Annotated in this window: 105 protein-coding genes, 1 tRNA gene, 1 other RNA gene and 1 pseudogene (1 of these 108 cut by a window edge); 53 read left to right on the top strand and 55 right to left on the bottom strand. The window is 61.9% G+C overall.

The window, feature by feature from the left end; all coding sequences use genetic code 11:
• The 9 genes from pyrC to rpmG all read left to right on the top strand — a co-directional run.
• Positions 1–970 carry the 3' portion of a dihydroorotase gene (gene pyrC, locus BP38_RS0112925; protein WP_026988062.1) on the top strand. The gene continues 338 nt to the left of window position 1, outside the view, so the window shows 970 of its 1308 coding nt (coding positions 339–1308); the start codon falls outside the window, past its left edge; it ends in the stop codon at positions 968–970.
• 1 nt (position 971) lies between these two features.
• Complete coding sequence (plsY, locus tag BP38_RS0112920) at positions 972–1598, top strand: glycerol-3-phosphate 1-O-acyltransferase PlsY (RefSeq protein WP_026988061.1); 627 nt, start codon at positions 972–974, stop codon at positions 1596–1598.
• A gap of 52 nt (positions 1599–1650) precedes the next feature.
• Positions 1651–2772 (top strand): DNA-processing protein DprA, encoded by a 1122-nt coding sequence (gene dprA / locus BP38_RS0112915; protein ID WP_026988060.1) that lies wholly within the window; start codon positions 1651–1653, stop codon positions 2770–2772.
• A 47-nt stretch (positions 2773–2819) separates the two neighbouring features.
• A complete protein-coding gene (locus BP38_RS0112910) occupies positions 2820–3155 on the top strand; it encodes a type II toxin-antitoxin system RelE/ParE family toxin (protein WP_026988059.1) in 336 nt (111 codons plus the stop codon).
• Positions 3142–3432 (top strand): helix-turn-helix domain-containing protein, encoded by a 291-nt coding sequence (locus tag BP38_RS0112905; RefSeq protein WP_026988058.1) that lies wholly within the window; start codon positions 3142–3144, stop codon positions 3430–3432. Before BP38_RS0112910 ends, BP38_RS0112905 begins: the two co-directional genes overlap by 14 nt.
• Positions 3433–3650: 218 nt before the next feature.
• Complete coding sequence (topA, locus tag BP38_RS20650) at positions 3651–6251, top strand: type I DNA topoisomerase (RefSeq protein ID WP_051609342.1); 2601 nt, start codon at positions 3651–3653, stop codon at positions 6249–6251.
• Positions 6252–6254: 3 nt separating this feature from the next.
• Positions 6255–8537, top strand: coding sequence for a ribonuclease R (rnr, locus tag BP38_RS0112895; RefSeq protein ID WP_026988057.1), 2283 nt, complete (start codon positions 6255–6257; stop codon positions 8535–8537).
• A gap of 94 nt (positions 8538–8631) precedes the next feature.
• The gene (locus BP38_RS20645) at positions 8632–10257 is read left to right on the top strand and encodes a S41 family peptidase (RefSeq protein WP_081816660.1); all 1626 of its coding nucleotides are present in this window, start codon (positions 8632–8634) and stop codon (positions 10255–10257) included.
• Between the two features lie 92 nt (positions 10258–10349).
• Positions 10350–10517 (top strand): 50S ribosomal protein L33, encoded by a 168-nt coding sequence (gene rpmG / locus BP38_RS0112885; protein WP_026988056.1) that lies wholly within the window; start codon positions 10350–10352, stop codon positions 10515–10517.
• Between the two features lie 287 nt (positions 10518–10804).
• Here the strand turns inward: rpmG and BP38_RS20640 are convergent, their stop codons facing one another.
• The 3 genes from BP38_RS20640 to BP38_RS0112870 form a co-directional block, all read right to left on the bottom strand.
• A complete protein-coding gene (locus tag BP38_RS20640) occupies positions 10805–11905 on the bottom strand; it encodes a patatin-like phospholipase family protein (RefSeq protein ID WP_035725170.1) in 1101 nt (366 codons plus the stop codon).
• Positions 11906–12175: 270 nt separating this feature from the next.
• On the bottom strand, positions 12176–13561 hold the full coding sequence (locus BP38_RS0112875; RefSeq protein WP_026988055.1) for a PleD family two-component system response regulator: 1386 nt from the start codon (positions 13559–13561) through the stop codon (positions 12176–12178).
• A gap of 31 nt (positions 13562–13592) precedes the next feature.
• Positions 13593–13991 (bottom strand): response regulator, encoded by a 399-nt coding sequence (locus BP38_RS0112870; RefSeq protein ID WP_081816659.1) that lies wholly within the window; start codon positions 13989–13991, stop codon positions 13593–13595.
• A gap of 242 nt (positions 13992–14233) precedes the next feature.
• On the opposite strand from BP38_RS0112870, the gene BP38_RS0112865 reads away from it, so the two are divergent.
• Complete coding sequence (locus BP38_RS0112865; protein WP_026988053.1) at positions 14234–15514, top strand: DNA polymerase IV; 1281 nt, start codon at positions 14234–14236, stop codon at positions 15512–15514.
• Between the two features lie 17 nt (positions 15515–15531).
• On the opposite strand, the gene BP38_RS0112860 is transcribed toward BP38_RS0112865, so the two are convergent.
• The gene (locus BP38_RS0112860; protein WP_162175162.1) at positions 15532–16407 is read right to left on the bottom strand and encodes an EipB family protein; all 876 of its coding nucleotides are present in this window, start codon (positions 16405–16407) and stop codon (positions 15532–15534) included.
• Between the two features lie 265 nt (positions 16408–16672).
• Between BP38_RS0112860 and BP38_RS20635 the strand changes: the two genes are divergently transcribed.
• The 4 genes from BP38_RS20635 (at position 16673) to BP38_RS0112840 (ending at position 21119) form a co-directional block, all read left to right on the top strand.
• Positions 16673–17386 (top strand): GGDEF domain-containing protein, encoded by a 714-nt coding sequence (locus BP38_RS20635; RefSeq protein WP_051609340.1) that lies wholly within the window; start codon positions 16673–16675, stop codon positions 17384–17386.
• Between the two features lie 279 nt (positions 17387–17665).
• A complete protein-coding gene (locus BP38_RS20630; RefSeq protein ID WP_155992431.1) occupies positions 17666–18562 on the top strand; it encodes a dienelactone hydrolase family protein in 897 nt (298 codons plus the stop codon).
• Positions 18563–18660: 98 nt separating this feature from the next.
• Complete coding sequence (locus tag BP38_RS0112845) at positions 18661–20064, top strand: YcjX family protein (protein ID WP_162175161.1); 1404 nt, start codon at positions 18661–18663, stop codon at positions 20062–20064.
• A complete protein-coding gene (locus tag BP38_RS0112840) occupies positions 20061–21119 on the top strand; it encodes a TIGR01620 family protein (protein ID WP_026988050.1) in 1059 nt (352 codons plus the stop codon). The genes BP38_RS0112845 and BP38_RS0112840 overlap by 4 nt, the downstream gene beginning before the upstream one ends.
• Here BP38_RS0112840 and thiL read toward each other — a convergent pair.
• The 11 genes from thiL to BP38_RS0112780 all read right to left on the bottom strand — a co-directional run bounded on the left by thiL (position 21110) and on the right by BP38_RS0112780 (position 31712).
• Positions 21110–22096 carry a thiamine-phosphate kinase gene (gene thiL / locus BP38_RS0112835; RefSeq protein ID WP_026988049.1) on the bottom strand — a complete coding sequence of 329 codons (987 nt, stop codon included), beginning with the start codon at positions 22094–22096 and terminating at the stop codon, positions 21110–21112. The genes BP38_RS0112840 and thiL overlap by 10 nt on opposite strands.
• Positions 22097–22127: 31 nt before the next feature.
• Positions 22128–22637 carry a transcription antitermination factor NusB gene (gene nusB, locus BP38_RS0112830; protein WP_035725244.1) on the bottom strand — a complete coding sequence of 170 codons (510 nt, stop codon included), beginning with the start codon at positions 22635–22637 and terminating at the stop codon, positions 22128–22130.
• A gap of 32 nt (positions 22638–22669) precedes the next feature.
• Positions 22670–23131, bottom strand: coding sequence for a 6,7-dimethyl-8-ribityllumazine synthase (locus BP38_RS0112825; RefSeq protein ID WP_026988047.1), 462 nt, complete (start codon positions 23129–23131; stop codon positions 22670–22672).
• Positions 23132–23230: 99 nt separating this feature from the next.
• Positions 23231–24376, bottom strand: a complete 1146-nt coding sequence (gene ribB, locus BP38_RS0112820) for a 3,4-dihydroxy-2-butanone-4-phosphate synthase (protein ID WP_051609338.1) — start codon at positions 24374–24376, stop codon at positions 23231–23233.
• Between the two features lie 7 nt (positions 24377–24383).
• Positions 24384–24974, bottom strand: coding sequence for a riboflavin synthase (locus BP38_RS0112815; RefSeq protein ID WP_026988045.1), 591 nt, complete (start codon positions 24972–24974; stop codon positions 24384–24386).
• Between the two features lie 47 nt (positions 24975–25021).
• A complete protein-coding gene (gene ribD / locus BP38_RS0112810; RefSeq protein ID WP_026988044.1) occupies positions 25022–26137 on the bottom strand; it encodes a bifunctional diaminohydroxyphosphoribosylaminopyrimidine deaminase/5-amino-6-(5-phosphoribosylamino)uracil reductase RibD in 1116 nt (371 codons plus the stop codon).
• Entirely contained in the window at positions 26118–26579 is a 462-nt protein-coding gene (gene nrdR, locus BP38_RS0112805) for a transcriptional regulator NrdR (protein WP_022729493.1), read from the bottom strand. The genes ribD and nrdR overlap by 20 nt, the downstream gene beginning before the upstream one ends.
• A 33-nt stretch (positions 26580–26612) precedes the next feature.
• Entirely contained in the window at positions 26613–27926 is a 1314-nt protein-coding gene (gene glyA / locus BP38_RS0112800) for a serine hydroxymethyltransferase (protein ID WP_245602409.1), read from the bottom strand.
• Between the two features lie 53 nt (positions 27927–27979).
• Complete coding sequence (rpiB, locus tag BP38_RS0112795) at positions 27980–28420, bottom strand: ribose 5-phosphate isomerase B (protein ID WP_026988042.1); 441 nt, start codon at positions 28418–28420, stop codon at positions 27980–27982.
• 107 nt (positions 28421–28527) lie between these two features.
• Entirely contained in the window at positions 28528–29634 is a 1107-nt protein-coding gene (locus BP38_RS22665; RefSeq protein WP_155992429.1) for a cytochrome b/b6 domain-containing protein, read from the bottom strand.
• 65 nt (positions 29635–29699) lie between these two features.
• Positions 29700–31712: a protein meaA gene (locus BP38_RS0112780; RefSeq protein WP_026988041.1), complete on the bottom strand. Its 2013-nt coding sequence runs from the start codon at positions 31710–31712 to the stop codon at positions 29700–29702.
• Between the two features lie 197 nt (positions 31713–31909).
• Between BP38_RS0112780 and ccrA the strand changes: the two genes are divergently transcribed.
• Together ccrA and BP38_RS0112770 are read left to right on the top strand one after the other, a co-directional pair.
• Complete coding sequence (ccrA, locus tag BP38_RS0112775) at positions 31910–33190, top strand: crotonyl-CoA carboxylase/reductase (protein ID WP_026988040.1); 1281 nt, start codon at positions 31910–31912, stop codon at positions 33188–33190.
• An 86-nt stretch (positions 33191–33276) separates the two neighbouring features.
• Positions 33277–34965, top strand: a complete 1689-nt coding sequence (locus BP38_RS0112770) for an acyl-CoA dehydrogenase family protein (RefSeq protein WP_026988039.1) — start codon at positions 33277–33279, stop codon at positions 34963–34965.
• Here the strand turns inward: BP38_RS0112770 and BP38_RS0112765 are convergent.
• Positions 34943–35629 carry an ArsR/SmtB family transcription factor gene (locus tag BP38_RS0112765; RefSeq protein WP_026988038.1) on the bottom strand — a complete coding sequence of 229 codons (687 nt, stop codon included), beginning with the start codon at positions 35627–35629 and terminating at the stop codon, positions 34943–34945. The genes BP38_RS0112770 and BP38_RS0112765 overlap by 23 nt on opposite strands.
• Before the next feature lie 78 nt (positions 35630–35707).
• Between BP38_RS0112765 and BP38_RS23265 the strand changes: the two genes are divergently transcribed.
• Positions 35708–35911: an NIPSNAP family protein gene (locus tag BP38_RS23265; RefSeq protein WP_322098958.1), complete on the top strand. Its 204-nt coding sequence runs from the start codon at positions 35708–35710 to the stop codon at positions 35909–35911.
• Positions 35912–36030: 119 nt separating this feature from the next.
• Positions 36031–36378: an antibiotic biosynthesis monooxygenase family protein gene (locus BP38_RS0112755; RefSeq protein WP_026988037.1), complete on the top strand. Its 348-nt coding sequence runs from the start codon at positions 36031–36033 to the stop codon at positions 36376–36378.
• A gap of 27 nt (positions 36379–36405) precedes the next feature.
• Here the strand turns inward: BP38_RS0112755 and truA are convergent, their stop codons facing one another.
• From truA to def, 3 genes are read right to left on the bottom strand one after another with little or no spacing between them, the layout of a single operon-like run.
• Positions 36406–37149 carry a tRNA pseudouridine(38-40) synthase TruA gene (gene truA, locus BP38_RS0112750; protein ID WP_026988036.1) on the bottom strand — a complete coding sequence of 248 codons (744 nt, stop codon included), beginning with the start codon at positions 37147–37149 and terminating at the stop codon, positions 36406–36408.
• Positions 37146–38117, bottom strand: coding sequence for a methionyl-tRNA formyltransferase (gene fmt / locus BP38_RS0112745; RefSeq protein ID WP_051609337.1), 972 nt, complete (start codon positions 38115–38117; stop codon positions 37146–37148). The genes truA and fmt overlap by 4 nt, the downstream gene beginning before the upstream one ends.
• 51 nt (positions 38118–38168) lie before the next feature.
• Positions 38169–38705 (bottom strand): peptide deformylase, encoded by a 537-nt coding sequence (def, locus tag BP38_RS0112740; protein WP_026988034.1) that lies wholly within the window; start codon positions 38703–38705, stop codon positions 38169–38171.
• Between the two features lie 163 nt (positions 38706–38868).
• On the opposite strand from def, the gene BP38_RS20610 reads away from it, so the two are divergent.
• On the top strand, positions 38869–39972 hold the full coding sequence (locus BP38_RS20610; RefSeq protein WP_245602408.1) for a DNA recombination protein RmuC: 1104 nt from the start codon (positions 38869–38871) through the stop codon (positions 39970–39972).
• A gap of 26 nt (positions 39973–39998) precedes the next feature.
• On the opposite strand, the gene BP38_RS0112730 is transcribed toward BP38_RS20610, so the two are convergent.
• From BP38_RS0112730 to BP38_RS20595, 11 genes are all read right to left on the bottom strand, one after another.
• Positions 39999–40271 carry a Dabb family protein gene (locus BP38_RS0112730; protein ID WP_322098957.1) on the bottom strand — a complete coding sequence of 91 codons (273 nt, stop codon included), beginning with the start codon at positions 40269–40271 and terminating at the stop codon, positions 39999–40001.
• 71 nt (positions 40272–40342) lie between these two features.
• Positions 40343–41188 carry a PhzF family phenazine biosynthesis protein gene (locus BP38_RS0112725; protein WP_026988032.1) on the bottom strand — a complete coding sequence of 282 codons (846 nt, stop codon included), beginning with the start codon at positions 41186–41188 and terminating at the stop codon, positions 40343–40345.
• Between the two features lie 17 nt (positions 41189–41205).
• Complete coding sequence (locus BP38_RS22295; RefSeq protein ID WP_211250312.1) at positions 41206–41799, bottom strand: RES family NAD+ phosphorylase; 594 nt, start codon at positions 41797–41799, stop codon at positions 41206–41208.
• Between the two features lie 128 nt (positions 41800–41927).
• Complete coding sequence (locus tag BP38_RS22660) at positions 41928–42272, bottom strand: hypothetical protein (protein WP_026988030.1); 345 nt, start codon at positions 42270–42272, stop codon at positions 41928–41930.
• Positions 42273–42516: 244 nt separating this feature from the next.
• A complete protein-coding gene (locus tag BP38_RS0112710; RefSeq protein ID WP_035725159.1) occupies positions 42517–42861 on the bottom strand; it encodes a cupin domain-containing protein in 345 nt (114 codons plus the stop codon).
• Between the two features lie 10 nt (positions 42862–42871).
• A complete protein-coding gene (locus BP38_RS0112705) occupies positions 42872–44293 on the bottom strand; it encodes a DUF4139 domain-containing protein (RefSeq protein WP_026988028.1) in 1422 nt (473 codons plus the stop codon).
• Positions 44294–44379: 86 nt separating this feature from the next.
• Complete coding sequence (gene recR, locus BP38_RS0112700; RefSeq protein WP_026988027.1) at positions 44380–44979, bottom strand: recombination mediator RecR; 600 nt, start codon at positions 44977–44979, stop codon at positions 44380–44382.
• A 22-nt stretch (positions 44980–45001) separates the two neighbouring features.
• Positions 45002–45325: a YbaB/EbfC family nucleoid-associated protein gene (locus BP38_RS0112695; RefSeq protein WP_026988026.1), complete on the bottom strand. Its 324-nt coding sequence runs from the start codon at positions 45323–45325 to the stop codon at positions 45002–45004.
• Between the two features lie 4 nt (positions 45326–45329).
• Positions 45330–47258 carry a DNA polymerase III subunit gamma/tau gene (locus tag BP38_RS20600; RefSeq protein ID WP_051609335.1) on the bottom strand — a complete coding sequence of 643 codons (1929 nt, stop codon included), beginning with the start codon at positions 47256–47258 and terminating at the stop codon, positions 45330–45332.
• Positions 47259–47320: 62 nt separating this feature from the next.
• An RNA gene (gene ffs, locus BP38_RS22290) (signal recognition particle sRNA small type) lies at positions 47321–47420 on the bottom strand.
• A 69-nt stretch (positions 47421–47489) separates the two neighbouring features.
• On the bottom strand, positions 47490–48410 hold the full coding sequence (locus tag BP38_RS20595) for a LysR substrate-binding domain-containing protein (RefSeq protein WP_081816653.1): 921 nt from the start codon (positions 48408–48410) through the stop codon (positions 47490–47492).
• Between the two features lie 110 nt (positions 48411–48520).
• On the opposite strand from BP38_RS20595, the gene BP38_RS0112680 reads away from it, so the two are divergent.
• The 5 genes from BP38_RS0112680 to BP38_RS0112660 all read left to right on the top strand — a co-directional run bounded on the left by BP38_RS0112680 (position 48521) and on the right by BP38_RS0112660 (position 51178).
• A complete protein-coding gene (locus tag BP38_RS0112680) occupies positions 48521–49240 on the top strand; it encodes a haloacid dehalogenase type II (protein ID WP_026988025.1) in 720 nt (239 codons plus the stop codon).
• 24 nt (positions 49241–49264) lie between these two features.
• Positions 49265–50068 (top strand): aldolase, encoded by an 804-nt coding sequence (locus BP38_RS0112675; RefSeq protein WP_026988024.1) that lies wholly within the window; start codon positions 49265–49267, stop codon positions 50066–50068.
• A gap of 69 nt (positions 50069–50137) precedes the next feature.
• Positions 50138–50416: a type II toxin-antitoxin system Phd/YefM family antitoxin gene (locus tag BP38_RS20590; RefSeq protein ID WP_051609334.1), complete on the top strand. Its 279-nt coding sequence runs from the start codon at positions 50138–50140 to the stop codon at positions 50414–50416.
• Positions 50413–50793, top strand: a complete 381-nt coding sequence (locus BP38_RS0112665; protein WP_026988023.1) for a type II toxin-antitoxin system VapC family toxin — start codon at positions 50413–50415, stop codon at positions 50791–50793. Before BP38_RS20590 ends, BP38_RS0112665 begins: the two co-directional genes overlap by 4 nt.
• Positions 50794–50896: 103 nt before the next feature.
• The gene (locus BP38_RS0112660) at positions 50897–51178 is read left to right on the top strand and encodes a hypothetical protein (protein ID WP_026988022.1); all 282 of its coding nucleotides are present in this window, start codon (positions 50897–50899) and stop codon (positions 51176–51178) included.
• 6 nt (positions 51179–51184) lie between these two features.
• On the opposite strand, the gene ychF is transcribed toward BP38_RS0112660, so the two are convergent.
• From ychF to BP38_RS0112640, 4 genes are all read right to left on the bottom strand, one after another.
• Positions 51185–52282 carry a redox-regulated ATPase YchF gene (gene ychF, locus BP38_RS0112655; RefSeq protein ID WP_026988021.1) on the bottom strand — a complete coding sequence of 366 codons (1098 nt, stop codon included), beginning with the start codon at positions 52280–52282 and terminating at the stop codon, positions 51185–51187.
• Between the two features lie 3 nt (positions 52283–52285).
• Positions 52286–53050 carry an aminoacyl-tRNA hydrolase gene (gene pth, locus BP38_RS20585; RefSeq protein ID WP_081816652.1) on the bottom strand — a complete coding sequence of 255 codons (765 nt, stop codon included), beginning with the start codon at positions 53048–53050 and terminating at the stop codon, positions 52286–52288.
• Positions 53051–53136: 86 nt separating this feature from the next.
• Positions 53137–53823, bottom strand: a complete 687-nt coding sequence (locus tag BP38_RS0112645) for a 50S ribosomal protein L25/general stress protein Ctc (protein WP_026988020.1) — start codon at positions 53821–53823, stop codon at positions 53137–53139.
• A gap of 106 nt (positions 53824–53929) precedes the next feature.
• Positions 53930–54871, bottom strand: coding sequence for a ribose-phosphate pyrophosphokinase (locus tag BP38_RS0112640; protein WP_026988019.1), 942 nt, complete (start codon positions 54869–54871; stop codon positions 53930–53932).
• A 282-nt stretch (positions 54872–55153) separates the two neighbouring features.
• Between BP38_RS0112640 and ykgO the strand changes: the two genes are divergently transcribed.
• The 6 genes from ykgO to BP38_RS21880 all read left to right on the top strand — a co-directional run bounded on the left by ykgO (position 55154) and on the right by BP38_RS21880 (position 63456).
• A complete protein-coding gene (gene ykgO / locus BP38_RS0112635; RefSeq protein ID WP_026988018.1) occupies positions 55154–55279 on the top strand; it encodes a type B 50S ribosomal protein L36 in 126 nt (41 codons plus the stop codon).
• Between the two features lie 236 nt (positions 55280–55515).
• Positions 55516–57003, top strand: coding sequence for an FAD-linked oxidase C-terminal domain-containing protein (locus BP38_RS0112630; protein ID WP_026988017.1), 1488 nt, complete (start codon positions 55516–55518; stop codon positions 57001–57003).
• 9 nt (positions 57004–57012) lie between these two features.
• Positions 57013–58245, top strand: a complete 1233-nt coding sequence (gene glcE, locus BP38_RS0112625) for a glycolate oxidase subunit GlcE (RefSeq protein ID WP_026988016.1) — start codon at positions 57013–57015, stop codon at positions 58243–58245.
• A 4-nt stretch (positions 58246–58249) separates the two neighbouring features.
• Complete coding sequence (gene glcF, locus BP38_RS0112620; protein ID WP_026988015.1) at positions 58250–59539, top strand: glycolate oxidase subunit GlcF; 1290 nt, start codon at positions 58250–58252, stop codon at positions 59537–59539.
• 220 nt (positions 59540–59759) lie between these two features.
• Entirely contained in the window at positions 59760–61433 is a 1674-nt protein-coding gene (locus BP38_RS21885) for a sensor histidine kinase (RefSeq protein ID WP_155992427.1), read from the top strand.
• A 313-nt stretch (positions 61434–61746) separates the two neighbouring features.
• Complete coding sequence (locus BP38_RS21880; protein ID WP_051609332.1) at positions 61747–63456, top strand: sensor histidine kinase; 1710 nt, start codon at positions 61747–61749, stop codon at positions 63454–63456.
• A 15-nt stretch (positions 63457–63471) separates the two neighbouring features.
• Here BP38_RS21880 and htpG read toward each other — a convergent pair whose 3' ends face one another.
• The 3 genes from htpG to BP38_RS0112590 all read right to left on the bottom strand — a co-directional run bounded on the left by htpG (position 63472) and on the right by BP38_RS0112590 (position 66104).
• Positions 63472–65355: a molecular chaperone HtpG gene (gene htpG / locus BP38_RS0112600; protein ID WP_035725215.1), complete on the bottom strand. Its 1884-nt coding sequence runs from the start codon at positions 65353–65355 to the stop codon at positions 63472–63474.
• Between the two features lie 144 nt (positions 65356–65499).
• A complete protein-coding gene (locus BP38_RS0112595) occupies positions 65500–65781 on the bottom strand; it encodes a helix-turn-helix domain-containing protein (protein WP_026988013.1) in 282 nt (93 codons plus the stop codon).
• Positions 65766–66104: a type II toxin-antitoxin system RelE/ParE family toxin gene (locus BP38_RS0112590; protein WP_026988012.1), complete on the bottom strand. Its 339-nt coding sequence runs from the start codon at positions 66102–66104 to the stop codon at positions 65766–65768. Before BP38_RS0112590 ends, BP38_RS0112595 begins: the two co-directional genes overlap by 16 nt.
• A 155-nt stretch (positions 66105–66259) precedes the next feature.
• Here BP38_RS0112590 and BP38_RS0112585 point away from each other — a divergent pair, with 155 nt between their 5' ends.
• From BP38_RS0112585 to BP38_RS0112575, 3 genes are all read left to right on the top strand, one after another.
• Entirely contained in the window at positions 66260–68785 is a 2526-nt protein-coding gene (locus BP38_RS0112585; protein WP_051609350.1) for a helicase-related protein, read from the top strand.
• A 3-nt stretch (positions 68786–68788) separates the two neighbouring features.
• Positions 68789–69202 (top strand): RNA-binding S4 domain-containing protein, encoded by a 414-nt coding sequence (locus tag BP38_RS0112580; protein ID WP_026988010.1) that lies wholly within the window; start codon positions 68789–68791, stop codon positions 69200–69202.
• Between the two features lie 201 nt (positions 69203–69403).
• Entirely contained in the window at positions 69404–70555 is a 1152-nt protein-coding gene (locus BP38_RS0112575) for a pyridoxal phosphate-dependent aminotransferase (protein ID WP_026988009.1), read from the top strand.
• Positions 70556–70587: 32 nt separating this feature from the next.
• Here BP38_RS0112575 and BP38_RS0112570 read toward each other — a convergent pair whose 3' ends face one another.
• From BP38_RS0112570 to BP38_RS22850, 7 genes are all read right to left on the bottom strand, one after another.
• Positions 70588–71517: a 2-hydroxyacid dehydrogenase gene (locus tag BP38_RS0112570; RefSeq protein WP_026988008.1), complete on the bottom strand. Its 930-nt coding sequence runs from the start codon at positions 71515–71517 to the stop codon at positions 70588–70590.
• 36 nt (positions 71518–71553) lie between these two features.
• Positions 71554–73200: an ABC transporter ATP-binding protein gene (locus BP38_RS0112565; RefSeq protein ID WP_026988007.1), complete on the bottom strand. Its 1647-nt coding sequence runs from the start codon at positions 73198–73200 to the stop codon at positions 71554–71556.
• The gene (locus BP38_RS20570; protein WP_051609331.1) at positions 73200–74327 is read right to left on the bottom strand and encodes an ABC transporter permease; all 1128 of its coding nucleotides are present in this window, start codon (positions 74325–74327) and stop codon (positions 73200–73202) included. Before BP38_RS20570 ends, BP38_RS0112565 begins: the two co-directional genes overlap by 1 nt.
• Positions 74324–75415: a microcin C ABC transporter permease YejB gene (locus BP38_RS0112555; RefSeq protein ID WP_026988006.1), complete on the bottom strand. Its 1092-nt coding sequence runs from the start codon at positions 75413–75415 to the stop codon at positions 74324–74326. Before BP38_RS0112555 ends, BP38_RS20570 begins: the two co-directional genes overlap by 4 nt.
• A gap of 3 nt (positions 75416–75418) precedes the next feature.
• Positions 75419–77290 (bottom strand): extracellular solute-binding protein, encoded by a 1872-nt coding sequence (locus BP38_RS20565; RefSeq protein WP_081816651.1) that lies wholly within the window; start codon positions 77288–77290, stop codon positions 75419–75421.
• Positions 77291–77435: 145 nt separating this feature from the next.
• Complete coding sequence (gene hisN, locus BP38_RS0112545) at positions 77436–78242, bottom strand: histidinol-phosphatase (protein ID WP_035725206.1); 807 nt, start codon at positions 78240–78242, stop codon at positions 77436–77438.
• Positions 78243–78255: 13 nt separating this feature from the next.
• Positions 78256–79428, bottom strand: a complete 1173-nt coding sequence (locus tag BP38_RS22850; RefSeq protein ID WP_081816650.1) for a c-type cytochrome — start codon at positions 79426–79428, stop codon at positions 78256–78258.
• 210 nt (positions 79429–79638) lie between these two features.
• On the opposite strand from BP38_RS22850, the gene BP38_RS0112530 reads away from it, so the two are divergent.
• Together BP38_RS0112530 and BP38_RS0112525 are read left to right on the top strand one after the other, a co-directional pair.
• A complete protein-coding gene (locus tag BP38_RS0112530; RefSeq protein ID WP_026988004.1) occupies positions 79639–80406 on the top strand; it encodes a 3-deoxy-manno-octulosonate cytidylyltransferase in 768 nt (255 codons plus the stop codon).
• Between the two features lie 20 nt (positions 80407–80426).
• Positions 80427–81284 carry a prephenate dehydratase gene (locus BP38_RS0112525; protein ID WP_026988003.1) on the top strand — a complete coding sequence of 286 codons (858 nt, stop codon included), beginning with the start codon at positions 80427–80429 and terminating at the stop codon, positions 81282–81284.
• A gap of 18 nt (positions 81285–81302) precedes the next feature.
• Here BP38_RS0112525 and BP38_RS0112520 read toward each other — a convergent pair whose 3' ends face one another.
• The 3 genes from BP38_RS0112520 to BP38_RS21875 form a co-directional block, all read right to left on the bottom strand.
• A complete protein-coding gene (locus BP38_RS0112520) occupies positions 81303–82574 on the bottom strand; it encodes an alpha-hydroxy acid oxidase (RefSeq protein WP_322098956.1) in 1272 nt (423 codons plus the stop codon).
• A 186-nt stretch (positions 82575–82760) separates the two neighbouring features.
• Complete coding sequence (locus BP38_RS0112515; RefSeq protein ID WP_035725157.1) at positions 82761–84371, bottom strand: phosphoenolpyruvate carboxykinase; 1611 nt, start codon at positions 84369–84371, stop codon at positions 82761–82763.
• Positions 84372–84555: 184 nt separating this feature from the next.
• Positions 84556–86424, bottom strand: a complete 1869-nt coding sequence (locus BP38_RS21875; RefSeq protein ID WP_026988000.1) for an MHYT domain-containing protein — start codon at positions 86422–86424, stop codon at positions 84556–84558.
• A gap of 233 nt (positions 86425–86657) precedes the next feature.
• Between BP38_RS21875 and BP38_RS0112505 the strand changes: the two genes are divergently transcribed.
• From BP38_RS0112505 to ptsP, 6 genes are all read left to right on the top strand, one after another.
• Positions 86658–87416, top strand: a complete 759-nt coding sequence (locus BP38_RS0112505) for a response regulator transcription factor (RefSeq protein ID WP_245602406.1) — start codon at positions 86658–86660, stop codon at positions 87414–87416.
• A gap of 45 nt (positions 87417–87461) precedes the next feature.
• Complete coding sequence (locus BP38_RS0112500; RefSeq protein ID WP_081816649.1) at positions 87462–89246, top strand: sensor histidine kinase; 1785 nt, start codon at positions 87462–87464, stop codon at positions 89244–89246.
• 11 nt (positions 89247–89257) lie between these two features.
• Positions 89258–90661: an RNase adapter RapZ gene (rapZ, locus tag BP38_RS0112495; protein ID WP_081816648.1), complete on the top strand. Its 1404-nt coding sequence runs from the start codon at positions 89258–89260 to the stop codon at positions 90659–90661.
• 76 nt (positions 90662–90737) lie between these two features.
• Entirely contained in the window at positions 90738–91148 is a 411-nt protein-coding gene (locus BP38_RS0112490; protein WP_026987996.1) for a PTS sugar transporter subunit IIA, read from the top strand.
• A 10-nt stretch (positions 91149–91158) separates the two neighbouring features.
• Positions 91159–91455, top strand: coding sequence for an HPr family phosphocarrier protein (locus BP38_RS0112485; RefSeq protein ID WP_051609329.1), 297 nt, complete (start codon positions 91159–91161; stop codon positions 91453–91455).
• On the top strand, positions 91445–93250 hold the full coding sequence (gene ptsP, locus BP38_RS0112480) for a phosphoenolpyruvate--protein phosphotransferase (RefSeq protein ID WP_035725156.1): 1806 nt from the start codon (positions 91445–91447) through the stop codon (positions 93248–93250). The genes BP38_RS0112485 and ptsP overlap by 11 nt, the downstream gene beginning before the upstream one ends.
• Here ptsP and BP38_RS20550 read toward each other — a convergent pair.
• Genes BP38_RS20550 through hemC form a run of 4 tightly spaced genes read right to left on the bottom strand, consistent with a single transcriptional unit; the run spans position 93238 to position 97937 of the window.
• Complete coding sequence (locus tag BP38_RS20550; RefSeq protein ID WP_051609328.1) at positions 93238–94722, bottom strand: heme biosynthesis protein HemY; 1485 nt, start codon at positions 94720–94722, stop codon at positions 93238–93240. The genes ptsP and BP38_RS20550 overlap by 13 nt on opposite strands.
• Positions 94722–96251 (bottom strand): COG4223 family protein, encoded by a 1530-nt coding sequence (locus BP38_RS0112470; RefSeq protein WP_026987993.1) that lies wholly within the window; start codon positions 96249–96251, stop codon positions 94722–94724. Before BP38_RS0112470 ends, BP38_RS20550 begins: the two co-directional genes overlap by 1 nt.
• Positions 96248–96994 carry a uroporphyrinogen-III synthase gene (locus tag BP38_RS20545; protein ID WP_051609327.1) on the bottom strand — a complete coding sequence of 249 codons (747 nt, stop codon included), beginning with the start codon at positions 96992–96994 and terminating at the stop codon, positions 96248–96250. The genes BP38_RS0112470 and BP38_RS20545 overlap by 4 nt, the downstream gene beginning before the upstream one ends.
• 1 nt (position 96995) lies before the next feature.
• A complete protein-coding gene (gene hemC, locus BP38_RS0112460; RefSeq protein WP_026987992.1) occupies positions 96996–97937 on the bottom strand; it encodes a hydroxymethylbilane synthase in 942 nt (313 codons plus the stop codon).
• Between the two features lie 167 nt (positions 97938–98104).
• Here hemC and tsaD point away from each other — a divergent pair, with 167 nt between their 5' ends.
• The 5 genes from tsaD (at position 98105) to BP38_RS0112435 (ending at position 101532) form a co-directional block, all read left to right on the top strand.
• Positions 98105–99184, top strand: coding sequence for a tRNA (adenosine(37)-N6)-threonylcarbamoyltransferase complex transferase subunit TsaD (tsaD, locus tag BP38_RS0112455; protein ID WP_035725153.1), 1080 nt, complete (start codon positions 98105–98107; stop codon positions 99182–99184).
• 40 nt (positions 99185–99224) lie between these two features.
• Positions 99225–100223 carry an NAD(P)H-dependent glycerol-3-phosphate dehydrogenase gene (locus BP38_RS0112450; RefSeq protein WP_026987990.1) on the top strand — a complete coding sequence of 333 codons (999 nt, stop codon included), beginning with the start codon at positions 99225–99227 and terminating at the stop codon, positions 100221–100223.
• Positions 100224–100319: 96 nt separating this feature from the next.
• Entirely contained in the window at positions 100320–100604 is a 285-nt protein-coding gene (locus BP38_RS0112445) for a YciI family protein (protein ID WP_026987989.1), read from the top strand.
• 128 nt (positions 100605–100732) lie between these two features.
• Complete coding sequence (locus BP38_RS0112440) at positions 100733–101146, top strand: EVE domain-containing protein (RefSeq protein ID WP_026987988.1); 414 nt, start codon at positions 100733–100735, stop codon at positions 101144–101146.
• Between the two features lie 11 nt (positions 101147–101157).
• Positions 101158–101532, top strand: a complete 375-nt coding sequence (locus tag BP38_RS0112435) for a Rieske (2Fe-2S) protein (RefSeq protein WP_026987987.1) — start codon at positions 101158–101160, stop codon at positions 101530–101532.
• Between the two features lie 13 nt (positions 101533–101545).
• On the opposite strand, the gene BP38_RS20540 is transcribed toward BP38_RS0112435, so the two are convergent.
• The gene (locus BP38_RS20540; RefSeq protein WP_081816647.1) at positions 101546–103210 is read right to left on the bottom strand and encodes a PAS domain-containing sensor histidine kinase; all 1665 of its coding nucleotides are present in this window, start codon (positions 103208–103210) and stop codon (positions 101546–101548) included.
• A gap of 115 nt (positions 103211–103325) precedes the next feature.
• On the opposite strand from BP38_RS20540, the gene BP38_RS0112425 reads away from it, so the two are divergent.
• Positions 103326–103400: transfer RNA gene (locus tag BP38_RS0112425), tRNA-Thr, on the top strand.
• A 245-nt stretch (positions 103401–103645) separates the two neighbouring features.
• Here BP38_RS0112425 and BP38_RS21870 read toward each other — a convergent pair.
• On the bottom strand, positions 103646–105415 hold the full coding sequence (locus BP38_RS21870; RefSeq protein ID WP_026987986.1) for an ABC transporter ATP-binding protein: 1770 nt from the start codon (positions 105413–105415) through the stop codon (positions 103646–103648).
• 360 nt (positions 105416–105775) lie between these two features.
• Between BP38_RS21870 and BP38_RS21865 the strand changes: the two genes are divergently transcribed.
• From BP38_RS21865 to BP38_RS22645, 5 genes are all read left to right on the top strand, one after another.
• Entirely contained in the window at positions 105776–106729 is a 954-nt protein-coding gene (locus BP38_RS21865; protein ID WP_026987985.1) for a glycosyltransferase family 2 protein, read from the top strand.
• Between the two features lie 300 nt (positions 106730–107029).
• On the top strand, positions 107030–108088 hold the full coding sequence (locus BP38_RS0112410; protein WP_026987984.1) for a polysaccharide biosynthesis protein: 1059 nt from the start codon (positions 107030–107032) through the stop codon (positions 108086–108088).
• Positions 108089–108118: 30 nt separating this feature from the next.
• Positions 108119–109309, top strand: a complete 1191-nt coding sequence (locus BP38_RS0112405; RefSeq protein ID WP_026987983.1) for an NAD-dependent epimerase/dehydratase family protein — start codon at positions 108119–108121, stop codon at positions 109307–109309.
• Positions 109310–109320: 11 nt separating this feature from the next.
• Entirely contained in the window at positions 109321–111495 is a 2175-nt protein-coding gene (locus BP38_RS22650; RefSeq protein ID WP_155992425.1) for a glycosyltransferase, read from the top strand.
• A gap of 4 nt (positions 111496–111499) precedes the next feature.
• Entirely contained in the window at positions 111500–112411 is a 912-nt protein-coding gene (locus BP38_RS22645) for a hypothetical protein (RefSeq protein ID WP_155992423.1), read from the top strand.
• A gap of 119 nt (positions 112412–112530) precedes the next feature.
• On the opposite strand, the pseudogene BP38_RS20525 reads toward BP38_RS22645, so the two are convergent.
• Positions 112531–113615, bottom strand: a pseudogene (locus tag BP38_RS20525) (IS630 family transposase).
• A gap of 325 nt (positions 113616–113940) precedes the next feature.
• Here BP38_RS20525 and BP38_RS22640 point away from each other — a divergent pair.
• A complete protein-coding gene (locus BP38_RS22640) occupies positions 113941–114393 on the top strand; it encodes a hypothetical protein (protein WP_155992421.1) in 453 nt (150 codons plus the stop codon).
• Here the strand turns inward: BP38_RS22640 and BP38_RS0112395 are convergent.
• A partial coding sequence (locus BP38_RS0112395) for a transposase (protein WP_026987982.1) occupies positions 114390–114628 on the bottom strand: 239 nt, incomplete at its 5' end. The two genes, BP38_RS22640 and BP38_RS0112395, sit on opposite strands and share 4 nt — an antisense overlap.

Below are 114628 nucleotides of genomic sequence, written 5' to 3'. Positions count from 1 at the left end.
CGGCGTGGAATTCGTGGCCCGCCGGGCCCGCGAGGAGAAGCTGGCCAAGGTCTATACCTATGCCTCTATCACACGTGGCCTGGAAGGCCAGGAACTCACCGAGATCGGCCTACTGAGCGAGTATGGCGCCCGTGGCTTTACCGATGGCCTGCAGCCCGTGGCCAACGCCAACGTGATGCGCCGTGCACTCAGCTATTCCAGCGCATTCGACACGGTGATCCTGCAGATGCCGCAGGAACCCAGCCTCAGCACCGGCGTCATGAACTCCGGCGAGGTGGCCATGCGCCTGGGGCTGTCCGGCATCTCTCCCCTGGCCGAGGTCATCATGCTGGAACGCGACCTGCGCCTGGTCGAAATGACCGGGGGGCGCTATCACGCCAGCCTGATCTCCACGGCGGCCTCGGTGGAGGTCATGCGCCGCGCGCGCCAGCGTGGTCTGCCCGTTACCTGCGATACGGCTCCTCAGTACTTCACCCTGAACGAAAGCGAGGTGGGGGACTATCGAACCTTTGCCCGCACCATGCCGCCCCTGCGTTCGGAAGAAGACCGCCAGGCCATCGCCGAAGCCGTTGCTGACGGCACCATCGATGCCATCTGCAGCGATCACAGCCCGCACGACCAGGACTCCAAGCGCCTGCCCTTCGCGTTGGCCGAACCCGGCATCGTCGGGCTGGAAACGCTGCTGCCGCTCTCGCTCGCCCTGGTGCACAAGGATGCGCTGTCCCTCAAGGAGCTGATAACCCGCCTGGCGACCGCGCCAGCGGCCATCCTGAAGGGCCAAAGTGGCCTCGGAAAGGGCCGGGCCGCGGATTTCGTGATCTTTGACCCGGACCGACCCAGGATGATCGAGCCGGATCGTTTCCGCAGCAAGTCGAAGAATTCACCGTTCGAGAACTACGCCGTGCAGGGAGAGGTTCTGCAGACCGTCGTGGACGGGCGAACCGTGTATTCTGCCGCCGAGGAAAGCTGACATGCCGGACCCCATCTCCTGGGCCTTTGCGTGGCCCTACCTGCTGACCGCACTTGCCTGCGGCTACCTGTTGGGCTCGCTGCCCTTCGGGCTGCTGGTGACGCGGCTGGCCGGCCTGGGGGATATCCGCAAGATCGGCTCCGGCAACATCGGGGCCACCAACGTGCTGCGCACAGGCCGCAAGGACCTGGCGGCCCTGACTCTGATCTTCGATATCGGCAAGGGCGGCGCGGCCGTCCTGATCGGATCGAACTGGGGGCCGGACATTGCGCTCACAGCCGGCTTCGGCGCTGTTCTCGGGCATCTCTTTCCGGTCTGGCTTATGTTTCAGGGTGGCAAGGGCGTTGCCACAACGCTGGGTACGCTGCTGGCCATAGCCTGGCCCGTGGGCCTCGCCACCTGTGCCGCCTGGCTGCTCGTTGCCGGCCTCTTCCGCTTTTCCTCCCTGGCCTCCCTGCTCTCGCTGGCCCTCTCGCCGCTCTTCGCCTGGTGGCTGGTCGGCGACCTGCAGCTGGTGGAATTTTGCGCCCTGGTGGCCGTTCTTTTGTGGCTGCGCCATCTGTCGAACATCAAGCGCCTGTTGAAAGGCGAGGAATCGCGCATCTCCTTTCGACGCAAGAAAGACTGACGCGCGCAACCCATGATATTGACCAGTCGCCGGAAACACGCGATGGTCAGGAATGTCGACCCAAATCCCTGCCGTGTCTTCCCGTGAGGACCAACGCGACTGGTTGCGCCTGGCCCGCAGTGACAAGATCGGCCCGGCAACCTTTCGCGCATTGCTGGAGCGCTTCGGCACGGCTACCAAGGCCCTGGAGGCGGTGCCCGAACTGGCACGCCGGGGCGGGCGAAAGAGCGGCATCCGGCTGTGCAGCCCCGAAAGCGCGGACCATGAACTGGAGCAACTCGAGCGCCAGGGCGCATACTTCCTGCGTCTCTGCGATCCCGCATATCCGGACGTCCTGAAGGCCACCGACACAGCCCCGCCTGTCCTGACCTGCAAGGGCGACCTGAAGCTACTGCAACGCCCCTCGATCGCCATCGTGGGCGCACGCAATGCCTCGCTCAACGCCCGAAAACTGGCCCGGCGCCTGGCTGCAGAGCTGGGGGATACCGGTCTGGTCGTGACCTCCGGCCTGGCACGCGGCATCGATGCCGCAGCTCACGAGGGCGCTCTGGAGAGCGGCACCATTGCTGTTCTTGCCGGTGGCATCGACAGCGTCTTCCCACCCGAGAACAGACAACTCCAGGAACAGATTGCCGAACAGGGTCTGCTTCTGGCGGAATCCCCGCCCGGCACACAGCCGAAAGCCGGCCATTTCCCGCGCCGCAACCGCATCGTCGCGGGCCTTTCTCAGGGCGTTCTGGTCGTGGAAGCTGCCCTGCGCTCCGGCTCCCTGATCACGGCGCGCCTGGCCCTGGAACAGGGGCGCGAGATCTTTGCCATTCCCGGCTCGCCCCTGGATCCACGGGCAAAGGGGACGAATGACCTGATCCGCCAGGGCGCCATACTCACAGAAAGCGCACAGGACGTACTGGATGGCCTGGGCCAGGGCACAGGACTGGCAGAACCGGCCGGCGACGAGACCTTCCAATCCGCACCCCTGTCAGAAAGCGAAGCGGACCTGGACGAGGCAAGGCAGCGGCTGGAGGAACTGCTCTCCCCGGTCCCGGTCCACCAGGACGAATTGCTGCGCGAAAGCGGCCTGCCATCGGGGACGGTCAGCCTGGTCCTGCTGGAACTTGAACTGGCCGGCCGTCTGGAGCGCCATCCCGGACGCAAGGTCGCCTTCGTGGCATAGGTTGAATTAACTTATATTGCAAAATAGCAAAATAGCTATATACTCTGATGCATTGGGTTGTTGAAACACTTGATTCTAGAGTTGACCAGGAGCTTGAAGCCCTGCCTCCGGATATGCGGGCCCGCTTCGTCCGGATGTGTTATTTGATCACCGAGTTTGGACTGGAAAATGTCAGAGACCCGCATGTCAGACACCTGACAGGCCCCCTCTGGGAAATCCGCATGAAAGGCAAAGCCGGGATCTCACGCGCACTTTATGTCACAGCGCAAGATAAGAAAGTGGTGGTTCTCAGAGCTTTCGTGAAGAAAACGCAGAAGACACCGCCACGCGAGATCAAACTGGCACTGGAGCGCGCAAGGAGCCTTCGTGATGAGCAAAATTGATGACCTCCACGAAAAGTGGCTAGGGGACTCTGACTACAGAGACGCTTGGCAGGCGCTGGATTCAGAGTACGCATTGGCACACGCCATGATCGAAGCACGCAGCCGGGCAGAACTGTCCCAGTCTCAGCTGGCGGAGCGAATGAAGACCACACAGTCCGTGATTGCGCGCCTTGAAAGCGGGCGTGTCCGACCCTCCACCAGAACTCTGCAGCGTTTGGCAGAAGCGACGAGAACGCGTCTTCAGATTCGCTTCATCCCCGATGAAGACGCAGCCTGATCCCTTCATCCCCTTGCTTCTTAGAAACGGGGGACACCCCGGATGACTTCAGATTCCCGAGGCGCGTCATTTTCAGGCCCTTAGCCCGGCGAGGTTGACGAATTCGCAGGCGGATGCCAATTCTCTCCGCGTATTCCACCTCCGCCGCTTCCGCTGGCCGGCCTGCTGCCGTCCTGCGAGAGAAGCGCGGCAAGCCTACAGGAAGCCCTGTTTTCTCCATGCATGTCGTCGTCGTCGAATCGCCCGCCAAGGCCAAGACCATCAACAAGTACCTGGGAAACGACTTCCAGGTTCTGGCTAGCTACGGCCATGTCCGGGACCTGCCCTCAAAGGATGGCTCCGTAGCCCCCGACGATGACTTCTCCATGTCCTGGCAGGTCGACGAGCGCGGCGAGAAGCGGCTGAAGGAAATTGCCCAGGCCGTGAAGAATGCCGACCAGCTCTATCTCGCCACGGACCCGGATCGTGAGGGCGAAGCCATCTCCTGGCACATCGTGGAGGAACTGGACCGCCGCAAGGTGCTGAACGGCATCCCGATCAAGCGCGTGGTTTTCAGCGAGATCACCAAATCCGCCGTCACCGACGCCTTCAAGAACCCGCGCGAGCTGAACCAGGAACTGATCGATGCCTATCTGGCGCGGCGCGCACTGGACTATCTGGTGGGCTTCAACCTCTCGCCGGTCCTCTGGCGCAAGCTGCCGGGAAGCAAGTCTGCCGGCCGCGTCCAATCGGTCGCCCTGCGCCTGATCTGCGAACGGGAATCCGAGATCGAGGCCTTCCGGCCCCAGGAATACTGGAGCATTACGGCGCTGATGGAGGCCGTGGGCCAGGGCCAGTTCAAGGCTCGCCTGAGCCGGCTGGACGGCGAAAAGCTGGAGCGCCTTTCCCTGGGGGACGAGGGCGCGGCCCGGAAGGCCGAGGCTGCCATCCGCGAGGCCGGCAGCTACAGGGTTTCCAAGGTCGACCGCAAGCAGGTCAAGCGCAACCCGCAGCCGCCGTTCACCACCTCGACCCTGCAGCAGGAAGCCTCGCGCAAACTGGGCTTCGGTGCCACGCGGACCATGCGCACGGCCCAGCGCCTCTATGAGGGTATCGAACTGGGCGGCGAGAACGTCGGCCTGATCACCTACATGCGAACCGATGGCGTCGCCATGTCCGGCGAGGCCATTTCGGGGGCCCGGGAGAGCATTGCCGCTCGTCACGGGGACAACTACCTGCCCGCTTCCCCCCGTATCTACAAGACCAAGGCCAAGAATGCCCAGGAAGCGCACGAGCCCATTCGGCCCACCGACTTCCGCCGCCTGCCCGACGACCTGCGCGGACGCCTGGGAGAGGATGAGGCCCGGCTTTACGACCTGATCTATGTCCGGGCGCTCGCCAGCCAGATGGCCTCTGCCGACGTAGAGCAGGTGTCCGTGGATATCGAGGCCGGCCAGCGTGCCGTGCTCCGCGCCACAGGATCCATCGTGAAGTTCGACGGCTTCCTGAGGCTCTACCAGGAAGGGCGCGACGAACCGCAGGACGAGGACGAGCAGGAGTCACGCCTTCCCAAGCTGGAAGAAGGGCAGGACCTGCACCTGCGCGATGTGGAACCCGCCCAGCACTTCACCCAGCCCCCGCCGCGCTACAGCGAGGCAAGCCTGGTCAAGAAGCTGGAGGAACTGGGCATCGGCCGGCCCTCCACCTATGCCTCGATCCTGCAGGTCCTGCAGGACCGTGACTATGTCCGCCTGGAGAAGCGGCGCTTCATACCGGAAGACCGTGGCCGCATGGTGGCCGCCTTTCTCAGCAGCTTCTTCCAGCGCTACGTGGAGTATGATTTCACGGCGCGCCTGGAGGAGGAACTGGACGAGATCTCCGACGGCCGCATCGACTGGAAAGAGGTCCTGCGGCGCTTCTGGCAGGCCTTCCACCAGACCATCGAGGAAACCAAGGGCCTGCGCATTGCAGAGGTGATCGACGCCCTGGATGCAGACCTGGGCCCGCACTTCTTCCCGGGGGACCCGGACAATCCGGACAAGGACCCTCGACAATGCCCCTCCTGCGGCACGGGCCGCCTGGGCCTGCGTATCGGCAAGACCGGCGGCTTCATCGGCTGTTCCAACTATCCCGAATGCCGCTTCACGCGCACACTTGCCGCGGCAGCGAACCGCGATGGTGAAGAAGGTGCCGACCTGGCCAGCCAGCCCCGCGTTCTGGGGGAGGACCCGGAAAGCAGCCAGCAGGTCACGCTGCGCAAGGGACCCTATGGCCTGTATGTCCAGCTTGGAGAAGCCGTCGAAAAGGGTGAGAAACCCAAGCGCACCTCGCTGCCCAAGGGGCTCGATCCCGATGCGGTGGACCTGGAACGTGCGCTGGCACTCCTGTCCCTGCCGCGCAGTCTGGGCACTCACGAGGGCGAGGAAGTCACGGCCGGAATCGGACGCTATGGCCCCTATGTTCGCAAAGGTCGTACCTACAAGTCGATTCCGGCAGACGAGGATGTCCTGACCATTGGCCTGAACCGGGCCGTGGACCTGCTGTCGAAGGCTGCTGCCAAGGCGGCCCCGTTGCGGACTCTGGGTCAGCACCCGGACGATGGCGAGCCGGTGACACTTCACAGTGGACGCTACGGTCCCTATGTGAAGCATGGCAAACTCAACGCTTCCCTGCCGAAGAATGCCGACCCCGATGCCCTGAACCTTGAGGAAGGCCTGGAGCTTTTGCGCAAGCAGGCCGAGAAGAAGGGGACGAAAGGCGGACGATCGGCGAAAGCGAGCAGCGGGAAGAAGACGTCCTCCGGCAAGTCGGCAGCCAAGAAGAAGGCCGACCAGGCATAATACGTGACCAGGAAACAGACACACTTCCCGACCCGCGAAGAAGTCCTGGACTTCATTCGCAGCAGCGAGACACCCATTCCACGGCGTGAGTTGGCGCGCGCCTTCAACATCAAGGGCGAAGACCGCCGTCGCCTGCGCGAGCTGCTGAACGAACTGAAGGAGGAAGGTGCCCTCGGCTCCCCCGAAAGTCGCAAGGTGGCCGCTCCGGGCGCCCTGCCCTCGGTCACGGTGATCGAGGTCTCGGACACGGACGAGGATGGCGAGCTTCTGGCCCGTCCCGTGCGCTGGGACAGCGACACCCCCCCGCCCCGAATCTACATTGCCCCGGGCAAGGCCACCCGACGCGGCCATGCCATCGGCGAACGCCTGCTGGCCCGCTTGGATCGCGGTACGGACGGCGATTATGAAGCACGCGTGATCCGCCGCCTGCACGAAGGCCCGCGCGAAGTGCTCGGTATCTACGAGGTCGGAACCAAGGGGGGCCGCCTGCGCCCCACGGACAAGCGCATCAAGAACGATTTCCGCATCGCGAAGGCCGACAGCAAGGGGGCCGAGTCCGGTGAACTGGTCATGGCCAGCATACGGGCCCATCACCAGCGCTCTGGCCGCGAAAAGGAAGCGGTGGTCACCGAACGGCTCGGCAGCCTGGAAAACCCCAAGGCGCTGAGCCTGATCGCCATCCACGAACACGGCATTCCCACGGAGTTCTCCAGCGATGCGCTGGAGGAAGCCGAACGCGCGGGCGCCGTGGACGTCGGCCAGCGCACCGATCTGCGCGACATCCCGCTTATCACCATTGACGGCAGCGATGCCCGCGATTTCGATGATGCTGTCTTCGCCCAGGCCGAAGGCGATCCAAAAGCGCCGGAGGGTTGGCGCATCATCGTCGCCATCGCCGACGTGGCACACTATGTCCGTCCCGACTCTGCGCTGGACCGGACGGCGCGTGAACGCGGGAACTCGGCATACTTTCCGGACCGCGTCGTGCCCATGCTGCCCGAAGCCCTCTCCAATGGCTGGTGTTCGCTGCGCCCGCATGAAGAGCGCGGCTGCCTGGCCGTGGAAATGCGCATCGACGCCGAGGGACGCTTGCAGAAACACCGCTTCATGCGCGGTATCATGCGCTCGGCCGCCCGTTTGACCTACGAGCAGGTAGAGGCTGCCTACAGCGGCGAACCCGACGAGACCACGGCACCGCTGGTCGAGGAGGTGATCCGGCCGCTCTACGGTGCCTACAACAGCCTGCTGAAGGATCGGGCGCGCCGCGGCACGCTGGATCTGGACATGCCCGAGCGCCAGATCGTCATGGACGACAAGGGGCACGTCGAGGCGATCCTGCCGCGCCAGCGCCTGGAAAGCCACAAACTGATCGAGGAGTTCATGATTGCGGCCAACGTGGCCGCGGCTCAGGAACTCGAGAAACGCAACCAGCCCTGCATGTACCGTGTGCACGATGAACCGGACAAGGCCAAGGTGGAGGACCTTTCCGAAGTCCTTTCGACCATGGGGCTCAAGCTGGCCCCAGGCCAGGTCCTGGAACCCAAGATCTTCACGCGCATCCTGGACAAGGTGTCCGGAACGCCGGAAAGCGCCCTGGTCAGCGAATTGATCCTGCGCTCCCAGTCCCAGGCCATGTACAGCCCGGAAAACATCGGCCACTTCGGCCTGGCCCTGCCGCGCTATGCCCACTTCACTTCGCCCATCAGACGTTATGCCGACCTGCTGGTGCACCGGGCCCTGATCCGCGGTCTGAAACTGGGTGATGACGGTCTGCCAAAGGAAGACGAGGCCCGCTTTTCCGAAATTGCAGAGCATATCAGTGGCACTGAACGACGTGCCGCCGCGGCAGAGCGCGACGCAGCCGACCGTCTGACGGCTTCCTTCCTGAAGGACCGTGTGGGCGAGGTCTTTGAAGGGCGCATCAGCGGCGTGACCCGCTTTGGGCTCTTCGTGAAGCTGCGCGACAGTGGTGCAGACGGGCTGGTCCCGATCTCGTCCCTGCCCAGCGACTATTATTTCCATGACGAAACGCACCACTGCCTGACCGGACGCCAGCATGGACGCGTCTATCGCCAGGGAGATGATGTCCAGGCCTTGCTCAGTGAGGCTGAGCCCCTGACCGGCGGCCTGATCCTGCAGATCCTGGAAGGCGAGGAAAGCCAGGAAAACCTGCCCGCCACGAAGAAACCTGTGCGGCCGAAACCGGGCAAACGCTCTGCCGCGCGCAAAGCCGGCTCCAGGACCAAGGACCGCAAGCGTGGCAAATCCGCCGCGAAAAAAGCGTGAAATCCGCTGCGCCGCACAAAAGACTGGCCCAATCCTTGCTTTCTTGTAAAAGTGAAGCAGTATGAGCAACACTTGCAGGTGTTGCGTGGCATGAATGGATATGACGACAATGCGTTTCGGTTCGACGGGATATGCGCGACTGGCCTTCCTGGCGGTCTTGATGGCCCTCGTCCTGGCATCCTGTGCGTCCGGACCGGTCACGCAAGGCCAGGAAGGCTATGACCAGACGGCGGCACGCTATATGTTTGCCACCGGCTACCAGGATATCAATGCTGTTTATATCCAGGACATCCCCATCGAAACCCTGGCCTTCTCCGGACTCCAGAAGCTTCAAGACATGGATGGGGAGATCTCGGTTGTCCGCGAGGCGGACAAATTCCTTCTGAAGCAGCGCAGCGAGACGGTACAAAGCTATGGACTGCCACAGGACAATCGGGTCGACCTCTGGGGCAAGCTGACCGCCACGATCATTGAAGATACCCGTGAGATTTCCCCGAAAATCGCCGAGGCCAAAAGCGAAGCCCTCTACGAAACGGTGTTCGAGGGCATGATTGAGCCGCTTGACGGCTACTCCCGCTACGCCACGCCTGAAGAAGCGCGCGAAAACCGCGCCAACCGGGATGGGTTCGGTGGTATCGGCGTGCGCATCCAGTTGATCGACAAGGGCGTGGAAGTCGTAAACGTGATGGATGGCAGTCCCGCCGAAAGGGCCGGTATGGACGACTGGGACGTGATCGTCACTATCGATGGCATACCCGCGCCGAAGCTTTCCCAGGAAGAGGTGGTCAAGCGCCTGCGCGGACCGCTTGGAAGCCGGGTCACCCTGGGCATCCATCGGCCGGGTGATGTCGAGGACACCTGGCGCGAGCTTGAGCTGGTCGTCGAGCGCGCACACATCGTGCCCCAGACTGTCGAGTACGAGCCCCTGGACGATGTCGCCTATTTCCGCATCAGCGGCTTCAACCACGATACGACCGAAACACTCAGGACGAAGCTCAAGCAGGCAGAGCGCGAAATGGGCAGCCGCCTGCGCGGTTTTATCCTGGACCTGCGCAGCAACCCGGGTGGCCTTCTGGATCAGGCCGTCTTTGTCTCAGACCTATTCGTGGGTGAAGGCCGTATTGTTTCGACGCATGGCCGCCATCCCGACAGCCACCAGTACTTCGAGGCCAAACGGGATGCCCAGATTCCCGAGGTTCCCGTTCTGGTTCTGATCAATGGCAATTCCGCTTCGGCCGCCGAGATTGTCGCGGCGGCCCTCCAGGATACGGAGCGGGGAATCGTGGTCGGCAGCAACTCCTATGGCAAGGGAACGGTCCAGACGGTCCTGCGCCTGCCCAACGAGGGCGAACTGACCCTGACCTGGGCCACCTTTCATGCGCCCGCCGGTTATTCGCTTGACCGCCGTGGCGTGCTTCCCAATGTCTGTACCAGCACGGATTCAAGCGATGGGGAACAAGCCGTCAGCGAGCTTCCGCTGGAAGGCCTGATATCGAATCCCCACCAGCGCAAGCGCGATATCGACCGGGAGAACGACCTGGCGCTCGCCGAGTTCCGCTCCATCTGCCCCACCAGCGACAGCCTGGACGAAACCGATATCGAGATCGCCCTCAAGCTGCTGGAAGATCCGGGCATACTCTCGCATGCACGCCGCGGTGCCCCGAACACCGCCCAACGGATCGTCGACGAGTCCCGTGGAAATCCAGGCGGGCAGCCTTGAGGAAAATAACCACGATCTTTCCTTGACTTGTGCGTCTTGCCCGCTAATGTCCGCCGCCAAAGTTACAGATTCGACCCCGGAAGGAAATCAAGATGGCGAAGCCCGTCACCCAGTGGATCAAGCTCGTCAGCACCGCGGATACCGGTTACTTCTATGTCAAGAAGAAGAACCCGCGGAACCAGACCGAGAAGATGAGCTTCCGCAAGTATGATCCCGTCGTGCGCAAGCACGTGGAGTTCAAGGAATCCAAGATGAAGTGAGGCTCTGCGGCCGGGCAAGCGCCCAGCTGCCACAGAGTTTTTCATGCGGTCGTGTGGAACCGCCTTTTCCCCGGGGAGAAGGCGGTTCAGCTTTTTTGCCCTCGCAAGTCTCATTCGCCGGAAATTCGCCTTCTTGGTCAGGCCGCTCGGATTGGTGACAGGCCACCTGATGTGGCCATACTCTGCGCCGTAGGGTGCAGGAAACCCGGGCGCATACGGGCCGGACGGCAGCGCTGTGATAGGGAAGGTTAAGGCACCAAGTGCAATGGTGCCCAGTATCAGCCGTACTACTCCGCTGAGTAGTTGGTGCTCGACTGTTCTGGAGTTTTCGATGGTTCGGACCCGCTTGCCGGCCGCAGCGAATCGGCGAACAGCGCGTCGAGATCAAAGGTGGAACGCACACCGAGCCCGTCAAAATTTTCCTCGAGCCAGCCGTTCGCCAAAGCTCGACCACTCTCGTGCAGGTAGCTGAGAAATTCCCATTCGGCGTTGAGCTTGCTGGAGGAATCCAGATCCTTCAGCGCCTCATCGGCATGGATGAGATGGATCCGCATATCGCGGTAACGCTCCGCCTCGAGCCCCTCGGCCTCGATGAGTCTGTGCAGCAGATGGATCGTCCTCAGGTCCTTGATGAGGCTGGAATTGAAGTTGATCTCGTTCACCCGGTTGAGGATCTCGTGTCCAGTGCGCGGCAATTCCTCTCGGATCATGGGATTGATCTGGACAATGACCATGTCGCGGCAGTCGGTCTGGTCGACGAGGGGGTGAAGCGCCGGATTGCCGATATAGCCGCCGTCCCAATAGGCTTCGCCATCGATCTCCACCGCCTGGTACACCGTCGGCAGGCAGGCCGAAGCCATGATCGTCTCGACCGTCAGGTGCGGCTGGCTAAAGATCTGCGCCTGGCCGCTGCGCACGTTGGTAGCTGTGACAAAGATCTTCGGCGTCTCGCAGGAATTGACCTGGTCAAAGTCGACGGTGCTGGAAACGAGCTCGCGCAGCGGGTTGATGTCAAACGGATTAAGTTCATAGGGCGAGAACAGCCGCGTCAGGTTATCGAAGAACAGATAGACAGGCGAACTATTGAGGTTGAAGTCGCCGGTGAGGCGGTTCCACCAGTTGTTCTGCACGGGCGAAAAGCGTGCGGCCTCGCTCACCGCCTCCCAGAAGGTGGCGAGCGCCTCACGCGCTCCTTTCCGCCCCCCCTGGTGAAATCCTTGCGCCAGCACGACGGCATTCATTGCCCCCGCACTGGTCCCGCTGATGCCTGAGATCTCCAGGCGTTCGTCTTCCAGGATCCGGTCGAGCACTCCCCAGGTCAGCGCCCCGTGGGATCCGCCACCCTGAAGCGCCAGATCGATCTTCTTGGTGGGCTGTTGCTGGACCATACCGTGTACTTTACAAAATCTTGATCGTCAGACGAGAAATCTTGCCCTGATGCCATTGCTTCTGGCGTAAGGGCAGCGTCAGCACTCTATCGCCTGCGACATTGTCGCCAAACAGCCAACACCCCGAAACAATCGTATATTGCCCGACCCCTTGCGTCCAAGACGTCGATCACACATCACGTCACCTGCCTAACATCAGAGCGGAGTTGGTTCACGGCAAACCATGACCAGCCAGACAGTATCAATCACGAGCAGCGAGTCGAGGGCAGCCTAACCGGCCACAGTCTCCGACATCACCACACGATTGCGCCCTCCGCGCTTGGCTTCATACAGCGCGTGATCCGCTTCTTCCAGAAGTGTGGATGGCTTGGTATTGGGATCGATCGTGACCGATACGCCAATCGAGACCGTGACAGTCTGCTCACCGACCTCCTCATCGATCTCGACTGCAAAACAGCCAATCTGCTCGCGCAGGCGCTCGGCAATGCTCATGGCCTGCTCTGTCGTCGTGTTCGGCATGATCAGGACAAACTCCTCCCCTCCAAAACGGGAGAGCAGGTCGAAATCACGCACATTGTCCGATACGCGCCGGCACACCTCGCGAAGAATCTTGTCCCCCACACCGTGGCCGTGGGTGTCGTTGACCTCCTTGAAGTGATCTATGTCGAAGATCAGCAAGGCCAATGGCTTTCCGGTCTCTTTGATCTCCGGCAGCTTGCGCTCGAGGTAGCTATTCATGTAGCGCCTGTTGTAGGTACCGGTCAGGGAATCCGTATAGGCCATGGACATGCCCTGATCCAGCATGCTGCGCAGACGGTTGTGATAATGCGTGCGCCGGACCTGGGTGCGTACACGCGCCAGCAGTTCATTGTTGTCGACCGGCTTGAACAGGTAATCCGTGACCCCAAGATCCAGACCCTTGGCCAGGCGCGGCAAATCCATGTCGTCCAGCACCAGCAGGATGGGGATGTGTCGCGTTTCCTCATGACTGCGCAACTGGCTGCAGAAACGCAGGCCATCCTCGCCCGCCACCTCTATGCCGGCGATAATCAGGTCGAAATAAGGCGCCACGAAACTTTGTTGCTGGGCTTCCGGCAGCGTCTGGCTGAGCGTTACGTCATAGCCTGCTGCACGCAGCTTGTCGCTGACCCGCTGCCCGTGCTGCTTCTGTCCATCGACAAGCAGGACACGCGCCCCCTCCAGATCGTCCATCGCCCCCATCTGGATGCGATCGTCAACGCTGACTCCGGCCGCCGCCTGGCGGGCGCGCAACTCATCCATCAGCGTCTTCAGCCGCACCAGAGAGCGCACACGGGCAAAGAGGGCAATGTCGTTGACCGGTTTTGACAGGAAATCATCGGCCCCGGCTTCAAGACCCCGGACACGGTCCGAAACATCCGTCAGCGCCGTGATCATCACGACAGGGATATGACCCAGGGCGGGATTCTCGCGCAGGCGCCTGCAGACCTCGAAGCCGTCCATGCCCGGCATCATGACGTCCAGCAGGATGACGTCCGGCACCTCGCGCTCGGCAACCTCCAGCGCACTTGGGCCGTCATGCGCCGTCAGCACGTCAAAGTACTCGGCCGTCAACTTTGCTTCCAGAAGCCGGACATTGACCGGCGTGTCATCCACAACAAGGATTCGTGCGCTCATCTGACCCGCGGATCCGCTTTCCGGTTTGCTTTCAATCCAGGTACCGCTTGATGGTCTCCAGGAAGTCCGCCACAGAGATCGGCTTGGCAATATAGGCTTCGCAGCCGCCTTCCCGAATCTTCTCCTCGTCGCCCTTCATGGCGAAAGCGGTCACCGCGATCACGGGAATGGCGCTCAAATCGTCATCCTCCTTGATCCACTTGGTCACTTCCAGTCCCGAGACCTCGGGGAGCTGAATGTCCATCAGGATCAGGTCCGGAACGTGCTTGCGCGCCATGCGCAACGCCTCCATGCCGTCCTTGGTCTGAAGGATGTTGTAGCCATGCGCTTCCAGCAGATCGTGAAACAGCTTCATGTTGAGTTCATTGTCCTCAACCACGAGCACTGTCTTGGCGTCGCTGGCCACCGGCATCGTCTCGACGTTGTCCATCCTAACCTCATTCCTCGTCTTTGCCAAAAGCCACCCGTCCTGACGCCCGCATGCTGCTGGATGGCCGAATCCAAACGGCGTGGCTTCCTCGCCCTCTATAAAGACGCCCTAAATTGGTAACATTCGATTAAGAGCCATCACATAGATATACTACATGGCATATGCTTAACGTTAAGCTTACGGATTGAAAACCATATAACCCGTAGCAATGCCGTTTTTGCCCGATTCAGGAGCCCTTCACGGTGCAGGAAGCCGAAGCGGTGCAGGTCCTCTGTCGCGACTGCACAGCCTTGACGACACCGACAACCTCCGTCCGACGCTGCCCCTCCTGTGGCGCACGCCGTCTCGTGCGCCATCGCGAACTGGGCAGCCTGAGCTTTGCACATCTTGACTGCGATGCCTTCTATGCCAGCGTCGAGAAGCGTGACCGACCTGAGCTGCGCGAGAAGCCTGTGATTGTCGGGGGTGGCCAACGCGGAGTCGTCTCGGCCGCTTGCTATGTCGCACGCCTCTACGGCGTGCGCAGTGCCATGCCCATGTTCAAGGCGCTCTCCCTCTGCCCGGATGCCGTGGTCCTGAAACCGGACATGAACAAGTACCGCGAGGTTTCCCGGGGCATCCGAGACCGCATGTCGGCACTCACGCCGCAAATCGAACCGCTATCCCTGGACGAGGCTTTCCTGGATCTTGCCGGGACCAGCCGCCTGCACCACGCTGCACCGGCCCAGAGCCTGGCCCGCCTGGCGAACGAGATCGAACGCGACCTGGGGGTTTCAGTCTCCATCGGACTCTCCAACTGCAAGCTGCTGGCTAAGATTGCATCGGACCTGGACAAGCCACGCGGCTTCGCTGTCATAGGCACAGCCGAGGCGGCAGATTTCCTGGCGGACAAGCCGGTCTCGATCCTCTGGGGGGTAGGCGGGGCCCTTCAGAAGAAGCTGCTCTCGGACGGCATACGCTTTGTTCAGGACCTTCTGCCCTATGAGGAAAGTGAGCTGATGGCGCGTTATGGCGCCATGGGCCGTCGCCTCTATCTCTTTGCCCGTGGCCAGGACCCACGTCCGGTGGAAGCCGATGCCCCGGCCAAGAGCCTGTCATCGGAAACCACTTTCGAACAGGACATCCAGGATCTGGACAGCTTGCGCCGCCATCTCTGGCTACTTTGCGAAAAGGTCGCCCGCCGCCTCAGGGACAAGGAGGTAGCCGGTAAGACCGTCACACTGAAACTTCGGCTGGCCGACTTTCGCCTGCAGACACGCAGCCGACAGCTCTTTGCACCCACGCAGTCGGCCGAAACCCTCTATGAGACAGGCGGCAGGCTGCTGGATGAGAACTGGAAAGCCGGAGGCTATCGTCTGATCGGCATAGGTGCCGCCGATCTGGTCCCCGGCGAACTGGCGGATCCACCAGACTTCCTGGACCCGCAACGTACGCGGCGAATTGCCGTCGAGAAGGCAGTCGATGGCCTGAACCGCAAACTGGGCACGCCGGCAGTGCGGAAGGGCCGCAGCTTCACCTCATGAGTTGGCCGGCACACGCCTCAACAACCGGCGTCGGGAAGCGCCTCAAGCTTGGCCAGGTGCCCTTCCAACGTGAAGTCTCCGTAGTCGAAGCGCAGTTCGTCGGCGATACCGTTACGGTAGAGACGTAACGTCTGCTCATTGATCGGCAGCACAGCATCAGGCTCGGGCTCGAAATAGGCCATCTGCAAACGCCAGGACGGCTGTTCGCGCAAGGGCTCGAACTCACTGAAGGCTTCCTCGGCCGAATAACTTCGCAGCTTGTAGACCGATATGCCTGCATATCCGTCACTCTCGCCAGATCCATCGAAGACCATGCGCCACAGTGGCAAGTCGTCGCGCTGAAGGCGGTCCAGAAGTTCAAAGCTGTGCCAACTGGGCAGAACCGTATTGGCGGGCAACGCGACTTCGCGCCGGATTGGCGTGTTGAACACGGCCTCGCCCTTCTGGCCCGGAGCCGTCAAATGGGCCTCTCCCTGGCTTTCATCCATCTTCTGCCCATTGGCAAAGTGACGGATCGAGAAGCGGTAATGATCACCTTTCTTGGATTCCCAGGACGAGATGGCCCAACCGAAATCCACAATCGGTCCTTCGCTGCGTTCCAGGAAGATGCGTGAACTCTGGTTGACCGTCCACCCGGAACAGCCATCGGCCCATTCGAACTGCAGGCGCCCTGTGGCCGCCGCTATATCGGGACCGCTCTGCGCACGCTCAAGTGTCAGGTCATAAGTGGCGCGATGCGGCTGGAAGTCGGCGACCGAGTTGGGAAAGGGGGTTGCAGCCTCTGCGCTCGACAGCACTGTAACCAGCAGCAAGACGCTGCCGTAAAGAAGCCCCCCTCCTGCAAACATGCATACAGCCGAAACCTTCATGGCTTGTCCATTCGGACTCGTCACTGCCGCTCCCCATTCAATTCACGGGCCCTGCCCTTGCATCACGCCTCAGAAGTCTATCACGGACAGGCTTGTGCAACACGAAAAACAAGCCGAAACCCGGCAGGATTTTCCCGCCTCAGCGCGCAGCTCGGCAGTTCCTGCCATGAACAACCCTGAAAAGCTCCTGGCAGGCTTCTTCGCTTGCCCCAGAAGCCAGCGCTCGCTTGTTGGCCCGCTTCTTGCTTATGACGTTCCAAACGCCCTCGTATCAAGAAAGGGAAAATCGATGGTTTTGCGTTCATTGGCCGTTTATGACGAACAGGAAATAGATACCACCCTGCTGAACCGGATTGGCCAGCGCGGTATCCACGACCCATCCCCCGAAGAATCCGCCCTGACTCAGGAGGACGAAGAAAGCCTGCTTGAACGCCTGCGCATTCGCCTGGCCGACCAGAAGCGACAGATCGCCGCCCAGGCCGAGCGTATCCGGGTCCTGGAAAGCCTGGCCGTCACCGACGAATTGACGGGCCTGCTCAACCGGCGGGGCTTTCGCGAGAACATGGACCGTATTCTGGCGGCCGCCTCACGGCATGCGGACAAGGGCATCCTCGTGCTCTGCGATCTGGACAACTTCAAGCTGATCAATGACACCCACGGTCACATTGCCGGTGACATCATCCTGCGTCACGTGGGCCATGCCCTGGAACAGCACACCCGCCGGAATGACTGCGTCTGCCGTATCGGCGGCGACGAATTTGCGATCCTCATGCCCCGCACGCCACCGGTTTTCGCCCACAGCCTGACCGAGAAGCTGGAGAACCTGATCAATCGCCAGAAACTGGAGTGGAACGGAACCTCCATCTCCATTCGCGCCAGTTTCGGATACGAGACCTTTGACGGCACGACGGACGTAACCAGCCTGTTCGCCAAGGCCGACCAGTTGCTCTATGAACGTAAACGCCGCCCTACGGAAAGCACGCTGAGTCACACCCTCGTCTGATACAGGAGAACTTTTCTCGGCCCTATGCCATGACACGACCAGAATCCGGCTTAACTCTGTTCCTGACAACTGGCATGACCCAGACAAAACTTGTGTGACAAGGAACAGAATACACGATGAGGCGATGTTTGTGGCATGTGCTTCCGGCTGTACTGACCGGCCTACTGCTTCCGGCCGTTGCCTCAGCCATGCATTTCGAGCAGCTGGAACAGAGCTGGCCGGAATGATGGCGTCGATACCAGCTACGAAGAGGTGACTCTGTCCTCCAGCAGTCCCTTCATGCTGTCGGATGTGGGCAGGGGCCCGGAAGCCGACCCTGAAACCGAGATCACGGTTGACCTTTACCTTCCGGACGAAGCTTCGGCCGACACGCCCGTGCCGGCCGTGGTCCTTCTGCACGGCGCAGCCGGAGTCATCGGTTCGCGTGAACGCCTCTACGCGCAGCAGTTTGCCGATATGGGAATCGCGGCCGCCGTCGTGGATGTCTTCGCGCCCCGGCGCGATATGGCCACCGGATTCATCGACAGGCTTCTTAACATCACGGAGTCCATGATGCTGGCCGATGCCTATGCCACCTTGAAGCACCTCGAGGACCGGCCCGAGGTGGATGGACGCAAAGTGGCACTGATGGGTTTTTCCTACGGCGGCATGGCGGCAGTCTTTGCCGCCTATGAGCAGGTGGCGGAAACGCTGGCGCCCGAAGGGCAACGCTTTGCCGCCCATGTGGCCTTCTACGGCCCCTGCATTGCGCGCTTCGACCGCAAGGAAGCCACTGGCGCGCCGGTCCTGATGCTGCTGGGCGCCGAGGACGAGATCACCGACCCACAGCGGTGTCGCGAAATTGCCCGGGACCTGGAAGAAGGGGGCGCTCCGAGCGAAGTCGTGGTGTACGAGGGCGCCTACCATCAGTGGGATGGCTCCCGTCCCGGACCACGGCGCATCGGCCGCAATCTGGCGCCCTGTGAATTCCGCGTGGACGAGGAAGGCAATGCCCGTGAAGGCTTCCTCGGACTGGCCATGGACAGTCCCTTCATGCGCAAGGCCATTCTGGGGCTCTGCAGCGACAGCAAAGGCTACCTGATGGGACGTGACGATTCCGTTCGCGCCCAGTCGAACGCCGAGGTGGGACAACTGCTCCGCCGCGTCTTCAGCCCACATGCCCACTCCCGGGATTGAAGCACCCCCATCGCCCAGCGCTTGAAGTTGCATGCGGCTTTCTTCAAGCTTGTCCAAATCTCCACACCCCCCTTGCGCCGTGCCATCCCGAAGGGCAAGTGACAGGACTGAACACGAACGTGGTGCATGACTGGATCGATACCGTCACGGATGCGGGCCGCGGCTTGCTGGAACGGCGCCTGCGCCTGGGCATCACGGGCCTCTCGTCCTCGGGCAAGACAGTCCTTCTGACCGCCCTGGTCCAGGCGCTGCTGCATCCGGAGCGTCTCCAGGGCCTGACGGCCGTTCAGGAAGGACGCTATCACGCTGCCGTGCTGCGTCCGCAGCCCAACCAGCACCTGCCGCGCTTTCCCTTCGAGGACAACCTGGCCCAACTGACTCAGGCCACGAACTGGCCTCCGGGCACACGTCGGCAGTCCGAGTTGCGCCTGTCGATCCGCTACCGCCCGACGGGACTCCAGGGGCGCCTGAGCGATGGCGTCCTGCACCTGGATCTCTTTGACTATCCCGGAGAGTGGCTGATGGACCTGGCCCTGCTGGGCCACGATCATGCCAGCTGGTCCAGCGCTGTGCTCGAGGAGATGCAGCAGCCCCGACACGAAGCCGCGGCGCGGGAATTCCGGCAAATCCTGGCCGATCTTGATCCCGACCGCCCGGACCCGGAGGCCGAGCAGAAGGCAATGCAGGCGGCCGAGGCCTTCCGGTCCTACCTTCGCCAGCGCCAGGAACAGGAATCCCGGGCTCTGCTGCTGCACCCGGGCCGTTTCCTCCTGCCTGGGGAACTTGAGGGCGCTCCGGTCCTGACCTTCGCACCCCTGCCACCAGCCAATCACGATACCGCCTGGCGCCGGCGTGCACGGAACCAGGATCACAGCCTGCGCGAACTGATGGAGCAACGCTTCGCAAGCTATCGCGACGGCATCGTGCGCCCCTTTCACCGTCGGCACTTCATGCGCCTGGACCGCCAGCTCGTTCTGGTCGACCTGCTGGCCCACCTGTCCCGTGGCAGCGAGGGCCTGAAGGCCCTGGACCACGAGATGCAGAGCCTGCAGGAAGCCTTGCGCATCGGCCGCAGCTGGTTGCCGCGCAGGCTGCGTGCCGGGGTCGACCGCGTGCTTTTCGCCTGCAGCAAGGCAGACCACCTGCCGGGCGACCAGCACGAGATACTGGAGGGCCTGCTTGCCCGCAGCCTGGCGGGCAGCCTGAGGCAGACACGCTTTCGGGGGGCCGAGACCGAGACCATGACGCTTGCCGCCCTGCGTGCGACACGCGAAGTCACGCAACCCGAACGCCCGAACCGGCGCTATGTAGCCGGCATTCCCCTGGGCGGGCAGCAGGAGGTCGCCCACTATCCGGGTCAGCTTTCGCTTGAAGGTATTCCCTCAGACGCCTTCGAGATCCTCGCCTTCCAGCCTCCGGTCGGGCTCTCTAGCGCTCAGGCTTGGCCCCACATCCGTCTGGACCGGGCCCTGCAATACCTGATCGGGGACCGCCTGGCATGAGCGAGTCCCGCAGACCGGAAACACGCCCCCTGAGCGAGACGGCACCATCCGGCATTCCTGAGCCGGAGAGACACCCGGACACCCGCGACCTGACCGACATGCAGTCTGCGCCGGAAGGCGAGGGCATGGCGGAAAGCTTCAGCTATCCCCTGGGGCGCCGGTCCCTGGCTGGACGTTTGTTCCTCGCCGGCCTTGGGCTGCTGGCGGCCACGGGCTTCGGCATGGCCCTGGACAGCCTCGTTACCGCCATCCTGGGAAGCGAATCCTGGTACCACTGGGCCCTGCTGGGGGCCTGCGGCCTGTTGCTGCTGGGGGCCCTGTTACTGGGGCTGCGCGAACTCGGCGCCCTGCTCCGGCTCAAGCGCCTGACTCACCTGCAGGCCCGCAGCCACACGGCCCGCGAGGATGCAGCGGAAGCGCGCAGCCTGCTGGAGTCCCTTCTGCAGCTTTATGGAAAACGGCCGGTCAGCGAATGGGCCGTGGCGTCCTGGCGTGAGCGGGAGAGTGACCTGACGGACGACCGGGAAAAACTGGAAGCCTTCGAGCGTGATGTCCTGGGCCAGTTGGACCAGCGTGCCACCGCCATCATTACCTCCGCCACCCGACGCAGCGGCTTCATCAATGTGCTGAGTCCCTTCGCCATCTTCGACATGCTGGCAACCGCCGTCATCGACCTGCGCATGGTGGCCCGCCTTGCCCGGCTCTATGGAGGACGCCCCGGGGGACTGGCCAGCCTGCGCCTGCTGCGAATCGCCTTCCTGGACGTGATCGCCGCCGGAACACTTGAAGCGGCGGACGAAACCCTGGGCGATCTGGTGGGCGCCAGTATCACGGCCCGCCTGTCGGGCAAGGCGGGCGCGGCCCTGGTGAACGGCCTCTTCACCGCACGTCTGGGACTGGCCGCCGTCGAGGCCTGCCGCCCGATGGACTGGCAGTCCGGGCGCCCCTCGGCCCGGCGCCTGGTGATGCAGGCGCTCTATCCAGGCCGAAGCCATGACAGCGATTCATACTCCGAGAACGGGAGTTCGGAGGGCAGAGCCAGGCGTCAGAAATGAGTCCAGCCGGCGTGGGCCACGGCGGTTTCCCGGCCCTGGCTGTCCAGCAACCGCACAGCTTCGCCCTCCGTCATGCGGCCAATCCGTGTCATTGCAACACCGCTGGATGCGGACAGCGCCTCCAGCGCCGAACACTGCCCCGGATCGCTGGTGAAGAGCAGCTGATAATCGTCCCCGCCACCGACAACATCCTGCAAACGCTCCGGTGCCTGCTGCAGGAGCTGTTTCACCTCCTCCGACAGGGGAAGCAGCGCTTGCTCGACCTCGGCGCCCAGTGCGGACCCCTCCGCAATATGGCCCAGGTCCGCCAGGAGGCCATCCGAGACATCCAGGCAGGCGGAGACCAGGCCCGGCAACTGTGCGCCCAGGGCCACGGGCGGGTCGGGAAGGCGATAGGCCGCCTCCAACCTGGCCAGCTGTTCATCGCCCAGGCCCGGCAGTTTCTCGGCCGCCTGACCCAGCCGTACGAACAGCCCCAGGGCGGCCTGACCCAGCGTGCCGGTCAGATAGATGTCATCACCGCTGCGTGCCGTGGTTCGTTGCAAGGCCTGTCCCCTGGAGACCTCGCCCAGCGCCGTCAGGCTCAACGTCTGCGGCCCGGGCGTGCGCAGGGTATCTCCGCCCAGCAGGATCACGCCGTATTTCTGCTGGTCCTGCTCCAGGCCCCTGGCAAATGCCGCAAGCCAGTCTTCGTCCTCCGCGCCCGTCAGGGCCAGCGAGAGCAGGTAGCCGCGCGGGCGCGCGCCCATGGCCGCCAGGTCCGAAAGATTGACGCGCAGCAGCTTCTTCGCCACCTGGTCGGGCGGATCATCCGGCAGGTAGTGAACACCCGCCACCATGCTGTCCAGGGTCGTCACCAGACTGTGGCCGCTGGCAACATCCAGCACAGCCGCATCGTTCTGCAGTCCGAAGGCGCCCGGCTCGCCTTCTGCCAAGGGCGCGAAGTAACGTGCGATCAGGTCGAATTCCGCAACCATGGCCCCGCCCTTTCGTAACCTGCGCGGTGGGTCAGCCGGCCTCGAACTCCTCGGGTCTCAGGCTGCGGGCAATCTGGTCCAGCATGCCATTGACCATGGAGGGCTCCCGGTCGTTGAAGAAGTCATGGGCCAGATCGACATACTCGTTGATTGCCGCCTTGGCCGGGAAGTCCGTCCTGTGTCCGATTTCGAAGGTTCCCGCCCTCAGGATCAGACGCAACAGGAACTCCAGCCTTTCCACCTGCCATCCTTCCGAGATGACGGCCGCAAGCATGTCGTCCAGGTCGCTGGCCTCGCGAAGCACGCCACGCACCAGTTCCGTGAAGAGCTGCTGGTCCACTTCGCCCAGGGAATAACCCTCGATCTCCTCGTCCGTGCGGTACTTCAGGAACTCCAAGATCACCGCTTCCGGCGAAGCCTTGTTCATCTCTATCTGGTAGAGCGCCTGGACAGCCGCCAGACGCGCGGCACGACGCTTGCGCACACTTTTGTACACTTGCGGTTTGCGGCTGTCGTCTCCTTCGGTTTCTGGGTCGCTCACGTTGTTTTCACTCTTTCCTGAAAATCTGTCGCTCATCGTACCGTCAGGCCAAAACTGCGCGAAATCTCGATCATGCGCAGGCAGGCCTGGGCCGCATCGGCCCCCTTGTTCTTGCGCTTGCGATCGGCCCGCGCCCAGGCCTGTTCCGCAGTCTCTACCGTCAGTATGCCATAGCCGAGCGGTACACACAGCCGGCAACCCAAGTCGCGCAGTCCGCCTGCACTTTCCTCGCAGACATAGTCGTAATGGCTGGTCTCTCCACGGATCACGCATCCCAGTGCCACATAGCCGTCATAGATGCGTGTGGCGTCCCGCCGGCCCGCCTCGACAGCCATGGCGATGGCCGAGGGAATCTCGAAGGCGCCGGGAACCGTCATCCGCTCGACCTCGGCGCCAGCGGCCTCCAGGGCCTCCTGCGCACCGGAATAGAGTTCATCGGCAATATCTTCGTAAAAACGTGCCTCTACGACGAGGATGCGTGGGGAGTCACTCATGAACGATCCATTTTTCGTTTTCTGTCAGGCGTGATCCCTTCGGGATCCCGGCATTCACCAGCTCTCGCTATCGGGGATACACGCCCTTGAGGCAAGCCCCTATTGCGCCGGGCGCACGGCTTTCTGGCCGACAACCTTCAAGCCATAGCCTTCCAGGCCCACGATGGTGTGGCGCGTGTTGTGCAGGAGCACCATTTCTCGCACGCCCAGATCCAGCAGGATCTGCGCCCCCTCGCCGTAATCGCGCAACTCCGTGCTGGGCGCGCCTTCCTGCTCGCCACGATGCTTCAGGCGCTCCGAGATTGAGATGGGTGAGGGATCGCGGATCAGGACAACCACGCCGCGGCCTTCCTGACCAACCATGTCCATGGCTTCCTGCAATTCCCCGCCACGCCCCTGCGCGCGGTCGGAAAGGACGTCATCCAGGACCGAGAGCGCATGGACACGCACGGGGACCGGCGCGCCATCGTCAATCGTTCCCTTCACCAACGCCACATGTTCGGCCTGGGTGATGGTGTTGCGATAGACTGACAAGCGGAAGCGCCCGCCATGGCGGCTGTCGAAGTCCTGGGTCAGGACCTTCTCGACAAGGCGGTCGTTGCGGCGGCGGTAGGCGATCAGGTCGGCAATGGTGGCAAGCTTCAGGCCATGGGTCTGGGCAAAGGCGATCAGGTCGTCGCGTCGTGCCATGGTACCGTCATCGTTCATGATCTCGCAGATCACGCCCGAAGGATTGAGACCGGCCAACCGCGCAATGTCCACGGCCGCTTCCGTATGCCCCGTACGTTCCAGTACACCGCCGTCGCGGGCCAGCAAGGGAAAGACATGGCCGGGCGTGGCGATATCCTCGGCCGTGCTGGAAGGATCAATGGCCACGGCTATCGTGCGCGCACGGTCCGGCGCCGATATTCCGGTGGTTACGCCCTCCTTGGCCTCGATGGAGACGGTGAAAGCTGTTTCGTGCCGGGACTCGTTCTTGCGCGACATCATCGGCAGGCCCAGGGACTCGATCCGCTCGCGCGTCATGGTCAGGCAGATCAGGCCGCGCCCGTACTTGGCCATGAAATTAATGGCCTCGGGTCCTGCCATCTGGGCTGGGATGACCAGATCGCCCTCGTTTTCGCGATCCTCGTCATCCACCAGGATGAACATGCGCCCGTTGCGCGCTTCCTCGATGATTTCCTCGATCGGCGAGACCAGTTCGCGAAAGGTCACGCGCCAGGGCTCGACGTTTGATTCCGACATGCTTTCTTCAGTCCTGCTGGGCCATGAGGCGGGCAACGTAGCGCGCCAGAAGGTCGATTTCCAGATTAACCCGGTCCCCGGCTTCGTAGCGGCCGAAAGTGGTGACCTGTGCCGTATGGGGTATGATGTTCACGCCGAACGCGGCGCCTTCCACCTCATTCACTGTCAGGGAGACACCATCCAGTGTTATGGAGCCCTTGGGCGCGATATAGCGCGCCAATTTCTCCGGTGCGCGGAAGGAAAAACGCAAGGATTCGCCCTCAGGCCGAATCTCCAGAATCTCCGCCAAGCCATCCACATGGCCCGAGACAAGATGGCCGCCCAGTTCATCGCCGAGACGCAGGGCCCGCTCCAGATTCACCGGCTGTCCCGGCTGCCAGCTGCCCAGAGTCGTCTTCGACAGAGTTTCGGCGGACACGTCCACGGCAAACCAGTCCGCCCCTTTCTCCACGACACTCAGGCAACAGCCGTTGCAGGCGATGGAGGCACCGATGGCCACCTCGTCCAGGGGATAGGACGTGGCAATGCGAAAGCGCCGGTCTTCATCGCCGGTGCTTTCGCGCAACTGTCCCAGATCACTCACTAGTCCCGTAAACATGATGGCTGTCCAATGGATTAAAGTATAATGCCGTCCAGCACAGGGAGTCAGGCCGCCTCGCGCCGATAACGCTCCAGCAGATCCTCACCCAAAGGTTCCAGGGCCTCGCGGCGAAAGACGGGGGCCTGCACCAGGCTTTCCAGTTCCAGCCTTCCCGTTCCCGGAAGGCCATCCGCACCGATCAGCATGGGGGCGCGAAACCATTCCAGCCGATCCACCAGCCCGGCCCTCAGAAAGGAGGTTGCCGTTCCGGCACCGCCTTCAAGAAGAAGACGCGTCAGGCCACGTTCCGCCAGCGCTTTCAGGACAACCTCCGGAAAGCGACTGTCGTCATCGGCGCCCTCGCAGGCCACCACCTCGACGCCGGACTCGCGATAGCCCGCAAGAACCGCTTCATCATGCTGCTTAGCGGTGAACAGCAATGTCGGCCGTATCCGCGCCTGGGCCACAAGGTCATGTTCAACGGGCAACTGCAAGCGCCGGTCCATCACCACTCGAACCGGTGAACGCGCATCCAGTCCGGGCAGGCGCACATCCAGCCGGGGATTGTCGGCGAGCGCCGTACCGCCCCCGACCAGGATGGCATCGTGACTGGCCCGCAGCAGATGGGCGCGAGCCCGGGCGGCCTCGCCCGTGATCCACTTGCTCTCGCCCGAAGCCAGCGCAATTCGCCCATCCAGAGAGGTCGCCAGTTTCAGACTGACCAGCGGGCGTCCCGTCAGCTTGTTGAGGAAAAAGCCGCGGTTCAGCTCGCGCGCCGTATCAGCGCAAAGACCTACTTCCACATCGATGCCGGCCTGCTGCAAGGCCGCAATTCCCCGCCCGGACACGCGCGGATCCGGGTCTTCGCAGGAAATGACACAGCGCTTGATGCCGCTTTCGATCAGGGCGTCGGTACAGGGCGGCGTCTTTCCGTGATGGGAACAGGGCTCCAGACTGATATAGGCGGTCGCCCCGCGGGCCGCAGGCCCGGCCCGGCGCAGGGCTTCCGTCTCGGCGTGGGGCCGGCCGCCCGGCTGAGTCCAGCCGCGCCCGATGGCCCGGCCCGCGGCCACGACGACGCAGCCAACCGCGGGATTGGGCGAAACCCGCCCAAGCCCGCGCCGTGCCAGCGCCAGGGCCGCCGTCATCCACAGCCTGTCTTCAGATGTCGCCGTCGCCACCGATCTTGCCTACGAATTCGCCGAAATCACTGGCCTCGCGGAAATTCCTGTAAACCGAGGCAAAGCGCACGTAGGCCACACCGTCCAGCGAAGCAAGGGCATCCATGACCATTTCGCCCACGACCTTGCTGGGAATTTCGCTCTCACCCGAGCTTTCAAGGCGCCGCACGATCCCATTGACGACCCGCTCCAGCCGCTCGGCATCCACAGGGCGTTTCTGCAGGGCGATCTGCATGGACCGCATCAGCTTGTCCCGGTCGAAGGGCTGGCGCTTGCCGTCCGACTTCACGACCGTCAGCTCGCGCAGCTGGACCCGCTCGAAGGTGGTGAAACGGGCCCCACAGTTGGGGCAGAGACGACGCCGCCGGATTGCGGAACTGTCCTCCGTCGGACGGGAGTCCTTTACCTGTGTGTCTTCATGACTGCAAAACGGACAGCGCATTGTCTTCTACCCCTGCCAGGTCCCGCGGTTCCTCTAGTCGATCAGGTCCGGATAGATGGGAAAGCGCTGGCACAGCGCCCGGACCTTTTCATAGACCGCTTTTTCGGCCTTGCTGTTGTCCTCTCGATTGTCGGCCAATGCGTCAAGGACCTCGACGATCATCTGGCCGACCTGACGGAATTCCTCCGCACCGAAACCGCGCGTCGTGCCTGCCGGTGTCCCCAGGCGGATGCCGGACGTCACGGCCGGCTTCTCCGGATCGAAGGGCACACCGTTCTTGTTGCAGGTGATGCCTGCCTTATCCAGGGTCACTTCGGCAATGTTGCCGGTCAGACCCTTCGGACGCAGGTCCACCAGGACCACATGGGTATCGGTGCCACCCGTGACGATATCCAGACCGCCGTCCTTCAGGGTCTCGGCCAGGACCTGGGCGTTCTCCACGACCTGCGCCGCATAGGTTTTGAACGAGGGCTGTAGCGCTTCGCCGAAGGCTACGGCCTTGCCGGCGATGGCATGCATCAGTGGGCCGCCCTGCAGGCCCGGGAAGACGGCCGAGTTGATCTTCTTGCCGATCTCCTCACTGTTCGAGAGCACCATGCCGCCGCGCGCGCCGCGCAGTGTCTTGTGCGTGGTGGTGGTCACCACATCGGCATGAGGCAGCGGACTGGGGTGCACCCCAGCGGCAACGAGGCCGGCGAAGTGCGCCATGTCCACCATGAACAGCGCTCCGACCTCGTCCGCGATCTCACGGAAGCGTTCAAAGTCGATATGGCGCGGATAGGCGGAGCCGCCGGTGATGATCATCTTCGGCTTGTGCTCACGGGCCAGGCGCGCGATTTCATCGAAGTCCATCAGGCCATCCTCGCGGCGCACGCCGTACTGCACCGGATCGAACCACTTGCCCGACAGGTTCGGCGCCGCCCCGTGGGTCAGGTGGCCGCCGGCCGAAAGCGATAGGCCCATGAAGGTGTCCCCCGGCTTCAGCAGGGCCAGGAAGACCGCCTGGTTGGCCTGGGCACCGGAATGCGGCTGGACATTGGCGAAGCTGCAGCCGAAGAGCTTCTTCGCCCGCTCGATGGCCAGCTTCTCCACCACGTCCACATGCTCGCAGCCGCCATAATAGCGGCGTCCGGGATAGCCCTCGGCGTACTTGTTGGTCAGGACTGTGCCCTGGGCCTCCAGCACGGCGCGCGAGACGATGTTCTCGGATGCGATCAATTCGATCTGATTCTGCTGGCGGTCCAGTTCGTCCTGGATGGCATGCGCCAGATCGGAATCGCTCTCCTCCAGTCCAGCGGTGAAGAAATTGTCTTCGGTCATGGCGGACTTCGCAGCTTGTGCAGTCATGTTCTCAGGGTCCTCGACGTTGTTGTCGGAATAAGGTGAAAGGCGCGGACAGCCTAGGCCTGCCCCAGTTTGTCGACGCGCCGTTGATGCCTGCCTCCCTCGAACTCCGTCTCAAGAAAGACCTTGAGGCAGGCCTTGGCAACCTCTTCGCCGACCAGGCGTGCCCCCAGTGCCAGGACGTTGGCATCGTTATGCTGACGCGCCAGCCGCGCAGAGGTTTCATCGGAACACAGCGCCGCCCGAACGGCCGGATTGCGATTGGCGGCGATGGATATGCCAATGCCGCTGCCACAAACAATGACGCCACGTGTCACACGCCCTTCGGCGATGGCTTCGCCCATGGCCCGTCCATAGTCCGGATAGTCGACCGACTCTTCCGAGTCAGCCCCCAGATCCAGGACGTTGTGGCCAAGCTTAGCAAGTTCTTCCGCCAACAGGCTTTTGAGCCCGTAACCGGCATGGTCGGAGGCTAGTGCTATAGTTTCGCGCGACATGTTCCGCTGTTCCTCAGGAAGGTGCCGGACGCTACCACATGTAGACGTGACTGCAAAGCCAAGCCCCCGGTTTCAGGTGACACCCGGGTTCAAGGCGGTTCGCAGGGTCAGGAACCGGTGGCTTCGGCGTGCAGGACGAAATGGATGACGATCTCGGCGCCAACCTGGGAGGTGTCCTCCCACTGGCCCTGCCCCACGCCATAGTCCAGGCGGTTGATGGCCAGTTCACCCTCGGCGCGCGCCTGCCGGTCCTTGCCTTCACCCTCGATTTCCAGGCTGAAGGGCAGGACCACGTCACGCGTCGTATCGCGCAGGGTCAAAGCGCCCTCGGCCTCGTACTGGCCTTCGCCGATCTCACGAAAGGACTCGGCCACGAAGCGGGCTTGCGGATAACGCTCGACATGCAACAGGCCTTCATCACGTATGGAACTGTCCCGTTGCCCTGATCCGCTGTTCACCGAGGCCGTTTCGATCGTTACCTCGACGCTGGCATTGTCCAGGTCTTCCAGGTCAAAGATGATAGCAGCGTCAAATTCCTCGAACACTCCCTCGAATTCGTCGCCCGACTGGCTGCCGATAAAGGCCAGGCGGCTCTGCTCATAGTCCGTCTGCCACTCGGTGGCCTGTACAGTTCCCGGAAGCAGCACCCCGATGGACAGCAAGCCTCCGGCCAGGGCCGGCAGCATGCGGCGCAGGACCGTATCCTTCAGCAGGAAGTGATGGCGCAATGCGGCGGCGGCATGCACCAGCACAAGGAGCAGCAGGGCGGTCGCCAGATAGAAATGCAAACTGGACATGAAGTGCATCAATTCCTCGTTGGCCTCAATGGGGCTGGGCAGGTTGAACAGGCCATAGACGACCGTGGGGAAACCGGAGGCGAAGCCGATCACCAGGCCGCTCGCCGGCATGGCAAGCATCAGGCAATAGAGCAGGACGTGGCTGGCGCGCGCGGCCAGCCTTTCCCAGGCCGGCATGCCGGCCGGAAGGGGCGGAGGCGGGTGGCGCCAGCGCCAGACCAGGCGCAGGATCACCAGGACCAGGATCGTCAGGCCAATGGACTTGTGAAGATTGTAGAATTCGATCTTCTGCGGAGAGTTGGCCATGGAAACCATGTACAGGCCAAATATACCCTGCCCGATCAGGGCGAAGGCCAGCAGCCAGTGCAGAGCGCGCTGGACAGGATGGTAGCGCTGGAATTGGACATCTTCGGTCATGGCACCCTTCCTGCCCTGAAGGTAGTCCTTCCTCAGCGTTTTGCCAGAGGCAAATGCCTTACAGGCTATGCAAGGTCCTGTTCCACCAGGTCAACAATCCGGGCAAGTATGGGGGTCAATTCGTAATCCTTGGGTGTAAAGACTGCAGCGGCGCCCGCTTCTTCCAAAGCCTTTGCGTCGGCTTCGGGAATGATGCCGCCCACCACCAGGGGCAAGTCCGCCAGGCCATCGACCTGCAGGCGTTCGCGCACCGCCGAAACCAGGGCCAGGTGACTGCCCGAGAGGATCGACAGGCCGATGACATGCACGCCCTCCTCCAGGGCCGCATTGGCAATCTGGGCCGGCGTCAGGCGGATGCCTTCATAGACCACCTCGAAGCCGGCATCCCGCGCTCGTACGGCAATCTGCTCAGCGCCATTGGAATGCCCATCCAGCCCCGGCTTGCCGACCAGCATCTTGGGCCGGCATCCCAGTTTCTCGGACAGGGCCTCGACGCGGCGGCACAGCTCCGCCAGGCGGTCCTGCTCCGCTGTCGAGACTTCGCGTCCACGCCCAAGGCCCGTCGGGGCACGGTATTCGCCGAAGACACAGCGCAGGGCCTCTCCCCATTCGCCGGTGGTCACGCCTGCATGAGCACAGGCGATGGAGGGCTCCATGACATTGCGGCCTTCCCGCGCCGCAGCTTCCAGTTCGGCCAGGGCCTGTGCGGCCTTCTGCCCGTCGCGTTGCTGTCGCCAGGCCTCCAGCGCCGCCACCTGTTCCGTCTCGGCCTGGGGGTCCGACTGCAGGTAGCCACCACCCTCGCCAGCGGTCAGTGGCGAGGGTTCGCTTTCCTGATAGCAGTTGACGCCGACCACCGGCAGATCGCCGCTTTCGATCGCGGCGAAACGCCGGGAAGCGCTGTCCACCAGACGTTCCTTGATATAGCCGCTTTCCACCGCCGCCACGGCACCGCCGCGCTCGGCCACGCGCGCCATCTCGGCTCTGGCCTCCTCCATGAGGCCCGCCACCTTCTGCTCGATCACGGGATTGCCCGTGAAGATATCCTCATGCTCCAGCAGGTCGGTCTCGCACGCCAGGACCTGTTGCAGGCGCAAGCTCCATTGCTGGTCCCAGGGCCGCGGCAGGCCCAGGGCCTCGTTCCAGGCCGGCAGCTGCACGGCACGCGCCCGTGCATCCTTCGATAGCACAACGGCCAGTGTTTCCAGGAGGATGCGATAGACATTGTTCTCGGGCTGCTGCTCGGTCAGGCCAAGCGAATTCACCTGCACGCCATAGCGAAAGCGCCGGTACTTCTCTTCCTCGATGCCGTAGCGTTCACGACAGATTTCGTCCCACAACTCCACGAAGGCGCGCATCTTGCACAGCTCGGTGATGAAACGGATTCCGGCATTCACGAAGAAGGACAGGCGCCCGACCACGCGCGGGAAGTCCGCTTCCGGCACCTGCCCACCATCACGCAGGCTGTCCAGGACCGCGGTTGCCGTAGTCAGCGCATAGGCAAGTTCCTGAACCGGCGTGGCCCCGGCTTCCTGCAGATGGTAGCTGCAGACGTTCATGGGGTTCCAACGCGGCAGCTCACGATAGGTAAAGGCAATGACGTCCGTGGTCAGTTTCAGCGAGGGCGCGGGCGGCAGCATGTAGGTCCCGCGCGAGAGATACTCCTTGATGACGTCATTCTGGACGGTGCCGGTCAGGGACTCCCGCGCCACCCCCTGCCGCTCGGCAGCCGCGATGTAGAGTGCCAACAGCCAGGGCGCGGTCGCATTGATGGTCATGGAGGTGTTCATCTGTTCCAGGGGAATGCCGTCGAACAGCGCCTCCATGTCCCCCAGGTGAGAGATCGGCACGCCCACCTTGCCCACTTCGCCCAGGGCCAGCGCGTGATCGCTGTCATAGCCCGTCTGGGTCGGCAGGTCGAAGGCAACCGACAGGCCGGTTTGCCCCTTGGCCAGGTTGTTGCGGTAGAGCGCGTTGGAGGCGCGCGCCGAGGAATGACCGGCATAGGTCCGGAACAGCCAGGGTCGATCGCGCCCAGGCTGCTCATGCTGCGCTGCACTCGCCTCTGAGTAAGTCACGCCCCATCTCCCTTCAATTTTTCCCTGTTATTTCTGATATATCTCATAATACGTTATGAAATTACCCATAAACTAGCACATTCGTAACATACTATCTTTTTGCATTGCAAAAAATATATCGTTGTAGTTAGCTTGCGCAAAAACAACCGGCACAACAAGCCGGTCCCGCAGAATTGGACAGGAACAAGGAGGCCGTCATGAACAGCGCTGCCGAAGTGGTGCAGACCCATCCCGGACAGGAAATCAAGGATCTCTACGAAGTGGGGGAAATCCCGCCTCTGGGGCATGTACCGAAGAAGATGTACGCCTGGGCGATCCGCCGGGAACGTCACGGTGAGCCGGAAAGCGCCATGCAGCAGGAGGTCGTGGACATTCCCGAGCTGGACAGCCACGACGTTCTGGTCATGGTGATGGCGGCCGGGGTCAACTACAACGGTGTCTGGGCGGCCCTGGGCCAGCCGGTCTCCGTCTTCGATGTGCACGGCGACGACTACCACGTGGCCGGCTCCGATGCCTCGGGCGTGGTCTGGGCCGTGGGTTCGGCCGTCAAGCGCTGGAAGGTGGGCGACGAAGTCGTGATCCACTGCAACCAGGACGATGGCGACGACGAGGAGTGTAACGGCGGCGACCCCATGTTCTCGCCCTCCCAGCGCATCTGGGGCTACGAGACCCCGGACGGTTCCTTCGCCCAGTTCTGCCGCGTCCAGGACCGCCAGCTGATGCCGCGGCCGAAACACCTGACCTGGGAGGAGTGCGGCTGCTATACGCTGACCCTGGCCACCGCCTATCGCATGCTGTACGGCCATCGTCCGCACATCCTGCGGCCCGGTCACAACGTCCTTGTCTGGGGCGCCTCGGGTGGACTGGGCTCCATGGCCATCCAGCTCATCGCCACGGGCGGGGCTAATCCCCTGGGCGTGATCTCCGACGAGACCAAGCACGACTTCGTCATGGGCCTGGGCGCACGCGGTGTCATCAACCGCAAGGACTTCAACTGCTGGGGCCGCCTGCCCGACGTCAACGGCGACGACTTCGGCGACTACATGAAGGAGGTGCGCAAGTTCGGCAAGGCGATCTGGGAACACACCGGCAAGGGCAACGACGTGGACTTCGTGTTCGAACACCCGGGCGAGCAGACCTTCCCGGTCTCCTGCTTCGTGGTGAAACGCGGCGGCATGGTGGTCTTCTGCGCCGGCACCACCGGCTACAATCTGACCATGGACGCCCGCTTCGTCTGGATGCGCCAGAAGCGCATCCAGGGCAGTCACTTCGCCAACCTGAAGCAGGCCAGCCAGGCCAATCGGCTGGTGATCGAACGGCGCATCGATCCCTGCATGAGCGAAGTCTTCGGTTGGAAGGACATTCCGCTGGCCCACACCAAGATGATGAACAATCAGCACAAGCCCGGCAACATGGCCGTCCTGGTCCAGGCCAAACGCCCCGGCCTGCGCACCATCGAGGACGCCATCGAGGCTTGATCCCTTCCCGGGCCAGGCCTTGCCTGGCCCGGCCCGAGCGGCCATAACTTACGCATCGCTTTCAGGCAGGAAAAGGGGACGCAACCTTGAGCCAGGCACGAACCACCGCTTCAGGCGCAGGCAGCGAGGGACTTCTCCTCGACGATCTGACGGCACTCTGCCGTGAGGCCTTGTCGGCAGCCGAAAGCTTCTCGGAAGCCGCCAAGGCGGCCCTGGCGGCCAGCGTCGCCCCGGAGGGCAAGCCTGACGCGGCGCTGCTGGAGCGCGAGCAGTTCGCCGCCCACGGCTATGCCTGGTTTGCCACCTATGTTGCTGCCTTGCGCGAGATGCTGAACTGGGCCGATCGGCTGGAAAGCGAGGGGCGCTTTGGCGAGTTGGAAGCGCTCATGCTGCAGGCCGCCTTCGGTGAGTACCTGAACCAGCTGTACGGCGGCATCGCGCTCAGCCAGGTGGAAATCCTGCGCCCTGTCGACCTGGGGCTGTCCGAGGCCGAGACCTATGCCTTCCTGACGCCCGCCGTGAAGAAGCTCTGCGCGTCCGGCCATACCGCTGCCGTGCGGGCCCGCATCGGCGATTTCCTGCACGATGGGCATTTTGGCGCGCCCGGCCTGGACGAGACCGAAGCCATGATCGCCGACGAGTTCCGCAAGTTCGCCGACGCCCATTCCGAGGCCGCCCATGAATGGCACCTGAAGGACGATCTGATCCCGCTGGAGGTGGTGCAGCAGTTGGCCGACCTGGGCGTCTTCGGCCTGACGGTTTCCGAGGCCTATGGCGGCACCGGAATGGGCAAAACCGCCATGTGCGTCGTCACCGAAGAATTGAGCCGCGGCTACATCGGCCTGGGCTCTCTGGGCACACGCTCCGAAATCGCCGCCGAGCTGATCACCCTGGGCGGCACACAGGCACAGAAGGACCACTGGCTGCCGCGCATCGCTTCGGGCGAGATCCTGCCCACCGCCGTCTTTACCGAGCCCAACACCGGCTCGGACCTGGGCAGCCTGCGCACACGCGCACAGAAGGACGGCGAGGTCTACCGCTTCACCGGTAACAAGACCTGGATCACCCATGCCGCGCGAACCGACGTCATGACCCTGCTGGCGCGCACCAACCCGGATGAGCCGGGCTATCGCGGCCTGTCCATGTTCCTGGCCGAGAAACCGCGGGGAACCGATGCAGAGCCATTTCCTGCCGAAGGCATGAGCGGCGGCGAGATCGAGGTGCTGGGCTATCGCGGCATGAAGGAATACGAGATCGCCTTCGACGGCTTCGAGGTGCCGGCCGCCAATCTGCTGGGCGAGGTCGAGGGCGAAGGCTTCAAGCAGTTAATGGCCACCTTCGAATCCGCGCGCATCCAGACCGCCGCCCGGGCCGTGGGCGTTGCCCAGAACGCCATGGAACTGGGGCTGTCCTATGCCCGGGAGCGCAAGCAGTTCGGCAAGGCGATCCTGGAATTTCCGCGTGTCTCCGGAAAACTCACCTGGATGGCGGTGGAGACCATGGTGGCGCGACAGCTGACACTTGCCGCCGCACGCGAGAAGGATTCCGGACGACGCTGCGACATCGAGGCCGGCATGGCCAAGCTGCTGGCCGCGCGCGTCGCCTGGGCCAACGCCGACAACGCGCTGCAGATCCACGGCGGCAACGGCTATGCCCTGGAGTACAAGATCTCGCGCGTGCTCTGCGACGCCCGCATCCTCAACATCTTCGAAGGTGCGGCCGAGATCCAGGCCCAGGTCATCACCCGCGGCCTCATGAAACCCGGCCGGAACTGACGAGGCTCCGGAAGGCCTGCTCGCCTTCGGGGGTGAAGGTCACGACACGCCCGGTTCCCTGCCGCAGCCAGCGGCGCTCCAGGAACTGCTGCAACAGGGCCGCCCCCAGGGCACCCGCCAGATGACCGCGCCGTTCACTCCAATCCAGGCAGCGCCGGCAGAGCGGCCGGCGTTTTCTCTCCAGAGATTCGATCTCGAGGCCGAAGTCCATGAAGAACCCGCGCCCGTCTTCGGTCAGGGCGGGGCGCTCGGCGTCATGGATCAGTCCGTGCCGTAGCAGTCCTTCAAACAGCTCGACCCCGCGCTCGCCGGCAAGGTGATCGTAACAGAGGCGGGCCTGGCGCAGTTGCGGGTCGCGCGGCCCGCTGCGCACGCGCACCGCGCCGGTGCGCTGGGCCAGCCCCATCAAACCTTCCAGCACCTCTGCAACGTCCGGATCCGAAAGCCGGAAATAGCGATGACGTCCCTGCTTTTCGGCTTTCAGGAGATTGGAGGATTCCAGTTTCGCGAGATGCCCGCTGGCGGTCTGCAGGGTCACGCCCGCAGCTTCCGCCAGTTCGCTGGCGGTGAGCGCCCGCCCATCCATCAGGGCCGTCAGGATGTTGGCGCGCGCCGGATCCCCCAGCAACGCGGCCACGGATGCGATCTTCGGTCCTTCGTTCATACTTCGACGTTAGCCGAAGCATAGGTGACATTCAATCCGCTAAGCTGCCGGCATCATCAACATCTTGAGGTCGATCAAATGATCACCTGCTTCATCCGTTATGAAATCGATCCCTGCAAGCAGCAAGATTTCGAGGCCTATGCCCGCAACTGGGGACAGATTATCCCGCGCTGTGGGGCTGACCTGATCGGCTACTATGCACCCCATGAAGGCTCCAGCACCACGGCCTACGGTCTCTACAACATCGACTCCCTGGCTGCCTACGAGAGCTATCGACAGTGATTGCGCGAAGACCCCGGTGCACGTGAGAATTTCGCCTTTGCGCAGAAAGAGAGGTTCATTCACCGGGAAGACAGGATATTTCTGCGCCTGGAATCAACACCGCACGGGAGGGACGCCAAATGATCGCCGTCATTTTCGAAGTCTGGCCAGCCGAGGGCAAATTCGATCACTACCTGGACCTGGCTGCTGAACTGAAACCCGAGCTGGAAGAGATCGACGGTTTCATTTCCGTTGAACGCTTCCAGAGCCTGACCGACTCCGGCAAGCTGCTGTCACTGTCCTTCTGGCGCGACGAGGAGGCGGTGCGCAACTGGCGCAATCGCCCGAACCACCGCGCCACCCAGGCCGAGGGCCGCGTCGGCGTCTTCAACGACTACCGCCTGCGCATCGCCGGCGTCATTCGTGACTACGGCATGAATGACCGTGCCCAAGCGCCCCAGGACAGCCGCGAGGCCCATGGCGGGTGATGCCGACAGTCCCTCGTTGGGGGATGACTATTCGTAACTCACACCGATCAGGTACAGGCCTTCCGGTGGCGCAGTTTCGCCGGCGGCGGAGCGATCGCGTGTTTCAAGGATGGCACTGATCTCTTCCGGCGCCCAGCGGCCGTGGCCGATTTGTTTCAGGGTACCGGCGATATTGCGCACCTGGTGATGCAGGAAGGAACGGGCGGCGGCGTAGATCTCGATCGTCTCTCCCTCGCGCACCACCTCCAGGCGATCCAGCGTCTTCACCGGCGAATCCGCCTGGCATTCCGAGGCACGGAAAGAGGTAAAGTCGTGTCTGCCCAGCAGGCGCTGCGCCGCAGCGGCCATTGCCTCTGCGTCCAGCTGCTTGGGCACCCACCAGGCACGTCCGGCATCCAGCACCAGCGGCGCACGCCGATTGACGATGCGATAGAGATAGCTTCGTTCCCTGGCCGAGAAACGCGCATGGAAGTCAGAGTCCACCTCCTCGGCCGCGATCACGGCCACCGGCTGCGGCTTCAGGTGATGATTCACGGCATCACGCACGGTGTCTGGCCGGGTCGAACGTTCCAGGTCGAAATGCGCCACCTGGGCCACGGCATGTACCCCGGCATCGGTGCGCCCCGCACAGTGAACAACCACGCGCTCGCCGGAAAAGGCATGAACCGCATCCTCTACGGCCGCCTGCACCGAATGTCCGTTGTCCTGGCGTTGCCAGCCGACGAAGGGTCCACCGTCGTACTCCAAGGTCAGCTTGAAACGTTGGCTCATTCCGGCTCCGGCAGGCTCAGGGTTGTGCCGGCCGGCACGGCGAAGCCACGCAGGAAATCCCCGGCCTTCAGGATGGAGCGCCCCGGGCGCTGCAGTTTCTCCAGACGCAAGGCGCCGACGCCACACGCCACCGTCAAGCGGTCATCCAGAACGGTCCCGGGCGCGGCGCCTGCCTGGCCGTCCTGCAGGGACGCCTGCACCACCTTGATGCGCGCGCCATCAAGCTCGCAGAAAGCGCCTGGCCAGGGGGTAAAGGCACGGACCTTGCGCTCCAGTTCCACCGCCGGCCGGCGCCAATCCAGCGCACTTTCCTCGCGAGTGAGCTTGGCGGCGTAGGTCACGCCCTCTTCCGGCTGCGCTTCCGGCGTTATGCGGCCCTCCACATAGTCAGCCAGGACCTCGGCTATGGCGTCGGCACCCAGAAGCGCCAGACGGTCATGCAGGCTCTGCCCGGTTTCATCGGGCGCAATCTGCAAAGGCAGGCGCGCCAGCATAGGCCCGGTGTCCAGGCCGGCCTCCATGCGCATTAGGGTCACCCCACTTTCGGCATCCCCGGCCAGGAGCGCACGCTGGATCGGCGCCGCACCGCGCCAGCGCGGCAGCAACGAGGCATGGACATTGACGCAGCCATGGCGCGGCGCATCCAGAACCGCCTGAGGCAGGATCTGTCCATAGGCCACCACCACGGCAGCATCCAGGTTCAGGGCCGCGAAATCGGCTTGCGCTTGCGGATTCTTCAGGTTCTGCGGCGTAGAGACCGGCAGGTCATGAGCCAGTGCCGTTTCGTGCACCGGCGAGCGCCTTTCGCGATGACCGCGTCCGGCGGGCCGCGGCGGCTGGGTATAGACGGCCACGATCTCGTGGCCGGCAGCAATCAAGGCTTCCAGGGTTGGCACGGCGAAATCCGGCGTTCCCATGAAGGCCAGGCGCAAGGGCTTCGTGCTGAATGGGATGGTGCTGTCCGACATGGGCTCGCTTATAGCATGCGCAAACGCCAATGCCAGCCGAAGGTAAAACCTTTAAGAAGCGGCCGCGTAGCTCGGCAGGCTGTGCGTCTTCTTGGCTTTCAGCAGCTTGCGCAGCACCATGTTGCGCTTCAGGGAAGACAGGTGATCCAGGAACAGGATCCCATCCAGATGGTCGATCTCGTGCTGGATACAGGTGGCCAGCAGGCCATCGGCCTCCAGTTCGCGGATTTCGTTCTCGCGATCGATGTAGCGGACGCGAATTTCCGCGGGGCGCGCCACCTCGCCGAAATATTCCGGAACCGACAGGCAGCCTTCCTCGTAAGAGGCATCGTGGTCGGATACCTGAATCAGCTCCGGGTTGGCCATGAGCAGGGGCTTGCGTTCCTCGTCCTCGGAGGTGACATCCACCACGATCACGCGCTTGGACACCCCCACCTGCGGCGCAGCCAGGCCAATGCCCGGCGCGGCATACATGGTCTCGAGCATGTCGTCCATCAGCTTCCGGATAGCGTCATCCACGCGCTCGACCGGCTTTGCCTTGGTCTTGAGCACGGGATCCGGTGCGGTCACGATGGGAAGCAATGCCATTTTGCGAGGTATCCGTTCCTTGAAATCCTTCTAATCTGGATAGGTATGCCGTTCACCAGCAGGCGTCAAGATTTGAAGCCGTGGGCCAGGCACGCCCCATGCTCCCGCGACTCTGACTGCTTGTGCTATGCAGGCCCCGGACGCTACGGAATGGATGGAGACTATGGACGGAGTTGACCCGCTTCTGCTGGCCTTGACGGGCTTGGTCGGCCTGATGGTCGGTGTGGTGGTGGCGCTTCTGCTGCGCCGGGGCCAGGACCGGGGCAATCAGGAGGTTGACCAGCGCCTGCGCCAGCTGTCGGAGAGCCAGGCGGCCGTACAGGCCCAGATGTCCGAGAGCCTGCGCGCGCAGGAACGGGCACTGGCGCGCAGCATGGAGGAGCGGCTGTCTGACTTCTCGAAGAAGATCGGGGACCGCCTCAACGAATCCCAGACACAGCAGTCCAAGAGCCTGACCGATCTGCGCGAGCGCCTGGCGGTGATCGACAAGGCGCAGCAGAACATCACCGAGCTGTCCGGCCAGGTGGTGGGCCTGCAGGACATCCTCTCCAACAAACAGGCGCGTGGGGCCTTTGGCGAGGTCCAGCTGCACGACATCGTGGAAAACGTCCTGCCGCCTTCGGCTTACAGTTTCCAGGCTTCGCTTTCGACCGGAACGCGCGCGGACTGCCTGCTGCTGCTGCCCAACCCGCCGGGTTCGATCGCCATCGATTCCAAGTTCCCGCTGGAGGCCTTTCGCAATCTGCGCGCGGCCGAGGACGAAGCCAGCCGTACGGCGGCCATGCGCGCCTTCACCAACGATGTGCGCAAGCACATCAAGGACATTCGCGACAAGTACATCATCGCCGGAGAAACGGCGGAATCGGCGCTCATGTTCCTGCCCAGCGAGGCGGTCTATGCCGAACTGCACGCCAACTTCACGTCTCTGGTGGAGGAATCCTATCGCGCCCGCGTCTGGATCGTCTCCCCCACCACCCTGATGGCGACTCTCAACACCGTGCGCGCCGTGCTCAAGGACGTGCGCATGCGCGAACAGGCCGGTGTCATCCAGACCGAGGTCCATCACCTCCTGGCCGATGTCGGACGCCTGGACGACCGCGTCGGCAAGCTGCAGCGCCACTTCGACCAGGCCACCGAAGACATCCGCCAGATCCGCATCTCCACCGAGAAGGTTTCCAAGCGCGGTGAGCGCATCGAGGATCTTCAACTGGAGGACAAGGAAGACAGCGAGGCGCAGATCACCCCACCGGTGCGGGGTGAGGAATAGGGATCACGGCAACAACAGACGTCCCGTCAAACCTCGACATCCGCCGCGATCCGCAGATCCCGCAAGGGACGCACAAGGGCGATGGCTTCCTGGTAGAGGGGGTGGTCCTTGAAGGCGGCCAGTTTGTCCGCGCCTGCAAATTCGCCATAGACCACCAGGTCCACCTCGTTGCCAAGCTGGTCGCGCTGAAGGTTGCGGCGCACCTGCAGGATATCGGCATCGGGCACCTGTTCCAGTCGCTTCAGGCCGGCCTCGGCGGCTTCCAGGTCAGTCGGGTTCTTCACAGTAAAAAAGACCATGTGGCGAATCATGCGCGAATAACTCTCTTCTCTATTCTGTTGCGTTGTTTCGGTGAGTCAGGGACGCTCCGCTAGAGTTCCAGCGTGCCCTTGATCAGGATCTGCGTCTCGCCGCCGATCAGGATGCGTCCAGGATCCTTCGTCGAGGGCGTGATGGTCACGCGCCCCTCGCGGCCCAGGCGCGTCCCCTGGCGCACGGTGACGGGACCGGACAGCCGCCCCTCTGCCGCCATCCACTGGGCGATGGCCGCATTCAGCGATCCGGTGATGGGGTCCTCCGACATGGCCGTTGGCGGCGCCAGCAGGCGCACCTCGTAATCGCTGTCGCTGCCGGCCGGCTGGGGACCGATCAGACCCACGTCATGCAGCCCGGCCGCACGCAGACCTGCCGGCTCCACTGCCAGCACATCGTCCGCGCTTTCCAGTTCCAGGACATTCCAGTCGGGTCCATTGTTCAGCCAGGCCGAGCGCACCACCCGTTCGGAGAGCAGTTCCAGGGCGCGCACCAAAGCCGCCTGATGGCCTTCCGGCAACGGTCCGATCTGCGTAGGCGGGGCCGCGAAGGCCGGCGTTGCTCCCGTCAGGTCGATCTCCACCAGGCCCACGCCGCATTCCTGCCGAACCAGGCCCGCCTCGATCGGCACACCGCCGCCGTGCAACCAGGCCGCACAGCTGCCCAGCGTGGGGTGACCGGCAAAGGGCAGTTCGCGTTCCGGCGTGAAGATGCGCAGGCGATAGTCGGCTGCCGCGTCCTCGGGCGGCAGCAGGAAGCTGGTCTCAGCCAGATTGGTCCAGGCGGCGAAATCCTGCATCGTCCTGTCCGACAGGCCGTCAGCATCGAGCACCACGGCCAGTCCGTTGCCCTTGGTGGGCACGGCGGTGAAAACATCGCACTGAATGAAGCGGCGTTGGGTCATGACGTTCTTCCTCCCGCTCACTCTCGCGCGCCAGGACCATCAAGTAAACTGTTCCTGGAGAAAAAGGCATTTGCCAAGTGCAGGAAAGCAGGTCCAAACCTAGAGGAAACTTTCTTCCAACTGGATCTCCGGCTGCGGCGTGCCTGGCCAGCTAAAACGATAGCGGGCCGCCCGGCGGAGGTTGCCGACCAGTGCGGGACGGAAACAGGCAAGACAGGTCCCGCCGGAGCGCCGGACCGAGGGATGGACGACACCGTTGGCGCCGGCTTCCAGAAGCTGCTCGGACAGGGCTTGCGAAGTTCGATAGCTCTCAGGCGCCAGGCAGCCGGCAATTTCCGGCGTCTCCCCAGGTCATGGTAGTCTCCACCAAAGTCCGCCAGGTAGTCGTCGTAGGTGACGCTTTCCTCGAACCAGTCGATTTCCGCCAACTCCACCGACTTGTGCCAGGCGATCTCGGCCTGGGATGTCTCAAGCTCGAAGCCGGCATACCAGACGCCCCTGTCCGGACCGTTGAAGCGGCTGCCAAGCGGATGGGTATGGGTGAAAGCCGCATTGACAATACCGGCATAGGAAACACCGAAGACCAGTTCGTCACGGCCGATTCCCGGCAACAGATCCGCTTCGGCCCGGAGGCGGTCATTGGTGATGTTGTCGAGCTCGAAGATCCCCTGCAGGCATGCAAAAAGCCCGGCAAGCTGACCTGCCGGGCTTCCTGGATGTAAAAAAAGAAGGCGTGCGTTTACGAGCGCAGCAGCTTGCTGCAGGCCTCGGCAACCTCGCTTTTCATTTCGGACTCTTCGCCCGTACTGGCCGGAACGAAGCGTAGCGCCAAATCGGCACGTTCTTCGTTGCGATAACCGCTCAATCCTTCAAGGGTGTTGCCCTGAACAAGCCAGTGATCGCGTGCCATTTCCTCGCAGACCGCCGCCAAGGTATTGACACGACTTGCCTTCACGTTCTCTTCCATGGTGTCCGCCATGACGACCCAGTTTGCCGAAAAGGCAACGATCGTGATGGCCACGGCGCCGACGACGGCACCACCGATCATGGGTTTGGCGATTTCGAATCTTTCTTTCATGGTCATGGCTGAACTTCCCTCAATTATAAATATTTCTATATAATTATGCGAGTATGCAAATATATATACTGCAACCATGAAGTCATTTAATTGTGGCTTTTAAATGGCAAATTCTAATACTCCAAAATAATTTGGAATATTATTTTCCAATTTTATTGAACTATTTCAGTGGAATTCTTAGAAGAATCAGAATATCACGCCTGACTCCTTCTCGGTACGGACAGGACATCCATCCCCTCATTTGGATAGGTCAGGTGGCACCAGTGGGGGCAAGCCGCTTGGGGCCATAGAAGATCACCCAGGCCTTGAAGTCCTGGCTGAAAGTCTCAAAGCGGTGCGGCACATGGGCCGGCACGTAGAGCATGTCGCCGGGTGTGAAGGACACCACTTCCTCACCCCGCCGGAACGTCCCCTCGCCCGTTGCAACGATATAGAGCTCGTCGCGATCATGCGGCGTCTGGCGATCCTCACCGACCGGGGCATAGAGTTCGACAGTCACCTCGCTGCCCTGCTCGAACACGATTCGGGCGGGATGATCGGCTGACACCAGTGCGGCCGCATCGCTCAGTTTCACCTGGATATCGCTGTCAGACATGGCCAGCCTCTCACCGTTCCACGCGCACCCGGTAGGTCAGGGTTGTCTCACCCTTGGCAGGCACCTCCAGGGTCCAGACCGGGCGCCCGGCCCCTTCCATCTCGCTTTCGGCGCTTTCTTCCCGGATGCGTGCGCCCTGGGGCATCCGCCCAACGACCTCGACTTCCACGGCCATTTCCCGCGCGTTCTTGACCACAATCTCATGTGCGGCCTCGAAACTCTCCTCGGACAGACGCTCGAAGTCGGTCTGGCGCGCCGTGGCGGTGACATCGAAGGCCTCGCCCAGCCTCAGCGTCACCTCGCCATCCTCCGGTGTGTGGTCCATCGGCGCCTCACCGGCAAAAAGCGGAGCTTCCTTAGCCTCACCCCTGTCATAGACACGTACCGTGCCTGCTGGCAGGGGCTGGCCGGTCTCGCCGTCATTCACGAAAGCCAGGTGCAGACCTGCTGAGACCGGCCTGTCCGGTTGGCCACCGCCGGCCGTGGCGAGCCCGTCAAAGCGATAGATGCGCTCGGCTGCAATGTCTTCCAAGGCGAAAAGGCGGCGCTGTTGCTGCTCACCGGGCTGCAGGCTGACCGTCCCCTCCAACTCGTAGACATAGCGATCGGCGCGCGAGACCGGAGCACCCATCTCCTGCTGTTCCATGGAATCGGCAGCCATGCTCTCGGATGCGCGCAGCATGGTCGGACGCGGCATCTGGTTGCGGGCCACTTCGCCTGCCACAAGCCGCAGGCCGGCATCATGAAAGGCAACGTCTGTCTGGTTGTTCAGCGTGACACTGGCGGTCAGCGCAAGTCTGTCATCCTCTGAAAGCCTTGCCACATAACTGGCCTGCCAGCCCAATCCCTCGGTCAGATAGGTCAGCGGCAATTCCCCCGAACCACTGCGCCGACTGTCCACTGTCAGGTTCAGCGCCGGTTCGGCCCGCAAGCCACCGGGGACGTCCCTGGGTAGGGTCATGAGGGCGATGCGCCCCGGCGGATCGATCTCGATGCGATCGCCCAGGTCCAGGACCGGCGTTCCGCCGGCCATGGACAGCAATTCGGCATCCAGCTGTTCGCTTTCTCCGGTTTCGGGGATCTCGCGAATAAGCAGGACGCGCTGCCCGACGGCCTGCTTCAGCAATTCGCTTCTTGTCAGGTTGGCCGGAAGGTAGCTCTGGGACACAAGATCCAGGTCATCAGCCGCGCCCAGCGTCACACTGTCCAGCACAAGCTGGTTGCTGACACCCGTAAGCGAGATGCGGTTCTCGCCTTCGACCAGAGGCAGCCAGCGCACCTCGTCCACCTGGGTCAAACCGTTCTGATAAACGGTCAGGCCCAGTTCCTGTCGTGCTTCGAGGCCGATCACCCGCTCCTGAGCCAAGAGGGGTAAGGCCGTCAGGGCAGACAGCGAAAGCGTCATCACGAACAGGGACCTTTGCAGAAACATCGACCTTCTCCCGATCTTGTGATTGTGCGGGCAGGCTGGCGCACAATTACGGCCGCAGTTTGACCAAATCTGGCTGCGGCGTGCCGTCAGCCGCCGGCCGGTCGCCGTGCCCGGAAAGCCGCCATCAGGGTGCCATCGTCCAGGTAATCAAGCGCACCGCCCACGGGGACGCCCTGGCCCAGCCGCGTCACCTCGACCGGCAGCTCGGCCAGACGCTCGGTGATGTAATGGGCCGTGGTCTGGCCATCCACAGTGGCCGAGAGCGCCAGGACCACTTCCTTGACATCAGGGTGTTCCGCACGCTTCCAAAGCCCGGAAAGATTGAGCTGTTCGGGGCCACGACCGTCCAGAGCCGACAGTGTTCCCCCCAGCACATGGTAGCGCCCCTTGAAAACACCGCTGCGCTCCAGGGCCCAGAGATCGCCGATCTCCTCCACCACACAGATCAGGGCGGGATCGCGCCGACCATCCCGGCACAGCCGACAGGGGTCGCTGTCATCCAGGTTTCCACAGATCTCGCACTGTTGGATATTGTCGGCTGCACGTACCAACGCATCTGCCAGCGGACGCAGCAGGTCCTCGCGCCGTTGCAGCAGGCTGAGCGTCGCGCGGCGTGCCGAACGCGGCCCGAGCCCCGGCAGGCGCGCGAGCAGCTGGATCATGCGGTCGATGTCGGAAAGGCTCACGCCGGCCAGGCTCCGCCAGACCTCAGAACGGCAGGTTCATGCCCGGCGGCAGGTTCATGCCACCGGTCAGTTCTTTCATCTGTTCCTGTGCCTCGGCATCGACCTTGCCGCGAGCGTCGTTGATGGCTGCCAGGAGCAGATCTTCCAGCACTTCCGAATCGTTCGGATCGATCAGCGAGGGATCGATCTTCACCTTCTTCGCCTCGCCCTTGCCGGTCAGCGTCACCTGGACCAGGCCACCGCCGGACTGGCCTGTAATCTCCATCTCTTGCAGCTTTTCCTGCAGTTCGTTCATACGGCCCTGCATTTCCTGGGCCTGCTTCATGATCTGGCCAAGATTCTTCATCGGGCTACTCCATCTCCTCTTCGTCCGCGGTCCCTGCAGCCGGGTCGGCCACACTTTCCAGTCCGGACTCCTGTGTATCGTCGCCGCCCATATCAGGCGTTTCTTCCTCGGGCAGGTTTATGCGCGAAATCTCGGCACCGGGAAAGACCTGCATCACCGCCTGGACGCGCGGATCAGCCAGAACCTCGGCCTGCAGACGCGATTGGCGGGCAGCCTCCTGCTGCTCCAGGGTGTCCTGGCCGTCCTCGTCGGAAACACTGACGACCCAACGCTGCCCCGTCCACTCGCCAAGCAGGCGCCCCAGCTGCCCGGCCAGGTCCTTGGGAGCATGCGGGCCTGGGCGAAATTCAATGCGCCCCGGCTCGAAGCGCACAAGATGTACGTCCTTCTTCAACTGCGTGGCCAGCCGGGCTTCGCGTCGATCCTGGGCCAGGCTTACCACCTCTTCGAAGCTGCCGGGGCACGGCTTCGAGGGTGGCTGCTCCGAGGCTGTCTCCGGCACCGCGTCCGGCACTGGATCCTCTTCGCGTTCCGGCGGAAACTGTGCCACTGCCGGCTGCGAGGCCGCGCTGCCACCCAGGGAACGAAGGGCGGTTGGACCAGCTTCCGGAACAGAGGCCGTCGCGCCCCCCTCCCCCGCATTGCCCTTCCCTGCATTGGACGACACAGCATGCGCGCCTGCGGGTGCACCCGAAGCCCCTGGTGCGGCGGTGGGCGCGTCCCCGCCTGCATTTTCCTGCGATAGACGCCGCACAAGGTCGGCCGGCGCCGGCAGGTCGGCCGCATAGGCCAGGCGGATCAGGACCATCTCGGCCGCCTGCAGGGGCGACGCCGCCTGCTGCGTTTCGGAGATACCCTTCAGAAGCATCTGCCAGACGCGAGTCAGCACCGGTACGTTCAGTTTCCCCGCCATTTCCCGTCCGCGCAGGCGCTCGTTCTCGGTCAGGCCGGCATCCGCCGTATCGGGCACCACCTTGACCCGCGTCAAGGTATGGGTCAGTTCCAGCATGTCCTGCAGGACCACCACGGGGTCCCCGCCCGCCCTGTAGAGCATGCCAAGCTGCTCCAGGGCCGTGGCGACGTCCCCCGTCATGGTGGCTTCGAAAAGGTCATAGATCTGCGCCCGGTCGGTCAGGCCCAGCATCTGCTTGACCGTGGCCGTCTCCACCCGCGTCTCCCCCAGGGCAATGGCCTGGTCCAGAAGTGAGAGTCCATCGCGCACCGAACCATCGGCGGCACGGGCGATCATCTGCAACGCCTCCTCGTCGGCGTCCACGCCCTCGCGCTCGCAAAGCTTCGCGAAATGCTCGGCCAGCACGGGCTGCTCGACACGGCGCAGATCAAAGCGCATGCAGCGCGACAGCACGGTAACCGGAACCTTGCGAATCTCGGTCGTGGCGAAGATGAACATGACGTGTGGCGGCGGCTCTTCCAGCGTCTTCAAAAGCGCGTTGAAGGCGTTCTTGGAGAGCATGTGCACTTCGTCGATGATGTAGACCTTGTAGCGTGCCGAGACGGGGCGGTAGCGCACGCCCTCGATCAGCTCGCGAATGTCGTCCACGCCGGTGCGGCTGGCCGCGTCCATTTCCATGACGTCGGGGTGGCGGTCCTCGGCGATGGCGCGGCAGGTCTCGCAGTCGTCGGTGCTGCCCACCGTGGGTTCGGCCGAACCGTCCGGGCCGGTGTAGTTGATGGCCTTGGCAATGATGCGGGCGGTGGTGGTCTTGCCGACCCCGCGCACGCCGGTCAGCACCACGGCATGCGGCAGGCGGTCGGTCTCGATGGCGTTCTTGAGCGTACGCACCAGCGCGTCCTGGCCGATCATGTCGGCAAAGGATTGCGGCCGGTACTTGCGGGCCAGAACCAGATAGGGGGATTTGCTGTCGGATGTTGCCGCGTCTTGCGGCGTCGGGGTCGCGGGCCGGTCCGTCATGTCCTCGCTCGAAGCCTGGCGGAAGCGATCGCCGACGTCTCACTCGGCGCGGCGCGTGAAGGGTGGGAGGCTGAACCAGCGACCCGGATGCAGAAACTCGTTACGGCTGCTTCCTTCCGGACCTGACCGGGTTGGCGAGCGATCCGTCCGCGGCCAACCTCCCGTGCACACTATATCAGCATCACGGGGGGCAAGAGCAAGGGGCAGTTTTCCTGTTTCTGAACCTTCGTCCTAAGTGTTCCCGGAAGCACTTGCCTCGAAGGCATTTTCCCCACCATCCACACTCATCAGGCCCTTCAATATTCCAGTGCTCATCTGGTCTTCCAGATAGGATGCCACATCCTCGACCACCACTTCCAGGCGGCCGGACTTCGCAAGCAAGGCGATTTCCGATTGCGGTGGCTCCGGAAAGCCTTCTGCCGGTTCCAGACGGCGATGCCCAGGCAGAATAGCTCCTTGGGAGAGAATACTTATCCCCAATCCAGAGGAGATGGCAGCCTGGATTCCGATCAGGCTCTGGCTCGTATAGGCAATGCGCCAGCGACGCCCGGCAGTTTCCAGCATTTCGATCGCATAGCCGCGATAGACACACCCAGAGGGAAAAACCGCCAAAGGCACCGGTTCAGCGACTTCTTTCACCTTGCGTCCAGCCACCCACACAAGGCGCTCCGGCCAACGGGCGATGCAGGGCCCGCTCTCGGGGTGTCGCTTGACGATCGCCAGATCGAGTTCCCGTGCAGCGAGTTGACGGGAAAGCTCGATATTGAGCCCACTGGTCACGTCAAGCCGCACTCTGGGAAAGGAACGCGCAAGGCCGGACAGCAGTTCCGTCAGGCGATGCCCCGCAAAATCCTCGGGAACGCCCAGACGGATCGTCTCCAGAGGTTTGGCGGCACGCATCATGGTTTCGGCCTCCCTGGATATGTCCACGATGCGGCGCGCATAGCCGAGCAGTACTTCCCCCTCCTGGGTCGGCAGAATCACACCGCCTGCGCGTTCTCGTCGAAGCAGGCGATGGCCCGCCGCTTCCTCCAGCTTGCGTATCTGTTGGCTCACCGTTGACTGCGTTCGATGCACCCTGTTGGCCGCCAGCGTGAAGCTGCCGGTGTCGGCCACGGCCAGAAGCGTTCTCAGGAGTTCGACATCAAACATTGTATCATTTGTATTTCCACTGAAATGCATACATACATTTAATTTTCTAATTCGTCTATCGAGATCTAGATTGTCCGGTATCGGCAAGATCACATGAAAGACCACAGGACATGCCCACCCACAAACCTGCGCCAAACTGGCTGACTTTCGACTGTTACGGAACCCTGATTCAGTGGGACGAGGGGCTCTATGAAGTCGCTCGGCAGCTCCTGCATAACAAGAAAGTCGAAGACCTTGACCCCCGGACCCTCCTGGAGGTTTATGAACGTCATGAATTCAGGCTCGAACAGACGCCCCCATACCGCTCTTTCAGAGAGATCGCACAGATGGCCCTGGAGCAGACGATGGACGAGCTTGGGCTTCCAGTTGAGCAGGTTGACGGCGAAATCCTGACAGCTGCAATCTCAGGCATGCCGGCCTTTCCAGAAGTGCCGGATGTACTGAGGCGGCTCAAGGCAGCTGGCTTCCGGCTCTGTATTATCTCCAACACCGATGATTCGATCATAGCTGGGAATGTCGGGCAGTTGGGCAACACAATTGACCGTATCATCACTGCCGAACAGGCAGGCGCTTACAAGCCTTCCCTCGCGCTTTTCGAGCATGCCTATCGCGAACTTGGTGTGGACAGTAACGAGACGGTTCACATCTGTGCCAGCCCACATCTCGACTTGGCCGCTGCCCGAGACCTTGGACTTAGGTGCATCTGGGTTGACCGCGGCTCAGGGCGCAAGCCTCCCCCAGACTACACCCCGGATGCCACACTGCCGGACCTGAACGGCCTACCCGAGCTGTTTGCACAGTTCGGCTGGATTGCGCATTCTACAGCCTGATACCCTGAAGATGAAGGAGTCCCGATGGCGCACGAATTGAAATCCCGGCAAACGCCTGTCCCGGCTTCTACAACGGCCATAGGCAGCAATTCCATCGACCGCGAGGCCCTGCAGGCCGCGCGTGTGGATCTCGCCGCCACCTTCCGCATGGCCGCCCGCCTGGGCCTGCAGGAAGGGGTGTGCAACCACTTCTCGGCCATGGTGCCGGGGCGTGACGACCTGTTCCTGGTCAATCCCTATGGCCATTCCTTCGACGAGATCACGGCCTCGCGCCTGCTGGTCTGTGACCTGCATGGCAACGTTGTCGAGGGCGAAGGCGTGCCCGAAGCCACGGCCTTCTATATCCATGCCTGCCTGCACCGCGTGGTACCGCGTGTGAAGGTCGCCTTCCATACCCACATGCCCTATGCCACCGCGCTGTCGATGCTGGAGGGCGAGCCGCTGGCCTGGGCCGGCCAGACGGCGCTCAAGTTCTATGGGCGCACGGCGGTGGACGAAAACTACAGCGGCCTGGCCCTGGACGACAGCGAGGGCGAGCGCATGGCGGCCGCCCTGGGCGATGCCGATATCCTGTTCCTCAAGAACCACGGTGTCCTGGTGGCGGCCGAAACCATCGCCCAGGCCTGGGATGACCTCTACTACCTGGAACGCGCTGCCGAGGCCCAGGTCAAGGCCATGAGTACAGGCCGGCCACTCAAGCCCGTGCCGCAAGAGACCGCCGAACGCACCGCCGCCCAGATGCAGGACGGTGACGCCGAAAGCGCCCTGGCTCACCTGGAAAGCATCAAGCGCCAGCTGGCGAAGCTGGAGCCGGATTTCGCGGAATAAGTTTGTAAGTTTGCAAGAAGTGGACTAAGTTAGTCCATATGCATAGTGACTGCAAAGTGTGGCCGTTCCATGAAGACCGTAAACATCCATGAGGCCAAAACCCACTTCTCCCGACTGATCAATCAGGCTGTAAAGGGAGAAGAAATCATCATCAGCCGCGCCGGTAAGCCTGTTGCGCGACTGCTTCGCTATGAGACTCCGAAGGTCAAGCGCGAAGCTGGCGTATTCCGGGGAAAGCTTCGTATTGGGCCTGACTTCGATGCGCCCTTGCCAGCGGATATTGCGGAGGCTTTTGGCTGCGAATCTACCGGAGCAAATGACAGTGACGTTAAAGGCTCTGATAGGTGAAAGGCTTCCTGCTCGACACGCATATTCTTCTGTGGTGGCTTGCGGAACCTCAACGTCTCCCCTCCAAAGCCCATGAAGTGATCGCGGATCCCGGGAATCCGCTCTTTGTAAGCGCAGCCTCCCTATGGGAGGCTTCTATAAAGGCGGCTCTAGGTCGCCTCGACCTCCCAGAGACTCTGCTTGAAGGCATGGAGAGCCAAGGCATGGAAGAACTCCCGGTCACTGCGTCACACGCGTTGGCCGTTCAGCGTCTTCCTATGCTGCATCGGGACCCTTTTGACCGAATGTTGATTGCCCAGGCGCTGGCAGAGGAACTGACGCTCATCTCTGCCGACAGCATCATGTCGCGTTACGATGTCGACCTTCTGCATGACTGAGGGATATTGAGCCTTGCCATCGCAACAGGCGCACACAACTTCCTTGCCTCTTGCCTGCCAAGACATTTAAACCGCGATAGAAATTACTAAGGGATAGCAGCAGATGTTCGAATGGCTGGGCGAGGCGCTGGGCAGCATCATTGCCGCGATCGGACGGTTGGCGTCTGCGATCTGGAACGGCGTGTCCGGTGCCCTGGACGGCTTCTTCGACGGCCTGGCGCGCGGCGTCGGCCTGCAGAACGCCGACTGGCTGGCCTGGCTACTGCTGGCTTTCGGGCTCTATCTGATCTACGCGGGCCTGCGCGATCTTTTCCAGCGCATCATCCTGGGCGGCCTGATCAAGTTCCTGATCGGCTGTGCGCTCATGACCTATGTCGTGAGTTGACGAACCTCACACGTTGAAACGGAAGTGGAAGACGTCGCCGTCGCGCGCGACGTACTCCTTGCCTTCCGCGCGCATCTTGCCCGCATCCTTGCAGGGCTGCTCGCCCCCCAGCGCAACGTAGTCGTCGTAGGTGATCGTCTCGGCACGGATGAAGCCGCGCTCGAAGTCACTGTGGATGACACCGGCGGCCTGTGGCGCAGTGGCGCCGACCCCCACCGTCCAGGCACGCGCTTCCTTGGGCCCCACGGTAAAGAAGGTGATGAGATTCAGCAGGCCGTAGCCGGCGCGGATCAGACGCGCGAGCCCCGATTCCTCCAGGCCCAGCTCCTCAAGGAAGGCCGCCTTTTCCTCGTCGTCGCCCAGTGAAGCCACCTCGGCTTCGATGGCGGCTGAGATCACGACAAAACCGGCCCCGGTCTCCTCAGCACGCGCGCGCACCGTCTCGGAAAGTGCGTTGCCATCCTTCGCCGCAGCCTCCTCGACATTGGCCACATAGAGCACCGGCTTGGCGGTCAGCAGATTCAGGCTGCGGAAAGTGGGCAGCAACTCGGCGGACACCTCGACGGTGCGCGCCGGCTGTCCTTCGCGCAGGGCCGCGGCCACAGGCTCCAACACCGCCACGCGCTGTTTCGACTCCTTGTCGCCGCCCTTGGCCCGCTTGGCACTGGAGTCCAGCTGCTTTTCCACGCTTTCCAGATCGGCCAGCAGCAACTCGGTCTCCACCGTCTCGGCATCGCGGATGGGATCGACGGAGCCGTCCACATGGGTGGTCTCGCCCTCGAAGCAACGAAGGACGTGAGCGATGGCATCCACCTCGCGGATGTTGGCCAGAAACTGGTTGCCCAGGCCCTCGCCCTTGGACGCGCCGCGCACCAAGCCGGCAATGTCCACGAACTCCAGCTGGGTGGGAATAACCTTGGCCGATTTGGCGATCGCGCCCAGCTTCTCCAGGCGCGGGTCCGGAACAGCCACGCGGCCCACATTGGGCTCGATGGTGCAGAAGGGATAGTTCGCCGCTTCAGCCGCCGCCGTTTCCGTCAACGCATTGAACAGGGTGGACTTGCCCACATTGGGCAGCCCCACGATTCCGCATTTGAATCCCATGGATCAGCTTTCCGTATTGTTTCCGCCCAGGCGCTTCATCGCGTTCTTCAGTGCCTGGCCCAGAGTTGTCGCGTTATCGTTCTGGCCGCTGGGACCAGCCTCCGCCTCTTGCGGTGCGGATGCAGGCGCCTTGTGCTGCCCAGCCGGCGGGGCCTTCGCCGCTTCACCTTTAGAGGATGGCTTCTCCCGAGGTGGCTGAACAGCCTGGCTAACCTTCGACATGAAGGCGCCATCGGATTTCGCATCGCCGGCCAGCAGCAGCGGCGCTTCACGTGCCATCACCTCGAGCAGACGGTCCACAACCTCCTGCTCAGGCTTGGAAAAGTCTCCCAGCACATGGCCGTGCACCTTTGCCTTGTCTCCGGGATGTCCGATGCCCAGCCGCGCCCGGCGGAAATCGGCCCCCATATGAGCAATGATCGAGCGAAGGCCGTTGTGTCCGGCATGACCGCCGCCGGTTTTCAGCTTCACCTTGCCGCAGGCCAGGTCCAGCTCGTCATGGAAAACCAGGACATCTTCCGGGGACAGCTTGTAGAAGCGCGCCGCCTCGCCCACCGACTGGCCGGACTTGTTCATGTAGGTCATGGGCTTGAGCACCAGGACCTTTTCGCCGTCCAGAACACCTTCCGAACAGAAGCCCTGGAAGCGTTGCCGCCAGGCCGGGAAGCCATGATGCTCGGCCAGGGCGTCCAGGGCCATGAAGCCAATGTTGTGCCGGTTGCGCGCATAGTTCGGACCAGGGTTTCCCAGCCCTACGAAAAGCCGCATGGCACTCACTCCTTCCGGTCAGGAAACCGGCCGGCCCGCCGGGACAGCGGCAAGGCCGCAAAGTCCCGGCGGGCCAGGCGACCTGCTTACTCCTTGGAAGACTCCTCGGCCTCTTCGGAGCCCTCCTCCTCGGAGGCCTCCTCGGCGCCTTCGCCTTCCTCGGCTTCGTCCTCTTCGCCTTCTTCCTCCTCGTCTTCGCCCTTCAGGGCGCTCGGCGCGGCGATGGTGGCGATGGTGAAGTCGCGGTCGGAGATGGTCGGTGCCACGTCGTCCGGCAAAGAGACCTCGCTGATGTGGATGGAATCGCCCACATCATAGCCGGTCAGGTCGATCTCGATGTGCTCGGGAATGTTGGCGGCACTGCAGTCCAGTTCGACCGTGTGACGCACGACGTTCAGCACGCCGCCGACCTTGATGCCCTTGCATTCCTCATCATTGATGAAGTGGACTGGCACCTCGACACTCACGCGACTCTTGGCCGACACCCGCAGGAAGTCCACGTGCAGCGGCAGCTCCTTGACCGGATGCAGCTGCACATCACGGGCCAGGACCTGTTCCTTCTTGTTGCCGATCTTGATGTCGAACAGGTGCGTGAAGAACCCCGGCGTGAAGAGTTCGCGAACAATGTCACGCTCTTCCAGGGTGATCGTGACGGGGTCTTTCTTGGCGCCATAGATGACGGCCGGAACCAATCCGGCGCGGCGGGCGGCACGGGCTCCCCCCTTGCCAGCCCGCTCACGCTTTTCCGCATTCAGCGTACGCGTTTCGCTCATGTTTCATACTCCTTGACCAAAGCGATTTGCGGCGGACAACACGCCCACCGCTGCGACACGCCGCAACCTCCAGGGGTGTCGCGGCCGTGTTCCTTCTGCCGTGCCCTCAGGCCGGCATGTCGAAAAGGCTCGAGACCGAATGCTCGTCACTGATCCGGCGAATCGCCTCGCCCAACAGGGGCGCGATCGAGATCTGCCGGATATTGTGCGCGACGCGCACGGCCTCGGTTGCCAGAATGGAATCCGTTGTGACCAACTCCTCGATCGGCGAAGAGGAGACACGTGCCACGGCACCACCGGACAAAACACCGTGGGTGACATAGGCGGACACCGCCGTCGCCCCGGAATCCTTCAGCGCACCGGCTGCGTTGCACAGCGTGCCGGCGGAATCCACGATGTCGTCCACCAGGATGCAGCGGCGCCCGCGCACATCACCGATAATGTGCATGACTTCCGAAACACCGGCGCGCTCGCGGCGCTTGTCGATGATCGCCAGGTCGGCGTCCAGGCGCTTGGCTATGGCGCGCGCGCGCACGACACCGCCGACGTCCGGGGACACAATGGTCAGCTGCTCGCCATTGAAGCGTTCAAGGATGTCCTTGATGAAGACCGGTGCGGCAAAAAGATTGTCGGTGGGAATGTCGAAGAAGCCCTGAATCTGACCGGCGTGCAGGTCCATGGTCAGCACGCGGTCCGCGCCGGCCCCCGTGATCAGGTTGGCCACCAGCTTGGCAGAAATTGGTGTGCGCGGACCTGACTTCCGGTCCTGGCGCGCGTAGCCGTAATAGGGCAGGACCGCCGTGATGCGCCGTGCAGATCCGCGCTTCAGCGCATCGATCGCCACCAGCAGCTCCATCAGGTTGTCGTTCGCCGGGTAGGAGGTGGACTGTACCAGGAAGACATCTTCTCCCCGAACGTTCTCGTGGATCTCGACAAAGACCTCCATGTCCGAAAAGCGGCGCATCGAGGCCTTGGTCAGCGGCAGATTCAGATAGGCGGAAATCGCCTCCGACAGCGACCGGTTCGAGTTTCCGGTGAGAATTTTCATGAACTTGGGTCCAGCCTTGGCATGCTGTACAGGCCTGCACAGCCACAATAAACGGATTATCGGAAGCGCCTTCTGCCCCCGAGCGCGCGCGGAAAATATCAAGGCGACATAGAACTGTAAACGACCAACCCCGATGCGCCTTCATAATGCCAGCCATGTGACCGTTTTCCGCGCGTGTGCCGTTGACAGTCCTGTGGGCGCAGCTTATGTTCCGCGCCTCGAATTCGGAAGGGACCCGTTTGGCCGTGGGCCGCCGGGACCTACAGTCGCGAGGATAGAAGAATGAAAGTCATCAACTCCCTGAAGACGGCGAAGCTGCGCGAAAAGGGCTGCCGCGTCGTGCGTCGCCGTGGACGTGTCTACGTCATCAACAAGAAGAATCCCCGCTTCAAGGCCCGCCAGGGCTAAAGCCGGCGCCCGGTCCGCCCTAGAGTGGACCAGAGGCTGCCTGAAGTTTGACGCGGAAGGCCGCATCGTTCTCGATGCGGCCTTTTCGTGTTGCCCATTCCCTGCATTCAGGAATCGCACTTCTCCCAGGAATCGCTCTGCCCATTGACCGCAGCGGCGCGCTTTCTCATACTCTCCCAAAATTGGTAATACCACTTTCCGCCCTGCAGGCGGAAACTCAAGGGAGAGACGCAGGCATGCAGATGCCGGAGCCGGACCGCGGCGTAATCAGCCGCAAGCGCGAGATCATCGCCGCCCTGCAGGAGATCCTGCCGCAGGAAAGCGTGATCTATGACGAGGACGAACTGCGCGCCTATGAGAACGATGGGCTGACCGCCTATCGGCAGATTCCGCTGATCGTCGTGCTGCCCGAGACCACGGATCAGGTCTCCCAGGTGCTGCAGTACTGTGACAAGAACAGCATCAAGGTGGTCCCCCGCGGGGCCGGCACCTCGCTGTCCGGCGGCGCCCTACCGCTGGAGGACGGCATCGTCCTGGGCCTGGGTAAGTTCAACAAGATCCTGGAGACCGATTTCGAGAACCGCTGTGTGGTGACGCAGCCCGGCGTCACCAACCTGGGCATCACCAACGCTGTGGAGCACGCCGGCTTCTACTATGCGCCGGACCCTTCCAGCCAGATCGCCTGCTCCATCGGCGGCAACGTGGCGGAGAACTCCGGCGGCGTACATTGCCTGAAGTACGGGCTGACCACCAACAACCTGCTGGGCCTCAAGGTGGTCCTGATCGACGGCAGCATCATCGAGATCGGAGGCAAGCACCTGGACAGCGAAGGCTATGACCTCCTGGGCCTGATGACCGGCTCCGAGGGCCTGCTGGGCGTGGTGACCGAGGTCACGGTGCGCATCCTGCAGAAACCCGCTTCGGCGCGCGCCCTGCTGCTGGGCTTCGAGACCAGTGAAGCGGCCGGTGACTGCGTCGCCGCCGTGATTGCCGGCGGCATCATTCCTGGCGGCATGGAGATGATGGACCGGCCGGCCATCCACGCCGCCGAGGATTTCGTCAAGGCCGGATATCCGCTGGACGTGGATGCCCTGCTGATCGTGGAACTGGACGGCCCGCCCGTTGAGGTCGACCACCTGATCGAGCGTGTGAACGAGATCGCCAAGACGCACGGGGCCGTCTACAACCGCGTCTCCGAAAGCGACGAGGAACGCGCACGCTTCTGGGCCGGACGCAAGGCCGCCTTCCCGGCCGTCGGTCGTCTCTCGCCCGACTACTACTGCATGGACGGCACCATCCCGCGCAACAAGCTGCCCCATGTCCTCACCCGCATGCGCGAGATGAGCGAGCATTATGGCCTGGGCGTGGTCAATGTCTTCCATGCCGGTGATGGCAACCTGCATCCGCTGATCATGTATGACGCCAACAAGCCCGGCGACCTGGAGAAGGCCGAGGACTTCGGCGGCGACATCCTGAAGCTCTGCGTCGAAGTGGGCGGCGTGCTGACAGGCGAACACGGAGTCGGGGTCGAGAAGCGCGACCTTATGGGCTCCATGTTCTCCGAAGTCGACCTGAACCAGCAGCAGCGGGTAAAGTGCGCCTTCGACCCTCACAGCCTGCTCAATCCCGGTAAGGTTTTTCCGCAGCTGCACCGCTGTGCCGAACTGGGGCGCATGCACATTCACCAAGGGCAACTGCCCTTCCCCGACATTCCCCGCTTCTGAGGTCCATTCATGAGCGAGATTCTGCGCCCGGAGAACCCGGACCAGCTGGTCGAGCTGGTGAACTGGGCGGTGTCCGAGAAACAGCCCCTCAAGGTAACAGGCAGCGACAGCAAGGACGGGCTGGGCCGCCCCGTGCAGGCACAACACACGCTCTCGCTGTCGGCCTTCAACGGCATCCGCCTCTACGAGCCTGAGGAACTGGTGCTCTCTGCCGGTGCCGGCACGCCACTATCCGTCATTCGCGCCGCCTTGCAGGAGAAGGGACAGGAAATGGCCTTTGAACCGCCGGACCTGTCCGTATTCTATGGTCAGGGCAATGGCGAGGGCACCTTGGGCGGGCTGCTGGCCTGCAACCTGGCCGGCCCTCGACGCATCAAGATCGGTGCGGCGCGGGATCACTTCCTGGGCTTCTCCGCCGTAACTGGCCGGGGGGAACTTGTGAAATCCGGTGGCCGCGTGGTGAAGAACGTGACCGGTTACGATCTCAGTAAACTGCTGGCCGGCTCCTACGGGACGCTCGGCATCATGACCGAAGTCACGCTGAAGGTGCTGCCCGTCGCCGAGAAGCTGCGCACCGTGCTGGTCTATGGCCTCGAGGATGCACAGGCCGTCTCCACGCTGTCCAAGACCCTCGGCTCACCACACGAGCTTTCGGCCGCTGCCCACCTGCCGGCCGCTGCGGCGGCCGGCTTCGCGCTCCCCCGTGTTTCCGATGCAGGTCGGGCCGTCACCGCCGTGCGTGTCGAGGGCCCGGAACCCTCGGCCGTCTTCCGGTGCGAGGCGCTGCGCAAGGAACTGTCGGCCCTTGGTGAAACCGAGGAGCTCCACGGCAAGAATTCGCAGGATTTCTGGAGCAAGGTTGCAAACCTGCAGCCCTTCATTCAGGCCAGCGACCAGATCGTCTGGAAAGTCTCGACAGCCCCCACGGCCGGTCCGGGCGTTGCCGCCCGTATCCTGGCTCAGCGAAAGGGACAGCATTACTACGATTGGGGCGGTGGCCTGCTCTGGATCGGCTTCGATCCGGCCGGCATCGACGATGACGGCGGTGCGGCCATCGTCCGCGAGGCCCTCGGCGAAGCCGGCGGACATGCCACCCTGATGCGGGCGCCCGATGCCTTGCGTGCGGCTGTTCCCGTCTTCCAGCCACAGGAAGCCGGCAAGGCCGCCCTCTCGTCCCGGCTCAAGAATGCCTTCGACCCAAGCGGTGTCCTGAACCCCGGACGCATCTACGCGGACAATTAAACTTATGCAGACGAATTTTACCCTCGCCCAGCTGGCTGATCCCGACACCCGGGAGTCCGAACAGATCCTGCGGAACTGCGTACACTGCGGCTTCTGTACCGCCACCTGTCCGACCTATGTCCTGCTGGGCGACGAGCTCGACAGCCCGCGCGGGCGCATCTACCTGATCAAGGACATGCTGGAGAACGACAAGCCGGCCAGCGAGAAGGTGGTGACCCACATCGACCGCTGCCTGTCCTGCCTGTCCTGCATGACTACCTGCCCGTCCGGCGTGCACTACATGCATCTGGTCGATCATGCCCGCAAGCATATCGCCGAAACCTACACGCGCCCCCTGCCCGACCGCAGCCTGCGCACTCTCCTGGCCGCAGTCCTGCCCCATCCGGGCCGTTTCCGGCTGGCCCTGATCGGCGCACAGATCGCCCGTCCCCTGGCGCAACTGCTGCCGGGCCGACTGAAAACCATGATCGACATGGCCCCGCGCAAGCTGCCTGCACCCTCGCCCGTGGACCGTCCACAGATCTTCCCGGCCGAAGGCACGCGCCGTGCCCGGGTCGCCCTGTTGAACGGCTGTGCCCAGCAGGTCCTGTCCCCGACCATCAACGAGGCCACGGTGCGCCTGCTGACCCGCATGGGGGTCGAGGTGGTGGTGGCCGAAGGGGCCGGCTGTTGCGGGGCCCTGGTCCATCATATGGGCCAGGAGGACCCGGCCCTGGCCTCGGCCAGGGCCAACATCGACGCCTGGCGCCGCCTGAAGGACAGCGAAGGCGGCCTGGACGCGGTGGTCGTCAACGCCTCGGGCTGCGGCACCACCGTCAAGGACTACGGCTTCATGCTGCGCGAGGATCCGGACTACGCCGAGGCGGCCGACGAGATCTCGAAGATGACAAGGGACATCTCCGAACTGCTTGCCGAGCTGGACCTGCCGCAGCCGGTGCGGTCCACTGGCCAGCGCGTGGCCTATCACTCGGCCTGCTCGCTGCAGCATGGCCAGCAGGTGCGCCAGCCGCCGAAGGACCTGCTTCAGGCCGCCGGCTTCGAGGTGGTGGAGCCGGCCGAAAGCCACATCTGCTGCGGGTCGGCCGGCACCTACAACCTGACCCAGCCGGTTCTTGCCAACCAATTGAAGGAGCGCAAGGTCAACCACCTGCAGCGCACGGGCGCCGAGATCGTGGCCAGCGGCAACATCGGCTGCATCACCCAGATTGCTGGCGGCGCCGACCTGCCGGTGGTCCATACGGTGGAACTGCTCGACTGGGCCACCGGCGGCCCGCGTCCGGAAGCGCTGGGATAAACTGCAGCAAGGCCTCCAGGACATGAAGCCGGAGCCCGTCAGCAGCTGTCCCTTCACGGGATCGACGGAAGCATTTCGTTGATTTTTCGAGTCAATTGCGATTAAACCTGCCGCTGTTGTTCACTGAAGCTGTGGTTCGCATGCCCGAGTCGCAGGATACAGGAGGGCCTTCAGTGCGTGCCGGCACCCGTCTCGCAACACTACGAACCGCGAATTGTCCGTGACCTTTCCCCGCAAGTATTCCGGCGAAAAGAAAAAGCCCCGGTCCGTTTGGCGCCAGCTGTGGCCCGTCGCGATCCTGGTGATGGGCTTCCTGGGCCTCGCGGCGGCACTTGTCTATGACACAGCTTGGCACCAGTACGAACTGGCTTTGGAATCCGAGCGGCGCATTGTCGAAAAAGGGCTGTCGCTGCATCAAAAGACCATCGCCAACCACACTGTCAGTGGCGCCCATGACGATGACAGCATCGAGAACCTCTTGCTGGACTACGATCCGGACTGGGCCGAGGAATACATAAGCGAATGGGCGCTGGACGGGCTGCAGATGGACGGTGCCCTGGTGACCTGGGGCGGCAACCGCATCCTGCATCACGTCAACCAGCACGCCTCTTCCCACCTGGCAGATCCCGCGGCCTTCCCACGCGAAATCAAAGGCCTCATCGAAACGGCCCGCAACAATGCCGGCCCGCCCGGTGAACGGCCCGAAGCCGCCACCAGCTTCTTCAGGGACGAGAAGGGCCTGCACCTGGTCGCAGCTGCGCCGCTGACCTGGGAAGACACGCGCGGCCATGCGCTCGAGGGCGGCGAGCATGCCGTGCTGATTATCTTCATGACCTTCGATCAGGCCTTCCTGACGGACCTGGCCTCGGACTTGGAACTGAACGGCCTGCGCCTGACTTCGGACGCGCCCGCAGACAGTCGTTCGCACCTTCCACTGAGGACTGCGGATGGACAGACCCTTGCGTCCCTGACTTGGGCCAGCACCTCGCCCGACCTGGGCATGCTGCGCGAAATGGTCCTGCCCCTGGCGATAGCTGGACTGGCGATGCTGGTGCTTTCCGCCTTTTTCGTGCGTCACGCCTATCGGCGCGCCCGGTTGTTCGAGTATTATCATGGCCTTCTGGAGGAACGAACCGAGGAATTGAAGCAGTCCAAGGAACATGCGGAAGCGCTCAGTCGCAGCAAATCCCGCTTCCTGGCCACCATGAGTCACGAGTTGCGCACGCCGCTGAACGCCATCCTGGGCTTTTCCGACCTGCTGCGTCAGGACTTCGTGAAGTCACTACCCATCGAACGTATCCAGGACTACGCCCGGGACATCCACGCCAGCGGCAATTACCTGCTCTCCCTGATCAACGACATCCTCGATCTCTCCAAGATCGAGGCAGAGCGCTACGAACTCCATGAAGAGAAAGTCCAACTGTCCGAACTGGTGGAAGAAAGCCTGTCCATGGTCCAGAGCATGGCCGAACACAACACTATCACGCTCCACAATCAGGTTACGGACTGCACGCTCCAGGCAGATCCCCGCGCCTTGAAGCAGGTCCTCGTCAACCTGCTGTCCAATGCGCTGAAGTATTCAGAGCCTGAAACCAATGTCTGGATCGACAATGCGTTTGCGAACGACGGGAAGATGACACTGCGCGTTCGCGATCAGGGGCAAGGAATGAGCGCGGAGGACATTGCCAAGGCCCTCGAGGCCTTTGGCCGAACCGAGGATGCCTATATCCAGGGAATCCAGGGTACGGGTTTGGGTCTGAACATCTGCCAATCCATCATGCAGTTGCACGAAGGGACCCTGGACATCGAATCAGCCCCGGGGCAGGGCACCTCAGTCATCCTGCAGGTTCCGGCGGAACGGATCCTCACGGCCAGCCAGTGCAGAGACATCTGACCTTACCCTCAGCGGATGTCGCAGTCCTCTTTCATTCGCTCGAGATACAGAGCAGAGACCAAAGCCCTCCCCTCTAAGTAGAGTATCTGCACAGTATACTTAACCTGGGCGTTCTCCAGGTCTATGAACCCCGACACCTGAAGTTCAGACAGCAAATATTCCGGGTTTCTCTTTACGCTTCCTCAACATATTGCTGCCACTCTCTGAGCCGTGCCGCACTGCATATTTCATCAGGAATGGAACCACCTCAGGCAGAATTATAATTCCTGAACAAGCAGGTCGGTCGTTGCACAGCTGAGTTCAGGCAATTGAGATGGTAGACACTACACAAGCGAGAAGAAGGGCCGACAATTTTCGGCTAATCACTGTACGTGAACAGCTGTTTCCGATTGTTGTACTCGTCGCCGTCTTCCTCGTGGTGGCCGCCGCACTGGTTTACAACACTGTCCAGGAACAGAACAGGATTGCCGAACAGTCGGCCCTGCAGATTGTCTCGACCACGATCTCCGGACAACGCGAAAATCTTACCGGGTTTGTTGAAGACTATTCCTATTGGAATACGGCAGTTGAAAACCTTCTGGTCAACTATGATCCCAAATGGGCAAGCGACAATGTAGGTGAGTGGGCGGCTGATGGGCTGGACATGGACGGATCCCTTGTTGTGGGAGCCGGTAACCGTATCATCTACCACTTTGGCTCTGCTGCCGCCACCGCACCTGAACAGCTTCCGGAAGCAGTGAGGGAACTGGTTATTTCTGCCCAAGCACAGGCAGGCGGAGAGGGCAAAGGGTCCAAAGCGGCAACCGGCTTTTTCCGAAACGAGGAAGGCCTCCACCTGGCTGCCGCAGCTTCGCTTGCGTGGGAGGGTGAACGCCCGCTGCCCCTAGATGATGGGGTGCCTGTGGTCCTTGTTTTCTTTCGGACCATCGATCAGGAGTTCCTGTCTACCATCGATTTCCCGTTCCTTTTGGAGAACCTGCATCTTTCCTCCGATACGCCCCCGGCAAGCGGATCTCATTTACCCTTGAAGTCGATTGACGGGAAGATACTGGGCGCACTCAACTGGAATTCCGCGAAACCCGCCAGCGCCATGCTCGAGGAGTTGATCACGCCTCTACTGCTCGAAGCGCTGATCATGCTCATGATCTTTGGGATCATTGCCCAGCGTGCCTACAAGCGCGCTCAGCTGTTCCATGACTATCACAACTGGCTTGAGAACCAGACGGAAGAGTTGAAGGAGGCACGAAATTCAGCGGAAGCTCTGAGCAAGAGTAAATCCGAATTCCTGGCCATGATGAGCCATGAGTTACGCACGCCCTTGAACGCCATCATCGGCTTTTCGGATATGATACGCCAAGAATACTCGAAGACGCTGCCTATTGAAAAGATTCAAGGATATGCAGGAGACATTCACTCAAGCGGAAACTACCTGCTTGCACTGATCAATGACATCCTGGACATGTCCAAGATCGAAGCCCAGCGCTATGAATTGCACGAAAGTAAAATAACCCTCTCGGATCTTCTCGAGCAAAGCCTGGTTCTCGTGAAGCGCTTGGCCCAGCAAAAGTCGATCACCATAAATATGCCCGAACGGGATTACGTGATACATGTCGACATTCGGGCCTTGACCCAGGTTATCGTCAATATCCTGTCCAACGCCATCAAGTTCTCGAAACCTGAAACCTCCATTCAAATCGAGTCGAGGGAGAATGAGGACGGCAGCCTTTCTCTCCTGATCACCGATCAGGGCATTGGCATGAGCGACGAAGATATCAGGAAAGCGTTGGAGCCTTTTGGCCAGGCCAAGGAGGCCTACCTGAGCAACACAAGCAAGGGCACCGGTCTGGGCCTCAATATTTCCGAGGCCCTCATTGACCTGCACAATGGATCTCTTGCGATAAACTCAGTACCCGGCACAGGCACGACTGTAGAACTACGGCTGCCAGCGGATCGAATTCTCTCACGCCTGGACCAGAGCGCCGGCCAGACGACTGTACCACGCCTGGCCAGCGCTCTGGGATAGCAACCCGCTGTTGTCTCAGCCGAGACTGCGCTGGACCAGTTCGGATAGGCGCTTGGAGAAGTTCGAAGGATCGAGCGGCAGGTCGCCGTCCAGAATGCGCGCCTGATCCAGCAGCAGATCGCCCATGCCCTCCATCTCACTGGCCTCGGCCCCGTTGCTGAGCTTTTCGGACAGCTTGCGCACCAGCGGATGATTGGGGTTGACCTCAAGGATGCGCGAGGCCTCCTGGTTCAACTGACCATGCTGCTTCAGCATGCGGGCCAGATGCAGGTCCAGGTCGCCGCTGTCGGCCGACAGGCAGACGGGACTGCTGGTCAGGCGCTTGGAGGTGCGTACATCCTTGACCTTTCCGGATAGGTTCTCCTTCAGGAAGGTCACCAGCGCATCGGCATCGCTTTCCTCGGGTTTCTCCTCGTCGTCCTTTGCCTCCTCGCCGGATTCCTTCCCGATGTTGTCCAGATCGGCACCCGCCCGGGTCACCGACTTGAACTCCGTGTCCTGGAAGCTGCCGACGGCCGGCACCCAGAACTCGTCGATGGGATCGGTCAGAAGCAGAACTTCGACATCCTTGTCATAGAAGCCCTCGAGCTGTGGGCTTTTCTTCAGGACCTCCAGGTCCTCGCCGGTCATGAAATAGATCTCGTTCTGTCCCGGTTTCATGCCGGCCAGGTACTCTTCCAGCGAGACCCAGCCCTCGCGCCGGGTGGAGCGGAAGCGCGCCAGCTTCAGCAGCGGCTCGCTCTGGTCGCGGTCCTCGTAGAGGCCTTCCTTCAGCACGGGGCCGAAGGTTTCCCAGAAGTTCGTGTAATTCTCGGGCTCCTTCTCGGCCTTGTTCTCCAGATCGCCCAGGACGCGCTTGACCAGCGCGGACTTGATCTTCGCGATCATGGGATTGTGCTGAAGCATCTCGCGGCTGATGTTCAGCGGCAGGTCCTCGGAATCGATGATGCCGCGCAGGAAACGCAGGTACGCCGGTAGCAGGGTCTCGCAGTCGTCGGTGATGAAGACGCGCTTCACATAGAGCTTCACCCCGTGCTTGCGCTGCGGATCGAACAGGTCATAGGGCCGCTGTGTCGGAATGAACAGCAGGCCCGTATATTCCATCATGCCCTCGACCCGGAAGTGCAGCCAGCTCCAGGGTTCGTCCAGCGCGTGGGCGACGTGCTTGTAGAATTCCTTGTACTGCTCGTCCGAAATCTCGCTCTTCGGGCGCAGCCAGAGCGCGCCGGCACTGTTGAGACGTTCGTCCTCCTCATCGCCCTCATGCTTCAATTCGACCGGGAAGGCGATGTGATCGGAGTAGGTCTGCACGATACGGCGCAGGTTGGCCTCTTCCAGGAATTCCTGCGCATCCTCCTTCAGCGTGATGGTGATGCGCGTCCCCCGGGGAGGTGCTGTCTCGCTCTCGCCAATGGTAAAGCTGCCGTGACCGTCGGACTCCCAGTGCCAGCCGGTTCCTTCCCCGGCCCTGCGGGTCTCGACGGAAACATGCTGGGCCACCATGAAGGCGGAGTAGAAGCCGACGCCGAACTGGCCGATCAGGTCCACCTCGCCGCGCTTTTCCCCCAGCTTGTCCAGGAAGGCCGAGGTGCCGGACTTGGCGATGGTGCCCAGGTTTTCCACCAGGTCTTCCCGGTTCATGCCGATACCGTTGTCGGCGATGGTCAACTGCCCCTTGTCCTTGTCCAGCGACAGCTCGACGCGCAGTTCGGAATCGTTTTCCAGAAGCGCCGGTTCCGTCAGTGCGGCGTAGCGCAGCTTGTCGCAGGCGTCCGAAGCATTGGAAATCAACTCGCGCAGGAAGATTTCTCGGTTCGAATAGAGCGCGTTGGCGACGATGTCGAGCAGGCGGCTGACTTCCGCCTGAAAGGATAGAGTTTCCTGGGTGGTCTCACTCATGATCTTGGCCGAATTCTTCACTTTGTCTCAGGTGGTATCCAGACCGTCGCTCAGGATCGAGCACGGCCGTGTGCAATCTGCGGCAAGATATGAGTAGCGAACCACTTCGGTGCAAGAGCAGAGGGGACCGTCCCGACAGCTTTCCTATTGCTGCTCCAGCGAGAAATGTGCTTTGGATTCCGTAGCCTCAGCGACCCGCAGAAAGGTTTTCATGGTGGGAATGACCTGAGCGCTCTCCAGCCTTGCTATGTAGGATTGCGACGTTTTCATCCGTTCTGCCAGTTGAGCCTGGGTCAGGCCACAACGAGTTCGCGCCTCTATGATAGCGCGTGCTATGGCATATTCTGGGGCCTGAGCTTCATAAGCCAGTCTCACCTCAGGGGTTTCCAGGAGTTCAGCCTTGAAGTCAGTCAGCGTCTTGGACATGTCCAGATATCTTTCAGTCTGTTCAAGGAAAGCTCAATCTCTCGACGCGGCGTTTTTTGCGTCTTCTTGACAAACGCTCGCAAAACAAGAAGGCGCTTACCTAATGCATGGAAATAGATTGCACGCGCAATCCTGTCTCTCCCCTTGAAACGCATCTCCCACAGCTTTCCTTCGAGCTTCTTGACATAGGGCTCTCGGACCCGCTGCGGCCCCAACTCTTCCAGAAGTTCGGCAACATGCAGAAATCGCGCTTGCAGCTCATGCGGCAAGGCACGAATTTCCTTTTCTGCCGCCTCTGTCAACTCAACACGCCATTCAGACATATCAATTTATATCTTTCTAGATATAATACAATATTTATCTATAATAGCATATATTGCGAAATTGCCCATAAAGATTGTACTAAAAAGTTCAATCTTCTCCCGTCCCTTGTCTTGCACCTTGGCCCACACCGCCCGACGTCTGTAGGATGGTGCTCATGAGTTCAGATCGGGTCGTCGCGGTCCTGGGGCCGACCAACACGGGCAAGACCTTCTTTGCCATCGAGCGCATGCTGGCGCATTCCAGCGGCATGATCGGCTTTCCGCTGCGCCTGCTGGCGCGCGAGAACTACGACCGCGTGGTTAAGGCCCGGGGCGAGCGCCAGGTGGCACTGATCACCGGCGAAGAGAAGATCATCCCCGAAACCGCCCGCTATTTTATCTGCACGGTGGAATCCATGCCGGTGACCAAACCGGTGGACTTCCTGGCGGTGGACGAGATCCAGCTGGCCGCCGATCCCGAGCGCGGCCACATCTTCACCGACCGTCTGCTGCATGCCCGCGGCACCCAGGAAACCCTGCTGCTGGGCAGCGAGACCATCCGGCCGCTGCTGCACGGCCTGATCCGCAACCTGGAGATTGTCTCGCGCCCCCGTTTCTCGAAATTGACCTATGCCGGGCAGAAGAAGCTGAACCGCCTGCCACCGCGATCGGCGGTGGTCACCTTCTCGGTGTCCGAGGTCTATGCCCTGGCCGAGATGATGCGCCGGCAGCGGGGAGGCACGGCCGTTGTCCTTGGCGCTCTCTCGCCACGCACCCGCAATGCCCAGGTAGAGATGTTCGAATCCGGCGAGGTGGATTACCTGGTCGCCACCGACGCCATTGGCATGGGCCTGAACCTGGGCCTCGACCACGTGGCCTTCGCCCGGCTGTCAAAGTTCGACGGCCACCGCCCGCGTCGGCTCAGCGCCCCCGAGGTGGGACAGATCGCGGGCCGCGCCGGGCGCCACATGAACGACGGCACTTTCGGCACCACAGCCGACCAGCCGCCCATGGAGGAAGAGCTGATCGAGGCCGTGGAGGAACACCAGTTTCCGGCGCTGAACGCCCTCTACTGGCGCAACCGCGAGCTGGACTTCACCCATCCCAAGGCCCTGCTGCGCAGCCTGGAACGCCGGCCGGAGCGCCGGGAGCTGATGCGCGTGCGCCCACCGGACGACCAGGCGGCGCTTTCCTCCCTGCTGCGGGACGGCTCGCTGATGGATCTGGCCCAGGACCGCGCCAGCGTCGAGCTGCTGTGGGACGTCTGCCAGGTCCCGGACTTTCGCAAGACCTTCAGCGACAACCATGTGCGGCTGCTGAGCCAGATCTTCCGGCATCTGCGCCAGAACGACCGCCGCCTGCCCGAGGACTGGGTCGCCCGGCAGATCAACCGAATCGCGCGGACAGACGGGGACATCGACGCGCTGATCGCCCGCATAGCCCATGTGCGGACCTGGACCTTCATCACCCATCGCGGTGACTGGCTGGCCGACGCCAAGGGCTGGCAGGAGCGCACCCGCGCCATCGAGGACCAGCTGTCCGACGCCCTGCATGCACGGCTCACCAACCGCTTTGTCGACAAGCGCACGGCCACCCTGCTGCGCCGCTTGAGGAGTGGCGAGGACCTGTTGGCCTCGGTGCGCAAGAACGGCGAAGTCCTGGTTGAGGGCGAAGAGGTCGGCCACCTGGAGGGCTTTCGATTCCGCCTGGACGCCTCGGTGGACCGCGACGACAGCCAGGCCATCCTCTCGGCCACGCGCAAGGCCCTGCAAGGCGTCATGCCGCAGCGCCTGTCGAAACTCGAGGAGGACAACGACGGCGCCTTCCAGCTGGACGACCAGGCCCAGCTGCTCTGGCGCGGCACCGCCATCGCCCGCCTGGCGCCGGGGGACAGCCCTCTGACCCCGCGCATCCAGACCTTCGACAGCGAGTTCCTGGACGGCCCCTCGCGCGAGCGCATCCGCCGGCGCCTGGCCGACTGGCTGAACCGGCACCTGCGCAACGGACTGGCCCCGCTCTACCAGCTTGAGGAAGCGCCCTTGAAGGGAGCAGCCCGCGGCCTGGCCTTCCAGGTGGCGGAAGCCATGGGCAGCCTGCCGCGCAGCGCCGCCGCCGAACAGGTCCGGCAACTGGACAAGGCGGACCGCAAGGCACTCGCCGGACTGAACCTGCGCCTGGGGGTGCAGTCGCTCTTCCTGCCGGCCCTGCTGAAGCCGCGCAGCCAACGCCTGCGCGCCCTGCTCTGGTGCGTGTTCCACGAACATGCCTTCACGCCCGTTCCCGACAGCAGCACACGCCTGCTGCACGACGAACGCGCCGACGACCCCGCCTTCTGCCAGGCCATCGGCTATCGTAGTCTGGGGCGGGGCAAGCGCAAGCTGGCCGTGCGGGTGGACAGTCTGGAGCAGGTCATGGCCCGCGCCCGGCAGCAGACCCGGGAGGGCGTGCTGAAACCCGACCAGAAGCTCCGTGACCTGCTGGACGGTGAGTCGGAAACCCTGCGCCTGGTCCTGGGCAGCAACGGCTATCAAGCCCACGAGGAGGAGGGCGAAACCGTCTATCGCCGCCAGCGCAACGGCAAACGCAAGCCGGCCCGCGACAGGCGCAAGAAAACCGAGACCTCCCGGCCCCAGGCCAACACACCACCCGAGGCGGCGGCGCATTCCCCCTTTGCTGTCCTGAAGAGCATGAAACGCGGCTGAGCGATGCCTGTGGATAAGGAGGCACAAGGGGCGGACGAGGGTTTCCTGCGCCTGGACAAGTGGCTGTTCTTCGCGCGCTTCTACAAGAGCCGTGCACTGGCCACGCGCGCCTGTGAGGCCGGCGACATCCGCATCGGCGGCGCGGTGGTGCGCAAAGCCAATCACAGGCTGCGCATCGGTGACGTCCTGACCTTTTCCCAAGGCCCCTATGTGCGCGTGATCAAGGTGCACGCCTTGCCGGCCCGACGCGGCCCCGCCAGCGAGGCCCAGGAAAGCTACGAGGACCTGAACCCCATCAGCGAGCAGAAGCCCCTGCCCCGCAACACCCGCGGCGACGGTCCCGCCCGGGAACCCGGCAGCGGCCGCCCAACCAAACGCGAACGCCGCAAACTGGACCGCTTTCGCGGGGAATGGTGAATATCACATTGCACCCATTAATGGTTGTTGCTATAAAATCAAGACATCCGCCCCTTGGAAGTACGCCACGTTCCTCGTGATCCTGAATGTGGCCGAAACCTTGGGGCTTTTTCATTTCAGCACTCACCTCGCCTTGTCCTCGGTCTCGCAGCAGGTTATGGCTGGCAACCGCTACAAGAACCAGCAGGCAGGGAGACCTTCATGGCACTGAAAGTCGCGGAGCGCGGGCGCATTCCATCCTTTATCGTCATGGACGTGCTGCGTGCGGCCAACGAGAAGATGGCGGCCGGCGAGCATGTCCTGCATCTGGAGGTCGGCCAGCCAGGCACGCCTGCGCCCGAGGCCGTACGAAAGGCCGCTCACAACGCCCTCGACTCCCTGCGCCTGGGCTATACCGATGCGCTCGGCATCCCGCGCCTGCGCAAGCGTATCGCGCGGCACTACATGGAGACCTATGGCACCGAGGTCGATCCCGACCGCATCGCGGTGACCGCCGGCTCCTCGGCCGGTTTCCTGCTGTCCTTCCTGGCCGCCTTCGAGCCGGGCGACCGCGTGGCCCTGGCCGCACCCGGCTATCCCGCCTATCGCAACATCCTGAAGGCCCTGGGACTGGAGGCCGTGCTGCTGCCCGCCGGCCCAGAGGAGCGCTTCCAGCCGACGCCGGAGCTGATCGAACAGGCCGGCGAGCTGGACGGCCTGATCCTGGCCAGCCCCTCCAACCCCACCGGGACCATGGTGGACAAGGAGACGCTGGGCCGCATCGTCAACTGCTGCCGGGAGCGCGGCATCCGTCTGGTTTCGGATGAGATCTACCACGGCATCGAGTTCACGCGTCGCGCCGTCAGCGCCAACGAGCTGGACGACGAGGCCATCATCGTCAACAGCTTCTCCAAGTACTATTCCATGACCGGCTGGCGCCTGGGCTGGCTGGTCCTGCCGCCCGAACTGGTGCGCCCCATCGAGTGTCTGGCCCAGAACCTCTTCATCTCGCCGGCCGCCCTGTCGCAGGAAGCCGCAGTGGCCGCCTTCGACGCCGGCAACGAACTGGACGGGATCGTCCAGGTCTATGCCGACAACCGCGCCCACCTGCTGGAACACCTGCCGAACTCAGGATTTCCGGACCTGGCGCCGGCCGACGGCGCCTTCTACATCTATGCCTACAGCGGCCATCTGGGCGATGACAGCCAGGCGCTCTGCAAGCGCATGCTGGACGAGATCAACGTCGCCGCCACACCGGGCAACGACTTCGACCCCGAGCGCGGCCACCACTACATCCGCTTCTCCTTCGCCGGCGCACACGAGGACATCGTCGAGGCCTGCGAACGGCTGAAGGGCTGGACGGCGACGCTGTAAGGGCTCGCCCCTGGCTCAAACAGCACCGGGGCTCAATACCCCCGGTCCAGGTCCACCAGGTTCTTCATGGGCTGGCCGGCCTCGAAGCGCTTCACGTTGTCCACCAGCGAAGCGACCGCCGTGCGGGGCACGGTGATGCTGGCCATGTGCGGGGTCAGGATGATGCGCCGATGGTTCCAGAAGGGATGGTTCGCGGGCAGCGGCTCCTCGTGGAAGACATCCAGGGTGGCGGAATCGATCTGGCCGCTGGCCAGGGCATCCAGCAGGTCCTGGTCCACCAGATGCTCGCCGCGCGCCGCGTTGATGATCATGCCGCCCCTGGGCATGCGATTGAAAAGATCGGCATTCAGGATGCCGCGTGTCTCGTCGGTCAGGGGCAGCAGGCAGATCAGGATCTCGCTGCGCGCGACAACCTCCTGCAGACCCTCCTCTCCGTGATAGCATTTGACGCCATCGATCTGCTTCTCGGAGCGGCTCCAGCCGGCCACGTCCAAGCCCAGCATGGCCAGTTTCTCCGCGGAATCCCGACCCAGCACGCCCAGTCCCAGGATGCCCACCTTGCGGTCCCAGCAGGGGGTGAGCGGCAGCGGTTCCCAGTGCTGTTCGGCCTGCAGCTCGCGATAGTCCAGCATGCGGCGATGGTGATAGAGGGTCTGCATGACCACGTACTCGGTCATGCCCGCGGTCAGCCCCTCTTCCACCATGCGCACCAGCGGCAGGTGGCGCGGCATGTCCGGATCCTTCACCAGGTGATCTATGCCCGCACCAATGGAGAAGATCACCTTCAAATTCGGCAGCGCGGCCATGATCCCGGGCTCCGGCTTCCAGAGCAGGGCGTAATCGATCTCGGAGGGATCGCCAATGTCCGGCCACTGCCGGATGTCATGATGGGACAATTGACGCTCGAGTTCGGGAATCCAGACTTTCGCGCTGTCTGCCGTGGAATAGAAAAGCAGGGCCATGAGAATACTCGACTGAAGGATTGCGAAACGGAAGGGTTAAAGACTTACAACACCACTCTCCACCGCCTCCAGGTCGAAGGCTGCCTTGAGCAGGGCCTGAGTATAAGGCTCTCGGGGCGAGTCGAAAATATCCCCCGATGACCCCTGTTCCACAACGACGCCATCCTTCATCACGATCACCTCGTCGGCCAGGGCGCGGACAACTTTCAGGTCGTGGGAGATGAAGAGATAGGCCAGCTTGTGCCGCGCCTGCAGGTCACGCAACAGGTCGACGATCTGGGCCTGCACCGACATGTCCAGGGCCGAGGTCGGCTCGTCCAGCACGATGAAGCGGGGTTGCAGCACGATGGCGCGCGCAATGGCGATGCGCTGGCGCTGACCGCCCGAGAACTCGTGCGGATAGCGGTGACGGCTTTCCGGGTCCAGGCCCACCTCCTCCAGGGCCCGGATAATACGCGCTTCCGGCGTCTCGCTGCCCTTCAGGTCATGGACCTTGAGGCCCTCGCCGACGATCTCGCCCACGGACATGCGCGGACTGAGCGAACCGTAAGGATCCTGGAAAACCACCTGCATCTCTCGGCGCAGAGGCCTGAGTTGGGCGCTCTTCCAGCCCTGGATGTTGCGTGCTTCGAACAGGATGTCGCCCTGGCTTGAGATCAGGCGCAGCAGCGCCAGGCCCAGAGTGGTCTTGCCGGAACCGGACTCGCCCACCACGCCCACGGTATGGCCCTCGCGCACCGTGACGTCGATACCGTCGACAGCCTTCACATGATCCACGGTCCGCTTCATCAGGCCCTTGCGAATGGGGAAGTGAACCTTGATGTCGTCGCCCTGCATGACCACCGGTGCATCGGCGCGCGTCTCCAGCGGATGCCCCTTGGGCTCCGCAGCCAGCAGGCGTTGGGTATAGGAATGTTGCGGGTTGTCGAAGACCTGGGCGACGGGGCCACGCTCCACGATCTGTCCATGGGTCATGACACAGACGTTCTGCGCGTTCTTGCGCACCACGTTCAGGTCATGGGTGATCATCAGAAGCGACATGTGCAGCTCGCTCTGCAGATCGCGCAGAAGCTTCAGGATCTGTGCCTGGATCGTCACGTCCAGGGCCGTGGTCGGTTCGTCGGCGATCAGCAGGTCGGGCTCGTTGGCCAGCGCCATGGCGATCATCACGCGCTGGCGCTGGCCGCCCGACAGTTCGTGGGGATAGGCGTTCAGCCTGCGGACCGGATTCTGCAGGCCCACCATCTCCAGCAGCTCCAGGGTACGCTGGCGTGCCGCCTGTTTGGTATAGCCCTTGTGCAGGAACAGGACCTCGCGCACCTGCTTCTCCACGGTGTGCAGCGGGTTGAGCGAGGTCATCGGCTCCTGGAAGATCATCGAGATCTCGTTGCCGCGCAATTGGCGCAGGCGCTTCTGCGATGCGCCGATCAACTCCTCGCCCTTGAAGACGATGGAACTGCCGCCGGGATGCGCCGCCAGGGGATAGGGCAGCAACTGCAACACAGACAGTGCGCAGACCGACTTGCCCGAGCCGCTTTCGCCCACCAGGGCCAGTGTTTCCCCTTTCTTCAGGTCCAGGTCGATGCCGCGCAGGGCCTCAACCGTTCCCCCGGGGCTCTGGAAGGTCACACCCAGGTTGCGCAGGGTCAGTATGTTGTCGGCGCCCGCAGTCGACTGCGTCATCAGGCCCTCCCGGGAGCGGTGGCGGGTTGCGTGCTGGCCGCCATTTCAGGTGGCGGCGCGGCCGAGGCGAAGAGCTTGCGCGGATCGAAGGCATCACGCACCGCCTCGCCTATGAAGACCAGCAGGCTCAACATCACGGCCAGCACGAAAAAGGCGGTCAGCCCCAGCCAGGGGGCCTGCAAGTTGGCCTTGCCCTGGGCCACCAGATCGCCCAGCGAGGCCGAGCCGGGTGGCAGGCCGAAGCCCAGGAAGTCCAGGGCCGTCAGCGTCGTGATCGCACCGGTCAGGATGAAGGGCAGGAAGGTCAGGGTCGCCACCATGGCATTGGGCAGGACATGGCGGTACATGATCACGCCGTTGGAGACACCCAGCGCCCGGGCCGCCCGAACATAATCGTAGTTTCGGACCTTCAGGAACTCGGCACGGACCAGACCCACCAGGGACATCCAACTGAACAGCAGCATGATCAGCAGAAGCCACCAGAAGTTCGGCTGCACGATACTGGACAGGATGATCAGGATATAAAGCACCGGCAGGCCCGACCAGATCTCGATGAATCGCTGGCCCAACAAGTCCGTCAAACCCCCGAAATAACCCTGGACCGCCCCCACGGCGACCCCAATCAGCGAACTCGAGAAGGTCAGCACCAGGCCGAACAGAACCGAGACGCGAAAGCCATAGATCAGGCGGGCCAGGACGTCGCGCGCCTGGTCGTCGGTGCCCAGCCAGTGTACACCATCCGGCGGAGCGGGCGCGGGCTCGGCCAGGTCCCAGGCCACAGTCTGGTGGTTATAGGGAATCAGGGGCCAGACCATCCAGCCCTGGGCATTGATCAACTGCTGTAGGTAGGGATCGCGAAAATCGGCCTGGGTCTCGAAATCGCCGCCGAAGGTTGTTTCCGGATAGTCCTGGAAGATCGGCATGTAGAAGCTGCCGTCATGGAACACCAGAATCGGCCGATCATTGGCAATGAATTCGGCGAACAGGCTGATCCCGAAGAGCACCAGGAAAATCCACAGCGACCAGTAGCCGCGTCGGTTGTTGCGAAAGTTCTGCAACCGGCGGCGCGTAATGGGATGACTGAACAGGCCTGACCTGGCCCTGCTGTCCGCGGAGTCCTGCGTCATGTCTCACGACTCTCGAAGTCGATGCGCGGGTCGATCACGGTGTACATGACGTCTCCCACAAGATTGAGGACAAGGCCCACCAGGGTAAAGAAATAGAGCGTGCCGAAAACAATGGGGTAGTCGCGGTTGATCACGGCCTCGAAGCCAAGCAGGCCCAGGCCATCCAGCGAGAAAATCACCTCGATCAACAGCACGCCCGTGAAGAAGACGCTGATGAAGGCCGCCGGAAAGCCCGCAATGACGATCAACATGGCATTGCGGAAAACGTGGCCGTAAAGCACGCGCCGTTCGGTCAGGCCCTTCGCACGTGCCGTCAGTACGTACTGCTGGTGGATGTTCTCCAGGAAGGAATTCTTGGTCAGCATGGTCAGACCGGCAAAGCCGCTGATCACCATGGCCAGGATCGGCAGGGCCAGGTGCCAGAAATAATCCACGATCTGCATGGGCCATGACAGTTCCTCCCAGTTGTCGGAAACCAGGCCGCGCAGGGGAAACCAGTCCAGGTAGCTGCCGCCGGCAAAAAGGACCAGCAGCAGGATTGCGAAGAGGAAGTTGGGAATGGCAAATCCCACGATCACGATGCCGCTGGTCCAGATATCGAAGGACTCGCCGTCGCGCACGGCCTTGGCAATACCCAGGGGGATCGAAACGAAATAAGTGATCAACATCGTCCAGATCCCCAGCGAGATCGAGACCGGCATCTTGTCGATGACCAGTTCGGCCACATCCGCATTGCGGAAGAAGCTCTCGCCGAAATCGAAGACCAGGTAATTCCCGATCATCATGATGAAGCGCTCATGCGCCGGCTTGTCGAAGCCGAACTGCTGCTCAAGCTCCTTGATGAACTCCGGATCCAGCCCCTGGGCGCCATAGCGTTCACTGCGCGCCGACGAGATGACATCCTCACCGCCGCTGCGCGAGGCCCGCTCGATGGCGGCCTCGGTGCCGCCGCCGGCTCCCGTGACCTGGGAAATCACCTGTTCGATGGGACCACCCGGCACGAACTGCAGGACCAGGAAGTTGATCAGCATGATGCCGAGCAGCGTCGGCACCATCAGGAAAAGCCGTCGGATGATATAGGCAGTCACGTCCTAGCCCTCCTGCTCGTCCGTCGGCGAGTCCACCATCTCGTCGCCTTCACGCAGGCGCCGGGCCCTGTCCTCGTCAATCCACCAGTTGTCGAATTCAAAGCCGTGCAAGGGCGGATCCTCGGGATGGCCGAACTTGTTCCAGTAGACCAGGCGATCCACCCGGGAATGCCAATGCGGAACGACATAGTGACCCCACAAGAGAACGCGATCCAGGGCGCGCGTTGCCGCCACCAGTTCTTCGCGGCTGCCGGCCCGGATGACCTCGTTGATCAGCTCATCGACCACCGGATCCTGGATGCCCGCCAAATTGCGGCTGCCCGGCATTTCTGCGGCCGACGAACTCCAGTAGTTGCGTTGTTCGTTGCCCGGAGAATCCGACTGTCCCCATGAGGAAATGGTCATGTCGAAATTGAAATCGCGCAGGCGATTGACGAATTGCGAGGTATCCACCAGCCGGACCGTCGGCTCGATACCAAGCCGCCTGAGATTGCGAACGTAGGGCAGGACGACCCGTTCGAAAGCGGTGTCGTAGATCATGATCTGGAAGGTCATCTGCTCGCCCGTGTCCTCGTGCACGAGCTTCATGTCCCGCACCACCCAACCGGCCTCTTCGAGCAGCTCGAAGGCCTTCTTGAGATTCTGGCGCGGCCAGCCACTGCCGTCGGTGGAGGGGGCAAAGTACGCCTCTTCGAACACCTCTTCCGGCAACTCCTCGCGATAGGGCTCCAACAACTCCAGCTCGCGCCCCTCGGGCAGGCCGCTCGATGCCAGTTCGGAATTCGAGAAATAGCTTTCCGTACGATCGTAAAGCCCGAAGAAGAGATTGCGGTTCGACCATTCGAAATCAAAGGCGTAGGCCATGGCGCGCCGAACCTTGGGGTCGCTGAAGACAGGGCGCCGTGTGTTCATGACGAAACCCTGCATCCCTGTCGGGCGCTCGTGTGGAATCTCCTCCATGACCAGCCGGCCCTGCTCCACGGCGGGTGTGTCGTAATCCAGGGCCCAGGCCTTGGCCTGGTTTTCCTGCCGGAAATCCACCTCACCGGCTTTCACGGCCTGGCGAATGACCGTTTCGTCGCGATAATAATCGTAACGGATCCTGTCGAAGTTATAGCGCCCCGTGTTGACCGGCAGGTCCTTGCCCCAATAGTCCTCCACCCGTTCATAGGTCACATGACGGCCCGGCTCGAAATCGGCCACGCGGTAGGGACCGCTGCCCAGCGGCGGCTCCAGGTCCGAACGCGTGAAATCCCGCTCCTCCCAGTAATGCTTGGGCAGGATGGGCAACTGGCCGATAATCAGGGGAAGTTCCAGATTCTCGCCCTCGGAAAAGGTGAACCGCACCTTGCGCGGCCCCGTCTTCTCGGCGGCTGTCACATCGGCATAATACTGCCGATAGATGGGATGGCCTTCCTCGCGCAGGAGATTGAGCGAAAAGATGACATCCTCGACCGAAATGGGCTCTCCGTCATGCCAGCGGGCCTCCTCACGCAACGTGAATTCCACCCAGGAGCGGTCGTCCGGCACAGAGATGCTCTCGGCAACAAGCCCATACATGCTGAAGGGTTCGTCGGCAGAGGACACCATCAGTGTTTCGTTCAGGTAGCTGGCGCCGCTGGCCGCGACACCACGGACGACAAAGGGGTTGAAGCTGTCATAGGTCCCGCGCGCCGCCAGCCGCACCGCGCCCCTCTTGGGGGCATCGGGATTGACATAGTCGAAATGGGTGAAATCGGCCGGATACTTCGGTTCGCCGTGCATGGCGATGCCATGGCGCGGTCGCGGGGCTTCGTCCTCCGGACCCTCCTCGGCGAGTGCCGGAGAACTCCCAAGCAGGAGACAAAGGCTCGCCGCCTTCACGATCGAACTCATGCCCCCCGCCATATTCGTGACCTGCCTCCCGCTCTTGCCATTCCGGTTCTGTCCGGTTTGGGCCGGATTTTCCAGTGCTTTCCTAGGGTAGCCGATGATTGGCGCTTCGCAACTGTGATCCTCAAACGGGGAGATTACAATTTGTTCAGATTTTACCGGAAAGTAGCGTCAGAGCCTGTGCATGAACCTCTGGATCGCCCGCAACCACGATATCCCCTTGCGAGTCCAGGGACAGGGGCATGCCCTGCCAATCCGTGACCACGCCACCGGCGCCGATGACCACGGGCAAAAGAGCCATGAAGTCATAGGGTTTCAGGTCTGCCTCGACCACCAGGTCGACGAAACCGCTGGCCAACTGTCCGTAACAGAAGCAGTCCCCGCCATAGAGGGTCAGTCCGCAGGCGCGGGACAGCCGGTCATAGGCTTCGGCCTGCTCTTTCGGGAACATGTCGGGCGAAGTGGTGCGCATGATCGCACGGTCCAGATTGGAACAGGCGCGTGTTCGTGTCTCCTGCACCCCGGAGACATCGCGGCGGCGTGTTGGCTGCCCACTTGCTCCAATCCAGCGCTCGCCCAGGGCCGGCATCTCGATGATGCCCAGGATGGGCTGCCCCCAGTGCAGAAGGGAGACCAATGTGCCGAACAGGGGATTGCCGGTAATGAAGGCCTTCGTGCCATCAATGGGGTCCAGGACCCAGAGGTATTCGGCATCCGGCTTCTCGATACCGAACTCCTCGCCGAAAACGCCATGCTCAGGAAAGTGGCGAGCAATGGCCGCGCGCATCTTTTCTTCCGCCGTGCGGTCCGCGATTGTGACGGGCGATTCGTCTGCCTTTAAGTCCACGGAAACCGACGTCCGGAAATGCCCCCGGGCCACGTCCGCTGCCAATCCCGCCAGCTCTTCCGCGAAATCGACCAGGTCCTGCGGGCAGGACGTGAGCCTATCCGACACGATCCCGTCCGGATCAGTCGAGCGGCGGCGGGTTATCACCCTGTTCGCGCATGTAGGCGATGATCGCGGCCAGGTCTTCTTCGCTTCGCACGCCGGCGAAAGTCATCTTGGTCCCCGGCAGCCAGCCGCGCGGATCCTGAAGATAGGCGGCAAGGTTCTCGTAGGTCCACTCCTTGCCCTCTTCACTGGCCTCCGTAAATGCCGAAGAATAGTTATAGTCGTCAAGGTGCGCGAGCGGCTGACCGATCACATTCCAGAGATTCGGGCCAACACGATTGGCGCCCCCCTCATCAAAAGTATGGCACGCAGCACATTGGCGAGTCTTGCCTTCGCCTTCGGCGGGATCGGCATCGGCGATCATTTGGCGCAGATCACTATCCGCATCGGCGGCAGCGGACTCTTCGCCCTCGCCGCTTTCGGCGGCTTCGCCTTCGTCGCCGGCCTCTTCACTCTCCTGGACGTCGTCTCCGGATTCGGCCTTGTCGCCTTCACCCTCTTCGGAGCCCTCACCTTCGGAAGCGCCGCCCTCGTCCTCTGCTCCTTCGGCCTCCCCGGAGTCGCCTTCTCCCCCGGAATCGCCTTCGGCAGATTCGCCTTCACCTTCACCATCGCCGCCTTCTTCCTCCTGAGCAGCGGCGATCTCTTCTTCGCTCGGCAGGTCGGCGGGCTCATCGCTCAGGCTGCGCAGGTAGGCGATCAGGTCGGCACGATCCTCGACGTCGCTCATGCCGTTATAGCTCATGCGCGTGCCCGGCGCATAACCGGAGGGATCGGCCAGGAAGGCATTCAGGGTTTCATAGGCCCAGGGCTCGTCGGATTTTTCCGCCAGGGCGTCTGAATAATCGAAGTCTTCCGCATGGGCATGGTTGGCCCCGACAATGTTCCAGAGGTTCGGTCCGACACGATGGGCACCACCCTCCTCGAAGGTGTGACAGGCCTGGCAGGCTCGCGTCAGGGATTCCCCATTCTCGGGATCGGCATCCCCCAACAGGGCCAGGACCGACTCGAGGGTTTCCTCCTCGGCCTCGGGCGCATCGGAGGGATCACCATCCGTCACCTCCACAGGATAGGCGTCCTCATAGAGATCCTTTGGCGAAACAAGAAGCTGGGAGACAAATCCGGCCGACATGGCCACGATGCCGGCCGTCAATACAGCCGCCGCTACCTTGTTGAATTCCAGTGACATTGCGTATCGCTACCCTGTTGACTATCGGCTGCGGAAGGTGAGGCGGGACAATAGCCGGCCCGGGCGGACGGTTCAATATCCTGAAATGCGGAAATATCAAACGTCCACTGCGACAAAAAGCTCTTGTCGCACAAGAACTGCCGGTTTTTATTGCCTGACCCCTTGGCGGATTTCTTCTGTTAGAGCGTTCCAAGCAAGAAGTCGAGACAGATGTCCTTACCCAGCAATCCCGTCGTTCTTGTCCCGGCCCGCATGGCCTCCACCCGTCTGCCGGGCAAGCCCTTGGCCGATATCCACGGCGAGCCGATGATTGTCCACGTCTGGCGCCGGGCCTGCGAAGCCGGTATCGGCCCTGTGGTCGTGGCCGCCGCAGAGCCGGACATCGTGCAGGCGATCCAGCAGGCCGGTGGACAGGCCGTGCAGACGCGTCCTGACCACCCTTCAGGCTCGGATCGCATTCACGAGGCCCTGGGGCAGATCGATCCCGAAGGCCATCACGACGCCGTGGTCAATGTGCAGGGGGACCTGCCGACCCTGGAGCCGGAAGCCATTCGTGCCGTCTTCGCTCCGCTGGCCACCCCCGAGGTGGACATCGCCACCCTGGCCGCCGAGATCGAGGAGCCTTCCGAACGCGGCAATCCCAACGTGGTGAAGGCCGCCTGCCTGTTTCCCGAAGGCAGCCGGCAGGCCCGTGCCCTTTACTTCAGCCGCTGTCCGGTGCCGTGGGACCAGGAAGAGGCCAGCCAGCCCCTCTACCACCACATTGGGCTCTACGCCTATCGCCGTCAGGCCCTGGAGCGTTTCGTCAAGCTGCCCCCCGGTCTGCTGGAGCAACGCGAGAAACTTGAGCAGTTGCGGGCGCTCGAACATGGCATGCGCATCGACGTGGCACGCGTTGACACGCTTCCACTGGGTGTCGATACTCCCGACGATCTGGAGCGGGCACGCCGCCTGCTTTCCCCGAAAAACAGGAAATGAACCAGGGCGGGTCCGGAGCCATGACAGACAGCAACAGCGCAATCGCCTTCCAGGGCGCCCATGGGGCCTTTTCGGAAATGGCCAGCCGGCATGTCTACCCGGACCGCACCACCCTGCCTTGCGAAACCTTCGAGGACACCTTCGCCGCCGTGCGCGATGGCCAGGCGGAACTGGCGATGATTCCCATCGACAATTCCAGCGCCGGGCGGGTGGCCGACATCCATCACCTCTTGCCCAGTTCGGGCCTGCACATCATTGCCGAACATTTCCAGAAGGTGGAACATCAGTTGGTGGCCCCCAAGGGGGCCAGCCTGGACAGGCTGGAAGCCGTACACAGCCATGTCCACGCCCTCTCGCAATGCCGGAATTTCCTGCGCGACAACAACCTGAAACCGGTTGTCCACGCCGACACCGCCGGCGCCGCCGCCGAGGTGGCCGAGCGCAACGATCCCGGCCAGGCCGCCATCTCCTCGTCGCTGGCCGCCGAGATCTACGGCCTGGACACCCTGGCGCGCGACATCCACGACGCCAGTCACAACACGACGCGCTTCATCGTGTTGGCGCGCGAGCCCTCGGATGTCGAGCCCGACAGCGGTGCGATCATGACCTCCCTGGTTTTCCGGGTGCGCTCTGTGCCGGCCGCACTCTACAAGGCGATGGGCGGCTTTGCCACCAACGGCGTCAATCTGACCAAGCTGGAGAGCTACATACTGGACGGCAGCTTCACCGTCGCCCAGTTCTATGCCGACATCGAAGGACACCCCCAGGACAAGCCGGTCCGCCTGGCTCTGGAGGAACTCAGTTTCTTCAGCCGCGAGGTCCGTATCCTGGGCGTCTATCCGGCCTCGAAGTTCCGCGCCGGCGGCGCCCCGCTGTAGCGCCCCTCACGCTGCCGGTCAGCTCGCAGGAGACCGGCGATAGAGCTTGTCGGGCCCCATTTCCTTCAGGCTGTTGATCCCCATCAGGCCCATGTCCTGGTCGATTTCGGTCGCCAGGAGGTTTATGGCGTGCTGTACACCGTCCTGCCCGCCGATGGCCGCGGCATAGAGGAAAGGCCGGCCGACAAAAACAAAATCCGCCCCCAGCGCGACGGCCTTCAACACATCCGTGCCACGCCGGATACCGCCGTCGAACATGACCGGGATGCCGCCCGACTCGGCAACGATTCCGGGCAGTTGCCGCAATCCCGATATCGCCCCGTCCAGCTGCCGCCCACCGTGGTTGGACACGATGATGCCGTCCACGCCCTGCTCCCGGGCGATGCGTGCATCCTCGGGCGCCAGGATGCCCTTCACGATCAGCTTGCCCTTCCACTGCGCGCGAATCTGCTTCAGGTGCTCCCAGTTCAGGTGGTCCCGCAGGCCAAGGTCGCGGGTAATGTTCTGGGCCACGATGGGCGCGCCGCGCTCGGCATAGGAATTCTCGAAATGCGGCATGCCGTGACGCAGCAGGGTACGAGCAAAGGTGTTCACCAGCCAGTTGGGCCGGATCGCGCCGTCATAGGCCAGGCGCAGGCTGGGCCGGAGCGGCGTGGAAAAGCCTGTGCGCACATTGTTCTCGCGGCTGGCCAGGACAGCCGTATCAACGGTCAGCAGCAGGGTCTCGAAACCGGCGCGAGCGACTCGGTCGACCAGGGCCTCGATCCGGGGTGGTTCACCAGGAAGGTAGGCCTGGAACCAAGTCTCCGGCGCGGCCTCGGCCACCTCCTCCAAACGGGTCAGGGACGAGCCGCTCATGATCATCGGAATACTGGCCTCGGCCGCGGCCCGGGCCAGCACCAAGTCGCCACGATAGGCCATCAGGGCAGAAATCCCCATGGGGGCTATGCCAAAGGGCGCGGCGTAGGTCTTACCGAACAGCGTAGCGGCCTGGGAGCGCTTGGAAACGTCGGTCAGGACGCGCGGAACGAAGCCATATTCCTTGAAAACCGCCCGATTGTCCGTACGCGACGCGTTGTCCTCGGAGCCTCCGACAATGTAACCGAACAGCGGGCGCGGCAGATGTCGGCGGGCGGCTGGCTCCAGGTCATCCAGTGACAGGATAGCTCGCAACTTGCGGGACAACTTGGCGGGTCCTGCGGGCTTGCGGGGCGGGCTCTGCTGGCCTGAGCCGTGGAAATCCTCTGCCTTGATGGCTGCGGAATTGCCTTCGTGGCCTGTATCTCTCACGACGCGCCTTCCTTCCTGTCCTCTCCAACCTGACCCCGGCGGGAGGGCCAAGATAGCTCTCAGGCCCGAAATCGCAAGAATGAGGCACAGGCCCGCTCTATCATGAATGTAATCCGGATAGAAAAACCGGCTGGACTCCCTAGGGTCCAGCCGGTCTTGTCGGAAGATTCGGGATCTGCGCGGTCGTCAGGCAGCTTGGTAGATTCCCGCCGCCTTTACATTGTCATCCACGTAGCCTTCGAACTGCTTGAAGTTCTTTTCGAAGCGCTGGGTCAGATCGCGCGCCACACGGTCATAGGCCGCCTTGTCCGACCAGGTGTTCTTGGGATCCAGCACCTCTTCCGGCACCTCGGGGCAGCGCCGGGGCACCAACATCCCGAAATCCGGGTGAATGAAGCCGTCCGCCTCGGCCAAACGCCCATCCAGCGCGGCGCGCACCATCGCCCGCGTATGCTGGATCGACATGCGCTCGCCAACGCCGTACTGACCACCGGTCCAGCCGGTGTTAACCAGCCAGCAACGCGCACCCGTCCGGGCCATCTTCTCACCCAGCATCTTGGCATAGACGCTGGGATGGCGCGGCATGAAGGGAGCCCCGAAGCAGGTGGAGAAGGTGGCCATGGGCTCGCTGCCCACGCCCTTTTCCGTTCCGGCCACACGCGCGGTGTAGCCCGACAGGAAATGGTACATAGCCTGTTCGGGCGTCAATTGACTGATCGGGGGTAGCACACCGAAGGCATCGGCCGTCAGCATGACGATGTTCTGCGGCTGGTCACCCATACCGCTGTCGGCGACGTTGGGAATGAAGTCCAGCGGATAGGATGCGCGGGTGTTTTCGGTCAATTCGGCCGAGTCCAGGTCCAGGACACCGCTATCGGGATCCATGACCACATTCTCGAGCACCGTTCCGAAACGCCGCGTGGTGGCATAGATTTCGGGTTCCGCCTTTTCGGACAGGCGGATCACCTTGGCATAGCAGCCGCCCTCGAAGTTGAAGACGCCGCGCTCCGACCAGCCGTGTTCGTCATCGCCGATCAGGGTGCGGCTGCCATCGGCCGACAGGGTGGTCTTGCCGGTACCCGACAGGCCGAAGAAGATCGAGGTGTCGCCGGCAGGGCCGATGTTGGCCGAGCAGTGCATCGGCAAAACGTCCTCTGTGGGCAGCAGGAAATTGAGGATCGAGAAGACCGATTTCTTGATCTCCCCGGCATAGGAGGTGCCTCCGATCAGGACCAGACGCTGCGCGAAGTTGACCAGCACGAAGCATTCGCTGTTGGTTCCGTCGGTATCCGGGTCCGCCTGCAGCCCCGGCACCTGCAACACGGTGAATTCCGGCTTGAAGCTGCCGCGCTCCTGAGACGAGGGCCGGATGAACATGTTGCGGGCGAACAGGTTGTGCCAGGCATTCTCTGTGATGATGCGCACCGGAAGGCGGTATTGGGGATCGGCCCCGGCGTAGAGGTCCTGAACGAAGATCTCGCGGCCCTGCAGATAGGCGCGCGCCTTGTTCAACAGGTTGTCGAACTGCTCCGGTGCCATGGCGACATTGACATCGCCCCACCAGATATCGTTCTCACTGCCCGGCTCGCGCACAATGAACTTGTCCTTCGGGGAGCGGCCGGTGTGCTGCCCCGTACGCGCCACGATCGGCCCGCCCTGGGCCAGGCGCGCTTCCTGACGGCGTACTGCTGCTTCATACAGCGCCGGCACAGAAAGATTCCAGTTGGCGCGGGTATAGTTCCGCAAGCCGAGTTCCTGCAACCCATGCGTGCTGATAACAGGGCCTATATCTTCCACGGTGGCACCTCCTAAATTATTGTGCTTCCCGTTCATTAAGCCAAGGGCGCACGGGATTCAAGGAGCGTACCGGGGGTCACACGGACACCGCCTGCGGATACAACCCCGCAAGCGGTTGATTTATATCGCTGTTCTCAGCTCACGTGCCGCTTTTGCGCCATGGCTGTCACAGGCTGGGGACTCTTCAGGCCGCGGCCCAGGCTTGGACCCGACGCACCGGAAGCGTGAAGTGGAAGGTCGTGCCCTGGCCAGGCGTGCTTTCCGCAACCAGCGTGCCTCCGTGCATTTCGATCAGGGAACGTGAGATCGCCAGGCCAAGGCCGACACCTTCATGCTGACGCGCCAGGGTACCATCAACCTGGAAGAAGGGCTTGGTCACCTGTGCGAGCTTGTCCTCCGGAATGCCGATGCCGGTATCCTGGACGGAAAAAACCATTCCACCGTCGCTGTCCTGTTGCACAATCACGCGAATCTGCCCGCCGGAGGGTGTGAACTTGACGGCATTGCCCACCAGGTTGATCAGCACCTGCCGCAAGCGGCGCCCGTCGCCGCTGAATTCCGGCAACTCCGCCTTACAGGAATCGATCAGTGCGACCCCCTTCTTCTGGGCCTTCTGCTCCAGGATCCGCAGGCTGTCCTGAACCAGTTCCTGGGCCTGCAGTGTTTCCTCGTTCAGGTCCAGCTGCCCGGCCTCGATCCGGGAGATGTCAAGAATGTCGTTGATGATCGCCAAAAGCTGGCTGCCACTGTTGTAGATATCGTCGGCATATTCCAGATAGCGTTCGTTAGGCAGGGGACCGAAAGCCTGGCTCCGGATCAGGTCAGAAAAGCCCAGAATAGCTGTCAATGGGGTGCGCAGCTCGTGGCTCATGTTGGCAATGAACTCAGACTTCACCCGGTTGGCCTCGTCGGAGAGATTCTTGGCATACTGGAGTTCCGCCGCCGCGCGCTGGCGATGGGTGATGTCGTGCAGGGTCAGCACCGTGCCCATGACGGCCGGGTCGTCCATCAGGTTGCGGGCCGTCACCTCGAACTCGCGACGTCCCCGGCCCGGCAGAGTCAGGTAGGTGCCCTCGGCATGGGCCCAGGTTTCGCCCGAAGTCGACTGAGCCAGACGCGCAACCAGATCCTCAACGGCCGGCCCCTGCAGCAGTTCATACAGTTCGGACCCCTCAGCCTTCTCGCTCAAACCGCTGTTGGGGCAGGAGGCGAATTGGATCGTCCCCTGGGCGTCCACAACGAAGATGAAGTCGCTGGCATTTTCCACCAGGCGTCGGAAACGCGCCTCGCTCTGGCGCAGGATCACGGCCTCGCGTTCGCGATAGGCGGTAAAGCGGCGATCTACAGCCGTGGTCACCAGCTGCAGCATCAGGATCGCTATGGTCCCGAACGCGATGACGAAGGCCAGGACATAGGGGTCGACCTGATAGCCGCCATGGGCCGGCGCAAGTGCAGGCTGGGCATGGAACATGGCCGCTTCCATGCCGATGTAGTGCATGCCATAGACGGCCAGGCCCATGATCAGGGCCGACAGGATGCGCCACCAGAAGCCGGATACCCGGATGGTGATCCAGACTGCCGTGGTGGCGGCCGCAACGGCAAAGAGGACCGATAGCCCCACCAGCAGAGGATCATAGGAAACCATGGCCTGCATGTTCATGGCTTCCATGCCGGTGTAGTGCATGCTCACCACGCCCAGGCCCAGGAAAATCCCGGCCGTCAGGACAGCGAGAGGAGACCCCTGGCGGCCGATGATTATAAAGCCGGCCGCAGCTCCACCCACGGCCAACACGACGGAACCAAAGGTCAGGCCCAGGTCATAGGTCACGTCCACCGGCAGCATGAAGGCCAGCATGCCGATGAAATGCATCGACCAGATGCCGCCGCCCATGGCCAGGGCCGCCAAAAGCAGCCACACGTGGCGCCGCAGGCCACTGGCGGCCCAGATTCGCGGCGCCGTGTCGATGGCGACAAACGAGGCCAGGCTGGCGACCAGCAGCGAGAGCGTTACCAGCAGCGGGCTATAGTCGCCTTGAATTAGGGTATCGGTCATCCGAATCCTTGGTTCCTTTGCGTATGCCCGGAACCAAGTCCAGGACAGCGATCAAACCTGGACCGCTAGTTTTTGCGATTGTGAAAGTATAATGGTTAATATTGGGTTGATATAGCTGGATGCTCAGGAGACATTCCAGGGTTGGCTCAACATGCCCTGATGTAGTTTTCCCGGTGTGACAGGCAAGTGCAGTTGCCGTAAATTCGCCACAGACACGCGATAAGGCGCTATTCATGATGACGACAACCGCCGAACAGCATTCCGGAAAATCTGCCGGGGACGGTCTCCAAGCCGATCGCTACAGCATCGCGCTTGTGGATGACGATCGCAACATCCTGACCTCGGTGTCCATAGCACTCGAGGCCGAGGGCTTTCGGGTTCGCAGCTATGCGGATGGCTCCGAGGCCCTGCGCAGCCTCTCGACCACGCCCGCCGATCTGCTGGTCCTGGACATCAAGATGCCGCGCATGGACGGCATGGAGCTGCTTGGCCGCATACGCGAATCCTCCAACGTTCCGGTCATCTTCCTGACCTCGAAGGACGAGGAGGTTGATGAAGTCATCGGCCTGCGCATGGGGGCAGACGACTACATCACAAAACCTTTCTCGCAGCGCCTCCTGATTGAGCGTATTCGCGCCCTCCTGCGTCGGGAAAAGGTAAGCAAGGACGAGGTCGATCCCGCTGGCGAGGCCTCGATCCGGCGCGGGGAACTGCTGCTGGATCCGGCCCGCCACCTCTGTCACTGGAAAAACGAGCCGGTCAACCTGACGGTCACCGAATTCCTGATCCTGAAGGCCCTGGCCCAGCGCCCGGGCCACGTGAAGAACCGGGACCAGCTGATGGATGCGGCCTATGGCGAACACATCTATGTGGATGACCGAACCATCGACAGCCACATCAAGCGCCTGCGCAAGAAGTTCAAGCAGGTCGATGACGACTTTGCCCAGATTGAAACCCTCTACGGGGTAGGTTACCGCTATCGCGAAGCCTGACCCGGCCTCGCCGGTGCAGGGAGCGAGGAAAGGCAGCACTTGCCCATGGCCGGTTTCAACCTGCTGAGCAGAAAAGGCGCCGACAGGCATAACGAAACCAGCGGAAGCCCGTCGGAAGACGCGCAGCGCTCTGCCGCCCGGCGGAGCACGCACAAGCGGCGTGTGCGCGAGGGGCAGGCCGATTATGGATCGGCCCGTAGCGAAGAGCCTGACGGCGAAAGCAGGACCTGGCGCCGGCCGGCCTGGCGCTCGCCGCTGACCCGGCGCATCCTTCTGCTCAATGTCCTGGTCCTGCTGATCCCCATCCTGGGCCTGCTGCATCTGGACCAGTATCGCCAGAGCCTGATCGATTCCGAACTGGAGGCCATGCGCACCCAAGGCACCACCGTGGCATTGGCGCTGGGCTCCGCCGCGGTGCGCGACGGCAGCAACGGCGAACAGCAACTGATGCACGAGGCAGCGCGCCAATTGATCCGTGTCCTGCTGGACGATTCCCAATTGCGGGCGCGCCTGTTCAGCCAGGATGGCAACCTGATCGCCGATTCCTTCCTGCTCGGTGGCTCGGACAGCCAGGTCAAGGTCGAGGAGTTGCCACCGCCGGCTGACCCGGGCTCATCGGCCGTACGCAGCTTCGGAACCCTCTATGATCGCATCATGCGGCTCTTCTCCGGCAACCAGGACCTGCCGCTCTACAGAGAAAGCCCTCAGCAGCAACAGGCCGAAGACTACAAAGAGGTCCTGCAGGCCTTGCGCGGCGAGGAAGGCACGATGGCGCGGCGCGATTCCGGCGATCAGCTGATCCTCTCGGTTTCCGTGCCGGTCCAGCGCTATCGCCAGGTTGTTGGCGGCTTGATGGTGACAAAGGGCGGTGAAAGCGTGGAACGCGCCGTGCGCGACCGGCGCAGCGACATTCTGCTGGTCTTCGCCGTCGCTCTGGCTGTGACGGTCCTGCTGTCGTTCTATCTCTCCCATACCATCGCCGCACCGATACGGCGGCTCGCCCGTGGCGCCGAACGCATTCGCGGCAGCAAGAACAAGGCCAATCTCATTCCCGACCTGCGCGCGCGTCACGACGAGATCGGCGATCTTTCCGAGGCCTTGATCGACATGACCGAGGCCCTGCGCGCCCGCATGGAAGCCATCGAGAACTTCGCCGCCGATGTGGCGCACGAAATCAAGAACCCCCTGACCTCGCTGCGCTCTGCGGTAGAAACCGCCAACCGTATCGAGGATGAGGATCAGCGCCGGCGTCTGATGGGCATCATCCTGGACGATGTGCAGCGTCTCGACCGTCTGATCAGCGAAATTTCGGATGCCTCCCGCCTGGATGCCGAGCTGGCCCGCGCCGAGAACGAGCGTATCGACCTGGGGCGGCTGCTGGATGCCATGGGCGAACTCCACAAGCCGCTCTGCGAGGATAAGGGCCTGACCTTCAAGGTGGATGTGGCAACAGAAAAGTCCCTGGTCGTGACGGGCTTGGAGGGACGCCTTGGCCAGGTCTTCCGCAACCTGCTCTCGAATGCCATTTCCTTCTCGCCCGAAGGCGGTACCATCGAACTCAAGGCTTGGCGCGAAGAAGACCGCAACCTGGGTCCCGTGGTGGTTGCCACCATCAGCGACGCGGGCCCTGGCATTCCGGAAGGCAAGCAGCAGGCCATCTTCGACCGTTTCTACAGCGAACGTCCGCGCGAAGAGAAGTTCGGCACCCACTCGGGCCTGGGGCTCAGCATCTCATTGCAGATCATTGAAGCCCACAAGGGCAGTCTTGTCGCCGAGAACCGGCCGGAAGGCGGCGCCTGCTTTATCGTGCGCCTGCCGGCAGAGGAATAGAGGCACCCGCAATGAGCGATCCAGAAGAGTCCCGAACCCCGCCCACTCTTGACCTGCACGCCACGGCTGTGGCCGTGGAGACCCAGTTCGGCCCGCTTGCGGTCCTGCTCCGCGGGCCTTCAGGTTCAGGCAAGTCGGCCCTGGCCCTGCGCCTGATCGATGAGGGCGGCAGTCTGGTCGGCGACGATCGCATCCAGCTACAGCGGCGCGGCAAGCTGCTGCACCTGCGCCCTCCCGAACGTCTCTCGGGTCTGCTGGAGGTCCGCGGATTCGGGATTGTCGAAGTGCCCTGTATCGAGGATGCGCCACTGGGTCTGATCGTCGACCTGGCCCCTGGCCAGAGCGACAACCGGCTGCCCGACGAACAGGGAGAAAGCCTGCTGGAGACCGAGGTGCCGCGCCTGGCCCTGGACCCGGCCACCCCCTCGGCCGGGGCCTTCATCCGCATGGCCCTGCGCAGCCGGGCGCGCAGCCTGTCGGACCTGCTGCAGGGCGCAGTCTCCGCCAGCCAGTCCGATAGGCAGCAGGATGGCCCGCCCGAATTGCTCCTGATCACCGGTCTCTCGGGTGCAGGGCGCACCCTTGGCCTGAAGGTCCTGGAAGACATCGGGTACGAGGCGATCGACAACCTGCCCCTGGGCCTGATCGACGGCATCGTCGGTGCCAATGCCCAGCGCCAGCCCCTGGCCGTCGGCATCGACAGCCGCACCCTGGATTTTTCCGTCGAGCTTTTCCTGGAGCAGATCGACCGCCTGGAACGCAATCGGGAGCTGGCGTTCTCGCTGTTGTTCTTCGAATGCGACGACCAGGTCCTGCAGCAACGCTTCACCGAAACGCGGCGGCGGCATCCCCTGGCGCTCAATCGACCGCTGGCCGAAGGCATTGCAGCCGAACGCAGCCTGCTGATGCCACTGCGCGCCCGGGCGGATCAGGTCATCGATACCAGCGACCTGGCCCCACCCGAACTGCACCGCCTGCTGTCAGCCCGTTTCGCCTCGCGCGCGGACGCACGTATGCAGGTCTTCGTAACCTCGTTCTCCTATCGCTTCGGCCTGCCGCGCGAGGCCGATCTAGTGTTCGACATGCGCTTCCTGGAGAACCCCCATTACCAGGAGGATTTGCGTCCCCTGACAGGACAGGACAGCGCGGTGCAGGCCTTCGTCACGGCCGACCCTGCCTTCCAGCTCTTTTTCGATCACTTGACGGCGCTGCTGGACTCCCTGCTGGAAGGCTATGAGGCGAACGGCAAGAGCTACCTGACGCTGGCTTTCGGCTGTACGGGCGGGCGGCATCGCTCCGTGGCCGCTGCAGAAGAGGTGTTTCGCTGGCTGGACAAGGGCAAACACCCGCTTCACCTCTCGCATCGGGAACTGGAGCGCGGCCGGCAACCGGCGCGCGGCCGCAGGAAATCGTAGGCAGGCTTGCCATTTCAGGCTGCACAACCCCCTTATTTGCGCTAGAACAGCCGTCCGGTGCCGGCAAGGAGGTAGAATGATCGGTCTCGTCCTGGTGACTCACGGCAACCTGGCCCGCGAATTCGTGGCGGCCATGGAGCACGTCGTGGGCGCACAGCCCAACACCCTGGCGATCTGCATCGGCCCCGAGGACGACATGGAACAGCGACGCCAGGAGATCCTCGAGTCGGTTTCGCAGGTGGATGAAGGCGACGGCGTCGTCATCCTGACGGACATGTTCGGGGGCACCCCCTCGAACCTGGCCATTTCCGTCCTGGAGCAGAAGAACGTGGAGGTGATCGCCGGCATCAACCTGCCCATGCTGATCAAGTTGGCCAGTGTGCGCGACCGCGAGCAGCTTCCCGGCGCCGTCCGGCAGGCGCAGGAAGCCGGGCGCAAGTACATCCACGTCGCCTCGCAGCTCTTGAAAGACGAAACCTCCTGCTAGGAGACAGGCCTTGGACAGCGGCGACATATCCTCGGAGGAGACGGCGGTCCGCCAGGTCACGATCTGCAACCGCAAGGGCCTTCATGCGCGCGCCGCGGCCAAGTTCGTCAAGCTGGTGGCGACCTACCAATCCGAAGTCCTGGTGATCCGCCGGGACCAGCAGGTTACCGGCTCCTCCATCATGGGCCTGATGATGCTGGCAGCGGGGCCGGGCTGTGAAATTGAACTGCAGGCCCAGGGCCCGGATGCCACCGAGGTTCTGGATGCCCTGGAAGAGCTGATCAGGCGCAAATTCGATGAAGACTGACACTGACGCCGACAACGACAAGGACACCGCAAACGCCACGGAAGAGCGTGTCCTGCAGGGACTTGGCGTCTCGGCCGGCGTTGCGATCGGACACATCTTCTTTCGCGAGCCCGGCGATGTGCCTGTCAGCGAAAAGAAACTGGCCCCCGAAGAGGTGTCCGGTGAACTGGCACGCTTCGAGAAGGCGGTGGAGAAGGCGCGCCGCCAGTTGCGCAAACTGCGCCAGCGCGCCACCAGTTTCCACGGCTCCTCGGCCGAAGAGCTGGGCTATCTGCTGGAGGCCCACGACCAGATGCTGCAGTCCGGCCACCTGCACAGCGGCGTGGCCCGGCGCATCGAGCAGGAGCAGGTCAATGCCGAAGCCGCCGTGGCCACCGAGATCGAGGAGATTGCCGGGACCTTCAATGCCATGGAGGATCCCTACCTGCGCAGCCGCGGCAGTGAGGTGCAGCACGTGGGCCAGCGCATCCTGCGCAACCTGACCGACCGCTATTTCCAGAGTTATGACAGCCTGCCACGCAACTCCATCATCGTGGCCGAAGAGATCACGCCCGCCGACACGGCCCTGATGAACCCGGCCCGCATCGGCGGTTTCGCCGCCGTCCTGGGCGGGGCCGAGGGACACACCGCCATCATGGCGCGCGCACTGGGCCTGCCTGCCGTGCTGGGCGTCTCGGACCTCTTGACCGGAATCGCACCAGGCACCCCGGCCATTCTTGACGGCGAGGAAGGGCGGATCTTCCTGAACCCCAGTCCCGAGCGCCTGGCTTTCTATCAGGAACGGCGCAAGGAGCAGGCTGCCGCCGTCCGCGCCCTGTCCGGCATACGCAACCTGCCGGCGGAAACGCTGGACGGGACACAGTTGACCCTGCAGGCCAACCTGGAGCTGCCGTCCGAGATTCCCCAGGCCCGCGATGTGGGGGCCGAGGGTATCGGCCTTCTGCGCACGGAATTCCTCTTCATGAACCGCGAGGACCTGCCGGGCGAGGCGGAACAGACCCGCCTGCTGCAGCAGATTGTCTCAGACATGACGCCCCTGCCGGTGACGATCCGCACCCTGGACGTGGGCGGCGAGAAGCTGGCCCCCTCGCTGGGGCAGCATATCGGCACCTCGCCCAACCCTGCCATGGGCCTGCGTGCCATCCGCCTGTCCCTGAAGATGCCCGAGCTGCTGCGCACCCAGTTCTCGGCCATTCTCAGGGCCTCTGTCAGCGGACCCGTACGCATACTGCTGCCCATGATCTCCTCGACGGACCAGGTGGTCGAGGCGCGCGGCATCCTGCAGGAGGTGGCGGCCGACCTGCGCGCAGAGGGCGTGAATCTGCCCGACCCGCTGCCACCGTTGGGCGTAATGATCGAGGTGCCGGGCGCCGCACTGGCCGCCGACGCGCTGGCCGAGGTATCGGACTTCTTTGCCATCGGCACCAACGACCTGATCTCCTACACCCTGGCCATCGACCGGGGCGAGGAACGCGTGGCCAACCTCTACGACCCGCTGCATGCCGGCGTGCTGCGCCTGATCCACCAGGCCATCACCGCGGCCGGCAAGTGGGGCCGGCCGGTCTCGGTTTGCGGCGAGATGGCCGCCGATCCGCGCTATACCGGTCTTTTCCTGGGGCTGGGCGTGCGCGAGCTTTCCATGGGCCCCAAGGCCCTGCCGCGCGTGAAGGCACGCACGCGCTCGCTACACCTCTCGGCGACAGAAAAACTGGCAGAGGACATCCTGGCCGAACGGGACCGCGCCGAGGTTTCGCGCCGGCTGGATCGCTTCCTGGAAGAGCTTCAGGCCGACTGAGCCTTTTCACGCCCCTCGGATTCACGCCCTTCGGCTGTTTCCTCTGAGTCGTCCGAAGCGGCCTGCGTGTCGGTCTCTTGGGGCGTTTCCCCCGGCGTATCCTCCGGCGTGTCCTCGCTGAACTCGCCCTCCTGGATCTGCTCGATCTCCACAGGCGGTGTGCCGATCAGGTTCATCGAACTGTGACGCGGCGAACGCCAGAGCAGCGTGTCGAAGGCATTGCAGACCCCGCAGTGCGCGTTCCACTTGCCCGAGATCGCACCGCAGTTGCCACAGATCCATGCGGGATCGGGATTGGCATCCTCGGCCCTGCGCAGCCACTCCGCGGCCTTCTCGGAATCCCCGTTTTCGTGCTCCTCCAGCGTGGCCATCATGCGGAAGACCCGCTGTTCCGGCGTGCTTTCGAGCAGCTTCTTCAGATGATAGCGCGCCTCGCCCCAGAGCTCGGCGTCCAGGTTCACCTGAGCCAGCGCAATCCGGCTTTCCGGATGGTCCGGATGGCTGTGTGTCAGGCGCTCGATGCGCTTGATCCGCTCATAGGGCTTGTCGGCCAGGCCCGGCTCCTCAAGGTAGACCTCGACCATGCCCGGATGCGGCTGCTCCCGCCAGCCCTGCTCCAGCAGCTTGCGCGCCCGCCGCATGCGGCCCTTCTGCTGGTCCAGGCGCGCGGCCATCAGGATGGCCGGCACGAAGCCGCGTTCCAGCTTCAGGGCGCTGGCCAGGTGCCCGCGCGCCCTAGCCGTATCGCCCGCGGCCTCGTCCGCCTCGGCGGCCTCCACCAGCACCACGGCACGCTTGCGGTTGGCCTCGGGCCGGGGCAGCAGGTGCTGCTTCTCGATTTCGCGCATGGTTTCCTCGGCGCGATCCAGGTCGCCGGTGCGCTCGCTCAGCTCGAACAGGCCGTTCAGGACCCAGGGGGTCTGGGGGCGCAGGTTGCGCGCCCGCTCCAGGTACCTGCGGGCGGCTTCCTCGTCGCCGTCGCGCATGGCCTGCAGGAACAGGCCGCGCAAACCCAGGAAGCGCGTCTCGCGATACTCCAGCATTTCCGTGAAGCGTTCCTTGGCCGTGGGTTCGTCGTTGTCCAGTTGGGCCGCCTGGGCCTCAAGCAGGCGCACCAGCGGCGGCTCGTCCAGCAAGTTGCTGGCCCGGCCGGCCCACTTGTTGGCCTGGGGCGCATCGCCGGCGGCAACCGCCACCAGCCCGTTGGTAAGCGCCTCGTAGCCCTTGCGACGGCGACTGCGCTGACGCGCGCGTCCCAGGGACCGGGGCGCCCCACGCAGGGCCCGCCAGAAACGATAGGCAAGCGCACCAACCACGACCAGGATGAAGATCGCGGCCAGCAACAGGCCAACCGTGGTGTCCACGCGATAGCCAATCCATTCGATGGAGACGGCGCCGGGCCGCTCCGCCAGCCAGACGGCGATGGCGACCAGGATCGCCAGCTTGATGAAGAAGAAGATGCCGCGCCACATCAGCTGTCACTCCCGTCCTGGGCGCCCGCGTCCTGGGAGCCCGTGCCTTGAGAGCCCGTATCTTGAGAGCCTGATTCCTGCGTACCCGAGTCCTCTCCAGCCGGTGGCTCAGAAGACTCATAGACGCTCTGTCCCAGCGCCTTCAGGGCCTGCTCGGCCTGCAGGCGCTTCCTGGCCTGGGCCAACCAGTTGGACGCCGCCTCGGCCGGCGGCCCTTGCAGCGCCTCCAGCTCCTGGACAGCAGCCGCCAGCTGATCTTCCTCCAGGCGCCGCTCAGCGCGCGCCACGATGGCTTCAGCGTCGTCGCCACTGCGCTCACCGACCGGACGCACCGTCACCAGGGCGGAGGCACGGTTCCATATCTCTTCGGCCCAGCTGTCGGCCCGGCTCTCGCGCGCCTGCTGCACGATCTCGCGTGCGGTTGCGGGAAAGCTTCGTTTCAGCTCCGCCAGTGAAGGCACGCCCTGTTCGGCGCTGTCGGCAAGCTGCTCCAGCGGTTCGGCAATCCGGGAGTCCGCGCCTTCCTGGCGCCGCACCGACGCCAGCTCGTTCGCGTAGGGCCGGGCCTGCAGCACGGCATCGCGCAGCTGGCCGACGGCGAAGGCGGCGGCCGTCCGGGATTCCGCGCGGGTGCGAATCTGCGAGGCTGCGTCCGACATCTGGCTCAGCTGATCCTCCAGCTTGCCCATCTGCTCCTGCCAGACCTCGCCGCCCGGCAGGTTGCCGGAAATCTCGTCAAGCCGGCCCGAAAGCTGGCCGACCTGGTCGTTGAGGCTGTCCAGGCTGTCCTGCTCCTGCCCAGCCGTGCGGCCGACCTGCTCGACCTGACTGGCCAGCTCCGCCATCCGCTCGTCCAGGCCTTCAAGCTGCGTCTGCAGGGGCTTCAGGTCATCCTGGGTCAGCCCGCTATTGTTGCCTTGCAGCTGCTCCAGTTTGCCATCGATGGCCTGCAGGCGTTCGGCCGTCTGCTGGCCCGAGCTGGCCGCATCGGAATCCACCAGCGGCAACCAGGCGTCGCGCGTCAGAACCGCACCCCCGGCCCCGATGACAAGCAGGACGGCGCCGGCCACCAGCGCCGGGGCCGCGCTGCGGCGCGGCGCAGCCTGTGACTGTGCGGACTCAGCGCTCTCGCTGCGGGGGGCGGCGGGTTCACGCGTGCGCCAGACATCCTCGGTGGTGCGCGGGGCTTCCGTGGCGCTCGTGGTCTTTTCGTCCCCCTTGGCACTCGCTGCAGAGTCAGCGCCGGCTTCGCCGGCAGCGGCTGCCTGGGGCCGGTCCTCTCCGCTGGCGCGGGTCAGTTCGGCCTCGTCCAGCTCGATTTCGTGCTTCTCGGCCGCCGCACGGATCTCGTCGTGGCGCGACAGGGGAATATGGGCGCGGTTCTTCCAGCCCTGAACGGTGGAGACGGCCAGCCCCATCTTCGAGGCCATCGGCCGCAGCCCGCCGAAACGTGCGATGACGGCCTCGGCCGAATTGCTGGTGTCCTCGGGGTTGCGCGGTGTCTCGCCCTCGCCGTTATCCTCGGTCATCTGCTTCCTTTCCCGCTTTCCTGTTCACCCGTTCCGGGGTCCATCCCATCGATCAGGGCCAGCATGGCCGCCTGATTCGGCTTCTCCGCCGTATGCACGGCCTGCCAGAAGCTGCCGGCCGCAGCCGCCACTGCCGGACTGAGACAGAAGGCCTGCAGGCCCGCGCAGGCGGAGGCCAACTCCTCCTGCTTAACCAGTCTAGCAAAGGTCTCCGCCGTACGGGGAGAGAAAAGAAGTACAGCATTCAGAGTACCGCCCCGCAAGAGCCCTGATGTCGCGGGCGAAAGCGCACGGGCGGCGCGCGCCTCGTACAGCACCACGCGGCGCAGGTCGTATCCCGCCGCTTCCAGCCGTGCGCCCAGGGCACCGGCCACGTCACGGCCCGAGGGATGCAGCAGGGCGCCAGCCGCGGGATCGACCTGGCGCTGAATCAGGGCGGCCAGCTTGACCGCATCGCCGTCAGCCGATTGCACCTCGGCAAAACCGGCCTGGCGCGCGGCCTCGGCACTGGCCGGGCCCACCGCATAGACCGGCAGGTCCCGGCGCGGGCAGGCCTCCAGATAGGCGCGCAGGCCGTTGCGGCTGGTGATCACCAGCCCCTGCACCCCCTCCAGGTCGAGGGCGGCCCTTTCGCGCGGCTGGATCTCCAGCAGCGGCTCCAGCCAGACCTGGTGCCCCCGAGCCTCGAGCGCCGCCAGGGTTTCCTCTGCGTCCGCGCGCGGCCGGGTCAGGAGAAGATGCATGTCAGAACAGGTCCTTCAGGGCCTCGAAGAAGGCCTCGCCCGCCGCCGTGCGCAGTTCCTGGCCCACCGCGCGGCCGATCTCCTCGGCCTGGTCGGCCGGTCCCCGGCGCTCGGCCCGGTTCAGGGCGCTGCCGTCGGGCTCGGCCACCAGGGCGCGCAGGTGCAGCTCACCCCCTGCCGTCAGCTCGGCCAGGGCTGCGATCGGCGTACGGCAGGAGCCCTCCAGGACGTCCAGGCAGGCCCGTTCCGCGCCCACGCGGAGGGAGGTTTCCCCGTGGTCGATCGCTCGTACGTACTCCAACGTACGCGCATCTTCGCGTCGGCATTCCAGGCCGATGGCGCCCTGGCCGGCCGCCGGCAGCATCTCCTCGACGGGCAGCACCGCCTGCAGCAGGTCCTCGCGCCCCAGGCGCTTCAGCCCGGCCAGCGCCAGCAGGGTGGCATCAACCTGCCCCTCGCCCAGCTTGCGCAGGCGCGACTGCACGTTGCCGCGGAAGTTGACCACCTCCAGGTCCGGGCGCGCATGGCGAATCTGGGACTGGCGGCGCAGCGAGGCCGAGCCCACCCGGGCGCCGTGGGGCAGGTCGGCCAGCGAGGCGCCATGCGGCGAGAAGAAGGCATCGCGCGGATCCTCGCGCTCCAGGACGGCTGCGATGGTATAATCGTCCGGCAGCCAGGTGGGTACATCCTTCATGGAGTGCACCGCCGCATCGATCCGGCCGTCGCCCAGAGCCTCCTCGATTTCCTTGACGAACAGGCCCTTGCCGCCGATCTCCGCCAGCGGCCGGTCCAGCACCCGGTCGCCGGTGGTCTTGATGATCACGATCTCGATGGCGTCCTCGGCCCGCAGGTCGGGATGGGCCGCAGCCAGCAGGCGCCGGGCCTCCTCGGCCTGTGCCAACGCCAGGGGGCTGCCGCGTGTTCCCAGTTTCAGAAGAGGCATGCCGTTGTGTCTTTCCCCGCAAATTCTGCAAATAATATCCGGGATGGGCTTTCGCTTGCCCCGGGGCATTGCCAGTTATAGGCATAGCTGAGCACGGGGATAAAGACCTTGGGGGATAAAGGCCTGTAGGCCCTCGCGCGCACGCGCAATTTGATGAGACGAGACGCATGCTGGTACTGGGCATCGAAACCTCCTGTGACGAGACGGCGGCCGCCGTGGTCCGCGACGACCGGACCATCGTGGCCCACAAGGTGCTGTCCCAGATCACCGAGCACCAGGCCTTCGGCGGCGTGGTGCCCGAGATTGCGGCGCGCAGCCACCTGGAGCATCTCGACCGCCTGATCGCCGCCACCATGGACGAGGCAGAGCTGACATTCCGCGATCTGGACGGCGTGGCCGCCACTTCCGGCCCCGGCCTGATCGGCGGCGTCCTGGTGGGCGTCATGACGGCCAAGGCTCTGGCGGCGGTCAACGACCTGCCCTTCCTGGCCGTCAACCACCTGGAGGGCCACGCCCTGACGGTGCGGCTGAGCGACGATGTGGATTTCCCCTACCTGCTGCTGCTGGTCTCGGGCGGGCACTGCCAGCTGCTGGCCGTGGACGGCGTGGGCCGCTACCAGCGCTATGGCGGCACGGTGGACGACGCCGCCGGCGAGGCCTTCGACAAGTCGGCCAAGCTGCTTGACCTGGGCTATCCGGGCGGGCCGGCCCTGGAGCAGGCGGCAAAGCAGGGGGACGCCGGCCGCTTCGCCCTGCCCCGGCCCATGAAGGGCCGTCCCGGCTGCGACTTTTCCTTTTCCGGCCTGAAGACCGCGGTGCGACAGGCGCTGTCCGAGATCGAGGTGCCAAGCCTGCAGGACCGCCGGGACCTGGCCGCCAGCTTCCAGGCCGCCGTGGCCGACATCCTGGAGGACCGCTGCCGCAATGCACTGGCGCGCTTCCGGGCCGAACGCGGACAGCCCGGCCCGCTGGTGGTCGCCGGCGGGGTCGCCGCCAACGCGGCCCTGCGCGCCCGCCTGGACCGCCTGGCCGGCGAAGTGGACACACGGCTGGTGGCGCCGCCGCTCAAGCTCTGCACCGACAATGCCGCCATGATCGCCTGGGCCGGCCTGGAGCGCCTGCGACTTGGAGACTCCGCACCGCTGGACTTTCCCGCCCGGCCGCGCTGGCCGCTGGTGGAGCTGCAGCCCCCCGGCGCGCGCCCCTATCCCGGAGCGCCCCCTGTCCCGGAGCGGCAGGATGCATAGCCAGGACGCATAAATCGAGGCGCATAGGAGGAGACCCACCATGCTGCACAACATCGCCGTTCTGGGCGCCGGCGCCTGGGGCACCGCCCTGGCCCAGATCGCCGCACTTGCCGGCGGACAGGTCACGCTCTGGGCCCGCGACGCCGAGCTGGCCGAAACGATCAACAGCCGCCAGGAGAACCCGCGCCACCTGCCCGGCATCGCGCTGAACGCGGCCGTGCGCGCCAGCAGCGACCTGGACGCTTGCCTGGACTCGGCGCAGGCCGTCCTGCTGGCCATTCCCGCCCAGGGCCTGCGCGATCTCTGCACCGCGCTGGCCGGCCGGCTGCCCGCCGACTGCCCGCTGGTGATCTGCGCCAAGGGGATCGAGCGCGACAGCGGCAAGCTGCCCAGCCAGGTGGTGGAAGAGACCCTGCCCGGCCAGCCCCTGGCCGTGCTGTCGGGCCCCAGTTTCGCGGAGGAGACCGCGCGCGGCCTGCCCACCGCCGTCACCCTGGCCTGCCGCGACCGCCTGGCCGGCAGCCGCCTGGCCGGTGCCCTGGCGGGCGGCGCCTTCCGCCCCTACCTGTCCGACGATCCCCGCGGGGCCGAGATCGGCGGCGCCTTCAAGAACGTGGTGGCCATCGCCTGCGGCATCGTCGAGGGCCGAGACCTGGGGCAGAACGCGCGCGCCGCCCTGATCACCCGGGGCCTGGCCGAGATGGCGCGCCTGGGCACGCACCTGGAGGCCCGGCGCGACACCTTCATGGGGCTGTCGGGCCTGGGCGACCTGACGCTCACCTGCACCAGCCGCGCCTCGCGCAACTATTCCCTGGGCTATGCCTTGGGCCGCGGCGACAGCCTGGAGCACGCCCTGGCCAGCAGGCGGGGCGTAACCGAGGGTGTCTACACCGCCCAGGCGGCCAGCCTGCTCTCGCGCCGCCTGGGCGTGGACCTGCCCATTGCCGGCGCCGTGGACGCCGTGGTCAACGGCGGCGCCGACCTGGACCAGACGATCCAGGCCATGCTGGCCCGCCCGCTGAAGAAGGAAACGGCCTGAATCCCACTGCCGAACGCACCTGGAGTCTTCCCCCTGCCGCAGTGCTGCTGTAGGCTTGCCGACAAAAGATAAGAGATACTAAGCGGAGACTGGCGCATGCTGTTCGCCCTGATCTGTCACGACAAAGCCAACGGCCTTGCCCTGCGCAAGGAAAAGCGGCCGGCGCACCTGTCCTATCTGGAAGGCCACGGCGACCAGCTGGTCTATGCCGGCCCCCTGATGGGCGAGGACGGGCAGACCCCGGCCGGCAGCCTGATCGTCCTGGACGTGCCCGACCGCAACGCGGCCGAGTCCTTTGCCGCCGGCGATCCCTATGCGCGCGCCGGCCTGTTCGAGAACGTCGAGATCCGCGCCACCAAGCGGGTCTTTCCCCACAACTGACCGCCCCCGCCCCGATTGCGGCCGGCCTTCGCTTTACAGCGCGCCCCTCGACGCGCACAAGAGGGAGCGGCCTGCACAAGAGGGCCGGCGGCGCCCATGGGCAGAATTGACAGGAGATCCTGAGCGCGATGGCTTACTGGCTGTTGAAGAGCGAACCCAACACCTGGTCCTGGGACGACCAGGTCCGCGAGAAGCGCACCCACTGGGACGGCGTGCGCAACTACCAGGCCTCGAACAACATGAAGGCCATGAAGGTGGGCGACCTGGCCTTCTTCTATCACTCGGTCAACGAGAAGCGCATTGTCGGCATCGTGCGCGTGGTCAAGGAATACTACCCCGACCACACCGACGAAAGCGGACGCTTCGGCATGGTGGATGTCGAGGCGGTGAAGCCTGTGGAAACCCCGGTCACCCTGCAGCAGATGAAGGAAGACCCGCGCCTGGACGGCCTGGCCCTGATCCGGCAGTCGCGCCTGTCGGTGGTGCCGGTGTCCGAGGAGCACTGGAAGGTCATCTGCGGCCTGGCCGAGACCGAGGCCTGAGCCCAGCCGCCATGGCGCCGGGGCATCTTCCCCCCTCTATCCCCCTCTGCCATCTGGACGAGCTGCCCGACGGCGGCGCGCGCGGTTTCGAGCTGCCCGGCCGGACGGACGGCCTGTCCGTCATCGTCGTCCGCCAGGGCCGGCAACTGCATGGCTATGTCAATTCCTGCCCGCACCTGGGCACGCCGCTCGAGATCTTCCCCGACAAGTTCCTGACGCGCGACGGGCGGCACCTGCTCTGCCACACCCACGGCGCACTCTTCACCCTGGACCGGGGCGCCTGCGTGGCCGGCCCCTGCAAGGGCGACCACCTGCCGCCGGTGCCCCTTGAGCTGCGCGAAGACGGCCAGGTCCTGGCGCAGCCACCGGAAGACTGGGGCTCCTGAAAACCGAGGCCCCTCAAGCTGACGTGTCCTCGGCCGGCACGCTGCGTTCGGGCGGGAAGCTGGCCGTGACCTTGGTGCCTTCGCCCAGCCGGCTGTCCAGCGCCACCTTGCCGCCGTGCATCTCCATCAACTCGCGACAGAGCGGCAGGCCCAGCCCCACGCCTTCGCTGGGGCCGCCGTCGATCTCTCGCTGCACCTGGACGAAGGGCTGGAAGACCCGGGCCGCGTCCGCTTCCGACAGGCCGATGCCGTTGTCGGACACCACCAGGTCCAGCCCGCCGTCGTCCCGCAGCCGCGCCTTCAGCACGGCTTCGCCGCCCGGATGGTTGTACTTAACGGCATTGGACAGCAGGTTGATCGCCACCTGCCGCACCCGCCGCTCGTCACAGCGCAGCAGCGGCAGGCCCGCCGGCACCTCCAGGCGCAGATCGACCTGAGCCGTTCGGGCCCGGGCCTCCAGCAGGCGCAGGCAATCCTGCAGCAGCTCGGGCAGGACCACCTTGCGCTCCACCAGTTCCATCATCCCGGCCTCGACCTTCGACAGGTCCAGGATGTCGTTCAACAGGTTCAGCAACAGGCGCCCGCTGCCGCGGATATCCTCCAGGTAGGCGCGATAGCGCGCATTGCCCAGCGAGCCGTACAGCTCGCTGAGGATCAGTTCGGCAAAGCCGATGATGGCGTTCAGCGGCGTGCGCAGCTCGTGGCTCATCCCGGCCAGGAAACGGCTCTTGGCGCGGTTGGCCTCCTCGGCGCTGCGCCGCGCCTCCATCAGGGCGGCCTCGGCGGCGCGCTCGTCGGTTATCTCGCGGACCGAGCCTTCGTAGTAGAGCGGCGCGCCGTCAGCCGCGCGCACCAGGTGGGCGTTCTCGCTCACCCAGATGCGCTCGCGGGTCCGGTGGCGATAGACCTCGGAGACAAAGTTGACGACCTCGTCGTTCTCCTCCATCAGGCGCTTGAACTCGTCGCGTCGGCCCGGCTCCACATACCACTCCTCGGCGATGTCGCCGACGGCGGCCAGCAGCTCCTCCTCGCTGTCATAGCCGTTCAGCCGCACCAGCGCCGGGTTGGCGCGCAGCTGCTGCCCCTCCAGCGAGCTGCGATAGATGCCCTCGCGCGCATGCTCGAACAGGCTGCGATAGCTGGCCTCGGCCACGCGCAGGCGCTGCATGGCTTCGATCTGCTGTGTGACGTCCTCGAAGGATCCGACGAAATAGTCTGCATCCCCGTCCTTGCCCGGCATCATGCGCGCGGCCTGGCGCACCCATCTCACGGCACCGTCGCGCCGGCGCACCTGACAGACCGTGGAGTCCATCTTTCCCCGGCTTTCCAGGGTTTTCACCATCATCTCGCGCCAGTTCGGGTCCAGGTAAAGCTGTCCGGTGGTGAAGCGGCATTCGGCGCAGAGCTGTTCGGGCGAGTCATAGCCCAGGATATCGGCCAGGGCCTGGTTCACCATCAGGAAGCGCCCGTCGCGCGAGCTGCGGTAGAGGCCGACCTGCGCCGTTTCGAAGATGGCGCGATAGCTCTCCTCCTCCAGGCCCCAGTCGCGGCCCGCTCCGCCATCATAAGCGACCCCGCCATCATAGCCAGTGCCGCCGTCCTCCTGGACTGCCGCCTCCTGGCCCGACCCTGCGCCCGGTCCTGCACCCGAGCCCTGATTGTCCGCGGACCCGCTCATCGACACCCCGATTCCCTCAGCTCTTGTGGAGGGCCATGATACATGCCTGACCCGCCTTCTGGAACATTGACGAAGACCCCCTACCTGCACTAGGTATAGCCGCCTTCCCGATGCAGCCGACGTAGCTCAGGGGTAGAGCAACTGATTCGTAATCAGTAGGTCGAGTGTTCGAATCACTCCGTCGGCACCATTTTCCTTTTATTTCAATTGGTTAATATAAATGACCTCATCCTGAGGCGCGAGCGTGAGCGAGCCTAGAAGGATCTGGGCCAGACAGTTCCGCTGGCCTTCCCCCAGCCCCAACCGCCTGTGCCAACGTGCTTCGAGGCACGACCTGACGGTCGCGCGACTCAGCATGAGGCTGGTATGTAACTAACTAAAATAAAAGAAAAACCTCAGCCTGAGGTGCGGAGCGAAGCGGAGCCTCGAAGGGCCCTACCCCGCCGCCGCTTCCGTCTTCGCTGCGGCGGCCGGCTTCACCAGCTTGCCGCCGTCCAGGTGGTGGACGACGTCGGCGACGTTGGTCCAGCTGGGGCGGTGGGAGATGGCGATGATGGTGACTTCGCCGCTGAGGTCCTTCATGGTCTGGCAGATTTCCGCCTCGGTCTTTTCATCGAGTGCGCTGGTGACCTCGTCGAGGATCAGCAGCCTGGGCTTGTGCACCAGAGCGCGGGCGATGGCGATGCGCTGGCGCTGGCCGCCCGACAACTTGCCACCTCGCTCGCCCACCTCGGTGTGAATGCCCTGGGGCATTTCCGAGACAAACTCCCACGCCCCGGCGGCCTTCAGCGCCTCGACGGCCATCTCCTCGGTCAGATCGGGTTCCATCAGGGTGATGTTGGCCAGGATGCTCTCGGTGAACAGTCCCAGATCCTGGGGCACATAGCCGATCATGCGGCGCCAGGCGACCAGATCCACTTCCTCCAGTGGCGTCTCGTCGATCAGGATCTGTCCCTTGCGGGGATAGTAGAAGCCCAGCAGCAGGTCCAGCACCGTGGATTTTCCGGCGCCTGACGGCCCTGTCAGGACGGAGAGTTGGCGCGCCGGGAACTCGAGGGACAGGTTGCGCAGCACGGGCCTGGCCTTGCCCTGGCGTTTGAGCCGCTTCTTGCTCTTAGCGCCGACGTTATCCGCGTAGTTGAAGAAAACACCATCGAAACGAACGCCCTGCTCCAGCCTGGGCGAAATTTCACCGCCGCGGTTCTCGGCCTGTTCCGCCGATTCATCCAGCATCTGGTGCAGGGTCTCATAGGCCCCCTGCAAAATGACCACCTGCTGCATCTGCTCCTGCAGCTTGTTGATGGTCTTGACCGTGCGCTGCAGGATCACGCCCATAACCAGCAACTGGGCGATGGGTGTGGCGAAAATCTCGATCAGGATATAAAAACCGCCGGCCAGGCAGACCACCAGCAATGGCTCCTGCGAGTTGGACAGCTTCTCCTTCACCATCACCTTTTTCCGCATGACTCTGCGCATCTTCGAGATCGAGGCGTTGATCAGGTTGGCGTAAGGCTCCTGCCGCTCCATGGCCTTCAGGGGCTTCATGCCCAGGAAGGCATCGGACAGGATAGCGGAAAGGGCATTGGTCTGACCGGCATCGTCGCGGCCGACGTTCTTAGCCTCCTTCACGAAGCGATGTAGAGCCACGGTGATGATGGCGCCAATGACCAGGGAGATGATCGCCAGTTTCCAGGACACGAAGAAAGCCACGATCAGATAGACGGCCGTCTGCAGGACATTCGACAGCATGTTGGCCGAAAGCTGGAAGGCACTGCCAGCGCGCAGGCAGATCATGCTGATGGTCTGGGCCAGCTTGCCCAGGGATTGGTCCGCCAGGAAGGCCCAGCGTGCATTCAACAGGTTGGACAAAAGGCGGCGGCGAAGGCTCGTGGTGATGTCGGCCACCACATAGCCGACGTAGCGCATGGCCAGCAGGTTGATCAGCGACTTGGAAGAAATCCCTGTTACGACGATCAGCAGCAGGATTTCCAGGTTCGGCTCGACCCCCAGGGCGCGAATGGCCTCAAGGATGTACTGGCTTGCCGCCGAGGGTTCCTCGTTCGCAGAGTCGCTGACCACGGCGATCAGGGGCACCAGGCCGGCGATGCCGATGCCCTGGACGATGTTGCCCAGCAACAGGCAAGCCAGGACCATCCATTTCTTGTGCCCCTCGGCCGAAAAGAAGATGCGCCAGACTGTTTTCATCAATTGCTAGGTATAGGAAAGGCTTCGGCGATGCAATCTAACAACCGGTGTGCCCCAGAAAGCCTCACATTTGAAAATAGACAAACTGTTTTCGCAGCTATGTAAGCCTATGGAGGACCAGAGTCACCCTGTAAAGGGGTTATTGAGATGAAAGCACGCACTCAACCCAACAGATTTTACATGAATACCCGGGCTTGCGTCAGAAATATAACACAGCAATATCGCCGGCGATGATGCGCCGGCTTTGTTAAACTTCCCCAACAGTAACAAATCGTAACAGCTTGTGATTGAAACAAGCTTGTGAACCACGGCGCCATGAGGTTAACTCTTGAAACAGAATGCAAGTGAATCGTGCAGGGTATGACAGAGAATATTTGGGATATCTCGGTGGTCATCCCCACCTGTGACCGGCCCTTGTGGGTACAACGTGCGTTGAGATCCGTGCGGGCGCAAACGCATGTGCCGCGCGAAATCATCGTGGTGGACAATGGCATAACGCCGGTTCCACCCGAGACCTTGCCCCAGGGCGTCACGTTGCTGCGCCTGGCACCGCGCGTCGGCGTGAGTTCCGCACGCAATGCCGGGGCGGATCGGGCCACTGGCGAATTTGTTGCATTCCTGGACGACGACGACGAGTGGGCACCGAATTACCTGGCACAGATGGCCTTGGCCTTTCAGGCAGCAGAGGCCCCATCCGACCTGCTGATCGGGCGCAAGGATGCCATAACAGAAGGTGAAGGCGTACATACCACGGAATCCTGTCTTTACAGCACCGAGGATCTGTTGTCCGAGCTGTTGGTCCACAATCCCGGTATCGGGGGCCAGAACATCGTCGTGCGCCGCGCCGCCTTCCTGGCTGTGGGCGGTTTCGATCCGGCGTTGCAGGTTTCCGAAGATCGTGCCCTGGCCATCGATTTCTTGCAGCAGGGCAAGCGCTTGTTGCCCGTCCCGCACGCCGTCGTCACGCTGCATCGCGGACGCAACGATCACCTGAGCAAAAGCCCAGCAATGCTGGAGGGCACACGGCTTTTCTATCGCAAGTACCGGCCCTTGATGGACAGACGTGCCCGGCTTCTGAATCGTTCGAAAATCCTGGGCTTGAGCGCCGCACAGAACCGTCAATGCAACTGGCTCCTGTCCAAGGTACAACGGCTCTGCTCACGTTTTCTCAAGCATCTGGCCGAGCGCGAAGAGCAGCCCCAGCCAATCCGCCAGCCAGAAGCAACGCCGGTTTTCGAAGAAGAAGGCGAGACGCTAACCACTCCCGTCCCGCAGGCGCGCCCCGCAAAAAGCCGATTGGGGAGCGGGACTTGATATGAGCGCCAGTGCCTGTGAGTTGATGAGGAAGCAGAAATATACAACGCCTGAAGATGGCAGCGGAAAGTCGCTTGCCCTTCATTGGTGTAGTCCTTTATTCTTCGCATATGGTTTGGGGGCACATTCCTGTAACTGAAGAAAATTGAATCGCTTTGCACCTGTTGCGGATTGGCCCGCACAGTTGGGGCGACTGTCGAATTTTGGGATAAACGGGTTGAGAAAAAATATTGTGGATATATCGAAACCATTTTCAGCTTCACGATCCATTCGGACGCAGAAAATCGAAGTGGGGATAGCGTGAACCAGGCCTTTTTCAGCGACAAGCGCGTTGTGGTTACCGGCGCCAGTGGCACCGTGGGCAAGAAACTGATCCAGCACCTGGTGGAGGACTATGCCGTAGGCTCGCTCATCGGCCTCGACAACAACGAATCAGAGCTGTTCTTCTGTGACCAGGACTATAGCGATCACCCCAACGTTCATTTCTTCCTGGCCGACATGCGCGATGCGGCCAAGTTGCGGACCAAGTTCGCCGAAGCGGATATCGTCTTCCATGCCGCCGCGCTGAAGCACGTGATCCTGTGCGAGCATTCCCCCTTCGATGCCGTGCAGACGAATATCCTGGGCATCCAGAACGTGATCGAGGCGGCCAAGGATTGCGACGTCCAAACGGTGATCTTCACCTCCTCTGACAAGGCTGTTAACCCCACCAACGTCATGGGGTCGTCCAAGCTGATGGGCGAGCGGCTGATCACCGCAGCCAACAGCACACGGCGCAATCACAAGCCGGTCTTTGCCTCCACGCGTTTCGGCAATGTCCTGGGCTCGCGCGGATCGGTCATTCCCATATTCCGCGAGCAGATCCGCAAGGGCGGCCCCATCACCCTGACCGACCCGGACATGACCCGCTTCATCATGAGCATCGACGAGGCCACGCGCCTGGTGATTGATTCCGCCGTCCTGGCACAGGGGGGCGAGGTTTTCGTGACCAAGATGCCGGTCATCCGCATCCAGGACCTGGCCGAGGTCATGATCCGCGAACTGGCGCCGCGCTATGGCCACCCCCCCGATGCCATCAAGATCCAGGTCATCGGCGCCAAGTCGGGCGAGAAGCTGTACGAAGAGCTGATGAATTCCGAAGAGATGCGTCGGACGGTGGAGCTGTCCAATTACTTCTCGGTCCTGCCGGCCTTCCGCTCCATCTATCAGGACATCGCTTATGACTATCCCGACGTTGTTTCCTGGGAGATCGACAATCCTTACAATTCCGCCAATGAGGCACCGCTGGACCAGGATGCGCTGCGCCGCTTCCTGTTCGACAATGACCTGATGTTCGAATCCGAGTCCGAGGCCGCATAAGGCAAAGCCAACAACTAAGAGGAGCAAGGTTTGCATATTCTGATACTCGGCGGTGACGGTTACCTGGGCTGGCCCACGGCCATGTACTTCTCGCGACAGGGGCACCAGGTGACGGTGGTCGACAACTACCTGCGCCGAAATGCCTGTACCGAACTGGACGTCGGCATGCTCTATACGGTGCCCAGCCTGCAGCAGCGCGCGCGGCTGTGGCACGAGAAGACGGGCCGCGAGATCAAGGTGGTGATTGGCGACCTTTCGGATCCTGAAGTCATGCGCAGCCTGTTCGACGGGCGCGTCACTTATGACAGGGCGGTCGACCCCTCTTTCACCGGCATCCCCGAGACGGTGATCCACTATGCCGAACAGCCGTCGGCCCCCTATTCCCTGTTGAACCACAAGGCGGCCAACCTGACGGTTTCCAACAACCTGTTGGTCACCAACAACCTGATGTTCGCGCTTAAGGACTTCGCGCGCGACACCCATGTGGTGCACATCGGCACCATGGGGGAATACGGCACCCCGAACATCGATATCGAGGAAGGCTGGCTTGAGGTTGAGCACAAGGGTCGCAAGGACACCTTCCTTTTCCCGCGGCAGGCCAGCTCGCTCTATCACACCACCAAGATTATGGACACCGACCTGATGTGGTTCGCCGTGCGCACCTGGGGCCTGCGCATCACCGACCTGATGCAGGGGCCGGTCTATGGTTTGGAAACGAACGAGACCGAGGGTGACGAGCGCCTCTATCCCATCTTCAATTACGACGAGATCTTCGGCACCATCGTGAACCGCTTCATCACCCAGGCGGTGGTGGGCTATCCCCTGACGGTCTATGGCCGCGGCGGCCAGACGCGGGGATACCTGAACATCAACGACACGCTGCAGTGTGTGGACAAGTCGGTGGAAACCCCGGCCAAGAGCGGCGAGCTACGGATCTTCAACCAGATCATGGAGACCTTCAGCGTGATGGAACTGGCCGAGATGACCCGGCGTGTGGGCGCGAAGCTGGGCTATGATGTAACCATCGAGCATCTGGAGAACCCCCGCAAGGAAGCGGAGGAGCATTATTATAACCCGACGTACCAGGGCTTGACCGGCATTGGCGTGGAACCCCATTATCTCACCGACGAGGTGATGGAGGGCATGTTCCGAGTTGTCGACCGCTATAGCGACAATATCAGGAAAGAGGTCATCTTTCGGGGAGTAAAGTGGGGAGCTTAAAAGAAATAACGATGTATAATACACAGAATAATACAATAACATTTCATTGTGGTAAGGGAGAGCTATTTGAATTATCTTTGTTTATAACCCAACATAACGTAAAATATCCTAATATTCAGAAAGCGCCCCTTCGAATAAAGTTTTACGACAATGAAGGGAACAAAATTCCAAATTCTGCTCATGTAGTTGGAAAAGATTACTATAAAAAAATAGGAGCAGTGCTTTTACCAGAAGATATATTAGAGCATTGCCCATATGAAATAATCTCCAGCTTGTTTATAATAAGCCCCCCTCCATATGCAAATATGGCAGTTATACACTTTGATAATTCAGTATTCTTAAAAAGATACTCTCTAGAAGAAATAAATTTAAATATATTTAATAATACAGCATACATAAAGAAAAAGTATAATAGAATTATTGATTTACAATATAATCTAGTAAGAAAATTAATTAAATTACATTATAAAAAAGAATATTACAAAAAGCAAAAATCTAATATGAAATATATATATAATGATATAAAGAGCAATACAAATAAACTATTGCAAAATTTTTATTTGAAAAAAAGAAACATAAATACAACATACTACAGAGTGCTCGATTTTAATTACAGTATGATTGAAGAAAATATCGATGCATTATTTCTAGGCTCAGACAGGTTATACTACCACTTGAAAGATTCAATTAGAGTTAAACCAATTAGTAAAATAGATATAGAATATCTGAAATTTTGCTCAATAAAGAATATAATAATTGAACTAAATTATATAAATCATGCCGGGAGAAATTTATTTGTAGAGGACTATATAGATAATACTGAAAATGTATATTATGAAGAAATAATTAATATACTAAAAGAACATGGTGTAAATACAATATTAATAAAATCCATCAATGGTAATGATAATAATACAAAATATTTTGATTTTAATTATAAAAGCCTTGACTATATATGTAATTATAAAAAAATCACTCCGGTAAGAGAAAGCGATTATGAAGAAGTATTCTTATATCCAAATGCATCAGATTTATTTGAATTTAATGAAAACATTGAGTTATTGGATTGCATCCCAAAAGATAATTTAATAATAACTGACAATAAATATCGTTTTTCTGAGAGTGCTTTTCATAAGTATATATCAAGCAACCAAATAATAGTAGATTGCGATGGGTATGAGCACTATAAAACTTTGCTTAAAAAAGCACAGTTTGTAATTATAACAGAATATACACTAAAGAGCAAAGGAAGTATTATTGAAATAGTAATAGATTCTATTGCAGCTGGATCATTGCCTATATATATAGGCAATGAGGAATACATAAGAGAGTTTTCTCAGTTAGTATTTTGTATACCAGAATTTTCACACTTACCTGGATATATACTTCAATTTAGAAATAATTGGTTTGTCGAAAAAGAATGGCTAAAAAGATACAGAATATTTTTTAATAACAATAAATTTGACAATCTAATTGAAAAACTAGGGGGTAAAACTAATAAAAATAGCCCTCTTGTTAGTATGATAGCTGTAACTAAAAGACCTAAAAATATAAACTATATAATTAATAATTACAGAAAACAGTTATACTTAAATAAAGAATTAATAATAATTAATAATACAAATACTTATATAGATAATACATTCTACGATGAATCAATAATAATATACAACATACAAAAAGAATTTAATATTGGCTATTGTTTAAACTATGCTATTAGAAAATCTAAAGGGGAATATTGGTTTAAAGTTGATGATGATGATTATTATGGAAAGTACTATATAAGTGATATGGTTATGGCTTATATTTATTCAGGCGCTGATGCGATAGGTAAACCTCAATATCTAACCTATTTAGAAGATACAGATATAATAATAGGTAGAAACGCAGGACAAAAATACCGAAAATTCTTAAACGAAGGGGAATACCTTTGTGGAGCTACACTCTCAGGTCGAAAGCAGTCTAATTTACCAGAGTTTTCTCATCGAACTCGAAATGGAAATGATAGTGAATGGGTTAGAAACCTGTACAATCTAGGGTATAATATTTATTTTTCAGATTTTTTAAATTTTGTGGTTCATAGAGCTAAAAATAAATCAGGTCATACGTGGAAAGAAAGTGATCAATCAATAATCCAGAAATCTAATATATCATTCGAAGATATAAGTATAAATATATTGGAGTAAATAAATGAATGGATATCAAATCGTAGGATCGTTAGCAACTTTTCCCAAAAGATTCGAGACTCTTGATAAAGTCTTAAACAGCTTACATCATCAATTTGATATTATATATTTATATATAAACGAATCACCTAAAGTTCCTAATATGATAAGTAAATACAACAATGTAATACCAATATTAGGGAAAGAAAATTATGGTGACATAAGCGCAAACGGTAAGATATTCCCATTAGATAATATAATAAAAAAATCGTATATATTTCTATTGGATGATGATTTTATTTATCCATCAGACTATACAAATAATATAGTACATTTAATTAATAAGTTCCATGGTAAAATTGGGGTTACAGTACATGGTTCTATTACTAGTCCTAATCCCTACTGGTATTATGATAGAACTACAGGATATGGATGGAAGAAGGGCCTGGAGACTCATAAGTTGGTATCATTAATTGGTTCTGGGACTTTTGCATATAGAAATGACAAATTTAAATTATCTTTTTTGGATTTTCCCAAGGAACCAATGGTTGATTTGAAAATATCACAACAAGCATACGAACAAAAAATCCCACTTGTTAGTATTAAAAGGCCTCCTTACTGGATTAATTTTTTAGGTCATGAAGGACTATGGGAAGAGTATAAAAATCAGATAACGCATCATTCGTATTATCTGAGGAGAAATAGATTATGGAATTATAGAGAAAGCATTGAATGCATACTAAAAATAATAAAAGAAATAAATGGAGCATTAGACAGAGAATTGATAGAGCATTATGAACTTGAAGAATCTATTATAAATCATTATCACAATAATAATACACATAAAGATTGGAAAATAAGTGAAAATACTTTGGAAAAAAGAGTAGAATTACTTAATATTATAAATAATGACATAAAATATATTACACATTTATAATATTAAGTAATATAGTTATTTCTTTTAAAAAATTTTTGAGAAACGCAAATAAAATAAATTGGTAAAGAGGAGCTTAAACTCTAATGAATAGTGAAGCTTTTGAAACTAGGCCAGAAATACTAGTGGATTGATTCCAACGTTTGGAACCCTCTGTTACGAGCGGCGATAATGTCGTCGGGATTGGCCTTCCATATGAAAGGTTTTGGATTGTCGGCATTGTATTCGCGTATGAAACGGTTGATGGCGGCCTGGAGGTCAACGAGGGACCGGAAGACACCATTCTTGAGCCGCCGCCTGGAAAGCTTTGCGAAGAAGCCCTCGACGGCATTGAGCCAGGAGCACGAGGTTGGCGTGAAGTGGAAGGTCCAGCGCGGATGGCGCGCGAGCCATTCCTGGACCTTGTCCTTCTTGTGTGCCGCTTAGTTGTCGAGAATGACGTGGATGACCTTGCCCGCTGGAACCTCGTGCTCGATACGGTTGAGGAAACGGATGAACTCCTGATGGCGGTGGCGCTGCATATTCTGAGCAATGACCGATCCGTCCAGCACATTGAGGGCGGCGAACAGGGTGGTCGTGCCATGGCGCTTGTCGTCATGGGTCATGGTGCCGGCATGGCCTTTCTTCATCGGCAGTCCGGGCTGTGTGCGATCCAGTGCCTGGATTTGCGACTTCTCATCGACGGACAGCACCACCGCGTGCGCCGGCGGATCAACATAAAGGCCGACAATCTCGGTGAGTTTATCGGCAAACGCCGGGTCGTTCGACAATTTGAAGCGGCGCCAGCGGTGAGGACTGAGCCCGTGGGCTTTCCAGATCGTCTGCACCGTCGAGGCGGCAACACCGCTCGTCTGTGCCATGGCGCGCAACGTCCAGTGAGTCGCCTCGTGCGGCGGCGGTTCCTGCGTCAGCCGAATGATCTCGGCAACCCGCGCCGCCGGGATCGGTGCCTTGCCGGGCGGCCGGGATCTATCGCGCAGCAAGCCCGCGACACCCGCGTGCATGAAACGCTCCTGCCAACGCCAGACACAGGTCTTGGATTTGCCGGTCTCGGCCATATGATCGCCGAGGTGCCCAGACCATCGTCACTCAGCAGCACAATACGGGCCCTCCAGACGTGTTTCTGAGGGCTCTGCGGGGCCGCAACAATGTCGCACAATCGCTGACGGTCGGCGGCGGACAATGTGAATCTAATACCATCGCGCATCCCCCAGACTCGCACTGCAAAAGAAAAATGGGAATCCCCCGTTCGGACTCTTTTGTTCCGTGCTATCCACTAGCAAACCGAGGTTCAATTCGTTATCGGAAAAGCTGAGTTAGAGGGAATGCCTGAATGGCTATTGGTGTTGAGTTATGCGGTTGCACAACGGACATGTGAGGCATGGCACCAGGATTACACTTAAGTCCGGTAGCATCCTTCTTGGGCAAGCCCTCAATGGAGGTGGCAATTGCCGCCGAGCAGGTATGCCTATTTTAGGTCCAAAAGCTAAAATTCCTCATCACAGGTAGTTCGAACTAGTAGGAAAGATCAAATGTATCTAATTTTTTCTCATGGACGAAGTGGAACAAGTGAACTTCTTAGAGCAATTAGATCTTTTAAAGTAAATATTGAATGGGAACCCTTCAAGAATCGCTCGCAGGCCTTACGTCCTAGAACTTGCAAAGAAGTTGATGCTCGTATAGCGCACATGAGTGATGGATGTGTGAAACATCTTTGGTCTCATTTACCGAATGATCTTAATGACTATATACTTAAGCATTCAGCTTTTTCTGGAAAGGTGGTGCTTTATCGTAAGGATGTCTTTTCTGCCACTATGAGTCTCTTGGTTGCCCGTCAGACAAAGCAATGGCGGTATATTAATGACGATACTCGAGCATTTAGAGTGGACCCCGAGCTTTTTGAGAAAGAAATGCAGAAGCTTGTTTCTCAACAAGACCGTTATAAGAATCATCCTGCTGCCGACCTTAAAGCCTGTCGCGTTTAATTGATTTCATATCCGGCAGCCCTGAAGAAGTTGGTGCATTCCTCCTCGGTGAAGAGGTCGCAGACATGGCCGACGGCCTGCCAGAGTTCGTCGTATGAGCGGGCGGCGGTCTTGCGGATCAGGGTTTTCAACTTTGAGAACGCCATCTCGATGGGATTGAGATCGGGGCTGTAGGGCGGCAGGAACAGGAACCAGGCACCGACATCCCGCAGTGTTTGGGCAGCCTTTGGACTTT

The sequence above is a fragment of the Fodinicurvata fenggangensis DSM 21160 genome (assembly GCF_000686045.1).
GTDB lineage: Bacteria > Pseudomonadota > Alphaproteobacteria > Kiloniellales > DSM-21159 > Fodinicurvata > Fodinicurvata fenggangensis.
This window is presented reverse-complemented; position numbering and strand designations above follow the sequence as displayed.

Excerpts from the sequence above, each read along its gene's own strand:
- BP38_RS20610 (WP_245602408.1), top strand. The coding sequence starts at position 38,869 with ATGGACGGAGTTGACCCGCTTCTGCTGGCCTTGACGGGCTTGGTCGGC.
- BP38_RS21870 (WP_026987986.1), bottom strand. The coding sequence starts at position 105,415 with ATGAAAACAGTCTGGCGCATCTTCTTTTCGGCCGAGGGGCACAAGAAA.
- BP38_RS0112755 (WP_026988037.1), top strand. The coding sequence starts at position 36,031 with ATGATCGCCGTCATTTTCGAAGTCTGGCCAGCCGAGGGCAAATTCGAT.
- BP38_RS0112870 (WP_081816659.1), bottom strand. The coding sequence starts at position 13,991 with ATGGACAACGTCGAGACGATGCCGGTGGCCAGCGACGCCAAGACAGTG.
- BP38_RS20550 (WP_051609328.1), bottom strand. The coding sequence starts at position 94,722 with ATGTGGCGCGGCATCTTCTTCTTCATCAAGCTGGCGATCCTGGTCGCC.
- BP38_RS0112530 (WP_026988004.1), top strand. The coding sequence starts at position 79,639 with ATGTCCTTACCCAGCAATCCCGTCGTTCTTGTCCCGGCCCGCATGGCC.
- BP38_RS0112725 (WP_026988032.1), bottom strand. The coding sequence starts at position 41,188 with ATGACCCAACGCCGCTTCATTCAGTGCGATGTTTTCACCGCCGTGCCC.
- glcE (WP_026988016.1), top strand. The coding sequence starts at position 57,013 with ATGAGCGAGATTCTGCGCCCGGAGAACCCGGACCAGCTGGTCGAGCTG.
- BP38_RS22645 (WP_155992423.1), top strand. The coding sequence starts at position 111,500 with ATGAATGGATATCAAATCGTAGGATCGTTAGCAACTTTTCCCAAAAGA.
- BP38_RS0112695 (WP_026988026.1), bottom strand. The coding sequence starts at position 45,325 with ATGAAGAATCTTGGCCAGATCATGAAGCAGGCCCAGGAAATGCAGGGC.
- BP38_RS20590 (WP_051609334.1), top strand. The coding sequence starts at position 50,138 with ATGAAGACCGTAAACATCCATGAGGCCAAAACCCACTTCTCCCGACTG.
- BP38_RS20640 (WP_035725170.1), bottom strand. The coding sequence starts at position 11,905 with ATGGTCCAGCAACAGCCCACCAAGAAGATCGATCTGGCGCTTCAGGGT.
- thiL (WP_026988049.1), bottom strand. The coding sequence starts at position 22,096 with ATGGTTGCGGAATTCGACCTGATCGCACGTTACTTCGCGCCCTTGGCA.
- BP38_RS0112675 (WP_026988024.1), top strand. The coding sequence starts at position 49,265 with ATGGCGCACGAATTGAAATCCCGGCAAACGCCTGTCCCGGCTTCTACA.
- BP38_RS0112470 (WP_026987993.1), bottom strand. The coding sequence starts at position 96,251 with ATGACCGAGGATAACGGCGAGGGCGAGACACCGCGCAACCCCGAGGAC.
- BP38_RS0112500 (WP_081816649.1), top strand. The coding sequence starts at position 87,462 with ATGGCCGGTTTCAACCTGCTGAGCAGAAAAGGCGCCGACAGGCATAAC.
- BP38_RS20570 (WP_051609331.1), bottom strand. The coding sequence starts at position 74,327 with ATGACGCAGGACTCCGCGGACAGCAGGGCCAGGTCAGGCCTGTTCAGT.
- BP38_RS0112765 (WP_026988038.1), bottom strand. The coding sequence starts at position 35,629 with ATGAACGAAGGACCGAAGATCGCATCCGTGGCCGCGTTGCTGGGGGAT.
- nrdR (WP_022729493.1), bottom strand. The coding sequence starts at position 26,579 with ATGCGCTGTCCGTTTTGCAGTCATGAAGACACACAGGTAAAGGACTCC.
- def (WP_026988034.1), bottom strand. The coding sequence starts at position 38,705 with ATGGCATTGCTTCCCATCGTGACCGCACCGGATCCCGTGCTCAAGACC.
- BP38_RS0112730 (WP_322098957.1), bottom strand. The coding sequence starts at position 40,271 with ATGGTCTTTTTTACTGTGAAGAACCCGACTGACCTGGAAGCCGCCGAG.
- BP38_RS0112565 (WP_026988007.1), bottom strand. The coding sequence starts at position 73,200 with ATGACGCAGTCGACTGCGGGCGCCGACAACATACTGACCCTGCGCAAC.
- BP38_RS0112585 (WP_051609350.1), top strand. The coding sequence starts at position 66,260 with ATGAGTTCAGATCGGGTCGTCGCGGTCCTGGGGCCGACCAACACGGGC.
- BP38_RS20635 (WP_051609340.1), top strand. The coding sequence starts at position 16,673 with ATGGTTTTGCGTTCATTGGCCGTTTATGACGAACAGGAAATAGATACC.
- BP38_RS0112910 (WP_026988059.1), top strand. The coding sequence starts at position 2,820 with ATGCATTGGGTTGTTGAAACACTTGATTCTAGAGTTGACCAGGAGCTT.
- BP38_RS20595 (WP_081816653.1), bottom strand. The coding sequence starts at position 48,410 with ATGTTTGATGTCGAACTCCTGAGAACGCTTCTGGCCGTGGCCGACACC.
- BP38_RS0112570 (WP_026988008.1), bottom strand. The coding sequence starts at position 71,517 with ATGGCCCTGCTTTTCTATTCCACGGCAGACAGCGCGAAAGTCTGGATT.
- BP38_RS0112445 (WP_026987989.1), top strand. The coding sequence starts at position 100,320 with ATGCTGTTCGCCCTGATCTGTCACGACAAAGCCAACGGCCTTGCCCTG.
- BP38_RS0112590 (WP_026988012.1), bottom strand. The coding sequence starts at position 66,104 with ATGTCTGAATGGCGTGTTGAGTTGACAGAGGCGGCAGAAAAGGAAATT.
- BP38_RS20540 (WP_081816647.1), bottom strand. The coding sequence starts at position 103,210 with ATGAGCGGGTCCGCGGACAATCAGGGCTCGGGTGCAGGACCGGGCGCA.
- ykgO (WP_026988018.1), top strand. The coding sequence starts at position 55,154 with ATGAAAGTCATCAACTCCCTGAAGACGGCGAAGCTGCGCGAAAAGGGC.
- BP38_RS0112905 (WP_026988058.1), top strand. The coding sequence starts at position 3,142 with ATGAGCAAAATTGATGACCTCCACGAAAAGTGGCTAGGGGACTCTGAC.
- rpmG (WP_026988056.1), top strand. The coding sequence starts at position 10,350 with ATGGCGAAGCCCGTCACCCAGTGGATCAAGCTCGTCAGCACCGCGGAT.
- fmt (WP_051609337.1), bottom strand. The coding sequence starts at position 38,117 with ATGTCGGACAGCACCATCCCATTCAGCACGAAGCCCTTGCGCCTGGCC.
- hemC (WP_026987992.1), bottom strand. The coding sequence starts at position 97,937 with ATGCCTCTTCTGAAACTGGGAACACGCGGCAGCCCCCTGGCGTTGGCA.
- BP38_RS22640 (WP_155992421.1), top strand. The coding sequence starts at position 113,941 with ATGTATCTAATTTTTTCTCATGGACGAAGTGGAACAAGTGAACTTCTT.
- rapZ (WP_081816648.1), top strand. The coding sequence starts at position 89,258 with ATGAGCGATCCAGAAGAGTCCCGAACCCCGCCCACTCTTGACCTGCAC.
- plsY (WP_026988061.1), top strand. The coding sequence starts at position 972 with ATGCCGGACCCCATCTCCTGGGCCTTTGCGTGGCCCTACCTGCTGACC.
- BP38_RS22850 (WP_081816650.1), bottom strand. The coding sequence starts at position 79,428 with ATGTCACTGGAATTCAACAAGGTAGCGGCGGCTGTATTGACGGCCGGC.
- rpiB (WP_026988042.1), bottom strand. The coding sequence starts at position 28,420 with ATGTCGCGCGAAACTATAGCACTAGCCTCCGACCATGCCGGTTACGGG.
- BP38_RS20630 (WP_155992431.1), top strand. The coding sequence starts at position 17,666 with ATGCTGTCGGATGTGGGCAGGGGCCCGGAAGCCGACCCTGAAACCGAG.
- truA (WP_026988036.1), bottom strand. The coding sequence starts at position 37,149 with ATGAGCCAACGTTTCAAGCTGACCTTGGAGTACGACGGTGGACCCTTC.
- BP38_RS0112645 (WP_026988020.1), bottom strand. The coding sequence starts at position 53,823 with ATGAGCGAAACGCGTACGCTGAATGCGGAAAAGCGTGAGCGGGCTGGC.
- BP38_RS0112875 (WP_026988055.1), bottom strand. The coding sequence starts at position 13,561 with ATGAGCGCACGAATCCTTGTTGTGGATGACACGCCGGTCAATGTCCGG.
- BP38_RS0112630 (WP_026988017.1), top strand. The coding sequence starts at position 55,516 with ATGCAGATGCCGGAGCCGGACCGCGGCGTAATCAGCCGCAAGCGCGAG.
- BP38_RS20600 (WP_051609335.1), bottom strand. The coding sequence starts at position 47,258 with ATGACGGACCGGCCCGCGACCCCGACGCCGCAAGACGCGGCAACATCC.
- BP38_RS21880 (WP_051609332.1), top strand. The coding sequence starts at position 61,747 with ATGGTAGACACTACACAAGCGAGAAGAAGGGCCGACAATTTTCGGCTA.
- BP38_RS0112505 (WP_245602406.1), top strand. The coding sequence starts at position 86,658 with ATGATGACGACAACCGCCGAACAGCATTCCGGAAAATCTGCCGGGGAC.
- BP38_RS0112435 (WP_026987987.1), top strand. The coding sequence starts at position 101,158 with ATGGCGCCGGGGCATCTTCCCCCCTCTATCCCCCTCTGCCATCTGGAC.
- BP38_RS0112580 (WP_026988010.1), top strand. The coding sequence starts at position 68,789 with ATGCCTGTGGATAAGGAGGCACAAGGGGCGGACGAGGGTTTCCTGCGC.
- pth (WP_081816652.1), bottom strand. The coding sequence starts at position 53,050 with ATGCGGCTTTTCGTAGGGCTGGGAAACCCTGGTCCGAACTATGCGCGC.
- tsaD (WP_035725153.1), top strand. The coding sequence starts at position 98,105 with ATGCTGGTACTGGGCATCGAAACCTCCTGTGACGAGACGGCGGCCGCC.
- BP38_RS0112440 (WP_026987988.1), top strand. The coding sequence starts at position 100,733 with ATGGCTTACTGGCTGTTGAAGAGCGAACCCAACACCTGGTCCTGGGAC.
- ptsP (WP_035725156.1), top strand. The coding sequence starts at position 91,445 with ATGAAGACTGACACTGACGCCGACAACGACAAGGACACCGCAAACGCC.
- BP38_RS0112595 (WP_026988013.1), bottom strand. The coding sequence starts at position 65,781 with ATGTCCAAGACGCTGACTGACTTCAAGGCTGAACTCCTGGAAACCCCT.
- ribB (WP_051609338.1), bottom strand. The coding sequence starts at position 24,376 with ATGTCGGAATCAAACGTCGAGCCCTGGCGCGTGACCTTTCGCGAACTG.
- BP38_RS21875 (WP_026988000.1), bottom strand. The coding sequence starts at position 86,424 with ATGACCGATACCCTAATTCAAGGCGACTATAGCCCGCTGCTGGTAACG.
- BP38_RS0112825 (WP_026988047.1), bottom strand. The coding sequence starts at position 23,131 with ATGAGTGACTCCCCACGCATCCTCGTCGTAGAGGCACGTTTTTACGAA.
- BP38_RS0112450 (WP_026987990.1), top strand. The coding sequence starts at position 99,225 with ATGCTGCACAACATCGCCGTTCTGGGCGCCGGCGCCTGGGGCACCGCC.
- glcF (WP_026988015.1), top strand. The coding sequence starts at position 58,250 with ATGCAGACGAATTTTACCCTCGCCCAGCTGGCTGATCCCGACACCCGG.
- BP38_RS21865 (WP_026987985.1), top strand. The coding sequence starts at position 105,776 with ATGACAGAGAATATTTGGGATATCTCGGTGGTCATCCCCACCTGTGAC.
- BP38_RS23265 (WP_322098958.1), top strand. The coding sequence starts at position 35,708 with ATGATCACCTGCTTCATCCGTTATGAAATCGATCCCTGCAAGCAGCAA.
- glyA (WP_245602409.1), bottom strand. The coding sequence starts at position 27,926 with ATGACTGCACAAGCTGCGAAGTCCGCCATGACCGAAGACAATTTCTTC.
- htpG (WP_035725215.1), bottom strand. The coding sequence starts at position 65,355 with ATGAGTGAGACCACCCAGGAAACTCTATCCTTTCAGGCGGAAGTCAGC.
- BP38_RS0112840 (WP_026988050.1), top strand. The coding sequence starts at position 20,061 with ATGAGCGAGTCCCGCAGACCGGAAACACGCCCCCTGAGCGAGACGGCA.
- BP38_RS0112490 (WP_026987996.1), top strand. The coding sequence starts at position 90,738 with ATGATCGGTCTCGTCCTGGTGACTCACGGCAACCTGGCCCGCGAATTC.
- BP38_RS0112640 (WP_026988019.1), bottom strand. The coding sequence starts at position 54,871 with ATGAAAATTCTCACCGGAAACTCGAACCGGTCGCTGTCGGAGGCGATT.
- BP38_RS0112680 (WP_026988025.1), top strand. The coding sequence starts at position 48,521 with ATGCCCACCCACAAACCTGCGCCAAACTGGCTGACTTTCGACTGTTAC.
- BP38_RS0112525 (WP_026988003.1), top strand. The coding sequence starts at position 80,427 with ATGACAGACAGCAACAGCGCAATCGCCTTCCAGGGCGCCCATGGGGCC.
- BP38_RS20545 (WP_051609327.1), bottom strand. The coding sequence starts at position 96,994 with ATGCATCTTCTCCTGACCCGGCCGCGCGCGGACGCAGAGGAAACCCTG.
- BP38_RS0112705 (WP_026988028.1), bottom strand. The coding sequence starts at position 44,293 with ATGTTTCTGCAAAGGTCCCTGTTCGTGATGACGCTTTCGCTGTCTGCC.
- ychF (WP_026988021.1), bottom strand. The coding sequence starts at position 52,282 with ATGGGATTCAAATGCGGAATCGTGGGGCTGCCCAATGTGGGCAAGTCC.
- BP38_RS0112815 (WP_026988045.1), bottom strand. The coding sequence starts at position 24,974 with ATGTTTACGGGACTAGTGAGTGATCTGGGACAGTTGCGCGAAAGCACC.
- BP38_RS22650 (WP_155992425.1), top strand. The coding sequence starts at position 109,321 with ATGTATAATACACAGAATAATACAATAACATTTCATTGTGGTAAGGGA.
- BP38_RS0112710 (WP_035725159.1), bottom strand. The coding sequence starts at position 42,861 with ATGTCTGACAGCGATATCCAGGTGAAACTGAGCGATGCGGCCGCACTG.
- dprA (WP_026988060.1), top strand. The coding sequence starts at position 1,651 with ATGTCGACCCAAATCCCTGCCGTGTCTTCCCGTGAGGACCAACGCGAC.
- BP38_RS0112575 (WP_026988009.1), top strand. The coding sequence starts at position 69,404 with ATGGCACTGAAAGTCGCGGAGCGCGGGCGCATTCCATCCTTTATCGTC.
- BP38_RS20565 (WP_081816651.1), bottom strand. The coding sequence starts at position 77,290 with ATGAGTTCGATCGTGAAGGCGGCGAGCCTTTGTCTCCTGCTTGGGAGT.
- BP38_RS20645 (WP_081816660.1), top strand. The coding sequence starts at position 8,632 with ATGGATATGACGACAATGCGTTTCGGTTCGACGGGATATGCGCGACTG.
- BP38_RS22665 (WP_155992429.1), bottom strand. The coding sequence starts at position 29,634 with ATGACCGAAGATGTCCAATTCCAGCGCTACCATCCTGTCCAGCGCGCT.
- BP38_RS0112660 (WP_026988022.1), top strand. The coding sequence starts at position 50,897 with ATGTTCGAATGGCTGGGCGAGGCGCTGGGCAGCATCATTGCCGCGATC.
- ccrA (WP_026988040.1), top strand. The coding sequence starts at position 31,910 with ATGAACAGCGCTGCCGAAGTGGTGCAGACCCATCCCGGACAGGAAATC.
- BP38_RS22660 (WP_026988030.1), bottom strand. The coding sequence starts at position 42,272 with ATGACCATGAAAGAAAGATTCGAAATCGCCAAACCCATGATCGGTGGT.
- topA (WP_051609342.1), top strand. The coding sequence starts at position 3,651 with ATGCATGTCGTCGTCGTCGAATCGCCCGCCAAGGCCAAGACCATCAAC.